The sequence below is a fragment of the Streptomyces sp. NPDC048290 genome (genome assembly GCF_040652095.1).
In the GTDB taxonomy this organism is placed as follows: Bacteria; Actinomycetota; Actinomycetes; order Streptomycetales; family Streptomycetaceae; genus Streptomyces.
Genome location: NZ_JBEZLM010000021.1, coordinates 57,672 through 168,606, shown reverse-complemented (window position 1 = coordinate 168,606; position 110,935 = coordinate 57,672). Strand labels below are relative to the sequence as shown.

Here is a 110,935-nt window from a genome sequence, read left to right as displayed (position 1 = left end):
ACCACTGACACGTCCGTGAAGGTCGAGGGGGACCGAGCGGGCGAATCGAACCGACAGACACGCGGGCGACCCGCGTGTGGGGGGATGACTCATGACGTCTAGGCCGACGGGTGCCCGGCAGGACTCCGACCCGTCCCAGACCACACAGCTCAGGGTGCCGTCGCACCGCACCGGCAACACCGGTGCCTTCCGCCGGATCAAGAAGACCCTGCCCAGATACGACTACGAGCACTACAGCCGGCTCGCGGGCCCCCTCACCCAGCCCGATCCGAACAAACCGTACAAGGTCCAGTACCGGTCCTTGATCTCCCAGGAGCCGCACCGCATACGGGTGGCCCTGATGCTGGCAGCGGCCCCCCTGCTGTCGCTGGTCCTGCTCGCCTGGCTGCTCCAGCCCGAGCACTGGACCGAACGTGACTACCCGGCCTACGACTTCCTGCCCGCGCTGGACATCGTGATGCTGGTCTCGATCGGTCTGATCGAGTTCTTCCGCTGTATGAACGTGCTGTCCAACGCGCACGCCACCCTCGTCGCCCGGGACCCGGTCCCGGTGGTGCCCGAGACCGGCACCCGGGTCGCCTTCCTCACCTCCTTCGTGCCCGGCAAGGAGCCGCTGGAGATGGTGACGAAGACCCTGGAGGCGGCCGTCAAGCTGCGCCACCGGGGTCTGATGCACGTCTGGCTGCTGGACGAGGGCGACGACCCGGATGTGAAGGAGGTGTGCGCCCGGCTCGGCGTCCACCACTTCTCCCGCAAGGGCGTCGCGAAGTGGAACCAGGCCAAGGGCCCGCACCGCGCCAAGACCAAGCACGGCAACTACAACGCGTGGCTGGAGGCGCACGGCGACGCCTACGACTTCTTCGCCTCCGTCGACACCGACCACGTGCCGCTGCCCAACTATCTGGAGCGGATGCTCGGCTTCTTCCGCGACCCGGACGTCGGCTTCGTCATCGGCCCGCAGGTCTACGGCAACTACGACTCCTTCGTCACCAAGGCCGCCGAGTCCCAGCAGTTCCTGTTCCACGCCCTGATCCAGCGGGCCGGGAACAAGTACGGGTCGCCGATGTTCGTCGGCACCTCCAACGCCGTACGGATCAAGGCGCTCAAGCAGATCGGCGGGCTGTACGACTCGATCACCGAGGACATGGCGACCGGGTTCGAGATCCACCGGGCGAAGAACCCGGCCACCGGCCGCAAGTGGCGCTCGGTCTACACCCCCGACGTGCTCGCGGTCGGCGAGGGCCCCAGCGCCTGGACCGACTTCTTCACCCAGCAGATGCGCTGGTCGCGCGGGACGTACGAGACGATCCTCAAGCAGTACTGGAAGGGCTGGTACTCGCTGCCGCCGAGCAAGCTCTTCAACTACACCATGATGATCATCTTCTATCCGATGTCCGCCCTGAACTGGATTCTGGCCGCGCTCAGCTGCGCCCTGTTCCTGGGTCTGGGCGCCTCGGGTGTGAACATCGACCCCGTGGTGTGGCTGATGCTCTACGGCAACGCCTCCGCGCTCCAGATCGGGCTGTACGTCTGGAACCGCCGCCACAACGTCTCCCCGCACGAGCCGGAGGGCTCCGGCGGGGTCGCGGGCATGGTGATGTCCGCGCTGTCCGCGCCGCTGTACGCCAAGGCGCTGATCGACTCGGCGCTGCGGCGCAAGAGCAAGTTCGTGGTGACGCCCAAGGGCGACTCGGCGAGCCCCGACCGCTGGTTCGGGACGTTCCGCTACCACTGGTACTTCATCCTGATCTTCGGTGGCTCGATCGGCGCCGGGTTCGCCTTCGGCCACGCCCACCCCGCGATGATCATCTGGGCGGTCTTCGCCATGCTGATCACCGCGACCCCGATCTTCGTGTGGCGCTGGTCGCTGCGCGAGGCGAAGAAGCGGCCCCCGGCGACGGGCGAGCCGCAGGACCCGGGGGCCGTCGGCGCCGCGGGTCAGCATCAGCAGTACCCGCCGCCGTTGCTACTGCCCACGGGGGCCCCTGGGGCCGGGCAGCAGCAGGGGGAGCACGGGGAGCACGGGGCTTCCGGTTCCGCCGGGGCCTCCGGGTTCCCGGCGCCGCACGCGCCGCAGCAGCGGCCCCAGTGGGCCGCCTCCGGTCAGCAGCCGGGCGGCGGACAGGGCCCGGCCGCGGGCAACGACCAGACCATGCAAATCGCCCTGGGTGGACTTGGGGGACGTAAGGAATGAACGACCGTGGAGGCCGCCGTCGCGCCCGTCGACTCGCGATAGGCACGGTGGTGGTACTCGCGCTGGCCGGGATGAACGGGCCGTGGCTCTACCGCTTCGGCTCGGAGAAATACCACCAGTACCAGATCAACCGACCCGAGTACAAAGCCGAGAACGGCAAGTGGGAGGTCGTCGAATTCCCCGACGAATACAAGCAGAACACCATCCACGCGGCCCTGCTGCGGACCGGGAAGGTGCTGCTGGTCGCCGGGTCGGGCAATGACCAGGACAACTTCGACGCGAAGAAGTTCGACACCCGGATCTGGGACCCGGTCAAGGGCACGATCAAGAAGGTGCCGACGCCCACCGACCTCTTCTGCACCGGGCACACCCAACTCGCCAACGGCAATCTGCTGATCGCCGGCGGCACCAAGCGGTACGAGAAGCTCAAGGGCGATGTCACCAAGGCCGGTGGCCTGATGGTCGTCCACAACGAGAACCCGGACAAGCCGATCACCCTGCCCGCGGGCACCAAGTTCACCGGCAAGGAGAACGGCAAGACCTTCGTCTCCAAGGACCCGGTGCTGGTGCCCCGCGCGAAGAAGGTCTTCGACCCGGTCACCGGTGAATTCCTGCGCAACGACCCCGGGCTCGGCCGTATCTATGTCGAGGCGCAGAAATCCGGCAGCAAGTACGAGACCGGCACCCAGGACAATTACCGGGTGCAGGGGCTGAGCGGGGCCGACACCCGCAACACCTATGGCATCGCGGAGAAACTCGCCCTGGACAAGAAGGACTTCCAGGGTATCCGGGACGCCTATGAGTTCGATCCGATCGCCGAGAAGTACATCAAGGTCGATCCGATGAACGAGGCCCGCTGGTATCCGACGCTCACCACACTGAGCGACGGAAAGGTGCTCAGTGTCTCCGGGCTCGACGACATCGGGCAGCTCGTCCCGGGCAAGAACGAGGTGTACGACCCCGAGGACCAGACCTGGACGTACACCGAGGAGGAGCGGCAGTTCCCGACCTATCCCGCGCTGTTCCTGATGCAGAACGGGAAGATCTTCTACTCGGGGGCCAACGCCGGGTACGGGCCGGACGACGTGGGGCGCGACCCCGGTGTCTGGGACCTGGACAGCAACAAGTTCACCAAGGTGCCCGGCATGAGCGACGCGAACATGCTGGAGACCGCCAACAGTGTGCTGCTGCCTCCGGCCCAGGACGAGAAGTACATGGTCATCGGCGGTGGTGGGGTCGGTGAGTCACAGCTGTCCAGCGAGAAGACCCGGATCGCCGATCTGAAGGCGGACAAGCCCAAGTTCGTGGACGGGCCGTCGCTGGAGAAGGGGACGCGCTATCCGATGGCGTCCGTGCTGCCGAACGACACCGTGCTCATCTCGGGTGGTTCCGAGGACTATCGGGGGCGCGGCGACTCCAACATTCTCCAGGCCCATCTGTACGACGCCGAGTCCAACTCGATGGAGCGGGTCGCCGATCCGCTGGTGGGGCGGAACTACCACTCCGGGTCGATTCTGCTGCCGGACGGGCGGGTGATGTTCTTCGGGTCCGACTCCCTCTACGCGGACAAGGCGAACACGAAGCCGGGGGAGTTCGAGCAGCGGATCGAGATCTATACGCCGCCGTATCTCTTCCAAGGGGCGGCCCAGCCGTCGTTGTCCGGGGGACCGGACACGATCGAGCGGGGGGAGTCGGGGACGTTCACCTCGCGGGATGCGGCTTCGCTGAAGAACGCGCGGTTGATTCGACCGAGTGCGTCCACGCATGTGACGGATGTGGATCAACGGTCCATCGCGTTGGACATGGAGGTGTCCGGGGACGAGGTGACGGTCACTGTGCCGGAGTCTCGGAATTTGGTGCAGGCTGGGTGGTACATGTTGTTCGTTACGGATGACCAAGGGACGCCCAGTAAGGCTCAGTGGGTTCGGGTTCCGTAGCGGTATGCAATGACGCTCCCGCAGCATTGTTCTTATGCTGCGGGAGCGTTGTGGTACTTCGCGCAGTTCCTCCCCCAGAGGGGGTACCCCCAGCGCCCCTATCGGGGCGCTGTTGCCTCTGCGAGTTTTTTGGCGTACTCAGGCCACCACTCGCCCGCCTTGGGGCCGCCCTTGCATTCGCCGTCTGATTCTCCTGGGCGTTTTACCCAGACGTAGGCGTCTACCAAAGGGTCGGCCGTCTTTGTGGTGGGGGTTTCTCCCAGGGCGCGGCCCGGGGGGTTGCACCAGCGTTCGTTCGGGTCGCCCTCGGTGTACGGGCCGTTGCCGTTGCGGCTGGTGTCGATGACGAACGGCTTGTCGCCCGTCTTGGCGGAGAGTTCCTTGCCGTAGGCGATGGAGTCGTCGGTGGAGTAGAAGTTCGAGACATTCACCGAGAAGCCGTCGGCCTGGGCGATTCCGGCCCGGTTCAGGGGGTCGAAGATCTGGTCGGGGTGGCCCCAGCCCGCGTTGCCCGCGTCCAGGTAGACCTTGGTGGCGGGGAGGGCGCCGAGCTTGTCGATGGCGTAGTTGAGGAGGTCGTAGCGCTCCTCGTGGAACTTGCCGGGGGTGCAGCCGTCGACCAGGTGCAGGACCGCGTCCGGTTCGAGGATGACCATCGCCTCGCGGGACTCGATGCCCGCCGCCACGCCGTCGATGAAGGAGCGGTAGGCGTTGCCGTCGGCCGCGCCGCCGCCCGAGTACTGGCCGCAGTCGCGGTGCGGGATGTTGTAGAGGACCAACAGGGCCGTGCGGTCGGCCTCGGCCGCCGCCTCGGTGAAGCCCCGGGCCTGGTCCTCCGGGTTCTCCGGGCTGATCCACTCCCCCGTCGGGTAGGCGGCGATCTTGCGGATCTCGTCCGCCTCGCCCTGCTTGCCGTCCTTCTCGTAGGCGGCTACCTGGTCCGCCGCGTTGCTGTCCGGGTTGACCCAGAACGGGTCCGCGCCCTTGGGCTGCTGGGTGATCCCGGCGCCCGGCTCGTCTGCGTCGTCCCCCGACGAACAGCCCGCGATCAGCAGTGCCGCGCCCAGTGCCGCCACGGGCGCGCGCAACCGGCCCGCCCCCCTCCTGCCGTACATCCAACTCCCCCTTGGGTGCACTCGTCCAAGAGGCTCAATCCTGACATACGTCCCGGCTCGCCCACGAGGCCGCCCTCGGGGCTGTCCCGGAGCTGTTACAGCGGGCCAGGGGCGGGTCGGCGGAGTCCGACGGGCCCGGTTCCAAGTCGGTCAGGTGGCTGGTTCCGTGCCGGTCAGGTACGCGGAGACGACGACGTTCGCGGTGTAGCTGCGGGTGGTGCGGTCGAAGGTGCCGCCGCAGGTGATCAGGCGGAGTTCGGCGCGGCCCGACTCGCGGGGGCCGTACGCCTGCTGGGCGTCGAAGCCGTCGCGGGTGAGGACCTGGACGTCGTCGACGGTGAACTCGGCGATCCGGCCGTCGGCGCGGGCCACCCGGAGGTGTTCGCCCGGTCTGAGGGTGCTGACCTTGTAGAAGACGGCGGGGCGGGTCTCGGTGTCGACATGGCCGACGAGCAGGGCGGTGCCCGCGGCGCCGGGTGCGGCACCGGCCGCGTACCAGCCGACGGTGCCGGGCTGGTCGTAGGGCGGGGGGTCGATGGCACCGGCGGGGTCGAGGCCGCGGGCGACGACGGGGGCGTGGACTCCTATGCCGGGGATGTCCAGGCGGCGGGGGTCGGCGCCGGTGAGCGGGTGGGCCGGTGGGGGGAGGTCGGCGGTGGCGGGGCGGCCCACGGCAGCCACATCGCCGGTGGTGGGGACGGATATGCCCTGGTGTATGCCGGTGACCTGACGGCCCCACAGCCACAGTCCGAGCAGCAGCAGGACCCAGGCCACGCCGGTCAGCAGCCGGCCGGTGCCGGCGGTTGGTTCACGGTCGGACATGGTCGGGGCCGCCTCAGGGGGTACGGCGGCTCTTGCGGGCGCCGCGCAGTATGACGGCGACCGCGGCGGCTCCCGCCAGCAGCAGTCCGGTGAGGGCGTGGGCGGTGCCGGGGCCTTCCTTCGCGGCCTGCTCGTCACTGGCGAGGCGGGCGGAGGTGCCGCCGCCGCCCGCGTGGACCGGGGCGGTGGGGGAGGCGGCGGCCGAGGGTGCGGAGGGCCGGTCGGCGGGGTCGGTTTCGGCGACGCGGATGTTGCCGTTCGCGGTGCGGTCGCCGCAGGTGATCCGGACGGCGTACGCGCCCACCTTCAGCGCGGTGCGGATCCGGGTCTCGCCGGTGAGGGTGCCGTCCGAGCCGGTGAGCCTGGCCTCGGAGACGAAGGCGGCGGACACGGCGGTGGCGGACGTGACCTGGCAGCCGGTGACCCGTAGGGCGATGTCGCCGCCGGGCACCGGGGACGAGGGGCTGACCGAGACGGTGCCGCCGGAGCCGTCCGCCGCGGACGCGGGTGGGGCCAGGGTCAGGACGGTCAGGAATCCGGCACAGAGGCCGGTGCGGAGAGTGACGCGCAGAGAACCCATCGTGAACCTCCAGACATCTGGAGACTCCCCCGCATGGCCGGACCACGCATCCTGAAGCGGGGTCCGGCTGCTCCGTACGGGTTGTCCGCGCGGTGCGGGAGGTTTCGGGCGCCGCCGCGCGGGCCGGTCAGATCAGGTCGACCAGGTCCGCGATGGAGTCCACCACCTGCGAGGGGCGGTAGGGGAAGTCCTCGATCCGGGCGTGCGCGGTCAGCCCGGTCAGCACGAGGAAAGTACGCATCCCGGCCTCGATCCCGGCGAGGACGTCGGTGTCCATCCGGTCGCCGATCATCGCGCTGGTCTCGGAGTGGGCGCCGATGGCGTTGAGGCCGGTGCGCATCATCAGGGGGTTGGGCTTGCCCGCGAAGTAGGGCTGCTTGCCGGTGGCCTTGGTGATCAGCGCGGCCACCGCGCCGGTCGCGGGGAGGGGGCCCTCGGCGGGCGCGTGATCGAGGAATGACGGCCCCCAGGTCACTCCCCCTACGGGCCCGGACGCTTAGAGGGTAGCCACGCGATCCTGGCAAGTATGGGCAAGCTCCTCGCCTCCCCCGTGACGGCGAGGGCAAGCTCTGGCATGGGAAACATCACCGGCGCCAAGGAGGGCATCATGGCTCTGCGTTTACTCGGCAAGGACCCCAACAGCCCTGACGGCCATTCGCCCACCATCTACCTGGACGACGAGACGGACAGGTACCTCGTTCAGGGGTTCAATGTCGTTGACGAGGAACGGCTGCGACAGTTGAACCTGCCCCCGCACGAGGGAGTGGTCGAGATTCCGCGCTACATGGCGCAGTTCTTCCTGCCGGACGACAGGGAGCCTGCTCCCGAGGACACCGAGAACGGGAAGTGAGGAAAGTTGTCCAGCTCTCCCACGTTCAAGGAGCTGTTCCGGGACTGCCGGCGGACCGCAGTCCACCTGGAAGCCCGGGACGCCTACAGCAAGACGGACTCCGCATTCGTCGACTGGAAGGCAGGAAAGTCCATCGATCCCGCAGAACGCTGGGGCGCCTGGCACGCGATCGTCTCGGAGGCGGTCTCGCGAGGAGCCGAGGTGCGGCGAGCCCGGATCGTCTCGACACCCGTGAGTGAGTACATCCGTTTCGAGCACGAGGTGACCGAGGGGCTCAACATCGCGGCGGGCGAGCAGGTGCGGTGGCTCCCTCGGCGAAGCGCTTCGGATCTGCTCCTTCCGGGGAACGACTTCTGGCTGTTCGACTCCCGGCTGCTGTACCTGAACCACTTCGACGGAGAAGGCGAGCCGACGGAGCCCGAGATCACCGAGATTTCAGAGGCCGACGCCAAGATCTACGAGACGGCCTTCGACGCGGTCTGGAACAGGGCGATACCACACACCCAGTTCGAAGCGCGCTGAGCTGGCGCGTAGTACCGTCACGCCAATGGAATCGGCATCTTCGAGTGCGCAGGAAGCACGCAAGGCGCTCGGGAAACGGCTCGCGGAGATCCGGGTCACGGCCGGACTCACCAAGCGAGCCCTTTCCGAGTCCTTGGGCTGGCACGAATCAAAGGCATCGCGCTTCGAGCACGGCAAACGTGCCCCCACGGAGCGCGACCTTCGTGATTGGTGCCGCGCTTGCGGCGCGGACAGCGAAGCCGATGATCTAGTCACGACCGCCCGCGGTATCGAGGGCATGTACGTCGAGTGGCAAAAGATGGAGGGCAAAGGACTGGAGTGGGCTCAGAAGTCCGCCCTCCCTCTTTGGGATCGCACTCAGCACTTCCGCTTCTATTCGCCGTGGCTCATTCCGGGGCCGATTCAAACGGCCTCCTACATCAAGGCGTTGCTGACCTCCATCCGTGACCATCGTGTTCTGATCGACGATGTCGACGCGGCTGTCGAGGTCCGCCTTGAGAAGCAGAAGATCGTCTACACTCCGCGCACCTTCGTGATCACCCTGGAAGAGAGCGCCCTCTACAACCGTATCGGCGGTACCGAGGTAATGGCGGGTCAGCTCGGTTACTTGCTGAGCGCGATGGCCTTGCCCACAGTGAGCATCGGAATCATCCCCCGGGACATCGACCGCCCGCTCATGCCGGTCGAGGGCTTCTTCATGTTCGACGACCACACCGTCAAAGTCGAACTCGTCTCGGCTCACCTTACGGTCGTCCAGAAGCACGAACTTGCCATGTATGCCAGGACGTTCGGTGAACTGCACGGACTTGCCGTCCACGGTGGCGCAGCGCGTGAAATCATCACGACTGCCATCGAATCTCTGGGGTGAATGTCTGGCAAGTACGGGCACACTCCTGGAGCCCTCACTCCCTGCCCTCCTAGTTTTATGGCACGGCTACGGCGTGCTCCGGAGGGGCCAGTGATGACGATGGCAAGTGTGGGCAAGGAAACGGGATTGGCAGACCAGTCCGCGGACCCCGACGACCCGGTGTGCGTCGCTGAGATCGTCTCGCTGACCGACACGGTTCTCGGATTCCGTCTCGGCACGACGACCCGCCAGCAGATGAATCTCTACTTGCCGCGACTTGCCAACGAGCTGAATGTCCTCCTCGACGCAGACCTCGGCGCCCAGGAGGACCGCGAAGTACGGGAAATTGTCCGGAGGGCACGGAGTCTGGTCGAACTACCGAACCGGCCGACCTCCGAGACACCGACGTTCAAACTGTTCATCCATCTCCGCGACATCGCCAATCTGTCTCGTCGGCTGCTGTGGATCTACACCGTCCGGAACGACCTGGATGTGCCGTGATCGGCGAAGACCAGATCGTGCGGGAACTGTCGCGCTACCTGGCCAAGTATCCGGCGGACCAAGCCGCCTTGATGCCGCTCTACGACACCGCCATTGATCACTCTCGACGCCGAGCCTGCGCCCATGAACAGCGCTGTCCTCTCGTCACGGCGGGGGCCGTCGTGGACGAGCAGGCGCGCGTCCTCTGCTTGCGAAACGGTGGCAGATACGCGCTCGCCGAAACCGAGCTGGAGGACGAGGACGACACCCTTGGCGGCGCCGCCCTGCGCCCGCTGGCCGAACAGATCGGCGTCCGGAACATGCGGACGCACCCGGACCTACAGAGTGCCTTCCTTGTCGACGTGACCGGGCCGGGGCAGCACGGCTACGGGCCCCGCCTTCGCGTCGGCTTCCGCTTTACACCCTTCACCGCCGCGAGGAGCTAGACATGCGCTTTCGCAAGATCCACGGAGCTGGGAACGACTTTGTTCTCATCACCGACCCGGAGTCGCGGGACACCTCGGTCTGGGCCGAACTGGCGGAACGCCTCTGCACCAGGCAGACCGGCGTCGGTGCGGATGGCCTCGTGTTCAGCCACCCTTCCGACGAGGACCCCGAGGTGCTCGAAGTCACCTACTTCAACTCGAACGGCCTGCTGGCCACCATGTGCGGGAACGCCCTGCGCTGTGCAGCCTGGGCGGCGCACGACGACAGCCGCGGGGCGAAGAAGGAGATGAAGCTCCGCATGGCAGGCGTCATGCATGAGGCGATCGTTGACGCGGACTCCGTTTGGGTCACGGCGGAGGTGAATGCGATCGAACTACGGCGCTTACAGATCGTCGTCAACGGACAGCCCACGTGGTTCGACAGCGTGCACACCGGAACCGAACATGTCGTGGCCATCGTGAGCGACGTCGCCGCCGTCGAGGCGGAGGCCGTCGGCCGCATCGTCCGGCACCACCATCGCGTGGCCCCTCTCGGCACCAATGTGAACTTCGTCCAGCACCTCGGCGATCAAGCCCTCAAAGTCCGCACCTACGAGCGCGGTGTCGAGGCGGAGACGCTCTCCTGCGGCAGCGGCGCAGTGGCAGCCGTGGTCGTCGCCACTGTGCGCGGCCTCGTCGCCAAGCGGGCCGTCACAGTCCACAACGAGTCCGGGGACCCGCTCGTCGTCCGACCGCACACGCACCGTCCCCACCGGGCCGCATGGCTTGGCGGTCCGGTCACCCACACATTCTCGGGAGTGATCGCATGACCCTCTTCCTCAGCCCCAGTTCCCAGCTCGCGGTGCAGAAGGCTGCCGAGGACCTGCGTGACTGGGGAAGGAGCCGGCCGGGCCTGGGCGTCGCTCTCATCTACGGGCCCCTGTCGGCCGAGGACCGGCTCTACCAGTCGCAGTGCCCGGTCGAGCAGCTCTCCGTGACCGCCCTGGGCGAGGCGCTCGACGACATCGGCGCACACGGGAAAGTACTGGACCCCACAGAGCCCCACTTCATCCTGGACCTGAACACGTACGACGTGGTCCTCTCGAATATCCATGGTCCTTACGGCGAGGACGGCCGGTTGCAGGGCCTGCTCGACTATCTCCGCAAGCCCTACTGCGGGAGCGGCGTCGCGGCGTCGGCGGTGTGTGCCGACAAGATCCTCTGCAAGCGGGTGGCGGTGACTCTCGGCGTGCGAACCCCTGCGTGGCGCGGCTGGTCCGGCGGTCCGGCGAACTGGAACGGCCGTCCCGTCATGGTCAAGCCTTCGTTCGGCGGGTCCAGCCTCGGCATGAGCCTCGTACGCGAGCCTGCCGAGTTGCCTCGCGCGCTGGCCGAAGCCGCCAACGATGACGGCAACGAGGTCCTCATCGAGGACTACGTGATCGGCACCCCCGTGACCGTGGGCCTGCTGGAGTTGCCCGGTGACACGGTCATGGTGTTCCCGCCGCTGACCACCGAGGCGAACGAGGCCGAGTTCTATGACGCGGACACGAAGCTCGACGTGGACTCCAAGGGCACTGTCACCGTCCGGGCCGCAGAGCTGGAACCCGTTGCTCTGAACCGGATCAGCAGGGATGCCCGAACGCTGTGGGAGGGACTCGGGCTCCGCGGCTCGGCCCGCATCGACTTCATCGTCACCGAGGAAGGCGACGCGTACGTGCTGGAGGTGAACACCACGCCGGGCATGTCCCGGGACAGCAACTTCGCGGTCGGAGCGGCGATGGTCGGGTTCACGCACACGGATGTCGTGCTGGCGATGCTGCACGAGGCCCTGACCCGGCCGCCGTACGATGTGCCCCTGCCCGCTCCCGTGTTCTCCGTGCCCACAGCGACGCGGGAGGCTGCCGCCTAGCAGGTAGGAGCCTGCCACTGTGCCGCGCGTCCACGATGTCCCCCTGTGCCGCCAGCTCATCGACCCCGCCGAATGGGATCTACACGGCGGATGGGCACTGGGAGACCGGATCGAGTGGTCCAATCGGGCGTGCGGTCTGGCATCGCTCCGGGCGATCCTTCTCGCCTACGGGCGCGAGGCTCCCACTGTGACCGAACTCCTCAAGCTCGCCGTCAAGCACGAGGTGCTGACCCCGCATGGAGCCCTTCACGCGGGCGTCGCGCGCCTGTCGTCCGACCTCGGCGTACCGTCCACCGCTGAGCCGGTGTCGGCAGAAGACTTGCCCGGCCACTTGGACAAAGCTCCCCTCATCGCCTCCGTGACCGAGAAGTTTCCCGAGGACGGTCGTCAGGGCGGGCACCTGGTCATCCTTCGCGGCTACGAAGAGGGCCCCGACCCGACGATCCTCTTCCGAGATCCTTCAAGTTGGGGCCAGACCCACGATCGCGTTCCCCTGAGCCGCCTGGCCCACTCCTACACCGGTCGCGCAATCACCTTCACTTCCCTGCACAACGGAGGCCCTCTATGACTGAGGTGGTGGCCACCACCGACACGGCGGTGAGAGCCGAGGGCGGGCGGACCATCGCCGTACTCGGCGAGATGCTCGAACTGGGGAGTGAGGCCGTGGAGGCTCACCGTCAGGTCGGCCGGATGGCTGGGGAGCTGGGTGTCGATATCGTCATCGGTGTCGGTGGGGACATGGTGAAGCAACTCGTCCTCAGCGCGGGTGCCACCGGTGTCGAACATCTTGCGCTGGTCGCCGACAACGAGACCGCCGCCGCCTTCCTCGAAAAGATCCTCCAGCCAGGCGACAAGGTACTCGTCAAGGCGTCACGGGGCGGAATGCTCTGGCAGGTCGCGCAGCGGCTCACCGGGAACCCGGTCACTGGCTTCTGAGGCGCACCGAGAGTATCCGGGGAAAGCCTCCGCCTCTTGTTCCTGAACCGCGGTCAACCCCGGGGCAGGCTGTCCGAACGCAACAGCCGGCACGGCGTCCGCACTCGGGGCCCTGCCCGTGGCCGAGTCGCTCAGGGTTTCGCCCATCAGGCTGTCCGTGGTCCTGGTGACGATGGCGGAAATCCCGCTCACAACCGGCATCGTGATCTCCGTCGTGATGGTCACCCCTGCCAGGTCTCGGTTGGCACCGTGACCCGGGCTCTGGGTGTGCGGCGTCCCGTAGGCTGGCGTCGCAGATCAGACGGCATGGAGAACACAGGGCCGAAGGGTTGGAGATCATGACCGAGCGCAGGCCGATCGACGCGTGGCTGACCGACATGGACGGCGTCCTCGTCCAAGAGGGCGTGCCGATCCCCGGGGCCGACGCGTTCCTCAAGAAGCTCCGGGACTCGGGCAAGCCGTTCCTCGTGCTGACGAACAACTCGATCTACACCCCGCGAGACCTCAAGCGGCGCCTGGATCTCATGGGCTTGGACGTGCCTGTGGAGAACATCTGGACCTCGGCCCTCGCCACCGCCGAGTTCGTCGACTCGCAGCGGCCCAACGGGACCGCGTACGTCATCGGAGAGGCGGGGCTCACCACCGCCCTGCATGAGGTCGGCTACACCATGTCCGACGTCGACCCCGACTACATCATCTTGGGCGAGACGAGGGTGTACTCGTTCGAGGCCATGACCAAGGCCGTCCGGCTGATCAACGCGGGAGCCAAGTTCATCTGCACCAACCCCGACGAGACCGGGCCGTCGGCGGAGGGTCCGCTCCCCGCGACCGGTTCGGTCGCCGCCTTGATCGCGAAAGCGACCGGCAAGGAGCCGTACTTCATCGGCAAGCCGAACCCGCTGATGATGCGGGCCGGGCTGAACAAGATCGGCGCTCACTCGGAGGCAGCCGCGATGATCGGCGACCGGATGGACACCGACGTACTCGCCGGGCTGGAGTCCGGCTTGGAGACGTTCCTCGTCATGACCGGCCTGAGCGACCGCGAGAGCATCAACCAGTACCCCTACAGGCCGACCCACGTCGTCGATTCGATCGCCGACCTCGTCGACCGGATCTGATATCGCCCGTAGCAACACAGAGGGCCCTCCCGCTGGCGTGGGAGGGCCCTCCGCGATGGCGAACCTTACGTTCATCTCTCGTCACCATTGGCGACAAAACGCAGGTCAGCGCCATATGTGTATGGGTTGTGCGGGGCTCGCCAAGCACCACATGGTCCTGATCGGTACGTCGTACCGACGCCCCCAGCGTAATCAGGAAGTGCTGATCTTCACCCCGTCGATCACCCAGTACCAGTTGTTGGCGCCGGTGTAGCGGAAGCGGAAGCTGACCGTGGAGGACCCGGTGGGGACCGGGACGGTCAGGGACTGGGGCTGGGAGATGACGTCGGCGGTGTAGGAGTGGACGGCGGTGGGGGTGGCGCCGTTGAAGGAGGCCAGGATCTGGGCGGTCTGGGCGCCTTCCTGGCGGTAGAAGGTGGTGAAGTCGAGGCGGACGGCGGTGGCGGCGGTGATGTCGTGGGCGGGGGTGACCAAGGTGGAGTCGTACGGGCCCGAGAAGGTCTTGTCGGACCATTCGTCGGAGTCGGCGACCGCGAAGACGCCCCGGGCGCGGACGTTCAGCTCGCGGGACTGGTCGCGCTGGCTGCGGGACCAGAACTCGTCGGTGGCGAAGGACCAGCCGCGCCACTCGGTGACCCCGCCGGTGCCCATCGCACTGTTGATCACCGACCAGCCGGGGGGCGGGGTGTGGGTGAAGCCGAGGACGGAGGCGGGGATGCCGGTCTCGTCGACCCGGGGGGAGAGGGCGCCCGCCAGGGTGTCGAAGGGGTCGGTGGAGCGTTCCTGGAGCGGTTTGCCGTCCAGGCCCCAGGCCGGGTCGACGGGGATGCCGAGCTGGTGGAGGGCGGTGGGGACGACGTCCACCAGGCGGGTGTCGATCGGGCGGGCGCCCGCCGCTATGCCGGGGCCGGTGGCGAGGACGAAGGTGCGGCGCTCCTCGATCGCCGAGCCGCCGTGGCCGCCCGCGTCCAGATGGCCGTGGTCGGTGGCGACGATCACGGTCCAGCGTTCCGTGGCGTAGGTGGGGCGGGCCTGGATCGCGGCTCTGAGGCGGCCGAGGTAGGCGTCCTGGACGGCGATCTGGTTCAGGTACGCCTGGCTGGCGGCGCCGGAGTTGTGGCCGACGATGTCGGACTGGCCGAAGTAGACGAACAGGACGTCCGGGTTCTGGTCGCGCAGGATCGACTCGGTGTCGGCGGCGATGGTGGCGTCGTGCGCCGGGTAGCCGTCGGCGTCGCCGTCCAGGACCAGCTTGGCGTCGGCGCCCGGGGTGACCGTGCCCTGGGTGTCCAGGGGCTTCCAGTCGACGGCGGCGTAGGTGGACAGGGCGGGGCGGAGCTGGGCGAGGCGGGCCAGGAGGCCGGGGTAGCGGGTGTAGTTCTTGCCGGTGAAGGTGTTGTCCTTGACGCCGTGCTTGTCGGGCCAGACGCCGGTGGCGATGGTGGACCAGCCGGGGCCGGAGGATGTGGCGGCCATCGGGCCCGCGTACAGGAGCGAGGTGCCGTAGGTGCCCTCGCGCATCATCGCCTTCAGGTGCGGGGCGTCGGCGGCGTCGATGCGGTCGTGGCGCAGGCCGTCCATGCCGATGATCAGCACCTTGTCCTTGCTGGTGCCGTTCGGGAGGGTCGGGGCGGCGGCGTGCGCGGCGGGGATGGTGGCGGCGGGGAGGGTGAGGGCGGCTGCGGTGGTCGCGGTGGCGGAGAGGACGGTACGGCGGGTCGGGTGGGACGTCACGTGATCCTCCTGGCGGGGGTTGGCGGGGGTTGCTGGAGCGGGTCAGCTGCCGGTCGCCGACCTCCAGGCGTCGACGTACTTCGTCAGGTTCCGGTCGATGTCGTTCCAGTCGGGCTCGAAGATCTCGACCCCGTCCATCAGCGTGGTCAGGGCGATGGCGGTCTCGTCGGTGGCCTTGATGTCCTGGCGGGCGCTGAAGCCGCCGCCTATCTCGCTCACCTGCTGCTGGGCCTTGGCGCTGAGCAGATAGTCGAGGAGCTTCTTGCCGTTGTCGGAGTGCGGGGCGTCGGTGACCAGGCCCGCCGCGTAGGGCAGCGCGAAGGTGGTGGGCGTGCCGCCCTCGCGGGCCGGGAACCAGATGCCGATGTTGGGCATGGTCCGGGACTGGGCGTAGCTCATCTGGACGTCGCCGTTGGCGATGTGCAGTTCGCCCTTGTCGACCTTGGGGCCGAGCTTGCCGGTGGAGGCGGACGGGCCGACGTTGTTGGCCTGGAGCCTGCCGAGGTACTCCATGGCGGGCTGCTCACCGCCGAAGTCGTGCAGGGCCTTGATGACGACGGCGGTGCCGTCCCCGGCGACTCCGGGGGTGGAGTACTGGAGCTTGCCCCGGTAGTCGCTGTCGAGGAGCTGTTCCCAGGTGGTGGGGGGCTGGGGCAGCTCCTTCTTGTTGTAGATGAAGCCGAAGTAGTTGTTGACGACGGAGGTCCAGGTGCCGTTGGCGGCCTTGTCGGCGCCGCCGACCTGGTCGGCTCCGGCGGGGGTGTACTTCTGGAGCAGTCCCTTGCCGTCGGCCTGCTGGATGAAGGGGGGCAGGGTCACCAGGACGTCGGCCTGGACGTTGTTCTTCTCCCGGACGGCACGCTGCACCACCTCGCCGGAGCCGCCCTCGACATAGGCGACCTTGATGCCGGTGTCCTTCTCGAAGTCCTTGAAGACCTGGTCGTACCAGCCGTCGCCGGTCTCGCCCTTGAGGCCGTCGGCGCTGTAGACGGTGACGACATCGGCGTCGGAGGCGGCCGAGCCGCCGCCGCAGGCGGTGAGGGTGGCGGCGAGGGTGAGCGCGCCGAGGACGGCGGCGAGCGGCTTGCGGTGCGAAGTGGGCATGGCGAGGGGAACTCCTTGCGCGAAACGTGCTGAACGGGGGTGTGGGCCAGCGGTAGGCGGACGCGGGAGGCGGGCTGAACAGGGGTGTGGGCTAGCGGTACGCGGCGCGGGTGCGCACGCGCGAAACGTGTGGGCTAGCGGTACGCCGCGCGGGTGCGGACGCGGGAGACGGCGAGCAGGACCAGCAGGGTCGCCGTCATCAGGACCACGGCGACGGCGGAGCCGGTGAACAGCGCGCCGCGGTCGGTGGCCGCGTAGATCAGGACCGGAAGCGGGGTCCAGTCGGGCGGGTAGAGCATCATCGTGGCGCTCAGCTCGCCCATGGACAGGGCGAAGCAGAGCCCGGCGGCGGCGGTCAGGGAGGGCAGCAGCAGGGGGAGCCTGACCCGCCACAGCACATACGCGGGCCGGGCGCCGAGCGACGCGGCGGCCTGGGCGTAGGCCGGGTCGAGGCGGCTGAGGGCGGCGGACACGGACTGGTGGGCGAAGGCGGTGACCAGGACGGCGTGAGCGGTGACGACGATCCAGCGGGTGCCGTTGAGGAGGAACGGCGGCTGGGAGAACGCCACCAGGATCGCCAGGCCGACGACCACCGACGGCACGGCGACCGGCAGCACGAACAGGGCGTCCACGATCCGCCGGAGGCGGGGTGGGAGGGCGTGCGCGGCGAGCGCGGCCCAGGTGCCCGCGGCCAGCGCCAGCAGGCTCGCGGTGAGCGCGGTGAGCAGGCTGGTGGTGAGCGCCTGGAGCGCCTCGCCCCGGGTCGCGGCGCGGTAGTGGGCGAAGGTGAGGTCCGAGGGCAGGGCGCTGGACCAGTGGGTCGCGAAGGACGCGCCGAGCACCACCAGCAGGGGCAGCGCGAACAGCGGCACGAACAGCAGGAAGAAGAGGGTCCACACGGCCCAGCGGGCCCGTCTGCTAGGCACCAGCACGGCGGCTCACCACCCGGTAGAGGCCGTAGAGACCCACGGAGATCAGGACGTTGACGACGGCGACGACACAGGCGCCCGGGTAGTCGGACTCCAGGATCGCCTTGCCATAGACGAGGGTCGGCAGGGTCGTGACGCCCTTGGCTCCGGTGAACAGGACGATGCCGAACTCATTGAGGCAGAGCACCAGGACGAGGCTGCCGCCCGCCGCGAGCGCCGGGAGCGCCTCGGGCAGGATCACCTGGCGGACGATCCTCGGGGCGCGGGCGCCCAGCGAGCCGGCCACCTCGATCTGGGCCGTGTCCAGTTGGGAGAACGCGGCGAGCAGCGGCCGTACGACGAACGGGGTGAAGTAGGTGATCTCCGCGAGGAGGACGCCCCAGGGGGTGGTGAGGAACTGGAACGGGCCCTCGGCGGTACCGGTGACGTCCGTCCACAGGCCGTTGGCCATGCCGACGGAGCCGTAGATGAACAGCAGGGCGAGGGTGATCAGGAAGGACGGGAAGGCGAGGAAGACATCGATGAACTTGGCGACCGCGCGGGCGCCGGGGAACGGGACGAACGCGATGATCAGGGCGAGGACGAAGCCGAGGACGAGACAGCCGGCGGTGGCGGCGACGGCGATCCAGACGGTGTTCCACAGGGCGTCGCGGAAGACGGCGGAGGTGAGGACGTCGGTGTAGGGCGTCAGGGAGGTGCCGCCGGTGTCGGGCTGGAAGGACTGCCGGACGACCAGGGCGAGGGGGTAGAGGAAGACGAGGGTGAGGAGGGCGACGGGGGGTGTTGCCCAGAGGGCGGCGGTGGGGAGGCGGGGGGTCCGGGCGGGGGCGGCCCGCAGCGCCGGTTCAGTGGGTGTAGGCGCGCGCCCCGGTGCCGGTTCCGTGGTCGTCGGCGCCTGCTCCGGTGCCCGGTCGGTGGTCGTCGGCGCCTGCACCGGTGCCCGTTCAGTGGTCATCGGCGCCCGCCCCGACGCCGGTTCACTGGTCATCGGCGCCCGCTCCCGCCGGGAGCAGCACCGCGTCGTCCGGTGCGAAGTGCAGGGCGACCTGGTCGCCGAGGGCGGGCGGGTCCCGCAGTTCCCGTACGTCCGCCATCACCCGGTGCCCGTCGACCTCGACGTACAGCCGGTGGGTGGAGCCGCGCCACTGGATCTCCCGTACCGTCCCGGCGACCCGGTTGGGTCCCTCGCCGAGGCCGACGAGGTGGGGGCGGACGCACAGGGTGGCGCGCGCGCCGGACGCGGCCGGGCCGGTGGTGACCTTCAGTTCCGTACCACCGAAGGTCACCCCGCCCTCGGTGACCGTCACCGGCAGCAGATTGGCGGTGCCGACGAAGCCCGCCGTGAAGGTGTCGGCGGGGGCCCGGTACAGCTCGCGCGGGGTGCCGCAGGAGCGCAGCCGGGCCTTGTCCATGACCGCGATCCGGTCGGCGAGGGTGAGTGCTTCGACCTGGTCGTGGGTGACGTAGAGGATCGTCACGTCGGGCAGTTCGCGGTGCAGCCGGGCCAGTTCGGCGAGCATCCCGGAGCGCAGTTGCGCGTCCAGCGCGGACAGCGGCTCGTCCAGCAGGAGGACGTCCGGGCGGATGGCCAGGGCGCGGGCGATGGCGACCCGCTGCTGCTGTCCGCCGGACAGCTCACGCGGGTGGCGCCGGGCGTAGGCGGCCATGCCGGTCAGTTCCAGCGCCTCGGCGACCCGGGTGCGGATCTCCGTCCTGGGGGTGCGCCGGGCCTTCAGTCCGAACGCCACGTTGTCGGCGACCCGCAGATGCGGGAAGAGCGCGTACTGCTGGACGACCATCCCGATGCCCCGCCGGTACGGCGGCAGGTCCGTGACGTCCCGGTCGCCGAGGAACACCCGCCCGGAGACCGGCCGGACGAATCCGGCGACCGCCCGCAGCGCGGTGGTCTTGCCGGAGCCGGACGGTCCGAGCAGGGCCATCACCTCGCCGGGGGCGACGGTGAGGTCCAGGGAGTCCAGGACGACCTGCCCGTCGTAGGCGACCGTGACCTGGTCGAAGCGGATGCCCATCAGCCGGTGCCCTCCCGTGCCGGGCCGCAGAGCAGGTCCGGGAGCGCGGCGACCGAGGGCAGGACATGTCCGGCTCCGGCGGCGCGCAGCGCGTCCTCGCCGTGCGCGCCGGTCAGCACCCCGGCGACGAGTCCGGCGCCGGCCCGGACCCCGCTGGTCATGTCGTACGCGGTGTCGCCGACGACCGCGGTCTGCTGGACGGCGTCGGCGGCCCGGGTGCGCAGGAACGCCTCCAGGACCATGTCCGGGTACGGGCGTCCGCGTCCGCCCGCGTCGGCGGGGCACAGGGTGAGCGGCACCAGGTCCTGCCAGCCGAGCGCGGCCAGGATGGCGTCCTGGGTGACCCGGGCGAACCCGGTGGTCAGGACGACGGCGCAGCCCCGGGAGCAGAGTTCCTCGATGGCTTCACGGGCGCCGGGGACGGGGGCGATCAGACCGCCGTCGACGAGTTCGCCGTACGCCGTCTCGAAGGCGGTGTTGGCGCGCTGGGCGCGGGGTTCGGTGCCGAAGAGATGGCGGAAGACGGAGATCTTGGACTCGCCCATGGTGGCGCGGACGTAGGCGAGCTGGTCGGTGTGCTCGGAGCTGCCGGGGGTGACGCCGAGTGCGGTGGCGGCGTGCGCGAAGGCGCGCTCTACCAGGCCGTCGTCGGCGACGGTGGTGCCGGCCATGTCGAGGACGACTAGGCGGATGTCGGCGGGGGGCGTGGGGGTTTCGGGGGACTCGGAGATCTCGGGGGTCTCGGAGATCTCGGGGGACTTGGAGATCTCGGGGGACTTGGGGGTTGTCATGTGAGGGTCACCAGCCCAGTTCGTCGGCGGTCGTCTCGGCCATCGCGGGGGCGCAGGTCATGCCGCGTCCGCCGGGTCCGGTCACCAGCCAGACCCCGTCGCGCACCCGCTGGCGGTGCACCACCGCGCCCGGGTCGGTGCACTGCGCGTACACCCCGGCCCAGCGGCGGCGGATTCTCGGCAGCGGGCGGCCGAGGACGGTCTCGGCGACGGCGGCGAGGTGGTCGTAGGGGTCCTCGACCGTGTCGAAGGCGAACGGGTGCGCGTACTCATGCGTGTCGCCGATGGTGAGCGAGCCGTCGGCGCGCTGGACCATCAGCAGTTGCATACGGTGTTCCGCGGCCGTCGGCGGCTGCGGCTGACCGGCGTTCAGCTCGTCCAGGGCGGGCGAGGCGTAGGCCGGGTAGTAGCGGAAGCTGTCGGCGTCGGCGACCGAGGTGGTCAGCGGGGTGTCCAGCGGGTCGGTCTGCATCATCTGGAGCCGGACGCGGCGGACCGGCAGCTCGGGTCCGGCGAGTTCACGGACGAGTCCGCCGAGCCAGGCGCCGGTGCACAGTACGACCGTGTCGCCGTGGTGGACGTCCCCGTGGTCGTCGCGGACCGCGCGGTCGCCGATCACCTCACGGACCTCGCGGCCCGGCAGGAAGGTGTAACGGGGGGACCTGCGCAGCTCGGCGCGGAGGGCGAGCTGGGCGGTGCGGGGTTCGACGGCCGCGTCGCGCTCGCAGTACAGGGCGGCGTCGAAGGTGCCGCCCAGGGCGGGGTTGAGGGCGCGGGCCTCGTCCGGGGTGAGCAGCTTGTAGCCGCGGGCGGCGGCGTCCGGGCGGGCCACGGCCGCCTCGGCGACAGCGCGTTCGCGGGCCCCGGTGACCAGGGTCAGGGAGCCGTTGGGGCGGAAGCCCAGGGCCGGGGTCCGGGCCCCGATCTCCGCCCACAGCTCCCGGGCGCGCAGCGCGGTCTCCAGCTCCGGTCCGGAGGCACGGCCGCCCACCCAGACCAGTCCGAAGTTGCGCAGCGAGGCGCCGCGCGCCTCCGCCTCACGTTCGATCTGTACGACCTCGTGGCCGCGTTCCACTGCGTGCCAGGCGTGCAGAGTGCCCAGCACTCCGGCGCCTACGACTATCACTCTCACGGCGGCAACGCTCCTCGCGCTCGGGTAACCGGGAAGGTCCGGCTGACAACGAGAGAGTGAACGAGCCATCAAGTTTGGGCTAGACCCGTTATTGTTTCGTGACTATTGGGGGGTGGCTGGAATGTGTGCCTACCGGTGGGCCGGGTCAGCCCTTCAGATGGGCCGTGAAGGAGAAGCGGTCGCCTCGGTACAGGGAGCGCACCCGCTCCAGCGGGCGGCCGTCGGTGTCCCGGGAGACCCGGTGGATCAGCAGCATCGGCAGGCCCGGGGGCGTCCCGACGAGCAGCGCCTCACGCGGGGTGGCGAGGACGGTCTCCAGCCGTTCGTCGGCGTCGCCGAAGCCGATGCCCTGGGCGTGGAGGTAGGCGTAGAAGGACGAGTCCGGCTCGAAATCGATGTCCAGGCGCGGCACTCGGGCGACGGCGATGTACGTGCTCTCCAGGCCGACCCGGTCGTCGTCGGCCAGCAGCACCCGCTCCAGATGCCAGACCGGTTCGCCCCGGGTGAGGCCGGTCTCGGCGGCGAGCGCCTGCGGGCAGGGGAAGCGGTCGAGGGTGACCAGATGACGGCCGGGGGTACGGCCCTGGCGGCGGACGCCCTCGGTGTAGCTGGCCAGCGACAGCGGCTGCGCCAGCTTGGGTCCGGCGACCACCGTGCCCCGGCCCTGGCGGCGCAGCTTGCCCTCCAGGAGCAGTTCGCGCAGCGCCTGCCGGACGGTCTCGCGGGCCACGTCGTAGCGTTCGGAGAGATCGCGCTCGGTGGGGAGCGCGTCGCCCTCGCCGAGTTCCTCCACGAGCCGGTCGAGCCGCGCCTTGACCGCGTAGTACTTCGGGATGCGGCCGTGCTCCGGGATGCCGTGGCGGACGGGCGCGCCGGGGGCCTGGTCGTTCGGGTAGTCCACCTGGGGATCGTGCCATGCGGGGCGCGCGGTGCTGGGGCGGGCCTGCCTCTTCCCGTCGTCCCCCGCGGACGCTCTAGCGGCGCCTGCGGGCCAGCAGCAGGGCGGTGCCGGTGGCCACCAGGGCGACGGCGAGGGCGAGGACCTGGCTCGGGGAGCCTAGGCCGGTGCGGGCGAGTTCGTCGGCGAGGGTGGTCGGGGTGCTCTTCGGCTCGGGGGTCGCGGGGGTGGGTCCGGTGGTTGGCTCGGTGGAGGGCGCGGGTCCGGCGCCGTCCTGGGGGCGTCCCGCCGGCTCCGCCGGCTCTTTCGGCTCTGTCGCGCTCAGCACGCGGAAGCGGTAGGCGTTCGACTCCCCCACCCAGTCGCTGTCGTCGCCGTGCCGCTGGACGACGGCCGCGGTCGCCGTGATGGCGTTGGGCACGGCGTCGGCCGCGACCGACAGCCGTACCTTCACCCGGGTCGTACGGCCCGCCCCGATCGTGAACCCCGGGAAGGCGCCCGCCTCGAAGGGGGCGACGATCTCCGCCTCGTCGGTCGTCTCGAACCGCACGGGGTGCGGGTGCCGCCCCTCGTAGAACTCCAGCCGGGGCTGGGCCGCCGTCAGTCTGCGGTCCTGGTCGACGAGGACCACCACCGGGTGGATGCCGGAGCAGGTCTGGCCGGTGGTGTTGGTGACGTCGACGTACCAGGTGCCGAAGCCGCCCCCGGCGGTGTAGGCGTCCGGGCCGCCGTGGATACGGGTGGTGAGGGGGAAGCCGTGCGCGCCGGAGTCGCCGCAGACGGGGGCCGGGGCGGCGTGGGCGGAGGGGGAAGAGAGGGGGGACAGCAGGGCGGCGGTGAGGAGACTGAGGGCGGCAGGGGTGACCGGTCGCATGAGCACATGACATGACGGCCGGGGGACGGGGGCGGCGGCTGCCACGCCGCGGGGGCGGCGGACTCCGCCCGATCGGCCGATACTCGGGGCCCCGCACGCGGCCCTTCAGGCGTGGCTCTCGCTGCGCGGCGCTCTCTACGTGGCTCTCCGTACGCGGCTCCCTATGGACGGCTCTCCGTACGCGGCCCTCTATGGACGGTCCTCCGTACGCGGCTCTCTATGCGTGGCCCTCAATACGCCGCCCTCTATGGACGGCTCTCCGTACGCGGTCCTCCATGGACGGCCCTCCGTACGCGGCCCCCTGCACCACGTCCCTCCCTGCCCGGCCCCCTACACGTGGCGGCCGAACAGGGGTCCCAGGAGGAGTTCCGCGGCGCCCTGCGCGATGGTGTGGTCGTCGGCGGCGGCCAGGCGTACCGGGACCGTCGGGTCCGTGCGGCTCTCGCGGTGGGCTCGGGCGTCCAGGACGGTGGAGACGCCGTCGATGAAGGTGCCGGCCGCGGCGGTGATCGTCCGGCCGCCCAGCAGGATCAGGTCGATGTCCAGCAGGGCCACCAGGTTGGCCGCGCCCGCGCCGAGCACCCGGGCCGCCTCCGCCAGGTCGCCGCGGGCCACCGCCGCCAGGCAGAGCGCCTCGATACAGCCTCGGTCGCCGCAGGTGCAGGGCGGTCCGTCGAGCTGGACGACCTGATGGCCGAACTCCCCGGCGCCGGTGCGCGCGCCCCGGTGCACGGTCCCGCCGATGACCAGGCCCGCGCCGAGCCCCGTACCGAGGTGGAGGTAGGCGAAGGAGCGGGCGGTGCCGTGGGCGGCGAGGCGCAGGGCCGCCGCGTTGGTGTCCTTGTCGACCACGACGGGGACGCCGAGCCGGTCGGTGAGGGCGGCGCGCAGCGGGTAGCGGTCCCATTCGGGGAAGCCGGTGACGCGGTGCAGCACGCCCCGGGTGTGGTCCAGCGGTCCGGGGAGGGCGACCCCGGCGCCGATCAGCGCCCGTCCCCCGGGGGTCAGTTCCCGTACCGCCTCGCCTACCGCCCTGACCACCGCGTCGGCGCCCGCGCCCAGGTCCACCGGGCGGGAGGTCTCCCCGGCCAGGGTCCCGGTGAGGTCGACGAGGACCGCCCGCAGCGCGTCCCGGTCGAGGTGGACCCCGACGGCGTGTCCCGCGTCGGGGACCAGCCGCAGCACCGTCCGCGGTTTGCCGCCGGTGGAGCGGCGGTGACCGGCCTCGACCGCGAGACCGTCCGCGCGCAGCCGGGCGGTGATCTTACTGACGGCCTGCGGGGTGAGGCCGGTCCGTTCGGCGAGCTTGATCCGGGTCATGCCGTCGTCGCCGGACGCCCGGAGCAGGTCGAGGACGAGGGCGGTGTTGTGGCTGCGCAGGGCGGGGAGGTTGACCCCGCCGCCGAGGGTCCGTCCGTCGCCCGTCACGCCCGCGCCCCTGCCGGTCATCATCGTCCCGCTGTCGTCCACGGGGCCCATTCTCTCCCGAGCTTGCACTTTGGCAACAGCGTTGCCAAAGTGGGCGCCATGACTGGTACGCCTGATACGCCCGGAACCCCGTTGCGCGTCGGCCTCGTCGGCTACGGACTCGCGGGCTCCGTCTTCCACGCCCCGCTGATCGCGGCGACCGGGGGGCTGGCCCTGGACACGGTGGTCACCTCCAGCCCGGAGCGGCAGGAGCAGGCCCGCGCCGCGTTCCCGGACGTCCGGACCCTCCCGACCGTGGACGAGCTGTTCGGCCGCGCCGACGAGCTGGATCTGATCGTGCTGGCCTCCCCCAACCGCACCCATGTGCCGCTGGCCACGGCCGCGCTGAAGGCGGGCCTCCCGGTGGTCGTGGACAAGCCGATCGCCGGTACGGCGGCCGAGGCGCGCGAGCTGGCCGCGCTGGCGGACGCACAGGGCCTGCTGCTGTCCGTCTTCCAGAACCGGCGCTGGGACAACGACTTCCTCACCCTGCGCAAGCTGCTCGCCGACGGTGAGCTGGGCGAGGTCTGGCGGTTCGAGTCCCGCTTCGAGCGCTGGCGGCCCCAGCTGAAGGGCGGCTGGCGGGAGTCCGGCGACCCGGCGGAGATCGGCGGCCTGCTCTACGACCTCGGCAGTCATGTCGTCGACCAGGCCCTGGTCCTGTTCGGCCCGGTCGCCTCGGTGTACGCGGAGACGGACGTCCGGCGCCCCGGCGCCCGCACCGACGACGACACCTTCCTGGCCCTCACCCACACCGGCGGCGTCCGCTCCCATCTGTATGTCTCGGCGGCGACGGCCCAGCTCGGCCCGCGCTTCAGGGTGCTGGGCTCGTCGGCCGGCTATGTGAAGTACGGCCTCGATCCGCAGGAGGCGGCGCTGCGGGAGGGGCTGCGGCCCGGCGGCGCGGACGAGCCCTGGGGCGTGGAGCCGCACGAGCTGTGGGGCCGGGTCGGCTCCGGGGAGTCCCCGCTGACCGGCGGCGGCCGTCCCGAACCCACTCTCCCGGGCGACTATCCCGCCTACTACGCCGCCGTCGCCGCCGCCCTGCGCGACGGTGCCCCCAACCCGGTGACCGCGCTGGAGGCCGCCGCCGCCCTCGACGTCCTGGAGGCGGCCCGGCGTTCGGCCCGAGACGGATCGACGGTGACCCTGTGAACGCCACCCCGCGCGAGACGCCCGAGCTGACGCCCCCGCTCTCCGAACTGGAGGCGCAGGAACGGCGCCTGGTCTTCCGTACCTTCACCGCGGACGACGCCTGGGCGCTGGGCTCGCTGCTGGTGGAGATGGCCCGGGAGCGGCAGGCTCCGGTCGCCGTCGACATCCACCGCGCCGGTCAGCAGCTCTTCCACGCCGCGCTGCCGGGCGCGACCGCCGACAACGACGCCTGGATCGCCCGCAAGCGGCGGGTGGTGGAGCGGTACGGGTCGGCGTCGTACCTGGTGGGCGCGCGGTGCCGGGCCAAGGGCACGACGTTCGAGGAGTCGTCCCGGCTGGACCCGGACCGGTACGCGGCGCATGGCGGCTCCTTCCCGATCACCGTGGCGGACGTCGGGGTGATCGGGGCGGTGACGGTCTCCGGGCTGCCGCAGCTGGACGACCACCGTTTCGTGGTGGCGGCCCTGGAGCGCTTCCTGGGCGAGGGCGACCCGTCGGCGGAATGACCCGGACCCCGCCCCCGGTTGGCACCGGTCAGAACGCGGGAGACATCCCGGTGACCGCACTGCCCCACCGGAGGGACCGGAACCGATGAGCGAGACCCCCTTGAAGCAACGCCTCGGACGGTACGGCGTCTGGAGCGGGAGTTTCCGCGCCGAGGACGCCGGCGGACAGGCCGGGCTCGACGAGTCGGCCGCCGAACTGGAGGAACTCGGCTTCGGCACGCTCTGGGTGGGCGGCAACACCTCGGTCGCCGTGGCGGCGCCGCTGATCCGGGCGACCAGCAGGCTCACCGTCGGCACCAGTGTGCAGAACATCTGGCTGGAGGGCCCCACCGAGACCGCCGCCGCCTTCGCCGCGCTGGACGCCACCCACCCCGGCCGCCTGCTGCTGGGCCTCGGGGTGGGCCACGCACAGATGGAGAAGCGCTACCACCGCCCGTACTCGGCGCTGGTCGACTATCTGGACGCCCTGGACACGGACGGCTTCCCGGCCGGGCGCCGCCTGCTGGCCGCGCTGGGCCCGCGCACCCTGCGGCTGGCCGGGCAGCGGGCGGCGGGCGCGATCCCGTACCTGGTCACCCCGGAACACACCGCGTACGCCCGGGACATCCTCGGCCCCGGGCCGCTGCTGGCGCCCGAGGTGGGGGTGGTCCTGAGCGCGGACCCGGCCGAGGCCCGCGCGCTGGCCAGGGCCCGGCTGGACATGTACCTCTCGCTGCCCAACTACACCGGCAACTTCCTCCGCCATGGCTTCACCGAGGACGATCTGACGGACGGCGGCAGCGACCGGCTGGTCGACGCCCTGTTCGCATGGGGCGACGAGAGCCGGGTCCGCGCCCGCCTGGACGCCTTCCACCAGGCGGGCGCGGACCATCTGGCGCTCCAGGTGATCGACGCCGACGAACAGGGCACGGGGCTGCCGCGGCGGGCGTGGCGCGACCTGGCGGCGCTGCTGGGGTAGGGGCGGCGGCGGAAGCGCGCCGGGCGGGGCGGCGGCGGAAGCGCGCCGGCCCGCCAGGGCGTGTCCTACGCGTCCCGCAGTTCCTGCCGCTGCCGCCCCAGCCCGGCGATCTCCAGCTCCACCACATCCCCCGCCCGCAGATACGGCTTGGGGTCGGGATGCCCGAGGGCGACCCCCGCGGGCGTCCCGGTGTTGATGACATCACCGGGGTACAGCGTCATGAAGTGGCTGAGATAGCGGACGACCTCGGCGACCGGGAAGATCTGGTCGGCCGTCGTGCCGTTCTGCTTCAGCGCCCCGTTGACCCACAGCCGCAGCGCGAGATCCTGCGGGTCGGGCACCTCGTCGGCGGTCACCAGCCAGGGCCCCAGCGGGTTGAACGTCTCGCAGTTCTTCCCCTTGTCCCAGGTGCCGCCGCGCTCGATCTGGAACTCCCGCTCGGACACGTCGTGCGCCACCGCGTACCCGGCGACATGTGCGAGCGCCTCCTCGGCGGACTCCAGATAGCGGGCGGTACGTCCGATGACCACGGCCAGTTCGACCTCCCAGTCGGTCTTCACCGACCGGCGCGGCACCAGGACCGTGTCGTACGGGCCGACCACCGTGTCCGGCGCCTTGAAGAACAGCACGGGTTCGCCGGGCGGCTCGGCGCCGGTCTCCCGGGCGTGGTCGTGGTAGTTCAGCCCGATACAGGCGATCTTGCCGATCCGGGCCAGCGGCGGTCCGACGCGCAGCCCGTCCGCGTCCAGCACCGGCAGGTCACCGGCGGTGGCGGCGGCCCGGACCCGGCCGAGCGCGGCCTCGTCGGCGAGCAGCGCCCCGTCGATGTCCGGCACCACGGCCGACAGATCCCGCAGCACCCCGCCGGCGTCGAGCAGCGCGGGCCGCTCCGCTCCGGCCGGTCCGACTCGCAGCAGCTTCATGGTTCCCGTCTCCTTCGATCGCGAGCACTCCGCCGATGTGTGCGGTCATCGGAGGACTGGTCGATCCTCCAAGGTCACCTCCGGCTCCGCAATACCCGGTTCACCCCCTGGACCGTACGGCCGGGCCGCCCCCTCACCGGTACAGCACCGCCCGTTCGACGACCGCCCAGGTGGTGCTGGTGACGACGTACAGAGCGGCGGCCAGTGGGACGACGGCGACGGTGACCAGGGTGAAGAAGGACATGAACGGCACCACCTTGTTCATCGTGGCGAGCCCCGGCAGCGGCTGGTCCCCGGGGCCGGTCAGGGCGAGCGGCTGCTGCGCGGCCATCGTCCGCCGGGTGCGCGTGTACCCGACCGTGGCGACCGCGGCCACCAGGACGAACAGTCCGGCGTACACCAGCCCCGCCGCGCCGAACGGGCCGTCCGCCGCCAGCGCGTCGAGCCAGCGGTCGCCGAGCGGGGCGGCGCCGAGCTGGTGCCCGAGCAGTTCATTGGGCTCGCCGCCGATGGTGCGGCTGGAGAAGAGGTGGTAGAGCAGGAAGAAGGCGGGCAGTTGGAACAGCACGGGCAGGCATCCCGCCAGCGGGGACACCTTTTCCTTGGTGTGCAGGTCCAGGACGGCCCGCTGGAGCCGCTCGGGGTTGCGGTGGTGCTTCTTGCGCAACTCGGCGATCTGCGGCTGGAGTCGCTGCCGTGCCCGCTGACCGCGCGCGGCGGCCCGGGACAGCGGCAGCACCAGCAGCCGTACGGCCATGGTGAACAGCACGATCGCGGCGGCTGCGGCGGACGCCGCGAACAGGGGGGTCAGCAGGTCGGCGAGGTGCTCGACCAGGGTGGCGAAGACGGACATGGGTGAGCCCTCCGGGGGTCTCGTCGTGCCGGAAGTGCCGTGCGGACACGGCGGACGGACGGCATGACGACCCGCGCGGGGTCACCGCAGAAGGAGGGGCTGCCCTACGCGACGGTCGCCGGGAGGGCGTGCCCCGGTGCTCTGGGGCGGGTTCTGCCCCGGGCGTCGGGATCGCGCTGGGGCAGGAAGGCCGTACGGCGTCTGCGGTCCCGGATCGCCGTACGCACCCGGGTGGGTGGGACGGCGGGCGCGCTGCGGGCGGCGACGAGGGCGGCGAGCATGAGCGCGGCCCCGGCGGCGGCGGTCGCGGCGAGCGCGACGGTGAGGTAGAGCCCGCTGGTCCCGGGCGCGGCCCCGAAGGGGACAAGGAAGGCGAGGGCGGTGAGGGCGGCGAGGAGCGGGTGAAGGTGAAGGTGACGGTGACGGCGCTGGAGCCGCGCGGCGGTGCACCCGCCCGTGAGGCGACGTGTGGTGAGCCCGATACCGATCACTGTCCCTGCCCCTCCCTTCCGCCGCTCCCTGGCCGACCCTGCCGACCTGGCCGAACTCTACTGACCCCTCCGCCCCTTACTACTTCCCGGCCGGTCAGCGCCCCGGCCCGGTCTCAATGGGCTCCAGCAACCGCCTGGGCTTGAGCAGGACGCGGCTGACCGCGTCCGCCGGATCGGGGTCGAGACCCGGCCCCGGCACCATCTCAACGTCGGGCACGGGCACGATGGTTCCGCAGACCGGGCATTCGCCGTACGAACCGATCTCGGCACCGCACCCGGAGTGCAGGAAGCGGCGCAGGGCGGGCTGGTCGTAGTGGTCGACGCCCCAGCGGCCGAGGGAGCGGACGACCGGCCACAGCGCGAGACCGCGCTCGGTGAGGACGTACTCGTCCCGGGGCGGCGACTGCTGGTAGCGGCGTTTCTCCAGGATGCCCTCGGCGGTCAGGGCCTGGAGCCGGGCGGCGAGCACGGCGCGCGGGATGCCGAGGTGGACGAGGAAGTCGTTGTAGCGCCGGACGCCGTAGAGGGCGTCGCGGATCACCAGCAGGGTCCAGCGTTCGCCGACGGCCTCCAGAGCGCGGGCGATCGTGCACTGCTGGGTGGCGTAGTCCTTGCCGAGTGCCATGCGCTCCACTGTAATCACTTTCCCCGCCGTTGGTTCAATGACCGAACCAAGAGATGCTACGGTGCCGCCATGCACAGGTTCAGTGAACGAACCCAGGAAGCGGCGGCTCCGGAGCCCACGGCCGCCACCGCCCCGGAACGGGCGCCCACCCCGAACCCCCGCGCCACCCTCGCGCTGACCAGCGCCGCCACCGCCGTGGCGCTGATGACGTACACCGCGCCGATGGTGACCCTCGCCGACACGGCCGCCGCGCTGCACACCGCGCCCGCCGCCCAGGCGTGGCTGCTGAACGGCACCCCGCTGGGGCTCGCGGCCCTGCTCCTGGTGTCCGGCACCCTCGCCGACGACTACGGCCGACGCCGGATCTTCCTGCTGGGCACCCTCGCACTCGGCCTCACCACGGCCCTGGGCGCGCTCACCACCACGACCGTGCAGTTCACCCTGGCCAGGGTGGCGCAGGGCGCGGCGAGCGCGGCGCTGCTGGCGAGCGCGCTGGGCCTGATCGTGCACGCTTTCCCCGACATACGCGGCCGGGTGCGGGCGACGGGCGTATGGGGCGCCTTCGTGAGCGGCGGCATCGCGCTGGGCCCCCTGCTGAGCGGCGCCCTGCCCACCTGGCGCTGGGTGTACGTGGTGCTGGGCGCGGCGGCGCTGGTGGTGACGGTGCTGGGGGCCCGTACGCTCACCGAGTCCCGTTCGCCACGGGGCGCGCGCCCCGATCTGCTGGGGGCGGTCACCTTCGGACTGGCGCTGGTGGCGCTGGTCGCGGCGCTGACCCTGGGCCGGGACGGCTGGCTGCGGGCGCCCGTGGGGTGGCTGCTGCTGGCGGCGGTGGTGCTGGTCGGGGTCTTCGGGTGGGTGGAGCGCCGGGTGCGGGCGCCGATGATCGACCTCGCGCTGCTGCGCCGCCCGCGGTTCCTGGCGTCCTCGGCGGGCGGACTGTTCACCGGCCTCGCGGTGATCGGGCTGTTCAGCTTTCTGCCGACGGTGCTGCAACGCTCCCTGGGACTCTCCCCGCTGGCGACGGCGTGGCTGTTCCTGCTGTGGTCGGGCCTGTCGTTCGCGGTCGCCCTCCAGGCCCGGCACCTCACGGGCCGGGTCTCCCCCCGCCACCAGCTCACTCTGGGTTTCACCCTGCACCTGGTGGGCGTGTTGACCATGCTGGGCGCGCTGGACGCGGGTTCCTGGCAGCGGCTGCTGCCCGGCCTGGTCCTCGGCGGCATCGGCAGCGGGCTGCTCAACGCGGCGCTGCCACTGCTCGCGGTGGAGTCGGTCCCGGCGACCCGGGTGGCGATGGGCTCGGGCGCACAGCAGACGTTCCGCTACGTCGGCTCCTGCGCGGGCGTGGCCCTGACCATCGCCCTCGCGACGACACCGGGCGGCGGGATGGACACGGCCCTGCTGGTGTCGGCGGGACTGGCGGGGATCGGGGCGGTGGGAGTGACGCTGGCACGATGAGGACGACGAGGACGGGATCGCGGGCTCACCGTGGCCGCATGGAGACGAGCTTCCCCCACACGATCAGCCGGTACGCGGAGCTGTACTCGGGGGTGCAGGTGGTGAGCGTGAGGTAGTACCCCGGTTCGCGGTACCCGGCACCGGGACGCACCGCGCTGCGCGGCACGGGCCCGACGACCCCCACATCGCCGGGCGAGGTCCGGTCGAGCGTCTGATCGACACGGTAGACGTAGACGGCGGTGCCGGTCTCGACGACGACTTCGTCCCCGGCCCGCAACCGGTCGACGTACCGGAAGGGCTCGCCATGGGTGTTGCGATGCCCGGCGACCGCGAAGTTCCCGGCCTGACCGGGTTCCTGCGTCCCGGGATAGTGCCCGGCGTACCCCTTGTTGAGAACGCCGGCCTTGCCGACCCCACGCGCGACGGGGACACGGAGATCGAGCCGGGGGATGGTGAGGATGGCGTAGGGCCGGGGCGAGTCGGCGGACACGGAAGGCCGGGAGGCAGACGGCGAACGCGGAGCCGAAGAAGAAGACGAAGACGAAGGGGTATGGAGCCCCGAAGGAAACTGACTCGGTTCCCCCCATTCCTCCTCAAGCCGCTCGACACTCCGCTCGGCGTCGCGCTGGGCCCGCAGATTGGTCCACCACAGCTGATGGACGACGAGCAGAAGCAGCACGACCCCGAGGGTGACAAGCCCCTCGGCAAGCCCCCACAGCCCACGCCGCCACCAGCGCCGAAAGCGCGATGACCGGCTACGACGGAACCACTCCGGACCGTACGCACGCATGGACCGACCTCCCCGAGGCTGGACGGAGCCGCCCGCACGATAGGCGGGTACGCCGCAGCCCACCAGAGCCATGCGGCTGCGCCGCCGACCGGAATGCCCGGGAGGCCGGAGATCCCGGACCTTGGCCACCCCGTGTCACCCCTCGGCAGTACGGTGTCACCCATGCGCCCCGACACGCCTGCCGAGAACGTCGACCACCCCGCCGAGGCGGCCCGCCTGGAGCGAACCGCCGGTCTGTACCCGGAGGACGCCGAGGCCCTGCTGCTGCGGGCCGCCGCACACCGCGAGCTGTCCGGAGACCGCCCCGCGGCGACCGCGCTCTACGACCGTCTGCTCTCCACCGACCTCCCGTTGGACGCCCCGCACCTGGTCCGCGCCCTGAAGGCGTCGAACCTGTGGGAGTACGGCCATGAGGCGGAGGCCAGAGCGATCATCGAGGGCCTACGGGCGGCGGCGCCGAGGGACGCGGCGGCGTGGGTGATCGTCGCGGAGTCGCTGGAGTCGCACGACGAACTGGAGGCGGCGCAGGACGCCTTCACCCAGGGCGCGCGGCTGCTGGTGGGCGACGCGGAGAAGCCCCCGGCGGCCTCGCACCCGCTCCTCTTCGGCCGGCACCGGGTACGCCGCATGCTGGGGCTGCCGCACGACGACTGGGACATCCAGGCGGACACCCTGCACTCGATGCCGATCTCCCTGGACGAGCTGCACGACCCGAAGCGGATCTGGTCCCTCGGCTCGGACAACCCGGCGGAACTGGCCGCCGAGATCACCCGCCTCCGCGCCGAACTGGGCGCCTACCGCGAGGCCCTGTCCCGCCCGTACCCGGTGGCGATCCTGCACTGGCCGGCCACGGAACTCACGGAACTCCTCACGGCGTACCCGACCCTGACCACGGAATACCCCTCCCACGCCGAACACCTCGCGACCATAGAGTCCTCCCTCCGCGAACTCGCCGCCTCCGGCACACCCAACCTGGGCATCGTCACGGGCACGGTCCCGTCGTACGAAGCCTTCGCCGCCTCGGAATCCACGTCCCCGTCCGACCCGTCCCTCCTCCCCCAGTACGCGACGACCTTGGCGGCACGGGGGAGAGCGGAGGGGTGGCCACCGGAGGTGGGGGTGGGGTGTTGGTGCGGGTCGGGGAGGAGTTATGGGGAGTGTCACGGCACCACGGCTCACTGACGACGGACCCGCACCGCCCATCGGGTCGTAACCCGCCGATCCAGGTGAGGGACGTTCCCACCACTCGGCGCCGCACCCGAGCGACTGACACCAAGAACCTGTACGCCTTCAGGACCGCCCGCGTGGGCGCGATTCGGCACCCGATAGTTCTGCAGACAGGAAGCGCAGTTGCTCCCCTTCGAAGAAGACCTCAAGGCAGCCGCCAGAATCGCTCGGCAGGGCTTGGACGAAAATGACCCTGAGCTGTCCGCGGTACGTGATCGCGTCCTCGCGATTGATCCGACAGGAAAGCGGTTTGCGTCTGTTCTCCGTGACACCATCGACCAGTTGCTCCATGGTGAGGTCACCGGGCGCTACGACTGGAAGACCCTCTTCAAGACCGAGAAAACACACGCGGGAACTCTCGTTGAGATCAACCTCCAACGGGAGTTCACGTTCGATGACGGTCGCACCATGGACTACCAGATCGCTGGCATCGAAGTGGACTGCAAGTACTCCCAGCAGTTCGGCGGCTGGATGATCCCACCCGAGGCCATGGGCCACCTCTGCCTGGTCGTGTGGGCGGATGACTACCGGAGTCTGTGGAGCGCCGGGCTGGTACGCATTCGCCCCGAGATCCTGAACCAGGGCAACAACCGCGACCTCAAGCTCACCATCAAGGCAGAGCACCGGAGTAAGATTTCCTGGCTCTGGAAGGACGAACCTCTGCCGAGAAATGTACTGCTGCACATGGACCCGGCTGACCGCACAGCCGTCTTCGCCTCAGATTCCGGACAGCAGCGGGTCAACGAGTTGTTCCGACGGGTACAGCAGCAGCGTATCGGACGCAATGCCGTACGTACGGTTGCCCAGCAGAAGGACTACATGAAGCGAGTACGGGGCAACGGCGGGTCCCGGTCAGCACTCAGGTCCGAGGGAATCGTCATCATCGGCGATTACGAGAAGCACCGCAGAGTGGCTCAGGAGCTGAACGTTCCGGTGCCGGAGAAGGGTGAATTCGTGAGCGTGCGTGTCGTACGAGCCACGGCACGCCATGCTGGAGCGCCTCAAGTAGTGCTTGACCATCAGCTGTGGGCGGTGGCAGAGGACACCGACCCCCGGGAAACGGGGCCGGAACTGCCTAGCACCCGGGCAGCTTCCTAGCTCTCCAGCCTCGGACCCTTCACTATCTTGGATACCCTCACATGCCCCTGACAACCGAGCACCGGCAATTGATCGACAGCCACCTTGCGGATGCTGAGGCGATCAGCGCGGTGATTTTCGGGTTCTGCTGGAGCGACTCCGTACTCGCCAGCGCCGCAAACATAAACCTGAACACGGCAGAGACTCTTGACCAGGCGGCCCATCGCCATGGCCAGGGCTGGAACCCGGCCTGGCTGACGAACGCAGGATTCACTGCTTACGATGCCCATGGAACGGAGATTGCTCCCACTGCCGCCATCGCCGGCCCGATGAACTGGGCACCGGCCGTGCGGACCTTCCGCCTCGATGACAAGGTGGCGGACACGGCAACAGGGCACGGCCTGCGGCGACGGGTTGCGGCAGAAATCGCGGTGCTCGCCCTCTGGCAGCAGGCCGTGGCGAGCCGAGACATTGAGCTGGAGCGGCCCGCTGTGCTCAATCCCAATACCCGGGGAGCACGGTTCCGTGACTTCCTCATCTACTTCCTCCAGCGCAGACTTCCCGATGGCTGGCAGGTCCGGCATGAAGTACCCCTCACACATATCCGGGGACTCCACATGCGCCGGGATGTGGGGCGCAGGAAGAGCGACATCCTGATCATTGATGAAGGCGACCGGCTTATCGCCGCGCTCTCCTCCAAGTGGTCCTGGCGCTCGGATCGGGGCACGGAGGCAGCCCAGATGGTGCCGCTGACCCGCTACCGCCCTGATGTTCCGTACGCGCTGGCCACCGCCGAGTTCCCCCGCGCGGGACAAGTAGCGCAGGAAAGCGTGGAGGACCGCACCTACCATCTGTGCCCGGGATGGGTAGGGGCATGGACGCTGGTCAATGAACTCCCGGCGGGAGCCTCACCCGCAGACCGGTGGCCGGATCTGGAGTCTCTCCGCCAGGAGGGAAGCACCCGCGCAGAGGCCATGACCCTGAATGGCCTCGATAGGCTGGTCGAAGACCTTCGCAACAGTGGCGACATCCTATGAGCGAGAACGCGGAAACCCCGGCCGCAGCACATGCAGACTGGCGGCCCCCGCCCGGTTCCTGGGCATCCTCGGCAGCACGCCGACGAAATATGCAGGCCATCAGAAATCGGGACACCAAGCCCGAGTGGCTGATCCGGCGGCTTGTACACGCCCAGGGCCTTCGCTACCGGGTCGCAGCCAAGCCGCTGCCCGGCCTTCGCCGTACGGCCGACCTGGTCTTCCGTCCGGCGAAGGTAGCGGTCTTCATCGATGGCTGCTACTGGCACGGCTGCCCGGAGCACTACGTCCCGCCCAGAACGAATTCGGGCTACTGGTCTGACAAAGTCGCCAGGAACATGGCCCGCGACCGGGACACCGACCAGCGCCTCACCGAGGCAGGCTGGATAGTACTGCGTTTCTGGGAACATGAGCCGTCTGAAGCCTGCGCGGCCCGGATTGCCGCTGAAGTGGAGAGTCGCCGCAGCAGTCTTCACAGCAAGCAGCGCGATAGCTAATTACAGCTTCTTCTCATCACGTTCCCGCGCGGCCCTGAGCACGGCAATGATTGATTCACCTACGGCCTTGGCCACTGGCGGCGGAAACGCATTGCCAACCTGCCGGTACTGAGCTGTCTTACCACCCGAGAACTCCCAGTCCTCTGGGAAGCCCTGGATGATGGCAGCTTGCCGCACGGTGAGCATGGGACCCTCAGGACGGAACAGGTCACGCCCCTCAGTCCCCTTCTCAACACACGTATCGATGTCGTTGGCGACACCCATTCCCGAAACCCCGAGCTGCCGCCACGCGTATTTTGCCCGACTGGGTCCCAGATCAGCACCACCGTGCTTCTTTGAACCACCGACGAGCGTAGGCGCGATTCCTCCGCCCTTGCCCTTCAGTTCTGCGTCCCGGTCATTGGCTTTCTTCAACCACCGCTCAAATGCCTCATTGGCCTGCTCTGCATGAATTCCGCCCAGGTAACGATCAAATCGCTCACGCATGGAGGGCTCCAGCGCCTCAGCGACGCTGACCGGTTCCTCGTGGGTCGGCTCGGGCCACACGAAGCTATTTTCCAAGCCTTTCAGCACATCCGTCCGGAATGCCACAAGAATCGCGCGTGGACGCAATTGCGGCACGCCGAAATCACTCGCCTCAAGGACTTCCCAACCGACAACCTTATACCGAGGGGCCTTTTCGTCGAATTCGCAGCCATCCTCGCCCACATGCAGGCCGTCCTCCAGCCGGCTCGTAATCCATTGACGATATTCGGAGAATTTTGGGTCTTTGATCCCCCTGACGTTCTCGATCATCACCGCCTTTGGCTTGAGCTCAGCGACCAGCCTGAGCATGTCCGGGAACAGATCTCGCTCGTCTGCCCTGCCCAGCTGTTTCCCTGCATGAGAGAACGGCGGACACGGAACACCGCCAGCCAGCAGATCAAGGCCGCCACGGCGCCGCAGCAACTCGGCACCTTTCGTCACATGCTCGTCCGGTTTGAACTCCTTGACGTCCCTCGGCTCGATCTCATCGCAGTACCGGCCCTCGGTGGCCCAGATCTTGTGCTTCTCGATGTTCGTCTGGAGCGTGGCAGCCGCGAACTTGTCGATCTCCACGAGTGCAAGATGACTGAAGCCTGCCTGGTGCAGCCCGATCGCCTGCCCCCCGGCCCCGGCACAGATCTCAATCGATGTGAACTCGGGCTCCAGGGCCTCACCGACGCCCTCGGTACCCTTCGTGCGGGTCATGCCCCCTCCTTGCAGCAGAACAGTGGCAGACTCGACTTGCAATCCACCATCACTGAGGGTGACAGACCCCACTGACAACGACCTCCTTAGTGTGCAGCACGAGCCTCAGTTCGCTGCACACCGCCTCCGACACACCGAACACTCATACGATATTGCGCATGCGGATTCCTGCCTGGACTGAAGACGAACTGGTGCTGGCTGGCGCCCTGGTTGCGGGGAACGGCTGGCGCGAGTTCCGCGAGGGCGACCCAGAGGTGCAAGAGCTGTCCGAACTGCTTCGCTCACTGCCCCTCCACAGCCCCGAGGTGCGGTCGCAGCCTGAGTTCCGGTCACTGGGCAGCGTCAGCCGCAAGACCACCGACTTCATGACCAACCACAGCCTGTACTCCGGCAAGGCCACTCGGTGCGGCAAGCCCACACTGATCATGATCGAAGCCTTCACCACACGCGAGGCAGAGATGTTCCAGGCTGCCCGGGCCATTGAGGAAGGCATCGCCTCCGGCGAGTTCCACTCCCTTACTCCGCAGCCGGACGAAGTCGATGAAACCGGTACCGGTGCCATTGAAGGGCGTCTTCTGACCCGCCGGGCACTCGCCCGGGAGCGAGATCCAAAGCTGCGTGCGAAGAAGATCAAGGCCGTCCGGGCCAGCGGGCGCCCGCTGGCGTGCGAGGTCTGCGAATTTGACTTCGCCCGCACCTACGGCGCCGACCTAGGCGAGGGCTACATCGAAGTGCACCATGTCACTCCCCTGCATATTTCCGGCGTAAGGAAGACACTCCTGGAAGATCTCGCCTGCCTGTGTGCCAACTGCCATCGCATGTGCCACAGAAGCCTTCCAGGAGAGTCCTGGCGCACGCCAGCCTCGCTGCGGGAGCGTTTGAACGGATTTGCATAGCCAGCCCTTGACTGACCCGAGCAAGACATCTCCCGTCCCCTGGCCGATTCCGGCGGTCGAACGTCCGTTCCCTGTGTACCTTGCCCGAATGGCTGATACGTCTGACACGGATGGCGCTCGGCTGGGGAAGGAAGCGGCTCGGCGGCTCGCGGCGGTTCCCGGGTGTGAGGTCGCGGCGGGGCTGAGCGCGGCCGAGTTCGCGCGGATCGAGCGCACCTACGGCTTCGTGTTCGCCGACGACCACCGGGCCTTTCTGGCCGAGGGGCTGCCGGTCGCCTCGCCGCCCAAGCGGGGTGGGGCCTGGGAGCAGCCCTGGCCGGACTGGCGGCACGGCGATCCGGAGGATCTGCGCTACCGGCTGGAGTGGCCGGTGCGGGAGGTGCTGCGGGAGGTGGAGCTGGGCGGCTGGCATCCGCGGGCCTTCGGGGCGCGGCCCCGTGGTGCGCGGGCGGCCGTCGACATGGCCCGGCGGAAGCTGGCCCAGGCGCCGGTGATGGTCCCGCTGTACGGGCACCGTTTCCTGCCGGCCGGGGCGGGGTCGTACGGGCATCCGGTGCTGTCCATGTGGGGGACCGCCGTGCGGTGCCACAGCGATCATCTGGTGGATTACGTCGAGCGGGAGTTCGCCGGGCTGGACGACGGGGGGCCCTGGGACCAGGAGCCGACCGTGGCGGTCTGGTCGGACTTCGTGAGCTGGCGGCCGTAGCGGAGGTCCCTCAGTCGGGCCTCCGGCCGCCGGTGATCGCGGTGAGTGCCGTGGCGAGGGTGTCCGGGGACAGCGGACTGCCGGTGAAACGGGCGCCCACGTGGCCGTCCGGGCGGACCAGGAGCGCGTCGGCGGGACCCAGGTCCAGGGCTTCGGCGTGGGGCCGGGTCAGCGGCTCGACGTGCAGGGGCCATGGGATGCCGGGGAACTCGCCTGGCGGGCCTGCGGTGAAGAGGGTGAAGTGTTCGCCGAGGGCGTCCAGGGTGGAGCGGGTGGGGGTCAGCCAGAGGTGCGGGAGCCGGTGGCCGGGGTGGGGGGTGGGGGTGTAGTCGGTGGGCGTCGGCCCCGGGGGTCCAGCGGCATTGGGGGGCGCCGTTCTGTGGGCTCCAGCGGCATCGGTGGCCGTCGGCCCGAGGGCTCCAGCGGCATCAGTGGGCGCCGCCCCGCGGGCTCCAGCGGCATCGGTGGCCGTCGGCCCGTGGGCTCCAGTGGCATCAGTGGGCGCCGCCCCGCGGTCTCCGGCCGCATCCGTGGCCGCCTGCCCATGGTCCCCCCGCGCCTCCGTCGCCCCCGTCGCCCCCGTCGCCGCCGTCGCCCCCGTCGCCCCCGTCGCCCCGGGCGACTCCCCGGCCTCCGACCCGTACACCGCCTCCGAGTCGTACACCGCCCCCAGTACCAGGCCCAGTTGGGCGAAGTACTGGTCCGTCCAGGGGAGTTCCGTACCGCCTGGGGGCGGGAGCGTGGCGTCCGCCGACAGTTGGGCGCTGCGGTGGGACTGGACCTGTGCCATGAGGCGGGTGTTGGCCACCGACTGTTCCAGGACCCGGTCCGCCACCGGATGGCGTTCGGGGGCGTAGGTGTCGAGCAGGGCCGGGGCCGCCCAGCCCTGGAGGACGCCCGCCAGTTTCCAGCACAGGTTGTGGACGTCGCCGATCCCGGTGTTCATGCCGAGGCCGCCGACGATCGGGACGGCGTGCGCCGCGTCCCCCGCCAGCAGGGTCCGGCCCTCGCGGAGGCGGTCGGCGACGAAGGCGTTCATCGTCCAGTGCTGGACGCGCAGGACGTCGACCTCCAGAGGGTCCGACGCGCCGAGCGCGCCCCGTACCAGCGCCGCCCAGTCCGTGTGCGCCACGCCCTCCGGGGTCGGGCCGAACCAGCCCCAGCCGCCCTCCGGGTACAGCGGCAGGAACGAGCCGTGCGCGGTGACGTACATCCCGGCCGGCTGCCGGTCGCTCCAGTCGGCGAGGTCCGCGTCGAAGACGACGGTGGTGGTCCGGCCCAGCGCACCCGGCCCGTACGTGCCGATGCCGAGCAGCCGCCGGACGGTGGACGCGGCGCCGTCGGCGGCCAGGAGGTAGCGGGCGCGGACGCGGGCCGCCGTACCGTGCTCCCGGTCGGCGAGGTCCGCCAGGACGCCGTCCGTGTCCTCCCGTACCGCCACCAGTTCGGTGCCGAACCGCACCTCGCCGCCCGCCGCGCCCAGCAGCAGTGGCTCCAGCCGGTCCTGCGAGGTGACCACGCCGATCACCGGGCTCTGCGGGATCGGCTCCCGCACCCCGACCATGGCCGCCGTGGCGAAGTCCGGGCCGCGCAGGGTGTCCCGGAACCTGATCCGCCCGAACTTCGCGGGGAACGCCACCGCCGTGACCCGCTCGGCCAGCCCCAACTGCCGCAGGATCTCCATCGAGCGCACATTGACCAGCCGTGAGCGCGGGAACGGCGACAGCTCCCGGTGCCGCTCGACCAGCAGGGTCCGTACGCCCCACCGCTCCAGCAGCACCCGCGCGGCCAGCCCCACCGGTCCCCCGCCGACGATCAGAACGTCCAGATCCCCGTTCACGTCCGCGTCCGCGTCCGCGTCCGTCGGCTCATCGCGATTCGTCTGCATGGTCCTGATATACCGCCGGGGCCGCCGTGGGGGTGCGCGACGGTCCGGCCGGGTCCCGGGTTAGCCTCGAAGCGACGACCGATCGATCCCCCGCCCACGTCCAGTCCATGTCCAGGAGGCAACGATGGCCAAGCTCCCCCGCGTCAGCGGCATCACCGGCGTCCCCAGCGCGCTGGTCGCCGCGGGCGGACTCGTCGGCGGGTACGGCGTGGCCCGCTGGACCAAGAAACGGGAGCTGGGCGGCGCCGTGCTGGCCGTCGCCGGGGCCGCCGCCGCCACCCAGTGGCGGGCACGGGCCGGCGGGAAGGCGGCGGGCGCGCTGACCGCGGGGTACGTCGCCGCGTTCGGGGCGTCCCACCCGCTGGCCAAGAAGGTCGGCGCCTGGCCCGCCGTGTTCGGGGTCGCCGGAGCCGTCGCCCTGGCCTCCTGGGCGGTCGCCGACCGCCGGGCGTGACCTCCCCTCCCGGCACCCCGACCGGCGTCAGGACCTGAACGCCCGCCGGTACCCCTGCGGGCTCGTCCCCACCACCTTCCGGAACCGCTCCCGGAACGCCGTCGCCGACCCGAACCCCGTCTGCCCGGCGATCCGCTCGACCGAGTACGACGTGGTCTCCAGCAGATGCTGCGCCCGCCGCACCCGCGCCCGGTGCAGCCACTGCACCGGCGTCGTCCCGGTCTGCTCCCGGAAACGGCGGTTCAGGGTGCGGGTGCTCGTCCCGGCGTGCGCGGCGATCTCCTCCAGGGTGAGATCACGGTCCAGTTGGTCCTCCATCCAGCGGAGCAGCGGCTCCATGGTCGCCCCGGCCGGTGCCGGAGGCAGGTCGTGGACGATGAACTGCGCCTGCCCGCCCTCCCGTTCCAGCGGCATCACCGACATCCGGGCGGCATGCGCGGCCACCGCCGAACCGTAGTCCTTGCGGATCATGTGCAGACACATGTCGAGCGCCGCCGCCGCGCCCGCGGAGGTCAGGAACTGGCCGTTGTCGACGTACAGCACATTCGGGTCGACGGTCACCGCCGGATGGCGGGCCGCGAGATCGGGCGCCGCGAACCAGTGGGTCGTCGCGCGCAGTCCGTCCAGCAGCCCGGTCGCGGCGAACAGGAACGCGCCCACGCACACCGAGGCGATCCGGGTGCCGTTCGCCGCCGCCGCGCGCAACGCCTCGGCCACACCGGGCGGCAGCACCTCGGGCGGGTCCTCGACCCCGGGCAGCACGATCGTGTCGGCCTCCGCGAGCAGTTCCAGCCCGTACGGCGCCCGCAGGGTGAACGGCCCCGCCGACACCTCCTCCCGCACCGAGCAGACCCGCACCCGGTACGCCTCCCGCCCGTCCGGCAGCCGCGCCCAGCCGAACGCGTCGATGGGCGCCGAGAGATCGAAGGGGATGACCCCGTCCAGTGCCAGTACCGCCACGGTGTGCATGGCCAGAGGGTAGGCGTACGACGGCTTCTCGCCAAGCGGCTTCCTGCGGCAGGGCGGCCCAGCAAGCAGTCGGTCAGCCGGCGAACCGCCCGTCGAGCGGCGTGCCCCCGACCTGCCCGGCAGCCGCTGGCGAGAATCCGTCGGTACCTGGCACTCACGCCACTTCTCCGCCGCCCCCGACCTCCCTACGCTCGACGCCCGTGACCAAGTTCCTGCTCTCCGTCCATGTCATCGCCGCGATCGTCGCCATCGGCCCCGTCACGGTCGCGGCCAGCATGTTCCCGCCCGCCGCCCGCAAGGCGCTGGAGACCCCCGACGACCCGAAGGCGGTCGGGACGGTGGCGCTGCTGCACCGGATCTGCCAGGTGTACGCGGCCGTCGGGGTCGTCGTGCCGGTGTTCGGGCTGGCCACCGGGAGCGCGATGGGGGTGCTCGGGGACGCCTGGCTGATCGTCTCGATCGCGCTGACCGTGCTGGCCGCGGCGGTGCTGATGGCGCTGGTGCTGCCCCGCCAGAGCGCGCTGGCGCAGGGGCACGGGACACGGGAGACGACGGTACGGCTGGCCATGTTCACCGGGGTCTTCAATCTGCTGTGGGCGACCGTGACGGTGCTGATGATCGTGCGACCGGGGTCCACGACGGGGGCGTAGCCCCGGGATACGGGCGGGGTCCACGACGGGGGTAGTCCCGGGGAACGGGCCGGGTCCACGACGGAGCGTGGACCCGGGGAGGGGCCGACGGGAGGACCTCCCGGGCTCGTGCGAGAACTCTTGTGGAGATCTCATCTCCACTTTACCTTCGACTCGCACGCCCCGCGCAGCCCGCCCGCACCGCCGATGCCCCTGGGAGTCACCCATGCCTGTCGCCCCTCCGCCCCGGTCGCCCCATCCGCCCCGGCCAGGACACCGCACCAGACGACTGACCGCCGTGGTGGCCGCCGCCGCGGCCTGTCTCAGCCTCCTCATGGGCACGGCGGAGGCCACCACCGCCCCCGCCACCCCGGCCACACCGACCGGCACCGACGCCATCACCCGGCACCTAGACCTCCCCTACGCCTCCGCCCCCAGCCAGGTCCTGGACCTCTACCTCCCCACCGGCGCCCGCAAAAAGCTGCCGCTCGTGCTCTACGTCCACGGCGGCGGCTGGGCCGGTGGCGACAAGGCCGAGTTGCAGCGCGTCCCCGGATGGGACTCCCTGCTCGCCCAGGGCTTCGCAGTCGCGTCCGTCAACTACACCCTGGCGCCGGGCGCCCGGTTCCCCCGGCAGATCCACGAGGTGAAGGCCGCCGTCCGGTATCTGCGCGCCCACGCCGCCACCTACGGGCTGAACGGGAAGGTCGGGCTGTGGGGCGGCTCGGCCGGGGGCCAGATCGCCGCGCTGGTCGGCACCAGCTGCCGGGTGCCCGCGCTCGAAGGGTCCCTCGGGACGACCGGGCCGTCCAGCTGTGTCGACGCCGTGGTCGATCTCTCCGGGCCGAACGACTTCGCCTCGCTGACCGGCAACCCGTCGGTGGACCCGCTCGCCGCGAACTATCTCGGCTGCCCGGCGGGGCTCGCCTCCTGCTCCCCCGAGGTGCTGAAGCAGGCCGACCCGATCACCCATCTGTCGTCGTCGTCCACCCGCCGCCCCCCGCCGTTCCTCCTCGGGCACGGCGACGCCGACACCGTCATCCCCGTCACCGAGAGCTGGAAGCTGTTCGCCGCGCTGAAGCGGTCCTGCGGCACCGCGTCCCTGTTCACCTTGCGGGGCCAGGACCACTTCTTCCCGTTCACCGGTGCCCTGAGCGAGCCGTACCCCGAGCAGACCCGGCAGAGCACCCGCGGCTGCGGCCGGACCAGGACCGCCGCCGGGCCGGTGCTCAGCCTCCCCACGATCGGCGCGTTCTTCCGGGCCGGCCTGCGCTGATCCCACCCGCGGCGGCCCCACCGCTCACCGGTCACACCGGTCACCGGTGGGGCCGTACCTTCACCGCCCACAGGACGTCACTCAGGACGTCACTCACGCCGTCCCTCACGACTTCATCGTGCCCGACGCCACTGACAACGGCGTCGCGATGTCCTCCAACGACCGCCGTTCCGCGTCCACCGCCAGGAACGCCGCCACCAGCCCCGCCGCGCACATCAGCGCCGCGCCGATCCGGAAGGCGAGCGCGGTGTCGCCGACCACGCCCGACGCGGTGAGGTCGGCGAAGAGCAGCGGCCCGCTGATCCCCCCGGCGGCCGTGCCGAGGGCGTAGAAGAAGGCGATGGCCATCGCCCGGGTCTCCATCGGGAAGATCTCCGAGACGGTGAGATACGCGCTGGACGCGCCCGCCGAGGCGAAGAACAGCACCACGCACCAGCAGGCGGTCATGGTGGCCGCGGTGAGCGAGCCCCGGTCGAACAGCCAGGCCGTGCCGAACAGCAGGATGCCGGAGAGCAGATAGGTCGAGGAGATCATGATCCGGCGCCCGACCGTGTCGAACAGTCTGCCGAGCAGCAGCGGACCGAGGAAGTTGCCCGCGGCGATGACCGCGAAGTAGTACCCGGTGTGCCCGGTCGGCACGTCGAAGAAGGTGATCAGGATGGTGCCGAAGCCGAAGGTGATCGCGTTGTAGAGGAACGCCTGACCGATGAAGAGCGAGAGACCGAGGACCGCGCGGCGCGGATAGCCGCGGAAGACGGTCCGGGCGACCAGCCCGAAGCCGATGCTCTTGCGCTGGTGGATGGTGATCTCCCCGGCGGGCGGCGGCAGCGGCCCGCCCTTCTCCCGCTCGATCTCCCGCTCCACGGAGGAGACCAGCGCCTCGGCCCGGTCGCCCTGGCCATGGATGAACTGCCAGCGCGGACTCTCCGGCACATGTCTGCGCACCAGCAGGATCACCAGCCCGAGCACCACCCCGAGGGCGAAGCTCAGCCGCCAGCCCAGGTTCTCCGGGAAGATCGCGGTGTCCAGCATCACGATCGACAGCAGGGCGCCGCCGATCGCGCCGAGCCAGTAGCTGCCGTTGATGATCAGATCGACCCGGCCCCGGTACAGGGACGGGATCAGCTCGTCGATGGCGGAGTTGACGGCCGCGTACTCGCCGCCGATGCCGAAGCCGGTGAGGAAGCGGAAGAGGAAGAACCACCAGGACTCGAAGGACAGCGCGGTCATCGCGGTCGCGGTCAGATAGACCGCCAGAGTGATGATGAACAGCTTCTTGCGGCCGTGCCGGTCGGTGAGCCAGCCGAAGAACAGCGCCCCCGTACAGGCACCGGCCACATACAGGGCGGCGGCGACCCCGGTGACCTGGGCGGCGGTGATGTCCAGCCCGCTGCCCGCCTCGGCGAGCCGGCCGGCCACATTGCCGACGATCGTCACCTCCAGACCGTCCAGGATCCAGACGGTCCCCAGGCCGACGACGATCATCCAGTGCCAGCGCGACCAGGGCAGCCGGTCCAGCCGGGCGGGCACGGCGGTGGTGACGATCCCGGTCTCCCGGGGCACGGCCCCCGGCGACGGTGACGACGATGACGATGACGATGACGATGACGATGAGGACGACGAGGACGACGACGGCGGCTCCGCTGCCATGCCGCTGGCTCCCTCCGCGCGGAACGCCCCCAGGGGGCCGGGCTACGCCCCCAGCATGCGCGAGACCGTGTAGATCAGCAGCCCGGCCAGCGAGCCGACGACCGTGCCGTTGATCCGGATGAACTGGAGGTCACGGCCGATGTGCGCCTCGATCTTGCGGGTGGTGTGCTCGGCGTCCCAGCCCGCCACGGTGTCGGTGATCAGGGAGGTGATCTCCTTGCGATACGTGGTCACCACGTGCACGGCGGCGTCCTCCACCCAGCTGTCGACCTTCTCCTGGAGGTTCGGCTCGGTGGCCATCCGGGCGCCCAGCGACAGCAGCGAGGAGCGCACCCGCAGCCGTAGCTCACTGCGCTCGTCCCCGGCCGCGGAGACGATCATGGTGCGTACGGCCGTCCAGGCGGACGCGATCAGATCCTGGACCTCGCCGCGGCCCAGCACCTCGCCCTTGAGCCGCTCCACCTTGGTCCGGGTCTCGGTGTCGGACTGGAGGTCGGAGGCGAAGTCGGTGAGGAAGCGGTCCAGGGCGTCCCGGGCCGGGTGCGAGGGCATGTCCCGCATCTCGGCGCAGAACCGCAGCAGCTCCTTGTAGACCCGCTCGCCGACCTTGCGGTCCACGAACCGGGGGGTCCAGCCGGGCGCCCCGCCCTGCACCGCGCCCATCACGGAGTCGCCGTGCAGCACCAGCCAGTCGTGGGCCCGGGTCACCACCAGGTCCACGATCCGGGTGTGGCCGCGGTCGGCGACGATCTTCTCCAGCAGTTTGCCGATGCCGGGCGCGATCTCCTGGGCGTTGGCGCGCCGGGTGATCGCCTCCCCCACCACCGCCTGGACGTCGGAGTCGCGCAGCACGGTCAGCGCGCCGCGCAGCGCGGTCGCCAGCTCGGCGGTGACCCGGTCGGCGTTGGCGGGCTCGGCGAGCCAGGCGCCGAGTCTGCTGCCGATGCCGACCGAACGCAGCCGCTGCCGTACGACGGTCTCGGAGAGGAAGTTCTCCCCGACGAAGTCGCCGAGGGCGACCCCGAGCTGGTCCTTCTTCCGGGGGATGATCGCGGTGTGCGGGATCGGGATGCCGAGCGGATGGCGGAAGAGCGCGGTCACCGCGAACCAGTCGGCCAGCGCGCCGACCATGCCCGCCTCCGCGGCGGCGGCCACATAGCCCGCCCAGGGGCCCGCGCCCGCGCTCGACGCCCACTTCGCCAGGACGTAGATCACGGCCACGAGGAGCAGCAGTCCGGTCGCGGTGAGTTTCATCCGCCGGACGCCGCGCTGCTTCTCCTCGTCGGCGGCGGAGAAGGTCGTCATCGTCCGCGCCCCGGCACGGTTGCCGGAGATGCCGGAGATGCCGGACGGGGAATTCTCCTGTTCGGTGGGTTTGGCAGCATTGGAGGCTTTGGCGGCTCCGGAGGCTTCAACCGCTTCAGAGGCTTTGGCGGCTCCGGAGGCTTCAACCGCTTCAGGGGCTTTGGCGGCTCCAGAGGCGTCAACCGCTCCGGAGGCGTCAGCCGCCGCCGAGGCTTCCGCCGCCCCGCCAGGGCCCGCCTCGCCCGCCGCTGTCTCCGGCTTGCCGTCGATGTCCGTACGATCCATCCGCTCCACCCGTTCCCGATCACCCACAACGCCATTGTCCCTTGCTCGTCCCTTCCTCCCCTCCTCCCTTCCTCCCTTCCTGACCGACTCCTGGAACGGAACCAGAGTTCCCGGCGTCTGTCCGGGCGGGCGCCCGTGACCGCCACGACCCTCCCGACCACCGCCCGACCCGACCGCTCGGAGAGACATGACCAGGCGCCACGACCACGCCCTGCTGGCCGCGCTGCTCGCGCTGGTCGTCGCCGTGTCCGCCGGGATATATCTCGGCGTCTCCGCCGACCCGGGCGGCACCACGAGCCCCGCCGCCGACCGGGCGGCAGGGCAGTCCGCCGCGCCCGCCTCCACCGGCACCTGGGTGGGCTCCTGGTCCGCCTCCCCGGCGGGCGCCGAGCCCGGCACCGGGACGGACGGTCTCGCCGGGCTGTCGCTGCGCAACGTGGTGCACACCTCCGCGGGCGGCACCCGCGCGCGGATCACCCTCTCCAACCTCTACGGCCGACGGCCGCTGACCGTCACCCACGCCACGATCGCGCTGGCCGCGGGCGACGGCACGGCCGCGGCGGTGCCCGGCAGTATGCGGCGGGTGACCTTCGCCGGGGAGACCCGGACCGTCGTCCCCGCCGGACGGCAGACCGTCAGCGACCCGGTGGCGCTGAACGTGCCGCACGACAGTGACGTCCTGGTCACCACGTACTCCCCCACCGGCGCCGGACCGGTCACCTACCACCCGCGCGCCCGCCAGATCTCGTACGCGGGCCAGGGCGACCTGGCGGCCGATCCCAGCGGCGCCGGGTACACCCGACAGGTGGAGGCATGGCGGCATCTCACCGCCCTCGACGTGCTCAGCAACGAGTCCGACGGCACGGTGGTGGTCCTCGGGGACTCGCTGACGGACGGGGCGAGGTCCACGGTCGGCGCGAACCGGCGCTGGCCCGACGTCCTGTCCGACCGCCTCCGCGAGACCCTCGCCGCAGGCACGGCGGACGTACCGCGCTACAGCGTGGTCAACCAGGGCATCAGCGGGAACCGGCTGCTCGCCGACGGACCGGGCCGCCCGGCGGACAGCCCGAGCGGCCTCGACCGCTTCGACCGTGATGTGCTCGGCGGGACCAATGTCCGGGTCGTGGTGATCGACCTCGGCATCAACGACATCCTGCGGCATCCGGACACCGCCGACCCCGATCGCATCCTCGAGGGACTGCGCACCCTGGTCGAACGGGCGCACGCCCGGGGCGTGAAGGTCGTGGGCGCGACCCTGATGCCGTTCTACGGCCACCCGGGGTACACGGACGCCCGGGAGGACGTCCGGCAGCGGATCAACGGCGAGATCCGGGCGGGCGAACTGTTCGACGCGGTCGCCGACTTCGACCGGGCGGTACGGGACCCGTACGACCCGCGGCGCTTCGCGAAGGAGTACGACTCCGGGGACCATCTGCACCCCGGCGACCGGGGCTACGCCCGGATGGCCGCCGCCTTCCCGCTGACGGAGCTGAAGGGGTCGGTCCCGGCCCGGCTGTGACGCCCCGAGCCGGGGCCGCGGTGTTGCCGCTGCCGGAGTTGAAGGATTCGGTCCCGGCCCGGCTGTGACGCCCCGGCCGACCACGCCACCGGTCCGCTACAAGCCGTCGCCCCGGCCGACCACGCCACCGGTCCGCTACAAGCCGTCGCCCCGGCCGACCACGCCACCGGTCAGATACAGGCCATCGTCCCCCCGGCCGACCACGCCCCGGTCCGCTACAGGCCCTCGTCCCCCCGTCGCAGCTCCCGCCGCGCCTCCCGCCGCTCTGCCTTCAGCCGCTGTCGCTCCGCCCGGGTCATCTTGCGCTCGACCTGGACACCGCCCCAGAAGGCGAAGCCGGTGACGACCACCCGGGGCGCGCCCCGGTCCCCCGGGACGCCGTCCTCACGGTGGTCGAAGCCCCCCATCACGCCGATCCCGCGCACCACCACCTCCACACCGGGCGGCACGATCACATTCACCCCGCCCATGATGGCCACGCAGTTGATGACGACCTCGGGCGCCGAGAAGTCCGCCTCCCGCAGATCGATCTCGCCGCCGCCCCAGAACGCCACGCAGTTGAACTGCTTCGGCACCGTCCAGCGCCCCTTGCGCTGGAATCCCGCCATCACGGCCACGCCCCAGCTCGACGAACCGGGCGCCCCGGTGACCCGGTCCGGCCAATCCGGCCCGCCCTCCGGCCCCTTGACCAGGGACACCGAGGGTGCGCTCACCCCGGCGCCGGGCAGATCGCGGGTGATGGGCGCCAGTTCGCCGTACGTACGGGCCTGGTAGGTCTGGTCGAGCCGCTCCTCGAACTCCGTCATGTCCAGCCGCCCCTCCGCGAGGGCGTCCCGCAGGATCTCGGCGACCCGCTCACGATCGGCGTCGGAGGCACGCAGCTCCGGGGCATCGTCGGTCATACCGGCAGCCTACGAGTTCCGCCCGGCGGGCACTACGCGGCTCCCCCCTTCCGCCCCTTCCGGCCTGCCTACCGCGCCTGGGCCCGGCCCGCGTACATCCGGGCGATGACCGCCTCGATGTCCGGCTCCCGGACCGAGAGATCGACCAGCGGATACTCCGCCGCGACCCGGGCCACCAGCGGCGCGGCCGACTGCGCCGACGGGAAGGCGAGCCACTGGCGCGGGCCCTCGACCCGGACGACCCGGGCGGGCGGGACGTCGATCGGGGGCAGCTCGCGCTCCAGGTCGACCACGAGGGTGCGTTCGCTCTCGCCCGCCTCGTGCAGCCCGGCGAGCGGACCGTCGTACATCAGCCGGCCGTGGTCGATGACCATCACGCGGGAGCAGAGCTGTTCGATGTCCTGGAGGTCGTGCGTGGTGAGCAGGACCGTGGTGCCCCGCTCGGAGTTCAGGTCCCGCAGGAACTCCCGGACCTTCGCCTTGGAGACGACGTCCAGGCCGATGGTGGGCTCGTCCAGGTAGAGGACCTCGGGGTCGTGCAGCAGGGCCGCCGCGATGTCGCCGCGCATCCGCTGCCCGAGGGAGAGCTGACGGACCGGGACGTCCAGCAGGTCGCCGAGTTCCAGGAGTTCGACACAGCGGTCGAGGTTCTCGCGGTAACGGGCGTCCGGGATGCGGTACATGCGGTGCATCAGCCGGTAGGAGTCGATCAGCGGGAGGTCCCACCACAGGGTCGTCCGCTGGCCGAACACCACACCGATCCGGCGGGCCAGGTCACCGCGCCGGCGGGACGGGTCGATGCCCGCCACCCGCAGCCGGCCCGCGCTCGGGGTGAGGATGCCGGTCAGCATCTTGATCGTGGTGGACTTCCCGGCGCCGTTCGGCCCGATGTAGCCGACCATCTCGCCGCGCGCCACGGTGAAGGAGAGCGCGTCGACCGCGCGCACCTCGCGGCGCTCGCGGCGCAGGAAGCCGGTCTTCTTGCGGACCTCGAAGACCTTCTCGACCCGGTCGAGCGTGATGAAGCCGTCCCCGGAGTCCGCCCTGTGTGTGTCCGTCATCGACCGCTCCTCGCTCAGTTCCCCGTGCTCCGGTACGTACGCAGGCCCGCCCGCCAGGCCAGTCCCGCCAGCGCGCAGCTCACCGCGGCGATCAGCGGGGAGCTGAACGCCACCCACTGCGGCAGGTCCAGCGGATAGGGCCGCCCCAGGACATGGCTCGCGGGCAGCCAGTTGACGAAGGCCAGCGGCAGTACGAACGTCACCCCGCGCACCAGCTCCTTGCCGAAGACGGTCGGCGGATACTGGAGCAGCGTCGTACCGCCGTAGGTGAACGCGTTCTGCACCTCGGAGGCGTCCTGGGCGACGAACTGGAAGGCCGCCCCGCCCACGAACACCGCGCAGAAGATCAGCCCCCCGCTGAGGATCATCACCGGCATCAGCAGCAGCCGCCCGGCCGTCCAGTCGAGGTCCAGATGGACCAGCGCGTAGCCGAGGACCAGCGCGCCCTGGACGACCCGGCCGAGGCGGCGCAGTCCGAAGCGGTCGGCGGCGACCTGGGCGAGGACCGGTGCCGGGCGCACCAGCAGGGTGTCCAGGGTGCCGTCGCGGACCCGGCGGCCGAGCCGGTCCATGGAACCGATCGCGAGGTCGGCGAGGCCGAAGGAGACGCTGGACAGCCCGTAGAGGAAGGCGATCTCGGGCAGGCTGTAGCCGCCGAGCGCGTCGACGCGGGAGAACATCAGCAGGATCGCCAGGAAGTCCAGGCCGGTCGCGACGAAGTTCCCGGCCGTGGTCATCAGGAAGGAGAACCGGTAGGCCATCGTGGAGCGCACCCACATGGCGGTGATCAGCCGGTACGCGCGCAGTCCCTCGCGCAGCCGCCCGCCGGGCGGGCGTTCCTCGCCGGGCCACCGGTCCCCCGGGCGGTCCGCCCGGGAATCCCGGACGTCCGGGGTTCCTGGGATATCCGGGATATCCGGGATATCCGGGATATCCGAGGTGTCAGCCACCCTGGACCACCACCCTCCGGGTCGCCGCCGACTGGAGCAGTCGCCCGGCCGCGAGCAGCACCACAGCCCAGGCCGCCTGGAAGGCGAACGTGGACCAGGGTCCGGCCCGGCCGAGCAGGATGTCCGCCGGGGCCTGGAGCAGCGACGACCAGGGCAGGGCGCGGACGATCTCGCCGAGCACTCCGGGGAAGACGTTGAGCGGCAGCAGCATCCCGGAGCAGAAGAACCCGAGCAGCCAGGCGAGCTGGGTCATCCCGGCGCCGTCGAGCAGCCAGAACGTGCTGAGCGCCACCAGGTAGCGGATGCCGAAGCCGACCAGCATGGCGAGGAACACGGCGACCAGGAACGCGGCCCAGGTCCCGGCGTCGGACGGCAGCGCCGCGTCGAACACGAGGGCGCCGAAGACGAAGGGCAGGATCCCGCGGGCGACCAGCTGGAAAACGGCCCGGCCGAGATCGGCGGCGAGCCACCACAGCTGGAGGTCGGCGGGCCGGTAGAGGTCGATGGCGACATCGCCGGTGCGGATGCGTTCCATCAGCTCGTCCTCGAAGCCGCCGCCCCCGATGGCCAGCGTGGACAGCAGCGCCTGGCCGAGCCAGACGTACGTCACGGCCTGCGCCTGGTCGTAGCCGCCGAGCTGGGGGCGCTGGTCCCACAGGGCGAGATAGGTGTAGACGAGGATCACCCCGAAGACGGTGTTGGTGAACACGCCCGCGGCGGTGGCGACCCGGTACGTGGCGTACCGTCGCACTCCGCTCACGGCGACGGCCAGGTACAACCGTCCCGAGCCCACTGACACCACCCTCCCGTCCGCGCCCGAGGCGCCGAAACACCGAAGCCGGGGAGCGTACCGAGTGGGCCGTGACGTACGCCACCGCATTTTCGGCACGGTCGCGTGCCGGTGACCGGGAACGGAACGGTCGGTGCGAGAGTCTTCAACTGGGGGCGTGAAGCGTTACTGAGGGCGTACGGGGAATCACGTACGACGCGAAACAGGAGTCCGAGTACGAGATGAGCGACCAGCCGCAGCCGCAGCAGCCGACCGAGGGCTCGGCACCGCAGTCACCGCCGGAGGGAGCAGCGCACGACGGGGGCGGGAAGAAGCGTCCGCGCCGGACGGGCTGGCGGCGGCTGATCCCGACCTGGCGGATCGTGCTGTCGACGGTGGTGATCGGTCTGCTGCTGCTCGGCGGGCTGTTCTTCCTGGGGTACTCCCTGGTGAAGATCCCGTCGGCGAACGCGATGGCGACCAAGCAGAGCAATGTGTACCTCTACGCGGACGGCTCGCAGCTGGCCCGTGACGGGGAGGTCAACCGGGAGAACGTACCGCTGTCGGCGATCTCCAAGGACGCCCGCAACGCGGTGCTGGCGGCCGAGGACCGCGAGTTCTACACCCAGTCCGCCATCGACCCGAAGGCGATGGTCCGGGCGGCCTGGAAGACCATGACGGGCGAGGGCAAGCAGTCCGGGTCGACGATCACCCAGCAGTACGTCAAGAACTACTACCTGGCGCAGGAGCAGACCGTCACGCGCAAGGTGAAGGAGTTCTTCATCGCGATCAAGCTGGACCGGGAGAAGAGCAAGGACCAGATCCTGGAGGGCTATCTCAACACCAGCTTCTTCGGCCGCAACGCCTACGGTATGCAGGCCGCGGCCCAGGCGTACTACGGCGTCGACGCCAAGGACCTGGACGCGGCGCAGGGCGCGTATCTGGCGTCGCTGCTGAACGCGCCGAGCGAGTACGACGTGGTGGCCCACCCGGAGAACCGGGGCGCCGCCGAGGCCCGCTGGAACTATGTGCTGGACGGCATGGTCGGCAAGGGCTGGCTGACGGAGTCGGCGCGCGCGGAGCTGAAGTTCCCGGTGCCGAAGGAGACGACGCTGTCGACGGGGATGTCCGGGCAGCGCGGCTATCTGGTGGAGGCGGTCAAGCAGTATCTGACCGAGCGGGACATCCTCACCCCGGAGCAGTTGGAGAGCGGCGGCTACCGGATCACCACCACGCTCCAGAAGCCCAAGCAGAACGCGTTCGTGAAGGCGGTCGACGACCAGCTGATGTCGGAGCTGGACAAGGAGAACCGCGAGGTGGACACCTTCGTCCGCGCGGGCGGCGCCTCCATCGACCCGGAGAACGGCGAGGTCGTCGCGATGTACGGCGGCATCGACTATGTGAAGCAGTACACCAACGGCGCCACCCGCCGGGACTACCAGGTGGGCTCGACCTTCAAGCCGTTCGTGTTCACCTCGGCCGTCGACCACGCCTCCAACACCCAGAGCGGGCAGAGCATCACCCCCAACACGGTGTACGACGGTTCCAGCCAGCGCCCGGTGGAGGGCTGGAGCGGCGGCTCGTACGCCCCGGAGAACCAGGACGACGTGGACTACGGCGACCTTTCCGTGCGGGAGGCCACCGACAAGTCGGTGAACGCGGTGTACGCGCAGATGGCGGTGGACGTCGGCCCGGACAAGGTGGTGCAGACGGCGGTGGACCTGGGGCTGCCGCGCGGCACCCCGTCGCTGGACTCGGTGCCCGCGGTGGCGCTCGGGGTGGCCACGGCGAGCCCGCTCGACATGGCGCAGGGGTACGCCACCCTCGCCAACCACGGTGAGTACGGGGCGTACGTCCTGGTCAAGAAGATCACCAAGGAGGGCGCGGAGGAGGTCCCGCTGCCGAAGCGGAAGACCAGCCAGGTGATCAGCCGGGAGGCCGCCGACACCACCACCTCGGTGCTCCAGAGCGTGGTCGACAACGGCAGCGGTGTCGCCGCGCAGGCGGCGGGCCGTCCGGCGGCGGGCAAGACGGGCACGGCGGAGCAGGACAAGGCGGCCTGGTTCGCCGGTTTCACCCCGGAGCTGGTCACGGTGGTCGCGGTGATGGGCCAGAACCCGGACAGCGCCAAGCAGGAGCCGCTGTACGGGGCGATGGGCCTGGCCCGGGTGAGCGGCAGCGGGCCGCCCGCCGAGATCTGGGCGCAGTACACCAAGGCGGCGCTCAAGGGCACCGAGGTGACCGACTTCGACCTCCAGGTGCAGGACGGCGCCGAGGAGTGGGTGTATCCGTCGACGCCGCCCAGCAGTGGTGAGCCCGACCCGGAGAACCCGAGCGATGTCGCCGAGCCGCCGAGCGAGGACCCGGGCTCCGGCTCGGGCGGCTCGCAGACCCCGGGCGGTCCGAGCACCGGCACGGCGGACGGCGGGACGTCCACGGGCGGTACGGACGGCGGGGGCACGACCACCGGCGAGACCGGCACCGGCGGTACGGCCGACGGGGGGACGACCGGCGACACCGGTGCGGGCGGCACCACGGGCGAGTCACCGGCCGGCGGCGCCACCGGGAGCGGCGGCACCGCGGACGGCGGGACCGAGGGCGGAGCGGCGACGGGGACCGGCGGGGCGCAGGGCACCGGCGGGTAGCCCCGGCGGGCAGCGACACATGAGCGGCCTCCGGTCACTGATCCACGACGGACAGTGGCCGGAGGCCGCCTTCAGGTGTACGGCCGTCAGTGGCCGGAGGTCGCCTTCAGACCCACGACGGCGACCAGCAGCAGGGAGATGAAGAAGATCCGGGCGGCGGTGACCGGCTCACCCAGGATGGCCATACCGAGGATCGCCGCACCGGCCGCGCCGATGCCGACCCAGACGCCGTAGGCGGTGCCGATCGGCAGGGTCTTGGCGGCCTGTGCCAGCAGGATCATGCTGGCGACGATCCCGGCGCCGGTGAACACACTGGGCCACAGCCGGGTGAAGCCTTCGGTGTACTTCATCCCGATCGACCAGCCGACTTCGAGCAGACCGGCGACGAGCAGCAGAATCCAGGCCATGAGAGGCACCTCCGAGACGTGATGTCCATGAACGGGGGTGCGTCGTCTTTGCGTTTCGACCCGGTACGGCGCGTCTCGTCGGGTTGCCTTCCAAACATAGCAAAGAACAGGAAAAAGGGCTGGTGACGATGGTCACCAGCCCTTCAGAACCCCTACTTCCCAGGCGCGCCCGGGGACACCGGGGATCTGGGGAGCTACAGGTACAGCCCCGTCGAGTCCTCCGAGCCCTCGAAGCGGTCCGCGGCGACGGCGTGCAGATCCCGCTCGCGCATCAGCACATACGCCACACCGCGCACCTCGACCTCGGCGCGGTCCTCGGGGTCGTAGAGCACCCGGTCGCCCGGCTCCACGGTCCGGACGTTCTGCCCCACCGCGACCACCTCGGCCCACGCCAGCCGGCGGCCGACGGCCGCGGTGGCGGGGATCAGGATGCCGCCGCCGGACCGCCGCTCGCCCTCGCCGGTGTCCTGGCGGACCAGGACCCGGTCGTGGAGCATACGGATGGGCAGCTTGTCCGGGTGGGTGCTGGAGTCGTTCGTCTGGGCGCTCACGGCTCGAACCTACCTGCCTTCAGCACATCCGTCCGTGTCCGGGTCAGCGCCTGCGGCGCCGGGCGGTGACGGCGAGGAGTCCCACCACACCGACGGCGGCCAGGGCGAGCGGCACGATCCGCTCCAGCCGGGGGGCGCCCTCGTCGGTCACAAACCGCTGGCGCACCTCCGTGACGGCCTTGTTGACCTGCACATACGCCTTGCCGAGGGTGTGGTCGACCTGGGCCGCGGCCTTGGCCTTGGCGTCGCCCACGAGCGTCTTGGGGTGGACCCGCACCCCGATCTCGTCGAGGGTCTCGGCCAGCACATCGCGGCGGGCCCTGATGTCCGCCTCGATCTGCGCCGGGGTTCTGGTGTCCGACGTGTCCGCCACCGTACGGCCTCCGAAGTTCCGCTGATGCACTGTTCCGGACAGTCTGTCAGCTTCCCGGCGCGCCGCACTGTCAGCACCCCCGGTTACGCTCGATCCCATGAGTGAGCGACTCCAGCCCGGGGACGTGGCCCCCGCCTTCACCCTGCCCGACGCCGATGGCAACGATGTGTCCCTGGCGGACCACAAGGGCCGCAAGGTCATCGTGTACTTCTACCCGGCCGCCCTCACGCCGGGCTGCACCAAGCAGGCGTGCGACTTCACCGACAACCTCGACGTCCTGGCCGCCGCCGGGTACGACGTGATCGGCATCTCCCCGGACGCCCCCGAAAAACTCGCCAAGTTCCGCGAGAAGGAGCACCTGAGGGTGACCCTGGCCGGCGACCCGGACAAGAGCGTGATCGAGGCGTACGGGGCGTACGGCGAGAAGAAGAACTACGGCAAGACGTACATGGGCGTGATCCGGTCCACGGTGGTCGTGGACGAGGAGGGCCGGGTCGAACGGGCGCTGTACAACGTCCGGGCGACGGGCCACGTGGCGAAGATCATCAAGGATCTGGGCGTCTGACGCCGCTGCCCGGCCAGTAGCATGGCCGGGCAGCAGCAGGCGGCCGTGGTGGAATTGGCAGTCACGCTGGGTTTAGGTCCCAGTGGGGTAACTCCCGTGAGGGTTCGAGTCCCTCCGGCCGCACCATTTCTCGCGCACCAGCTCTTGGTTACGCGCCGACGAGTTCCCGTACGACCGGCACCAGCGCGCGGAACGCCTGGCCCCGGTGGCTGATGGCGTTCTTCTCCTCGGGGCTCAGCTCCGCGCAGGTGCGGTCGTAGCCGTCGGGCTGGAGGACCGGGTCGTAGCCGAAGCCGCCACTGCCCGCCGGGATGTGCCGCAGGGTGCCGCGCAGCCTGCCCTCCACGACCCGCTCGGTGCCGTCCGGCAGGGCGAGGGCGGCGGCGCAGGCGAAGTGCGCGGCGCGGTGCTCGTCGCCGATGTCGGAGAGCTGGGCGAGCAGCAGATCGAGGTTGGCCCGGTCGTCGCCGTGCCGTCCGGACCAGCGGGCGGAGAAGATGCCGGGGGCGCCGTTCAGCACGTCGACGCACAGGCCCGAGTCGTCGGCGACCGCGGGCAGACCGGTGGCCCTCGCCAGGGCGTGCGCCTTCAGCAGCGCGTTCTCGGCGAAGGTGACACCGGTCTCCTTCACATCCGGGATCTCGGGGTAGGCGTCCGCGCCGACCAGCTCATGGGAGAGCCCTGCGTCGGCGAGGATGGCCTTGAGTTCGACGAGCTTCCCGGCGTTGCGGGTGGCGAGGATCAGACGGGTCATGCCGCTGATTATCCCGGGCCGCCCGCGACGCCGGACGCGCCGGTCCCGCTACGGCGTGCAGACCTTGGTCAGCTCACCGGCCGCGTCGGTGACCGGGCTGATGTCCGGGGTGGCGTCACCGCCGTCCACCGAGGCGCGGACGTTGTCGACGGCCGTCTGGAGGTCGTCGACCGCCTTGCCGACATCCGTGTTGTCGGTCTTGTCGCCGATCTCGTTCAGGTTGTCCTCGATGGACTGGAGGGACTCGCTGAGCTGCGTCGGGTCGTTGGCCGCCGTGTCGACGGCCTGCTGGAGGTCGGTGACGCTGTCGGCGATCGCGTCGGCGGTCTGGACGCAGTCCAGCGCCTTGTCGACGGCTTCGCAGCCGGTGGTCAGCCCGGCGGTGAGCGCGACGGCCGCCAGCGTGGCGGCGACGGCTGCGGTGCGGCGACGGCGGCTCGCGGCCATGGAACGGTCCCCTCCCTCGGAACGGGCCGGGGCACGGCCCGCTGCCGCCCCCTGTGCCCGGTGCTTCCCGGCCCCGGGCGATGAGCCGGGACCGTACTGCCAGGGGACCGGCGACGGGCGGTGCGCCCTGCTCTCCGGTGCCCTGCACTGCTTGGCCGGGCGCACAGGGATCAGCCATGCGCCCGTACCCCTAGTGACGCCTTTGCGGGCGGCCACGGTTGCCCGCGCCGACCGGCGCTTTTGGCGCGCCCTTTACTTTTCGAGGACGGTATCAAGCGCGGCGCGCTGCGCGGCGGCCAGTTCCCCGCATCCGGCCACGGCCAGGTCCAGCAGCGCGTTCAGCTCCTCGCGGGCGAAGGGCTCGGCCTCGGCGGTGCCCTGCACCTCCACGAAGCGTCCGTCACCGGTACAGACCACGTTCATGTCGGTCTCGGCGCGCACATCTTCCTCGTAGCGCAGGTCGAGCAGCGGGACACCGGCGACGATGCCGACCGAGACCGCGGAGACCATGCCGGTCAGCGGCTGGCGTCCGGCCCGGATCAGCTTCTTCTCGCGGGCCCAGGTGACGGCGTCGGCGAGCGCCACATACGCGCCGGTGATGGCGGCGGTGCGGGTGCCGCCGTCGGCCTGGAGCACATCGCAGTCCAGGACGACGGTGTTCTCGCCGAGCGCCTTGTAGTCGATCACCGCGCGCAGGGAGCGGCCGATGAGCCGGGAGATCTCGTGCGTACGGCCGCCGATGCGGCCCTTGACGGACTCGCGGTCGCCGCGGGTGTTGGTGGCCCGGGGCAGCATCGCGTACTCGGCCGTGACCCAGCCCTCGCCGCTGCCCTTGCGCCAGCGCGGGACGCCCTCGGTGACGGAGGCGGTGCAGAAGACCTTGGTGTCCCCGAAGGAGACGAGGACGGAGCCCTCGGCGTGCTTGCTCCAGCCGCGTTCGATGGTGACCGGGCGGAGCTGGCTGGGGGTGCGGCCGTCGATTCGTGACATGCGCTGAGCCTAGTCCCCCAGGGGGAGGGCCCTTATCGGCAGGTATGACGCCGGGGGACGAGGCGGCGGGGAGGCTCCTGGGCGGCGGGGTTCGTCGCGGGGCGGACTCCCGCGCGGGGCGGACTCCCGCGCGGGGCGGACTCCCGCGCGGGGCGGACTTCCGCGCGGGGCGGACTTCTGGGCGGGGCGGGCTTCTGGGCGGGCGGGTCCCGCGCGGGGCGGGTTCCCAGGCGGCGGGGTTCCGCGCGGTCGGGCTTCCCTCGCGGGACGGGCTCCGCGCGGGACGGGCTCCACACGGGACGGGCTCCGCGCGGGACGGGCTCCACACGGGACGGGCTCCGCGCGGGACGGGCTCCACACGGGACGGGCTCCACACGGGCGGCGTCCTCTCCCGGGCCGGGCTTCCGCGCGGACCCGCCCCCGGCGCCGTACACCGTGGCGCGGACCCGGCGTCGTACACGGCGAGGCCCCTCCGGGTTGTACCGGAGGGGCCTCGTCCACCTCACCTCGTGCGGCCCCGGGGCGCCTCACCGCGGGGCGGCCGGGTCACATCAGGTCTTCGATGTCCGCCGCGATCGGGTCGGCGTCGGTGCCGATGACGACCTGGATGGCGGTGCCCATCTTCACCACGCCGTGGGCGCCCGCGCCCTTGAGAGCGGTGTCGTCGACCAGGGACGCGTCGGCGACCTCGACCCGGAGCCGCGTGATGCAGCCCTCGATCTCCTCGATGTTGTCGATGCCACCGAGCCCGGCGACGATCTTCTCAGCCTTGCTGGCCATGTTCCCTCTCCCTGATCCGAACCGCTTTGTCGCAGTAACCCACAGTTGGCCCAACTTCGCGAGCGGTCATGCCGTCCGTACCGAATGATGGCGTCACGACAGCGGAACCCTCTGTCAACTGGTCTACACCACCGTGCCGACCGCCGCCAAACCCGGCCCCACCGGGAGGAGTCCGGGACGGTCCGGGAGGAGCCCGATGAGTGCCGAGAGTGCCGTCAGTCCGGGACGGGCCCGCTGGAACAGTCTGTTCCAGGGCTTGCAGAAGATGGGCCGGAGTCTCCAACTGCCCATCGCCGTCCTTCCCGCCGCGGGCATCCTCAACCGGCTGGGACAACCCGATGTGTTCGGCGACGAGGGGCTCGGCTGGACCGATGTCTCCAAGGTCATGGTGGGCGCGGGCGGCGCGCTGCTGGACTCGGCGCTCGGACTGCCGCTGCTGTTCTGTGTCGGCGTGGCCATCGGCATGGCCCGCAAGGCGGACGGCTCGACCGCGCTCGCGGCGGTCGCCGGGTTCCTCGTCTATTACTCGGTGCTGCGCCAGTTCCCGATCGCCTGTCCCGCCGGGGCGCAGACGGTGGTCGCGGGCTGCCTGGCGCAGGACGGCACGGTCGGGCCGTTCACCTACCAGAATCCCGGGGTGTTCGGCGGGATTGTGATGGGCCTGCTCTCGGCGTACTTCTGGGCCCGCTACCACCGTACGAAGCTGGTCGACTGGCTGGGCTTCTTCAACGGGCGGCGGCTGGTCCCGATCATCATGGCGTTCGTGGCCATCGCGTTCGCCGCGCTGTGCCTGTGGATCTGGCCGCCGATCGGCAGCGGTCTGGAGTCCTTCTCGAACTGGCTGGACGGCCTCGGCTCCTGGGGCGCGGGCATCTTCGGCCTGGCCAACCGGGCGCTGCTGGTGATCGGGCTGCACCAGTTCCTGAACGTGCCCATCTGGTTCCAGTTCGGCTCGTACACCAAGCCGGACGGCACGGTGGTGCACGGCGACATCAATATGTTCCTGGCGGGCGACCCGGACGCGGGGCAGTTCACCACCGGGTTCTTCCCGATCATGATGTTCGCGCTGCCCGCCGCGGCCCTGGCCATGGCGCACACCGCCCGGCCGAACCGCCGCAAGGAGGTCGGCGGGATGATGCTCTCGGTGGCGCTGACCTCGTTCGTGACCGGCATCACCGAGCCCATCGAGTACTCGTTCCTGTTCATCGCGCCCGTGCTGTACGCGGTGCACGCGGTGCTGACCGGGGTCTCGATGGCGGTGACCTGGGCATTCGGCGTCAAGGACGGCTTCAGCTTCTCCGCCGGACTGATCGACTACCTGATCAACTGGAACCTGGCCACCAGACCCTGGCTGATCATTCCGATCGGTCTGTGCTTCGCCGCCGTCTACTACGTGATCTTCCGGTTCGCGATCACCCGGTTCGATCTGAAGACCCCGGGCCGTGAACCGGAGGACGAGGTGGAAGACGTGACCAAGGTGTAACCGGGCTCACAGCCCGCTCAACTAGCCTCCGCTCCAGGGCCCTTGGACCCCAGGTCCGAGGGCCTTTCGGCATTCCCTGGATCAGCCGTGGATCGATCCGGAAGGGCCCGCCAGGACGTTATGAAAGGTGGGTTCCTTATGCGCTGCTCATCTGCTAGAACAGGTCTACACCACTGAGTGGTGTAGACCTATCGCCGCCGCCGGCCCCCTTCTCTGTCCCCGGGCGGCGCTGTGCCCACTGGAGGATGTTGTGACCACGGCGAGTCCCGCTTCGGCGGCCGAGAAGAAGAAGGGCTCCGGCGCGATGGCTGTACTCCAGCGCATCGGCCGCAGCCTGATGCTGCCGGTGGCAGTGCTGCCCGCCGCCGCGCTCCTGGTGCGCCTGGGCAACACCGACATGCTCGGCCGCCCGGAGTTCCCCACGTTCTTCACCAAGATCGCCGGCTTTATGGCGGCGGGCGGCAACGCCATCCTCGACAACATGGCGCTGCTGTTCGCGGTGGGTATCGCGATCGGCTTCGCGAAGAAGTCGGACGGCTCCACCGCGCTCGCGGCGGTCGTCGGCTACCTGGTCTTCAAGAACGTCCTCGCCACGTTCACCGACGACAGCCTGCCGCAGATAGCCAAGGCCGTCGACGGCAAGGTCGTCATGGTCGACGCGCCGGTGGACGCCAAGGTCCTCGGCGGTGTCGTCATGGGCATCGTGGTCGCACTGCTCTACCAGCGCTTCTACCGCACCAAGCTGCCCGACTGGGCCGGCTTCTTCGGCGGTCGCCGCCTGGTGCCGATCCTGGCCGCCTTCGCCGGTCTGTTCATCGGCATCGTCTTCGGCTACATCTGGCCGGTCCTCGGCGCGGGTCTGCACAACTTCGGTGAGTGGCTGGTCGGCTCGGGCGCGGTCGGCGCGGGCATCTTCGGTGTCGCCAACCGGGCGCTGATCCCGATCGGCATGCACCACCTGCTGAACTCCTTCCCCTGGTTCCAGGCGGGCGAGTACGAGGGCAAGAGCGGCGACATCGCCCGCTTCCTGGCCGGTGACCCCTCCGCCGGACAGTTCATGACCGGCTTCTTCCCGATCATGATGTTCGCGCTGCCCGCCGCCTGTCTGGCGATCGTGCACTGTGCCCGCCCCGAGCGCCGCAAGGTCGTCGGCGGCATGATGTTCTCCCTCGCCCTGACCTCCTTCGTGACCGGTGTCACCGAGCCGATCGAGTTCACCTTCATGTTCATCGCCCCGGTCCTGTACGCGCTGCACGCCGTACTCACCGGTGTCTCCATGGCCCTGACCTGGGCCCTCGGCATGAAGGACGGCTTCGGCTTCTCGGCCGGCGCGGTCGACTTCTTCCTGAACCTCGGCATCGCGACCAACCCCTGGGGCCTGGCCCTGGTCGGCCTGGTGTTCGCGGCGGTCTACTACGCCGTGTTCCGCTTCGCGATCATCAAGTTCAATCTGCCGACGCCGGGCCGCGAGTCCGACGAGGAACTCGCCGAACTCCAGAAGGCGGAAGCCAAGTAGGCGCCCCGTCCTCCCCCACGGGCGCGCACGAAGGCCCCCGGAGCACCGCTCCGGGGGCCTTCCCCTTGTCCGTTGTCGTCCGGTGTTCTTGTCCGGTGCGCGGTCGCCCGCCGTGACCGGCCGACCGGTCAGATCTCGTACGTCACCCGTGGCGCCGCCAGCTCCGCCGGGCCGTCGTACACCGCGCGGGCGTCGGCCAGGTTGTGCTGGGGGTCGGTCCAGGGCGGGATGTGGGTGAGGACCAGGCGCCGGGCGCCGGCCCGCCGCGCGGTCTCGCCCGCCTCACGCCCGTTCAGATGCAGGTCCGGGATGGACTCCTTGCCGTGCGTGAACGCGGCCTCGCACAGGAACAGGTCGGTGTCCCGGGCGAGTTCGTCCAGCGCCGGGGTGATCCCGGTGTCGCCCGAGTACGTCAGCGACCGTCCGCCGTGCTCGACCCGGATGCCGTACGCCTCCACGGGATGGGCCACCCGGTCGGTGTGCACCGTGAGCGGGCCGATCTCGAAGGTGCCGGGCTTGACCGTGTGGAAGTCGAAGACCTCGCTCATGGACGAGGCGGTCGGGGTGTCGGCGTAGGCCGTGGTCAGCCGGTGCTCCGTGCCCTCCGGTCCGTAGACCGGGATCGGATCGCACCGGCCGCCGTCGTGCCGGTAGTACCGCGCCACGAAATAGGCGCACATGTCGATGCAGTGGTCGGCGTGCAGATGGCTCAGGAAGATCGCGTCGAGGTCGTAGAGACCGCAGTGGCGCTGCAACTCGCCCAGGGCACCGTTGCCCATGTCGAGGAGCAGCCGGTAGCCGTCGGCCTCGACGAGGTAGCTCGAACAGGCCGATTCCGCGGACGGGAACGACCCCGAGCAGCCGACGACGGTGAGCTTCATGAAACAGAAACCTCCGCTGGCGGATATGGAGAGACGGGGGTCGTGCGGTTTGTCGAGCGTAAGGCGCAAAACGTCCGGTCGCTCCTCCGCCAAGGTCTGTTGTGGGCGAACTCACCTGTGGTGTCACCGGTTCGGCTGGACGTACGGGGCACGGGGGCCGGGCGCGTCGGACGGAGGCGGGGGCCGGGGCGGTGGCGGGGTCGTGGACGCGCGGCGGCGCGGGGCGGCGTGGGGCGGCGCGGGGCGGCGCGGGGCGGCGTGGCGCGCGTCGTCGCGCGGACCGGCCCCGGCGGGCGGGGCGGGGCCGGTACCGTCGTCCGTATGGACGCGTCATGGTGGCTCGCGCTGGTGGCGGTGGTCCTGCTCGCGCTGGTCGCCGCGCTCGTGGACGGCTGGGGACGCGGGAGCAGGCCGGGCGGCCGGACCCGTCCCCCGGGTCGTCCGGAGCGGGCGGCGGGGCGGCCCGGTCCGCGGGCCGGGGAGATCTGGTGGGCGCTGGTGCCCTTCGAGGACGGGCCGGGCGGCAAGGACCGGCCCTGTCTGGTACTGGCGGTACGGGGGCGGCGGGCGCTGGTCGCCAAGATCACCACGAAGTACCGGGACGAACGGGCCGGGGTGATCGCGCTGCCGCCGGGCTCGGTCGGTGATGCCCGGGGCCGCCCGAGCTTCCTGGAGACGGACGAGCTGCGCCGGGTGCCGGTGCGGGACTTCCGGCGGCGGGCCGGTGCGGTGGACCCGGCGCTGTGGGACCGGGTCCGGCATCTGGCGGGGTGAGCGGGTTCCCTCCGGGGGCTTCCCAGGAGGGGCGTCCTGGAGGGGCGTCCTGGAGGGGCGTCCTGGATGGGCCTCCAAGAGGGGCTTCCAGGGGAGGGCTCCCAGGGGGCTGCTCTGGGAGCCGGTGCGGGAACGATCACGGAACGATCCCTCCGGGAACGATCGCGCCGGGAACGATCACGAGCGATGCACGCTCATGATCGATCGAGCATCACCCATCGAACATCGTTGATCGAACATCATTGATCGACCGAGCACGCTACGCCCAGAGCTGGCCCTGGAGCGTCTCGATCGCCTCTTCCGTGGTCGCCGCCGTGTAGACGCCGGTCGACAGGTACTTCCAGCCGCCGTCGGCCACCACGAAGACGATGTCCGCGCTCTCCCCCGCCTTGACCGCCTTCTGGCCGACCCCGATCGCGGCGTGCAGCGCGGCGCCGGTGGAGACGCCCGCGAAGATGCCCTCCTGCTGGAGCAGCTCACGGGTGCGGGTGACCGCGTCGGCGGAACCGACCGAGAAACGGGTGGTGAGCACGGCGGCGTCGTACAGCTCCGGCACGAAGCCCTCGTCGAGGTTGCGCAGCCCGTAGACCAGGTCGTCGTAGCGCGGCTCGGCGGCGACGATCCTGACGCCCGGCTTGTGCTCGCGCAGGAAGCGGCCGACGCCCATGAGCGTGCCGGTGGTGCCGAGCCCGGCCACGAAGTGGGTGATCGAGGGCAGGTCGGCGAGGATCTCGGGGCCGGTGGTGGCGTAGTGGGCGCCCGCGTTGTCCGGGTTGCCGTACTGGTAGAGCATCACCCAGTCCGGGTGCTCGGCGGACAGCTCCTTGGCGACCCGTACGGCGGTGTTGGAGCCGCCCGCGGCCGGGGACGGGATGATCTCGGCGCCCCACATGTGGAGCAGGTCCCGGCGCTCCTGCGAGGTGTTCTCGGGCATCACGCACACCATGCGGTAGCCCTTGAGCCGGGCGGCCATGGCGAGCGAGATACCGGTGTTGCCGGAGGTCGGCTCCAGGATCGTGCAGCCCGGGGTGAGGCGGCCGTCCTTCTCGGCCTGCTCGATCATGTGCAGGGCGGGGCGGTCCTTGATCGAGCCGGTCGGGTTGCGGTCCTCCAGCTTGGCCCAGATCCGCACCTCGGGGGACGGCGAGAGCCGCGGCAGGCGCACCAGGGGGGTGTTGCCCACCGCGGCCAGCGGGGAGTCGTAGCGCATCGGGGATCAGTGGCCGCTCAGGCCATGCCGCCGGCCACGGCCGGCAGGATCGTCACGTTGTCGCCGTCGGCGAGCTGGGTGCCGATGCCGTCCAGGAAGCGGACGTCCTCGTCGTTCAGGTAGACGTTGACGAAGCGGCGCAGCTGGCCGCCGTCCACGATGCGGGCCTGGATGCCCGTGTGCCGGGTCTCCAGGTCGGCGAACAGGTCGGCGAGGGTGGCGCCGCTGCCTGCCACGGCCTTCTGGCCGTCCGTGTACTGACGCAGGATGGTGGGGATGCGGACCTCGATGGCCATGGTGGCGGGCTCCTGTCGGAAAGGGTCGGGTCGGTGGGCGCACGGCAGCGCTGGTGCGGCGGGGTGGAGCGGGGCGCGCGCCGCGGCTCACGGCCGTACGGCGGCAGGGAACGTCAACAGATGGCGCTGTTCAGCCTGCACAGATCGACGTGCAGCCGCGCCACGAGCAGCACGGTGCTCGGCGTCTTCTCGCTCACGTCGTTCAGAACCATGCGGTCATCGTATCGATTCCCGGTCCGGTCACTGGAATGTGATCTCGCATACTGGATGAATTCTGACCGAATACCGGGATCAGTAGGCCGCGACGACCGTGACCTCCTCCTCCGTGACCTCCCCGTCCACGATCCGGAACGAGCGGAACTGGAACTCCCCCGCGCCGTCGGCGTCCGCCGTGGACACCAGGACGTAGTGGGCACCGGGCTCGTTCGCGTAGGAGATGTCGGTACGGGAGGGGTACGCCTCGGTCGCGGTGTGGGAGTGGTAGATGATCACCGGCTCCTCGTCGCGGTCGTCCATGTCGCGGTAGAGCTTGAGCAGGTCCCCGGAGTCGAACTCGTAGAACGTGGGTGAGCGGGCGGCGTTCAGCATCGGGATGAACCGCTCCGGGCGGCCCTCCCCCACCGGGCCCGCCACCACACCGCACGCCTCGTCGGGATGGTCCTCGCGCGCGTGGGCGACGATCTGGTCGTACAGCGCCTGGGTGATGGTCAGCATGGTCGCCAGGATAAGCATGGGGGCGGTCCCGTACCGATGGTTGGTACGGGACCGCTCACATGCTGGGATTTCGCCGGTTTTCCCGCCCGCCGGGGTGCGCCGGTGCGCACCTGGGCGTGGAGCGGGCCGGGTCCGGAGCCGGTCCGAAGTGCGGAGCCGGAGCCGGGGCCGGGTCAGCTGGCCTTGGCCACCTCCGGGCTCTGGTCCCCCGTCACCCGCGGGTCGCGGGTCCTGAGGATCAGCCAGCCGATCCACAGGGCCGCGGTCCAGCCCGCCATCACATACAGACACACCCGCGCGTCCGCGTCGTAGGCGATCAGACAGGTCACGAAGAGCAGGAACACGATGGCGATGTACGAGCACACCGAGCCGCCGGGCGCCGGGAAGGACGAGGCCGGGAGGCGGCCCGCGACCACGCCCCGGCGGTACAGCACATGGCTGATCAGGATCATCAGCCAGGTCCAGATGCCGGCGGCGGTGGCGACGGAGGTGACATAGCCGAACGCCTTCTCCGGGACGATGTAGTTGAGGACCACCCCGATGCCCATGCACAGCACCGAGACGGTGATGCCGAACGCCGGGGTCTTGGTGCCGGACAGCCTGCTGAAGACCCGCGGGGCCTCGCCGTTGTCGGCCAGGGTGCGCAGCATTCGGCCGGTGGAGTACATACCGGAGTTGCAGGACGACAGGGCGGCGGTGAGCACCACGAAGTTCACGATGCCCGCCCCGGCCGGGATGCCGATCTGCGCGAACGCCTCCACGAAGGGACTCACCCCGGGCGCGAACTCGGTCCACTTCACCACGCAGAGGATCACGGTGAGCGCGCCGACGTAGAAGAGGGCGATCCGCCAGGGCAGGGTGTTGATCGCCTTGGGGAGGGTCTTCTCCGGGTCCTCGGACTCACCGGCCGTGACACCGACCAGCTCGACCGCGAGGTAGGCGAACATCACGCCCTGGAGCGTCATCAGGGACGAGCCGACGCCGGTCGGGAAGAAGCCGTCGAAGGCCCAGAGGTTGGAGACCTGGGCGGTGTCGCCCGCCGCGCTGAAGCCGAAGGTGAGCACGCCGAGACCGATCACGATCATGCCGATCAGTGCGGTCACCTTGACCATGGAGAACCAGAACTCGATCTCGCCGAACAGCTTCACCGAGATCAGGTTGGCCCCGAAGAGAATGATCAGGAAGACCAGTGCGGTCACCCACTGGGGAACGACCGGCCACCAGTAGTTGACGTAGATGGCGGCTGCGGTCAGCTCCGCCATGCCGGTGACCACCCACATCAGCCAGTACGTCCAGCCGGTGAAGTAGCCGAAGAACGGGCCCAGGAACTCGCGGGAGTACTCCGCGAAGGAGCCGGAGACCGGGCGGTAGAGCAGCAGTTCGCCCAGGGCCCGCATGATGAAGAAGATGATCACGCCCGCGAGGGCGTACATGAGGATGAGGCTCGGTCCCGCCTTGGCGATGTTCGCCCCGGCGCCCAGGAAGAGGCCGACGCCGATGGCGCCGCCGATCGCGATCATCTGGACCTGCCGGCTGCCGAGTCCGCGCTCGTAGCCCTCTTCGGGGGCGTTGTCGCCGCCGCTCGTCTGCTGGTCGACCTGCGCTGAGGTCATGTGTGGTGCGCCCCTTCTCTCCATGTCCGACCCGAGCCGGCGCACGGCTTCGGATCGGGTTTCGATCCCCCCGGATGGAATGGAGTCGCCGGGCCGGCGGTCGGCCGGCACTGTGGCGTACCCGGCAGGACAGGGGTGGCGTCCGCCGGGCGAGGTGAAGATGTATCACGCCGGGATCGCGGATCGGCTCCGCAACATGTGGTGCAGAGCACAGGGAGAAGCGGACAAACGTGGGACGCCTCGCCATAGGGGATGACCTGGTTGACGCGATCGTTATCCCGATTTGAGCGTCCGCTGAGCGAACACGAGAGGTGACTCCGGGGGCCTTCCGGGTACGTCGGGATGATCGGCCGCGCGAGTGAATGAGCGGGGGTGATCGAACGCGCGCGAGAGAGTCAGCGCGGGTGATCGAACGCGCGAGAGAGTCAGCATGGGTGAGCGAACGCGGCCGAACGAACGCGGAGGGACGGACGTGAGCGAATGAAGGGGAAGGTGATCGATCGATCAGATGAACAGGTCGATCAGAAGGTGCGCGGCGCCCCGCGCCCGGTGCCGCCCGCCCCGGTCCCCCCTACGGCATCAGCGCCTGTACCAGCGTCTCCTGGAGCCCGCCCAGCCACAGGTACGCCATCACCATCGGCTTGCGCTCGTCGTCGTCCGGGAGGCGGAAGAGGAGGGCGCTCTCGTCCTCGTCGGTGATGTCCAGGCGGGCCGCGATGGCGAGGCGCAGATCGTTGAGCGCGCCGAGCCAGGGCCGGGCCTCCTCGGGCGTCAGCTTGAGCACCGCGCCCGAACCGGTGGCGTCCGCGGCGAGTTCGTCCAGCGAGCGGACCACCGCGAGGGCGTTCTCGCGCTTGCCGGTACGCAGGTCGTTCTCCGTGTAGCGGCGGAACTCGGCGGAGTACTCCCGCTGTTCCTCGGCCTGCTCGGCGGAGGCGGGGGCGCGCCCGGGGTCGGTGTACGCGTCCGGGAAGAGGCGCCTGAGGACCGGGTCGGAGGGCGGCTCGCTCGGACCCTCGGCGAACAGCTCCGCCAGCGGGTCGGCGGGCCCGTCCTCGGCGGGTCCGGGGCCGATCAGCTCCAGGAGCTGCACGGTCAGCGACCGGATGATCGAGATCTCGACCTCGTCGAGGGCGACGGCCGCGCCGCCGCCGGGGAGGTGTTCGAAGGTTCCTGGCATGGGGGCGGTCGCTACTTCCGGTCCTGCTGGAGGGTGGCCCACAAGCCGTAGCCGTGCATCGCCTGCACGTCGCGTTCCATCTCCTCGCGGCTTCCGCTGGAGACGACCGCACGGCCCTTGTGGTGGACATCGAGCATGAGCTTGTTGGCCTTGTCCTTGGAATAGCCGAAGTACGTCTGGAAGACGTACGTCACATAGCTCATGAGGTTGACCGGGTCGTTGTGCACGATCGTGACCCAGGGGACGTCCGGCTCGGGGACGGCAGAGACCTCCTCCGCCGACTCGGTGCGTTCGATCTCGATGGGAGCGGCTGACGTCACATCCCCCATGCTGCCACGTGCCCCACAAATCGTCACACTGACGAAATGGGGTGTAGCATCAGGGGTCATGAACACAGCAGACCTTGGGCTGCCGGTGGACGTCCCCTCGACGGCGCTCTTCACGGACCAGTACGAGCTGACGATGCTCCAGGCGGCCCTCAAGGCGGGCACCGCGCACCGGCGCAGTGTCTTCGAGGTCTTCACCCGCCGGCTGCCCCACGGCCGCCGCTACGGCGTCGTCGCGGGCACCGGCCGGGTGCTCGACGCGGTCGAGAACTTCCGTTTCGACCCGGCCGTGCTCGGCTTCCTGCGGGAGCGGTCGATCGTCGACGAGGCCACCCTCGAGTGGCTCGCGGACTACCGCTTCACCGGGGACGTCTGGGGCTACCCCGAGGGCGAGGTGTACTTCCCGGGCTCGCCGATCATGCGGGTCGAGGGGACCTTCGCCGAGTGCGTGCTCCTGGAGACCGTGATCCTCTCGATCCTCAACCACGACTCCGCCATCGCCGCCGCGGCCTCCCGGATGTCCTCGGCCGCCGGTGACCGTCCGCTGATCGAGATGGGCGCCCGGCGCACCCATGAGCTGGCCGCCGTCGCCGCCGCCCGCGCGGCCTACGTCGGCGGTTTCTCCTCCACCTCCGACCTCGCCGCCGGTTTCCGCTACGGCATCCCCACCGTCGGCACCAGCGCCCACGCCTTCACCCTGCTGCACGACGACGAGCGCGGCGCCTTCCGCGCCCAGGTGGACTCCATGGGGCACGGCACGACCCTGCTGGTGGACACGTACGACGTCGCCGAGGCGGTCCGTACGGCGGTGGAGGTCGCCGGGACCGGTCTGGGCGCCGTACGGATCGACTCGGGGGATCTGCTGCTGGTCGCCCACCGGGTACGGCAGCAGCTGGACGAGCTGGGCGCCACGGGGACCCGGATCATCGTCACCTCGGATCTGGACGAGTACGCCATCGCGTCCCTGGCGGCGGCTCCGGTGGACGCGTACGGGGTGGGCACGCAGTTGGTCACCGGGTCCGGGCATCCGACCTGTTCGATGGTGTACAAGCTGGTCGCGCGCGCCGGGTCGGCCGATCCGGGCGCCCCGCTGGTGCCGGTCGCCAAGAGGTCGACCGGCGGGAAGACGTCCATCGGGGGGCGCAAGTGGGCGGCGCGGCGGACGGACGCGGTGGGGGTCGCCGAGGCGGAGGTGATCGGTACGGGTGCGGTGCCGCGTGCGCTCGCCGATGATCAGTTGTTGGTCGAGCTGATCAAGGGTGGTCAGGTGATCGCTCGTGAGCCGTTGGACGTGGTGCGTGAGCGGCATGTGGTGGCTCGGGGGAGGCTGCCGTTGTCTGCGACGCAGTTGTCGCGGGGGGAGCCGGTGATTCCGACCGAGTATGCGGTGGGGGGTTGAGGTGGTTCGCGGGGTGGCTGGTGCGTTGTGGTTGATCGCGCAGTTCCTCCTCCCCCCCCCCCGAGGGGGTACCCCCAGCGCCCCTTCAGGGCGTTGGTGACCCCCTTCCCCGATTCGTTGACGATTCTTTAGGCTCGTAGGTTCAGGTTTCCGCGAAGCGCCCCCGGCCCGGTCCCCTTCTCCCCTAAGGATCTCGATCATGCGTCGTGCGTTGCTCGTCATCGATGTGCAGAACGACTTCTGCGAAGGGGGCAGTCTCGCGGTGGCGGGCGGGGCCGACGTGGCCGCCGCCATCACCGAGCTGATCGCCCAGGCCCCGGCCGGGTACCGGCATGTCGTCGCGACCCGTGACCACCACATCGCGCCGGGTGGTCATTTCGCGGACAACCCGGACTATGTGCACTCCTGGCCCGCGCACTGCGTGGCGGGCACCGAGGGGGCCGGGTTCCATCCGAACTTCGCCCCGGCGGTCGCCTCCGGCGCGGTGGACGCGGTCTTCGACAAGGGGGCGTACTCGGCGGCGTACAGCGGGTTCGAGGGGGTCGACGAGAACGGCGCCTCGCTGGCCGACTGGCTGCGCGCCCGGGACGTCGACGAGGTGGACGTGGTCGGCATCGCCACCGACCACTGTGTGCGGGCCACCGCCCTGGACGCGGTCCGGGCGGGCTTCCGCACCCAGGTGCTGCTGGACCTGACCGCCGGAGTGGCCCCGGGGACCACCGAGCGGGCCCTGGAGGAGCTGCGGGACGCCGGGGTGGAGCTGGCGGGCAAGCCCGTGGTCAGCGGGCAGAACCCGGCCTAGCGAGCCGCAGGGCGCCTCCAGGGGGCGCTTACGCGGGCGCCGCCGGTCTGCGTAGCAGCGCCCTGATCGGATGCCACAGCTCGGTCACGCCGAGTAGTTCGTCGGGTGCCGTCCGCCATATGAGGCCGTCCGGGTGGTGCAGTACGGCGGTGACCTCGTCCGGGGTGGGCGGGGCCGCGTTGCCGCGCAGATAGACCGCGCGCAGTCCGAGATTGCGCAGCCTGGTCAGGGCGCGCGCCCGGTTCTGGGCGTGGACGAGCACCCGTACGCCTGCCGGGCGGTCGGGAGCGGGGCTGGGCAGATTCAGCGCCACCACCACCGTGCCGTTCGGCAGCTTGCAGAAACCTCCTGCGGCCATGTCAGTCACACCCCCGTGCGAGCCGGTGTCAATAAGAGAACCACAGCACGCACCTAAACACGATCGGCGGCAGCCCGCCAAGGGGCTCCCGCCGATACGCGTCTGACCTGGGGATTTGTCGCTTACCTCACCGCACGGCCCACTTCGAGGGAGATCGTGGAGCCATTTTTGGCCTCCTTGACGATCTTGATCTTGGTGTTGGTGTCAGTGATCTTGACGCCCGCCGTGGGGTTCGACTGGTCGTAGTAGGTGTTCGTGTGATCGTTGAAGACCGACACGCCCTTCGACGACGGGATGCGGGTCGGCACGCCGGCCTTGTGCAGGGTGATGCCGTCGGTGCGGGAGAGGCTGAAGGGCGAGTCGTACGCCTGGACGCGGTTGCGCATCAGGGTGCCGTCGGACCACTTCAGCTGGGTGGAGTGGGCGTCGACCGGCAGCAGCAGACCGGTGCCCGGGTGGACGCTGGTGTTGTTGTCCGCCTGCGAGGTGTCCCACTTCCAGATCAACAGACCGTTCTGGTACGGGTAGTGCTCGACCCAGTCCGGCCGGGTGGTGGAGAAGCCGAAGTTGTACGGGCCGACCTTGAGGGTCTTGTCGTACGACACGTACTGGCGGTTCTCCGCGATGTAGTACTGCGCGTACTCCTTGGTGAAGGAGGCGCCGATGCGGGAGAAGCCGGTGGCGGTCCAGGCGGCGTCGGCGGTCTCGGCGTTGTCGGTGAACAGCGCGGTGCCGTCGGCGACGACCGAGATCCGGTCGGCGGCGAAGCCCTTGAGCGCGACCCCGCCGTCGGTGGCGTAGCGGAAGCGCAGGTCGATCTTCTTGCCCGCGTAGGCGTCCAGCGCGTACGACAGCTTCTTGTACGCGTCGATCGTGCCGGTCAGGGCGGGCTTGCCGCTGCCGTCGCGCGGGATCGGCTGGCCGTCGACCGTGCCGTCCACGGCGGTCCAGTTGGCGCCGCCGTCGGTGGACACCTCGGTGTAGAGGTAGTCGTAGTCGGCCTCGATCTGGTACCAGCCGTCGAAGGTCAGGGCCGCCGAGGTCTTCCCGGTCAGATCGACCGAGCGGGTCAGGGTGTTGCGCAGATCGTCACCGCTGCCGCTCCACCACTGGGTGGCGCCCTCGGCGGGGGCCACCACCTCGGTGGTCACCTCCTTGTCGGGCAGCTCGACGACCAGGGCCTGCGGGTTCCTGGTGTTGTACTCGGCGAGGCCCAGGGTGTGCCGCGACTTCGTGGCGGCCTTGGCCGTGTCGTAGTCCAGCCAGCCCAGCTGGAGCTTGTCCCAGGCGGTCATGTCGCCGGGCAGGTCGCCGATGGCGTCCTTGCCGGTGCCGAGCCAGGAGCCGGAGGACATCAGGGTCCAGAACCCGGTGGAGTTCTCGCCGCCCTGGGTGTCGTAGTGGTCCGGCAGACCGAGGTCGTGGCCGTACTCGTGGGCGAAGACACCGAGGCCGCCGTTCTCCGGCTGGATGGTGTAGTCGCCGACCCAGACGCCGGACGTGCCGATCTGCGTGCCGCCGAGCTTGTTGCCCTCGGGGCCGGTGGCGCCGGCGTCGGTGCCGAAGGCGTACCAGCGGTGCGCCCAGATGGCGTCCTCGCCCTGGGCGCCGCCGCCCGCGGACTCGTCCTCACCGGCGTGCACGATCTGGAAGTGGTCGATGTACCCGTCGGGCTCGTTGAAGTCGCCGTCGCCGTCGTGGTCGTAGCGGTCCCACTGGTCGTACTCGGCGAGCTTCGCGGTGATCTCGGCGTCCGTCTTGCCGGCCGCCTTCTGTCCGGCCGCCCAGGCGTTGACGCCGTCCTGGACCGCGTACCAGGCGCAGTTGTCCGGGACGCAGTTGTTGGAGCCGTAGCGGGCCTCGTTGTAGGGGACCTTGACCCAGTCGGCGACCTCGCCCTCGATCGAGTAGCGGCCCGAGGACTGCTTCTCGTAGTAGGTCTTCATCGAGGCGGTGCCCTCACCGAAGTAAAGGTCCTGGTAGTGCGCCTGGTTGTAGTCCGCCTGCCACTCGGTGCTGTTGTCCTTGGCACGGTCGGGCCGGGCGATCTGGTTGTGCAGGGGTCCGGGGGTGCCGCCGTAGCGGCTGTCTATCTGGTCGCCGAATTCGACCAGGATGGTGAAGATCTTGTCCGTCTTCTCCCGGCCGAGCTCGACGTACTTGCTGCCGCCCCTCTTGGACTCCAGCTCGACGACCTGGGAGCCGTTGCGCCGCTGGACCTCGGCCTGGCCGGAGATGACCTGGTTGAGGGCTTCCTCGCGCTGCGCGGTCTGGGTGTCGGTGAGCGGTCCCTTGAGGTTGTGGGGCTCCTCGTGCGCCTGGGCCGACGCCGGGTCCTGGCGGTCGACGGCGGGCGCGCCGGACGCGCCGGCGGGGTCGGCCTGTGCCACGGAGAGACCGGAGAGGGTGGCGGTGGCCGCGGCGAACGCGACGGCGGTCGCCGCGGCTCTGAACGTCCAAGGTCTACTGGTCACTTGAGTTCCTCCTCCGCGTCCGGGCGCGCGGAGGTGGGGTCCGGGATTGGTGGGGAACCCGCGCGCTCCTGATCGACGCGTGTAGTCAAGTGACGTCATTCGACTAGAGGTTGCGAAGAAAAGACAGACCTTGACTTGGACAGGTCAACTGCACTATGCGGTGTGTTCACCCCGCTGAGCGAACATCGCAGCCCCTCCCATCCCCGTGCAAACCGGCCCGCACCTGCGCGTACATGCGGAACCACGCCGTCAACGGGCGCGCGGGAATGTCCACTTACTGGACAGGATGAATCGGTGCGCCCCCTGTGCACCGGCACGGTGGGTCAGGTCACGCTTACCGTTCGTTCCCCTAGGGCATCCACGCCGTTAGAGTCGAGTGGCGGAACGCCCGGAAGTCGGCGGAAAGCCAGGCCGACAACCTAGTCTCACCCCCACTTCCGAGGACACGATTGCCATGCCTCGTCCGACTGCCGCACAGCTCGCCTACGGCTCGTGCACCGTGATCCTTACGACCCTCGCCATGCTGCTGCTGTCACAGACGGCATCCCCGGTGGGGATCGCGGTCGTCACCGTGACGGCGCTGACGCTTGGACTGGTCGTCGCTCTCACGGCCCCGATGAAGAAGACCCCCAAGCGGATTCCCGCCACCACTGTCGCGCACCCCGTGCCGCAGCAGCCGGTGGCGGTCCCGGTGTCCGCTGGGCCGCGTACCCACGTGCAGGGACCCTAGGTTCCTGGACCGGTACCGGTCCGTACGCACCGGTTGTACACCACGGTTGTTCGCATCGGTTGTTCACGACGGTTGCTCGCAGCTGTCGTGCGCAACGGTTGTTCGCAACGGTTGTTCGCAACAGTTGTTCGCAACAGTTGTTCGCAACAGTTGTTCGCAGAGAACGTGAGCGGCGGGCCCCTGGTTCCACGGGCCCGCCGTTCTGTGTGTCCATCGGGGGGGATCAGGCCGTGCTGACCACCACCGTCTTGGCCGGTTTGTCGTGCAGCCCCTGCTTGTAGGGCTTGTCGAAGAAGCTCCAGCCGCCGCAGATCGCCGTCCACACACAGGCGCAGCAGAACGCGAACGGGATCCACAGGATCGCCGCGCGGATCAGCGAACTCTGCACCGACGGGGTGTTGCCGTTGTCCAGGTTGGCGACCCGCAGCTTCAGCCACTTCTTGCCGAGCGTCTGACCGGTCCGGGAGATCAGGAACGTGTCGTACGCGATGTAGAGCACCGCCGCGACCGCGGACTGCGCGAGGGACCGGCCGACCTGCACCTCGTCCCCGTTGACGTTGTACTCGTCCACGTTGAATCCCCAGGTGATCAGCAAGACGACGATGCCGACCAGGACCATGTCGATGATCCGGGCGAGCGTGCGCCGACCGCTGTCCGCGAGCGGCGGCATCCCGGCCAGCGGGTCGCCCGGATAGCCGCCGGGAGGTGCGCCGTAGGGGCTGCCGCCGTACGGGGGTGGCTGGCCCTCGCCGCCGGGAGGTGGCGGGCTGTCGCCGTAGCGGGGCGGTTGGTCTCCGCCACCCGGGGGTGGCTCGTTTCCGCCGGGGGGCGGGGGCTGGTCGCCCTGGCCGCCCCAGGCGGGGGGCTGCTGCCGGGGGGCGTCGTACGGTGAGCCCGCGCCTTCCCCGGGCGGGGGCTGCTTCCTGAACGGGTCGTCGTCCGGCGGTTCACCGGAACCGGGGGGCGGTTGGGTGCTCATGGCCCGAGTGGACCGCGAACCTCCGGGCTCCGCATCCGGCGAGGGGCCGTCCGGAGTAGGCCGTCGTCCCTGGCCGGATCAGGTGCGCGCGGTCGGCCCGGGGTGGCGGTGGGGGGCCGCCTTGTGCCGTGGGCGCTCGGTCCGGCGCGACGGTGCGGGGTTCGTCGTGGCGTAGGCGCTCGGTCCGGCGTGAACGTCCGGGGTTCGTTGTGCCGTGGGCGCTCGGTCCGGCGCGAACGTGCGGGGTTCCTCGTGCCGTACGCGCTCAGCCCGCCACGAACGTACCGGCCGCCTTGTCGTGCCAGCACTGCCGCCATGGCTTGTCGAACAGGCACCACAGGACGCCGATCAGCCCGAAGCAGAGCAGCCCCGGCACGCTGTAGACCAGCCAGCGGCGCAGCGCGGCGCCGAAGGTCGGGGGCTCGTGCGCCTCGATGTCCCGCACCTCGAGGCCCAGCAGGCGCTTGCCGAGCGTACGGCCCCACTTGGCGGTGGGCAGCGCCTCGTAGAGGACGCCGAAGAGCAGCAGCACACCGACGAGGATCCCGAGGTAGACCGAGGTCGTGCCGTCCAGCAGCCAGACCGTGACGGTCTGTCCGGAGAGCCTGGCCGCCTCGATCTTGCCGTCGATGTGGTCCAGCGCCTTGGCGCCGAGCGGTACGGCGGCCACCGCGGTGACCGCGGCCACGGCCAGCGTGTCGACCAGCCGCGCGGCGAGCCGCTTGCCGAGCGCGGCGGGGCGGGCGGCGGACTGGCGGCGGGCCATGGCCTGGAAGGGGTCGTCGACCGGGGGGCGCCAGGGGGTCACGGGCTCGTCACCGGAGCCGGGGGTTCCGCCGCGTGCCGCCGCGCCGTCCGCGCCGGACGCCCCGGCGAGTCGGTGCACCTGCTGTGCCCAGGAGGACTGTCCGCCGCCCGAGCCGGTGGTGAGGGGGGTGCCGGGGTGTTGTGCGGGGACGGAGGGGATGGGGGACGGGGTGGCTTGTGGGGGGACGGTGGGGGTTGTCGGGGGTGTGGGGATTGCAGGGGCTACGGGGGCTGCCTGGGCCGGGGGGCGGGGCTGGAGATGGGGTTGGGATTGCGGCTGGGGCTGGGCGGTGTTCGCGCGGTCCGCTGCTGCTCTTCCGGCGCCGAAACCGGGGCCCTGGCGGTGGGTCTGGGGGGCGGAGGGGGCAGTCGGGCCCGGAGGGGCGGTGGGGCCCTGGGGGGACTGCGGGCGGAAGGTCATGGTGCCTTCGTCGGGGGTCTGGGTCGCCGTCGGGCGGCGGAAGACGAAGGTGCTGCCGGAACCGGGGACCTCGGTCGCGCCGCCGTCGGCGTCGTCCGCGGGCGGGATGCTCGCGGTGCCGTGGGTCCGCGCGGAGCGGCCGTCGGGCTGGGGCGGAGTGGCGGACGGTTCGGCGGCGCGGGGGAGGCGGGGATCGGCGGCGGAGGGGGTGTTGGGCTGGGGGGCGCCTGCCCTGGGGGCGTTCGGCTGGGGGGCGCCTGTATAGGGGGCGCCCGCTGGGGAGGCGCCTACATGCGGGGCGTTGCCCTGTGGGGCGGCCGGGTCCGGGGAGCCCCAGGAGACTCGGCGGTCCTGGTCGGCGCCGAAGCCGGACTGGCGGGCGCGGTCGGCGCCCCACGCGGTGGCCGGTTCGGGGCGGCTGCCGTACTGCTCGCCGGGGGCGGGGGCCGGGTCGGGGTCCTCGTCGAAGAAGTGCGGGCCGGTCTCCTCGACCGGCGGGACCGGGGTCGCGGGCCGGACGCCGGGCGGGGGACTGAGCGGTTCGCCGTCGGCGGGGGCGGGGCGGCTGGTGCCGGGCACCCACGCGGCGCCGTTCCAGTAACGGACGTATCCGGGGATGGAGGGGTCCGGGTAGTACCCCTCACGGGGCCTGTCGTCGCCTGGTGCCGGGGTTGGGGCGCTCATGTCCGTCGTCCCGTATCTGCTCGGGGGTGAGTAAGGGGGGCTCCACATCTATCAGACCGGGGCAAGCCGCACGGCCCGTCCGGGCGGACGTACTCGTTCCGGGCACGCGTGTGCTAGGTGGTCGGCGGGATGCCGGGGGCGGTGCGCGGGGACCCGGTCTGGGAGACCGGCCCATGAGCCCGCCTTGTGGGGCTGTTCCATGAGCCCGCCTTGTGGGGCCGTTCCAGGTGCCCGCCTTGTGGGGCCGTTCCAGGAGCCCGTTCCACAAGGGGATTCCAGGAAGCCGTTCCAGGAAGCCGTTCCAGGAGGTCGGAAAAAAATCTCGGCGAAGTCGCGTAATGGTCCGGCCTCCGCCCTCTCTCTGCTTCCGCGGGGCCACACAGGTGGCCCGTCCGGACAAGAGAGGAACGCGTGTCATGCATACCGTCGTAGAACGCGAGCTGGAACTGAAGCTCATCCTGTCGCCCGAGCGGAGCGTCCCGGTGCCCGCCCTGCTGAGCTACCGCACCGACGATCCGTACGCCGTGCACATCTCGTTCCACATCAACTCCGAGCACCCGGTCAACTGGACGTTCGCGCGCGAGCTGCTCGTGGAGGGGGTGTTCCGGCCGTGCGGGCACGGGGACGTGCGGGTGTGGCCGACGAAGGTGGAGGGGCGCAGTGTGGTGCTGATCGCGCTGAGTTCGCCGGACGGCGACGCGCTGCTGGAGGCACCGGCGGCGCAGGTGTCGGCCTGGCTGGAGCGGACGCTGAGGGTGGTTCCGCCGGGCTCTGAGGCCGAGCAGCTCGGCATCGACGACGGCCTCGCCGAGCTGCTGGCCCCCACCCCGGCCGACGATCTGTGGCTGCGCGACCCGTGGCCCTCGGACGAGTCCAAGGACGGGGAGTGAGCGGCGGGCGGCCATCGCGGTGACGTCAGAACAGCTTGCCCGGATTGAGGATGCCCAGCGGGTCGAAGACCTGCTTGACGGCCCGCTGCATCTCCAGCCCCACCGGGCCGATCTCGCGCGCCAGCCACTCCTTCTTCAGGACGCCCACGCCGTGCTCGCCGGTGATCGTGCCGCCCAGCTCCAGGCCGAGGGCCATGATCTCGTCGAAGGACTCCCGGGCGCGCCGGGACTCGTCGGGGTCCTGGGCGTCGAAGCAGACCGTGGGATGGGTGTTGCCGTCGCCCGCGTGGGCGCAGACCCCGATGGTCAGCCGGTACTTGTCGGCGATCCGTTCGACCCCTTCGAGCATGTCGCCGAGGCGGGAGCGGGGCACACAGACGTCGTCGATCATCGTGGTGCCCTTGACCGCCTCCAGGGCGGTCAGGGACAGGCGGCGCGCCTGGAGGAGGAGTTCGGACTCGGCGGCGTCCTCGGCCGGGACGACCTCGGTGGCTCCGGCGGCCTCGCACAGGGCGCCGACCGCGGCGAGGTCGGGACCGGGGTCGGGCGTGTCGAACGCGGCGAGCAGCAGGGCCTCGGTGGTCTCCGGCAGCCCCATACGGGCCAGCTCGTTGACCGCGCGGACCGTCGTACCGTCCATCAGCTCCAGCAGGGACGGCACATGTCCGCCCTCCATGATCCGGCACACCGCGTCGCAGGCCGCCGCCGCGGAGGAGAACTCGGCGGCCAGCACCAGCTGCTGGGGCGGCTTGGGGCGCAGGGCGAGGACGGCCCGGACGACCACGCCGAGGGAGCCCTCGGAGCCGACGAACAGCCGGGTCAGGTCGTATCCGGCGACGCCCTTGGCGGTGCGGCGGCCGGTGGACATCAGACGGCCGTCGGCGAGGACGACGTCGAGTCCGAGGACGTACTCGGCGGTCACGCCGTACTTGACGCAGCACAGGCCGCCGGAGGCGGTGCCGATGTTGCCGCCGATGGTGCAGGTCTCCCAGCTGGAGGGGTCCGGCGGGTAGTAGAGGCCGTGTTCGCCGACCGCGCGGGAGAGGGCGGCGTTGACGACGCCCGGTTCCACGACGGCGATCCGGTCGACCGGGTTGACCTCCAGGATGCGGTCCATCTTGATCAGGGACAGCACGACGCAGCCCTCGGTGGCGTTGGCGCCGCCGGACAGTCCGGTGCGGGCGCCCTGCGGGACGACCGGGACGCGCAGCTCGGTGGCGGTGCGCATGACGTGCTGGACCTGCTCGACCGTGCGGGGCAGCACCACCACCGCCGGGGCGCCGGCGGGACAGAAGCTCGCCATGTCGTTGGCGTAGGAGGCGGTGATGTCGGGGTCGGTCAGGACGGCCTCGGCCGGCAGACCCGCCAGCAGCCGGTCGGTGAGGTTGCCCTGGACCGCGTCGGGTGCGGCTTCGATACGGCTCATGATCACAGCCTGACACCCGGGGGCCATCGGTGTGAACCCCCGCAGGCGCCCGCATCGGCCGCCGGCATCGGCCGCGGGGGCTGGCGCACAGTGAGCGGCATGGAGTTCCAGCAGAGGGTGGACACGGGAGGGCCCCGGCGGCGGAGCGGCTTGCGGACCGTGCTCAGGGCGGTGCTGATCGTCTCCCTCGCCGGGTGTGTGGCGGTCGGCGGGATGTGGGCGTGGCGGTGGTGGCGGCCGGCGGAGGGGCCACCATCACCGCCCGGTCCGGGGGCGCTGGCCCGGACGGCAGTCACAGGAGGCGCCCCCGCCGCGCTGTCCGACCTGACAGTGCTGATCACCGAGCAGGAGACCCGGGTACAGGAGCGGCCCCGGGACGCGCAGGCGTGGGCGCTGCTCGGCGCGGCGTACGTGGAACAAGGGAGGCGGCTCGCGGACACCGCGTCCTATCCGGCGGCGGAACGCGCCCTGCGCACCTCGCTGGAGACCCGCCCGCGCGGGAACGTCCCCGCGCTCCAGGGACTCGCGGCGCTGGCCAACGCGCGGCGCGACTTCCCCGCGGCCCGCACCTGGGCGGAGCAGGCGCAGCGCCAGGACGCCCGGCGCTGGACGACGTATCCGATGCTCATCGACGCGTACACCGGGCTCGGTGATCACAAGGCGGTCAAGAAGGCGCTGGACCGGCTGCTGGAGCTGCGTGGGACACCGGCCGTACGGGCGCGGGCCGCGGCGGTCTACCGGGACCTGGGCTGGCGGGAGGACGCGGCGGCGGTGCTGTCGGACGCCGCCGCTGCCGCCGAGCAGCCCGCGGAACGGGCGGCCTGGCTGGAGCGGGCCGGGCAGCTGGCCTGGGAGCGCGGCGACCGGGAGGCGGCGCTGCGGCACTTCACCGAGGCCCTGCGCACCGATCCCGACCAGCGGGCCGCGCAGGCGGGCCAGGCGCGGGCGCTGGCGGCGCTGGGACGGACGTCGGAGGCGCTGAGCGCCTACCGCGCGGCGCTCGCCGCGCAGCCGTCCCCGGAGTGGGCGCTCGAACTGGGCGAGCTGTACGAGTCACTGGGGCTGGGGCCGGCCGCGAAGGCGCAGTACGACCTGGTGCGCGCCCAGGTGCGGGACGCGGCGGCGGCCGGGGTGGACGGGGAGCTGCTGCTCGGCCGCTACGAGGCCGACCACGGGGACCCGTACGAGGCGGTGACGCGGCTGCGCGGGGAGTGGGCGCGCCAGCCCTCGACGGCGGCGGCGGACGCGCTGGCCTGGGCGCTGCACCGCACCGGAGAGGACGAGGAGGCGCACAAGCTGACGGTGCGGGCGACGGAGGCGCGGGAGGGGGGCGGGGTGCGCAGCGCGCTGTACGCCTATCACCGCGGGATGATCGAACGGGCGCTGGAGCGGACGGGTGCGGCGCGACGGCATCTGGAGGAGGCGCTGCGGATCAATCCGTATTTCTCTCCGCTGTACGCGCCGGCGGCGCGGGCCGCGCTGCGGGGGCTGGGGGAGCCGTCCTTGGGGGAGCTGCCGGAGGGGGTGGAGTGAGGGGTGGGGTGTGAGGGTGAGGCGTGAGGTCTGAGGAGGTTGGAGTGACGGGAGGGGTGGAGTGACCCGGGGGTAGTGGTCGGGGGTGGCGTGGCGGAGGGGGACTGGCGAGGGCGGGGCATGGAGGGACCGGGGTGGGCGCGGGTGCTGCGGGCTTCACGGGGGCGGCGTGCTTCACGGGTGCTACGGGCTTCACGGGGGCGGCGGGCTTCACGGGTGCTACGGGCTTCACGGGGGCGGCGGGCTTCACGGGTTCGGCGGGCGGGATGACGGTGGTCAGCCGGTCGGGCAGGATGTGCGGTGTCCCGGGCGTGTGCTGGGCAATGTGTCCAGCGCCGGGGCCGCCCGGGGCGCGGTGTGCGCAGTCGGGCGGTGGAGGCGGAGGGTCCCATGGCGATCGACCGGTTGGACGGACGGATCATCGTGCTGCTGGCGCGTGAGCCGCGGATCGGGGTGCTGGAGATGTCCCGGCGGCTCGGTGTGGCGCGGGGGACCGTACAGGCCCGGCTCGACCGGCTTCAGTCGAATGGAGTCATCCGGGGATTCGGGCCGCAGGTCGATCCCGCGGCGCTCGGCTACCCGGTGACGGCGTTCGCCACGCTCCAGATCCGGCAGGGGCAAGGGCCCGATGTCCGGGCCCACTTGGCGACCGTTCCGGAGGTGCTCGAACTGCACACCACGACCGGTACCGGGGACATGATGTGCCGCCTGGTGGCCCGCTCCAACGCCGATCTCCAGCGGGTGATCGACCGGGTCGTCGGTTTTGATGGCATCGTCCGGGCCTCCACGGCGATCGTCATGGAGAACCCCGTTCCGCTGCGGTTCATCCCGCTGGTGGAACAGGCGGCGCTCCAGGAGTGACGCCCGCCCCAGGGGCCCGGCGCGGAGGAGGCAGTCGGGCCGGCCGACCGGGGTGAGCGCGGGTGAACTTCTGGGAGTACCTGAGCAATCAGCACGAGCAGTTGCTCGTCGACGCCTATCAACACGCCAGCGCGGTGTTCCAGTGCATGGTGGTGGCGACCCTGATCGGGGTGGTCGTCGGGGTGGTCACCTACCGCACCGAGTGGGCCGCCGGGCTCGCCACGACCACGACCTCGACCCTGCTGACCATTCCGTCGCTGGCCATGATCGGTCTGCTGATCCCGGTCGTGGGGCTGGGCGTGCCGCCGACGGTGATCGCGCTGACGCTGTACGGGCTGCTGCCGATCGTGCGGAACGCGATCGTCGGGCTGCGCGGGGTCGATCCCACCCTGGTCGACGCGGCCAAGGGCATCGGGATGTCGCGGTTCGCCCGGCTGGCGCGGATCGAGCTGCCGCTGGCCTGGCCGCCGATCCTGACCGGTATCCGGGTCTCCACACAGATGCTGATGGGGATCGCGGCGATCGCCGCCTATGCCTCCGGTCCCGGGCTCGGCAATGAGATCTTCCGCGGGATCGCCTCGCTGGGCAGCAAGAACGCGCTCAACCAGGTGCTCGCGGGCACGCTCGGGATCATCGTCCTCGCCCTGCTGTTCGACGCCGCGTATGTGCTGATCGGGCGGCTGACCATTCCTAGGGGGATTCGTGCCTGACGCCGCCACCGGGGCCACGATCGAACTGGAGAACCTGAGCAAGCGGTACGCGGGCAATCCGCAGCCCGCCGTCGAGAACGTCAGCATGGAGATCAAGGCGGGCGAGATCGTCATCTTCGTCGGGCCGTCGGGGTGCGGTAAGTCCACCACGCTCAAGATGATCAATAGGTTGATCGAGCCGACCGGTGGCCGTATCCGGATCAATGGTGAGGACGTGACCGACATTGATCCGGTCAAGCTGCGCCGCAAGGTCGGCTATGCCATCCAGTCGTCCGGGCTGTTCCCGCACATGACGGTCGCGCAGAACATCGCGCTGGTGCCGAGGATGATCGGTTGGTCGAAAGGGCGGATCAAGAACCGGATCGAGGAGATGCTCGATCTCGTGGGGCTCGATCCGGGCGAGTTCCACGGCCGGTATCCCCGGCAGCTGTCCGGCGGGCAGCAGCAGCGGGTGGGCGTGGCGCGGGCGCTGGCGGCGGATCCGCCGGTACTGCTGATGGACGAACCGTTCGGCGCGGTCGATCCGATCACCCGTGATCACTTGCAGGACGAGCTGATCCGGCTCCAGCACGAACTGCACAAGACGATCGTGTTCGTGACGCACGACTTCGACGAGGCGATCAAGCTCGGTGACCGGATCGCGGTGCTGCGTGAACGTTCGCACATCGCCCAGTTCGACACGCCCGAGGCGATCCTGACGAACCCGGCGGACGACTTCGTGTCCGGTTTCGTCGGGGCGGGCGCGGCGCTGAAGCGGCTGAACCTGACCCGGGTCCGCGATGTGGAGATCACCGACTATCCGACGGTGACCGTGGACGACCCGCTCCAGGACATCTTCAATCTGCTGCGCTCCAGCGGGACGAACGAGATCCTGCTGCTCGACAAGCGCGGGCGGCCCTACAAGTGGCTGCGGCGCGGCGATCTGATGCGGGCCAAGAGCTCGCTCGCGCGGGCGGGCACGCTGGTGCACGACACGGTCACCCGGGACGCGACCCTGCGCGACGCGCTGGAGGCGGTCCTCACCGACAACGCCGGGCGTGTCGCGGTGACCGGGCGGCGCGGCGAGTACACGGGCGTGGTCGACATGGAGACGCTCATGAACTCCGTGCACGAACTGCTGGAGGCCGACCGTCTGGAGGCCATGGAGCACGCGCACGAACTCGCCGAGGCCCGCGCGCAGCAGACGCACGCCGAGCAGGAGGGCGGCACCGGGGCGGAGGCGACGGCGTGAGCACCTCGTCCGACCAGAGCCGCCCGCCGGGCGAGCACGACGTGAAGGGCCATCCGTTCCGGGACGAGGGTGAGGTGGCGACGGACAAGGAGCCCCCTCCCCCGCGTCCACCGGCGGCGCGCCGGATCACCTGGCAGAAGCTGACCTTCCTGCCGACGTTCCTGATCGCGCTGCTGCTGGGCACCTGGATCTGGTTCGACCAGGCCCAGCTGGACACGATCTCGGAGAACGCGCTGTCGAACGGGGCGGTGTCCAAGGCGCTGTGGCAGCACGTGCAGCTGACCGTGATCTCCACGTTCTTCGTACTGATCATCGCGATCCCGGGCGGCATCCTGCTGACCCGCAAGGCGTTCCGCAAGGCTCAGCCGGTGGCGATGACGGTGGCCAACGTGGGGCAGGCGACCCCGGCGATCGGGCTGCTGGCGCTGCTGGTGATCTGGCTGGGCATCGGCACCAGGGCGGCCCTGATCGGCATCATCATCTACGCGCTGCTGCCGGTGCTGTCGAACACGATCGCCGGGCTGCGGGCGAACGATCCGTCGCTGCTGGAGGCGGCCCGCGGCATCGGCATGTCGTCGACGGGGGTGCTGTCGCGGGTGGAGCTGCCGCTCGCGGTGCCGCTGATCCTGGCCGGGGTCCGTACGGCCCTGGTGCTCAATGTGGGCACGGCCACGCTGGCGGCGTTCGGCGGGGGCGGCGGCCTGGGCGTGCTGATCACCACGGGCATCACCAATCAGCGGATGCCGGTACTGCTGCTCGGTTCGATCCTGACCGTGTCGCTCGCGCTGCTGGTGGACTGGCTGGCGTCCCTGGCGGAGCTGCTGCTGCGGCCCCGGGGGCTGGAGGTGGGGACATGAGGAGGGCCGTGGGGCGGCGCAGGCTCTGTCTGGCGGTGGCCGGGGCGGTGCTGATGGCGGCGCCGGGCTGCGGACTGACCAGTGGCTCGCCCATGGTCGACGATGTTCATCCGGGATCGATCGGTCAGGGCGAACCACTCAAGGGCGCACAGCTGACCGTCACGTCGAAAGAGTTCACCGAGCAGCTCATCCTGGGCGCCATCATGGGCCTCGCCTGGAAGGCGTCCGGCGCGGAGGTGCTCGACCGTACCGGCATCCAGGGCTCGATCGGCGCGCGCGAGGCCGTCAAGACCGGCGAGGCCGACGGGATGTACGAGTACACGGGGACGGCCTGGATCACGTATCTCGGCAACTCGGAGCCGATCCCCAACGCCGAGAAGCAGTGGGCGGCGGTCCGCGCGGCGGACGCCAAGAACGGACTGACCTGGCTGCCCCCGGCGTCCCTGGACAACACCTACGCGCTCGCGATGAACCAGGCCAATTTCCAGAAGTACGGCACCCGGACGCTCTCCGAGGTCGCCGAGCTGTCCCGGCGGGACCCGGGCGCGGTGACGCTCTGCGTGGAGGGCGAGTTCGCCAACCGCGCGGACGGGCTCCCGGGCCTGGAGAAGGCGTACGGCATGCATGTGCCCGGCGGGAACATCACACAGATGGACACCGGGATCATCTACACCCAGACCGCGAAGGGGGCCTGCACGTACGGCGAGGTGTTCACCACCGACGGCCGGATCAGGTCCATGAACCTGGTGGTCATGGAGGACGACCGGAAGTTCTTCCCGATCTACAACGCGGCGCCCGAAATCAACACCAAGGCGCTGGAGAAGTGGCCGGCCATCGCGGACGTCCTCGACCCGATCACCAGGAAGCTGACGAACGAGGTGGCGCAGACCCTCAACGCACGGGTGGATGTGAACGGCGACGACCCACACGAGGTGGCCCTGGACTGGCTCAAGGCGGAGGGGTTCATCACGGAGGGGTGAGGGACGGGGGGAGGCACAGAGGGGCGCGGCATGGAGGGAGAGCCGGCCGCCAGCACACAAAGAAGACGTTGCAAAGAAATACTTGCACCGATCTCTTTGCATAGCTATCTTTGGACGCATGGAAGAGCCCGAGGACCTGCCCGAGTCGCCCGCCGCACCGCCACCGTCGAACCCGCCCGAGGTCCGCGTCCTGGACGCGCGTTCGCTGCGCGGGCTCGCCCATCCGCTGCGGATGCAGTTGCTGGACATGCTGCGCATCAGCGGCCCGGCCACGGCGTCCCAGCTGGCCGACCGGCTCAACGAGTCGAGCGGGGCGACCAGCTACCACCTGCGGCAGCTCGCCTCGTACGGATTCGTGGAGGACGACCCGGAGCGGGGCAAGGGCCGGGAGCGGTGGTGGAAGGCGGCCGTGAAGGGCCTGCACTTCGACGACGCGCTGCTGGCCGACACGAGCCCGGCCGTGCGCGGTGCGGCCGAGCTGTATCTGCATGAGATCGCGACGACCCATGCGCGCGAGGTGACCACCTGGCTCGGCAACCGGGAGCACTGGTCACGCGAGTGGGCCACCAGTACGGACCTCAGCAGCATGACGCTCCGGCTCACACCGGAACTCGCCCATGAGCTGATCGAGAAGATGCACGGCCTGGTGGACGGCTACCGCGATCGGGCCGGGGTCGAGGACGACCCCGACGTCCAGACCGTCCGCGTCCATACGCACGCCTTCCCGCTCATCCCGGACTGAGGCGAACGGAAACCGCCGGTTGATCACCGGCTGAGCAGACGAACACCACCAGATGATCGAAGCGCCATCCGACCAAGGTTGATCGAGGCACCACCCGACCAAGAGAGGCCCGTCCCATGACCCGCCCCGAGACCCACTCCGTGCTGCACCACACCCGCGCCGACGACCTCCGGGCCGAAGCCGACGCCCACCGGCTCGCCCGGCAGACGCGGGAGCCGCGTGATCTACGGACCCGGGTCGGCTGGACACTGGTGGAGGTGGGCCTGCGGCTGGTGAACCCGCCGCACCGCCCGGCACTGGCGAACTGAACCGCGCGGGACCGGCCCTTGGCAGCAGGATCGAGCGCCACTCGCGACCGGCACCCAGCACCCCGGAGCAACCGCCACGCGGCACCGGCACCCACCGATCACCACCCGGCCCCCGGCAGCCGGATCAAGCGCCGCGCGGCACCCGGCACCCGGCACCCGCCGATCACCAGCCGGCACCCACCGATCACCACCCCGCGCCCGACCCCCCGCAGCCGAATCAGGCCCCGCGCGGAAGCCGCCCCCGGTCAGGCCCCGCGCGGGACCCGCCCCCGGTCAGCAGCTAGGTACCGCCCCCGGGTCCGACTCCAGGGCCACCAGTGAGTCCACCGCCCCGTCCAGCGTCGTCACGGGGATCAGCCGCAGGCCCGCCGGAAGCTCCGCCTGCGCGTCCCCGCACTCCGCCTTCGGCACCAGGAAGACCGTGGCGCCGTCGCGCCGCGCGGCCTGCGTCTTCAGGGCCACTCCCCCGACCGCGCCGACCTCGCCGTCCGCGCTGATCGTGCCCGTCCCGGCGATCGTCCGGCCGCCGGTGAGGTCGCCGCCCTCGCCGTCGCCGTCGAGCTTGTCGATGATGCCGAGCGAGAAGAGCAGGCCCGCGCTGGGGCCGCCGACGTCGGCGAGCCTCAGGGTGACCTTCACCTCGCTTCCGCTCAGGCCGAGATGGGAGAGCGCCGCCTTGGTGGCGATGTCCTGGGACTCCCGCATCTGCTCGGCGTTGTACTCCTCGATCTCCCGGACGCTGCCCCCGCTCGGATAGACCGCGTCCCGCGGCATGACCGCGCGGTCCGTGCGGAACCAGTTGTCGATCACCTCGCCGAGCCCCACCTCCTCGTCGGGCAGGGTCGCCTCGATCGTTGTCATACGGAGCTGTCCCGAGGTGGCGCGGGTCGGCGCGCCGGAGATGGTGATCACGGGTTCGCCCCGGTTGTCGCCCAGCACGTTCGCGGTCAGACCGGGCTGCGCCACCGAGAACGGCAGCGGAGCGAACGCGGCCGTGGCGATCAGGCCCACCACGGGCACGGCACAGACGACGAGGGCCCAGGGGCGTGTGAGGCGAGAGAGCACGGAGTCAATCTAACGGCGCGCACATGATCCGTCCGCCGCCGGGGCACCGCGCGGGACCGCGTACGGCGCTCAGCGCAGCGCCTCCGCCACCTCCCGCGCCGCGTCCACCACCCGCAGCCCGACCCGCTCCGGCACCGCGTCCGAGAGCATGACGACCCCCACGCTGCCCTCGACCCCGCTCACCCCGAGCAGCGGCGCGGCGGCGCTGCTCGCCCCGGCCTCCAGTTCCCCGTGGGCGAGGGTGTACCCGGGGTCCGCCGGCGGTTGCTGCCGGGCGGCGAGGATCGCCTTCCCGGCGGCGCCCCGGTCCAGCGGATGGCGGAACCCGGCGCGGTAGGCCACGTGGTAGTCGGTCCAGGTCGGTTCCACCACGGCGACGGCGAGCGCGTCCGAGCCGTCCACCAGCGTCAGATGCGCGGTCGCGCCGATGTCCTCGGCGAGCGAGCGCAGGGCGGGCAGCGCGGCTTCCCGTACCAGGGGATGCACCTGGCGGCCCAGGCCCAGCACACCGAGCCCGACCCTGGCCCGGCCGCCCAGATCGCGCCGGACGAGGGCGTGCTGCTCCAGGGTCGCCAGCAAGCGGTAGACGACGGTCCGGTTGACGCCCAGCTTGTTGGAGAGTTCGGTGACGGTCAGCCCGTGGTCCGTGTCGGCCAGCAGCTTGAGGACCCGCAGGCCCCGGTCGAGCGTCTGAGAGGTCTCCGCGGTCACGACGCCCACTCCTTAGTGGTGAGGGTCGGCGGCCTCCTGGGCGGCGGGGCGCCGCCGAGTCCCGTCGGCGACGCGCATCAGAGGCTGCCGATCGGCTGACGGCCCGACGGCGTCCGGGCCCAGGTCGCTTCACGGCTGCGCTCCGCGGCGACGCTGCCACGGGGCGTGTGCGTAGCGGGACAGTAGCGAGCCGGTTCGCTCAGCGGAAGGCTCCGTCCAGAATCCGGTCAATGGCCGGTATGGACTTGGTCACATTGACCGGATACGAGCAGGACTGTCCAAGGGCGATCGTTCGCACCGGGCAACGCCGATCGTTTGCGTCCCCGGGCGGTGAGGTGATGAGCGATCGATCCTCGGATGATCGTTCGGACATACGATCACCGGTCGATCGCCCCCCTGAGAGGCGGCTCCGAGAAGCGGCCCCGAGAAGCGGCTCCGCCAGGCGCAGCGCACGGCCCGGTCCGATCTGGACGCGTACGGGTCCGGCCCTGTCCGGCCGACTCACCGCGTCCGACTCACCGCGTCCGGCTCACCGCGTCCGACTCACCGCGTCCGGCTCACCGCGTCCGACTCACCGCGTCCGGCTCACCGCATCCGACTCACCGCGTCCGGCTCACCGCATCCGGGTCGCCCACTCCTGCACCTTCGCGATCCGCTGCCGCAACTGCCCGGCGGTGGCCTCCGCGGCGGGCGGCCCCCCGCACACCCGGCGCAGCTCGGTGTGGAGGACACCGTGCGGCTTACCGCTCTGGTGGACGTACGCGCCGACCATGGTGTTGAGCTGGCGGCGCAGTTCCATCAGCTCCTTGTGGCTGACGACCGGGCGGCGCTCGGCGGGGAGTTCGAGGAGATCGGCCTCGTCGTCCGGCTTCTTGCGGCTGTGCGCGATCTGCCGGGCCTGCCGCTTCTGGAGCAGCAACTGCACCTGATCGGGCTCCAGCAGCCCGGGGATGCCGAGGTAGTCCTGCTCCTCCGCGCTGCCGGGATGGGCCTGCATCCCGAACTCGGCGCCGTTGTACATCACCCGGTCGAAGACGGCGTCCGACTCTAGCGCCTCGAAGGGCAGCATGTCCTGGTCGCCGGTGTCCTCGTCCTGCTGCCGCTCCGCCTCCGCGAGGAGCTTGTCCTCCTCGGCGTACGGGTCCTCCTCGGTGTCCTTCTTCGGCTTGTCGAGGACGTGGTCGCGTTCGCGTTCCATCTCGTTCGCGAACCCGAGCAGATCGGGCACGGTCGGCAGGAACACCGACGCCGTCTCGCCGCGCCTGCGCGACCGGACGAAACGCCCGACCGCCTGGGCGAAGAACAAGGGGGTCGAGATCGTCGTCGCGTACACACCGACCGCGAGCCGGGGCACGTCGACGCCCTCGGACACCATCCGCACCGCGACCATCCAGCGGTCGCTGCCCTGGCTGAACTCGTCGATCCGGTCGGAGGCGCCGGAGTCGTCGGACAGCACGACCGTCGCACTGTGCCCGGTGATGTCCCGGATGAGCTTGGCGTAGGACCGCGCGGAGTCCTGGTCGGTGGCGATGACCAGCGCCCCGGCGTCCGGGATCGCCTTGCGCACCTCGGTCAGCCGCCGGTCGGCGGCGCGCAGCACGGCCGGCATCCACTCGCCGCGCGCGTCCAGCGCCGTACGCCACGCCTGGCTGACCGCGTCCTTGGTCATCGGCTCGCCGAGCCGGGCCTCGATCTCGTCGCCCGCCTTGGTGCGCCAGCGCATGTTGCCGCTGTAGGAGAGGAAGATGACGGGCCGCACGACCCCGTCCGCGAGCGCCGAGCCGTAGCCGTAGGTGTAGTCGGCGGAGGAGCGGCGGATGCCGTCCGCGCCCTCCTCGTACGCCACGAACGGGATGGGATTGGTGTCGGAGCGGAACGGTGTACCGGTCAGCGCCAGCCGGCGGGTCGCGGGCTCGAACGCCTCCAGACACGCCTCGCCCCAGGACTTGGAGTCACCGGCGTGATGGATCTCGTCCAGGATGACCAGCGTCTTGCGCTGCTCGACCCGGTTGCGGTGCAGCATGGGGCGCACGCCGACGCCCGCGTAGGTCACCGCGACCCCTTGATAGTCCTTGCTGAGCGGTCCCGCGCTGTACTCCGGGTCCAGCCTGATCCCTATCCGGGCCGCGGCCTCCGCCCACTGCTTCTTCAGATGCTCGGTGGGCGCGACCACGGTCACCTGCTGCACGACATGGTGGTGCAGCAGCCAGGACGCCAGGGTCAGCGCGAAGGTGGTCTTCCCGGCGCCGGGCGTGGCGACCGCGAGGAAGTCCCGCGGCTGCTCCTGGAGATATCTCTCCATCGCCCCCTGCTGCCAGGCCCGCAGCTTGCTCGCGGTACCCCAGGGCGCCCGGCCGGGAAACGCCGGGGACAGATGATGCGAGTGAGACGTGGAAGCAGACATAGGCGTGGGCTCGAAGAGCCCTCCATGGACGGGGGTGGCGGGCGACGGGCGGGCGGTAGTCACGGTCTCCGGGATGTGGTCGGGCGGCGGCTGTCGTGCGCCGTAGCGGTACGGCGCCGTACGGGGCTACGTATGACAACCGGGCCACCCTACCGGCGCCCCGCCCCGGTCAACGCGCGGACGATGCCGGGTCACCCCCGGGTGGGACCCAGCTCACATCCGCGCCCCGGCGACTCCCCCGCCCCTCACGCCTCTTCGGGCACCCGCAGCCTGCGCGTCACCACCGCCCCGACCAGCGCGACCACCGCCATCGGCAGGAACACCACCGCGAACGCGACCGGGGAACCGCCCGAGGCCTCGGTGGCGGCATGGCCGACCGTGCCGCCGCCGAGGGCCGCGAAGGCGGCGCCGCCGAGGGCCAGCAGCATCACATTGGACAGCGCGTCGGAGATCTGGAGCGCCGCCGAGTTGCTGCCCGCCTCGCTGGGCGCGGAGAGCTGGAGCAGCAGCACACTGGTCGAGGCGATCACCAGCCCCATCCCGAAGCAGCCGAACGCCCACGCCACGGCCAGCGTCCAGGCCGGCACCGACTCGATCAGCACACTCGGCGCCGCCGCGATCGCCGCCGCGACCAGCACCATCCCGACGGTCATCAGCCGCTCCCGGTACGGCTCCAGCCGCGGCCGGGACTGCACCCACGACCCCACCGCCCAGGTCACCCCGCCCGCCGCCAGCGAGAACCCGGCCAGCGTCGGGCTCAGCCCCCGCTGGGTGACCAGCATCAGCGGCACGAACGACTCCGCCGCGATGAACGACCCCGCCGCCACGCCCCGCAGCAGCACCACCGACGGCAGCCCGCGCGCCGCCCGGTACGTGCCCCGCGGCAGCAGCCCCAGCACGGCCGGGACCAGCAGCGCCGCGCCCGCCACCGCGGGCAGCAGCGACAGCCAGCGCAGATCCTGCGCCGCGTACTGCAACAGCCCCGCGCCCAGCGAGATCCCGAACGCCAGCCGGATGCGCCGCCGGTCGAACGACGGCCCGCCCTTGCCGCCCCCGCCCCCGTCGCCGTCCGCGCCGTCCACCGGGCCCGCCAGCCGCCGGATCTGCGGCAGCGCGAGCGCCAGCGGCAGCACGACCAGGGCGGGGATGCCGAGGAACACCCAGCGCCAGCCGAGGTGCTCGGTGACCGCGCCCGCCGCCAGCGGCCCCACGATCGACGGCACCACCCAGCTCGCCGCGAACGCCGCCATGATCGCGGGCCGCAGCCGCTCCGGGTACGCCCGGCCGACCACCACGTACAGCGCCACGATCACCAGGCCGCCGCCCAGGCCCTGCACCGCGCGCCCCAGGATGAACGGCACCATCGACGCGGCCGTCCCCGACAGCAGCAGCCCGACCGCGAACGAGGCGATGCCCGCCGTCACCGGTCCCAGCGGCCCCCGCCGGTCCGACCACTGCCCCGCCAGCACCATCCCGAACAGGCTCGTCGTGAAGTACCCCGAGAAGGCGAAGGCGTACAACGACAGCCCGTCCAGCTCCCGCGCCGCCACCGGCATCGCCGTCCCTACCGCCGTCGCCTCGAAGGCGATCAGCAGCACCACCGAGGTGATCCCGATACTGAGCGCCCGGTACGGCCGGCTCAGCACGCTCTCCTTCGGCCCGCCCGCAGGCCCTCCGGTGGTCATGGTGCTGTCGGCGACCTCGGTGTCGCGGGGTATCGGGCTCGTCATGACCAGCAGAGTAAGGGCCGCAGTCAAGTTTTACCCCTGTCGGGAGGCCGTCGTGAGCTGGGACCTTGGTCCTACGACGGTCCTACGACCGGCGCCCACGCCCCCACCGCCCGGTCCCCCGGTCTCCCCCTGACCCCCTTCTCACCGGTCTTCCCCTCGTCCCTCCCGTCGGCCTTCCCGTCGGCCTTCTCCTCGTCCGTCCTTCTCGTCACCTTTCCCTCGCCGTCCCCACAGCCTTCCCCGCGGATCTCCCGCCCCCCTTTCATGAACCCTTGTGAACGCCGTATGGCAGTCCTATTGCGGCCCCCGCGCATCCCTTGAGCCCCCCGCACACCGCGCCCTACCGTCGTTCTCACCACGACCGTGTGCCCGAGAGGCTCAGGGGCTGGACTGCAAATCCAGTTACGCGGGTTCGATTCCCGCCACGGTCTCCACGTCGTCCTCCGGGGCGGGCGAGGCGGGCGGGACGGAGAGCGGCGTCTCTCAGCCCGCTCACAGAGTGGGGTGGTTGTCTCGGGGCTCCGAGAGCCCCCACCTCACTCGCCCCGGAGGCCGAGCCTTGTCCCGGAACCTGTCCCGGAATCACCCCCTCCCCCACCGTCGTACCCTTCTCGCCGGAACCGCGCTCGCCGCGCTGGCCGGCGCCTTCGGCACCGCACCGGCCGACGCGGCCCCCGTGTCCCCCGCTGCCGCCAGGCCGTCCCCCGACGGCTGGCCCACCGAGATCCCCCTCCCCGACGGCTTCCTGCCCGAGGGCATCACCATCGGCACCGGTCCCTACGCCTACTTCGGTTCCCGCGCCGACGGGGCCGTGTACCGCGCCGATCTGCGCACCGGCCGGGGCACCACGGTCTACGCGGGCCAGACCGGCACCGGCACCAACGGGCTGAAGCTCGACCGCGACGGACTGCTCTACCTCTCGTCCGGGGCCACCGGAGGCGCCGCCCGGATCGTGGACTCCCGCACCGGCAAGCTCGTCGCCCACCATCAGCTCACCGACCCGGCCGGACACTTCATCAATGATGTGACCCTGCTCGGCGACCGGGCCTGGTTCACCGACTCCTACGGTGCCGTCCTCTACGGCGTCCCGCGCGGGCGCGGCACCGGCACGGTCCATGAGCTGCCGCTCGGCGGCGACTGGGTGCAGCCCGCCACCGGGATCGGCGCCAACGGCCTGGTCGGCACCCCCGACGGCAGGGCCCTGATCGTCGTCAACGGCGGTCGGCTCTACCGCGTTCCCCTGGACACCGGTACGGCCGTCGAGATCGCCCTGAGCGGTACCTCCTCCCTCACCTACGGCGACGGTCTGCTGCGGAGCGGCCGGACCCTCTTCGTCGTCCAGAACCGGCTCAACCAGGTCAGCGTCCTCACGCTCGACGCCTCGGCCCGTACGGCGGTGCTCCGCCGTACGATCACGGACCCGCGCTACGACGTGCCCACCACCGCCGCGCGGTACGGCGACCGGCTCTATGTGGTCAACGCCCGCTTCAGCACTCCGCCGACGCCGGAGACCACCTATAGCGCGATCGCCGTGTCCCTCTGAGGACGCCGCCGCTGAGGCGGCTGACTCCGAGGCGGCTGTCTCCAGGCCGTCCGCCGGGGTGCCGGGCGGTCATCTGGCCCCGGTGGACTCGTCCTGGAGCAGTCGCGTCCAGTACTGCCAGTCCACCGGGGGCGGGGGCGGGGCCGCCGGGTCCGTCGGTCTGTCGAGGGATCTGAGGGCCCGGCTCATGGCCGCCGCCAGGCGGTCGCAGGCGTCCGTCACCGGCTCGCGGGACGGCTCACGGCCGAGGGCGCGCTCACGGTGCAGCAGCCAGAGGGTGACGGCGAGGGTGGAGACGTCCGTGCTGAGCGGGCGCGGGGGCGTGGTCTCCCGCTCGCTCCAGAGCAGCACCTCGCCGGTGGCGCCGTCGACCAGCAGGGCATGGCCGTCGTCCGTCAGCCGGCCCAGACGGATCAAGGCGTCGGCCCGTCGCGGGAGTCCGCCGCCGGGGAGCGCCCCGGCGATCTCCCCGTCGTCCGCGTAGTGCTCGGTGAGGGTCGGCAGCGGGATGTCCGTGTCCAGGGCGAGCAGGGCGCCGTCCTCGGGCAGACCCGTCTCGCGCAGGAAGCGGCGGGTCGGCTCATGGGTGAGCGCGGCCGGGAAGTCGACGTCCTCGAAACGGGCGAGGTGGCCGGGGCCGAACTCGGTGGTCAGCAGCCGGGGCGGGAGGTCGAAGGTCAGCCCCGAGCGGGTGCCGGGACCGGCGGCCGGGGCCAGCGGGCGGATCAGCGCCGTCATCGTCCGGTGGTCCGTGTCGTCCGCGCCTTTCTCGAACAGGGCCGGCAGGTGGCTGGACGCCCGCTGCGCGGCGAACCGGCGGCGCAGCTCCGCCAGTTCCTCCGTCGCCGCCGCGAAGGCGGTCAGGGCGCGCAGGGCGGGAGACGGGGGACGCGGGGCCGGGGCGGCGGGGCGGTCGTAGGTGAAGTAGGCCGTGGTGACCGGGCCCGGGGCTCCGCCCAGGCGCAGGGGCTCGACGGTGTGCGGGCCGCTCACGCACGGCGGCGCGGGGTCGGTCGACCGGTGAGAGGTGGTCGCCTGTGTGAAGTAGAGGTCCAGGTCGTGATCGGTCAGGGTGATCGCCGCTGTCACGGCGCCGGTCGTGCTCATAGCTCCCCCGTGCATGGTGGTCAGGGCCGGTCCGCCTGCCCGATCCCGCGGCCGTCCCCACTGCCCGAAACACTACGGGCTGCCACTGACAATGGGCTCCGACCTGCGCAAACGCGTTGGATGCCAGGGTTTCGCCGATCCGGCCGGGGCACCCGCTGCCGGCTACTCAGACAGACGCCGGGAAGGACTCGTGGGTTGTCTCAGACCCCGTGATTCCCTCTGATACCGGACGGAACGACACCGATGGCCGCATCAGCGTCCCGGACCCCTCCCCCGTCACGGCGTGGCCTCGTCACGGCATGGCACCCCTCACGGGGTCGCCCCCTCACGACGTGGTGACCACCGCGGCCTGGGGCCGGATCGGGAGCCGGTTCACCGGGCGGCCGGTCGCCGCGCGGACCGCGGAGGCGATGGCCGCCGGGGAGGCGACGACCGGCACCGCGCTGACCGCCTTCGCGCCGAACGGCGCCACCACGTCCCGCTCCTCGACCAGTTTCACGATCCTGATGTCCGGGGCGTCCAGCGCCGTCGGCAGGGCGTAGCCGGTCAGGTCGGGGTGGCGGATCGTGCCGCGCGGGGTGCGCAGGTTCTCGGTGAGGGCGATGCCCACGCCCTGGGTGACACCGGCCTCGATCCGCGCGGCGAGCTGCGCCGGGTTGAGGATCCGTCCGACGTCCTGGGCGACCGCCAGCTCCACCACCCGTACCGAGCCCAGTTCGATGTCCACGTCGACCACCGCGCGGATGGCGCAGAAGGCGAGGCCCACGAAGGCGTCGCCCTGGCCGTGCTCGTCGAGCGGCTCGGTCGGGTGCGGGCGGCACTGCGCGGTGGCCCACAGCTCCTTGCCGTCCAGGGCCTCGGTGACGGTGGTGGACAGCACACCGTCGTACGAGGTGATCTTGCCGTCGGCGATCTGGAGCAGCTCGGTCGACATGCCGAACTTGTGCGCCAGCGGCTGGAGGATCTGGGTGCGGACCATCTTGGCGGCGCGTTCCACCGCGCCCCCGGAGACCCACGTGTGACGGCCACGGCAGCCCGCTCCGGCGGGCGGCTGGTCGGTGTCGACGGGGGCCACATGGACCTCTTCGACGCCCAGGGTCTCCTGGACGATCTGCCGGGCCAGGGTGGTGAAGCCCTGGCCGGACTCGACGGCCGCGCACAGGACCGTGGCGACCCCGTCGTGGACCTTCACGGTCGCCGTGGAGACCTCGTCGGCGCCCTCGGCGCCCAGCATGTGCACCATGCCCAGGCCGTAGCCGACGCCCCGGCGCACCGCGGCCGGTTCGCCCGCGCCCTCGGGGCCGCCGGGCAGCAGCCACTCGTCCTCGGGCGTGTCCTTGGGCAGGGCGGGCAGCGGGAAGTCCCGTACCGTCTGGAGGAGTTCGGCGACCGGCGCGGGGCAGGTCACGGTCTGGCCGATGGGCAGGACGTCGCCGGTGGCGAGGACGTTGCGCAGACGCAGTTCGGCGGGTTCGACGCCGAGTTTCTTGGCGAGCTTGTCCATCTGCGCCTCGTAGGCGGCGCACACCTGCATGGCGCCCTCGCCCCGGACATGGCCGGAGGGCGGGTTGTTGGTGCGTACCGCCCAGCCCTCGATGAAGGCGTTGGGCACCACATAGGGGCCGCACGCGAAGGACACGGCCGCGGCCAGCACCTGGGCCGAGGTGTCGGCGTAGGCGCCCGCGTCGAGCAGGATCTGTGCCTCGACCTTGACCAGCCTGCCGTCGGCGTCCGCGTGGTGGCGGTAGCGCAGCAGGGTGGGGTGGCGGTGCACATGGCCGAGGAAGGACTCCTCGCGCGTGGCCGTGAGTTTGACCGGGCAGCCGGTCTTGAGGGCGAGCAGTCCCAGCGGGAGCTGGAAGCCCTGGTCCTCGCGGTCGGCGGTGGCGCCGGGCACACCGGTGACGACGATCTTGACCCGCTCGGGTTCGAGGCCGTAGCAGGCGGCGGCCGTGTCGCGGTCGTTGTGCGGGTCGGTGGAGGCGACGTACAGCTCCACGCCGCCGTCCGGCCGGGGCACGGCGAGGCCCGCCTCGGCGCCGATGGGCGCGGGGTCCTGGCGGCCGATGCGGTACAGGCCCTCGACGACGATCTCGCCGTCGGCGTCCGGGTCGCCGTGGCGCAGCGGGATGTGGCGGATGAGGTTGCCGTCCGGGTGCAGCGGCTCGGCCTCGAACGCCTGCTCGGGGTCGGTGACCGGGTCGAGCACCTCGTACTCGACGATGACGGCGGCGGCGGCCATCCGCGCGGTGTCGGGGTGGTCGGCGGCGACGGCGGCGATGGGCTCGCCGTGGTGGCGGACCACCTCGGAGGCGAAGACGGGGCGGTCGGCGGTGCCCCGGCCGTGCAGGGCGACGCCGGGCACGTCCTCGTGGGTCACCACGGCCCGGACGCCGGGCATGTCGCGGGCGTGGGAGACGTCGATGGACGTGATGCGGGCGTGCGGGTGCGGGGAGCGCAGGACGGCGGCCCAGAGCAGGCCCTCGGCCCACAGGTCGGCGGCGTAGGGGAAGGTGCCCTCGGTCTTGGCGCGGGCGTCGGCGGCGGGCAGCGACACGCCGAGGCCGTGCGGGATCGGCTCGGCGGCGGGGACGGCCTGCGCGGTGGTCGCGGTGGCGGCTTCGTTGCTCACGCCTGGCCTCCTTCCTGTCCCGGTCCGGTTCCGTTCTTGAAGCCCTGGCCGTGGGGGCGGCCGTGGCCCTGTCCCTGGCCTCTGGGCGGTTCGAAGGCCGACGGGTTGACCCCGCCGGACCCGGGGCCCGCCTGGTGAGGGATACGCGGCTCGGAGCCGTCGTGTTCGACGGAGTCGGCGCCGGTGCCCGCGGACCGCTCGGCGACGACCTCCTGCACGGCGTCGACCACCGCGCGGTAGCCGGAACAGCGGCACAGGTTGCCGCAGAGCGCCTGACGGGTCTCCAGCGGCGTGGGCGCCGGGTTGCCCTCCAGCAGGTCGTGCACGGTCATCGCCATGCCGGGTACGCAGAAGCCGCACTGCACGGCGCCGCAGCGGGCCAGCGCGCGCTGGACGTCCGAGGGCTGTCCGTCGGTGGCCAGGCCCTCGACGGTGCGCACCTCGCTGCCCGCGGCGGTGACGGCGGGCACCAGGCAGGAGGCGACGAGGCGGCCGTCCACCTGGACGTTGCAGGCGCCGCACTCGCCCTGGGAGCAGCCGTCCTTGGCGCCCGCGAGGCCGAGCCGCTCGCGCAGCACATAGAGCAGCGACTCGCCGATCCAGGCGCCGGTGACGGGCCGGTCGGCGCCGTTGACGCGGAGCACGTAGGAGGCGAGGGGGTGGTCGTCGTGCGGGGGCGCGGGCGGCTCGGCGGGGGCACCGGTGGTGTCCGTACTGTCCGAATCGCCCTCGGAGTCGGCCGGGTTGGCGGCGGCGGGAACCTCCTCGCCGTCCGGGGCGGGCCCGGCAGCGGGTCCGGCGGCCTCCTCCGGCGCCTCGGAGGGTCCGGTCGGCCCGGAGTCCGTGTCGGTCTCCGCCGGGGGCTCCACGGGCCGCTGAACGATCCGGAGCGGCGCCGTCGCCGGTTCGACCTCATGAAGCTGTTCGACCTGTTCGGCCTGGTCGGCCTGTTCGGCCTGTTCGACCGTCTCCGGTGCCCCGGTGGTCCCCTTGAGTTCCGGGGTCGCCGGGTGGGCGGCCTCGGCCAGGGGCGCCTCGCGGCGCGTCTCCGTGGGCCGCGGACGCGACACGCTGGACGTCACCGGCGCGTCCGGGGCGGTCGGCCCGGCGTACAGGTGCCCGGAAGGCTCGGGCCGCGCGTCGGTCTCCGGTGCCCACGCCTGACCGGCGCCCTCGGTCGCCCAGGGCGCGGCGGCGCCGCCGGGGAGGGTCGGCGGCGGGGTGCCGCCCCACTGCTCGACCAGCGCGGACGTGGTGAACTCGCCTGATTCGTCCGGGAGATCGCCGCCCGCCACAGGAATCGACCACTGGCCGGTCACGTCGTGCCCCGGTGCCGGGGTCTCAGCGGCGACGGCCTCCTCGAAGTTCCACTGCCCGGTGGCACCCGGGTGGTACGTGAACCGGTCGCCCGGGGAGCCGCCGCCGTGCTCGGGCGCCTGCCGCCCGTACGGCCCCTGGTGCCCGGTGTCCCCGGAGTGCTGCCACTGGGCGCCGTCGGCGGGGGCGGCCGGGAGGTTGGTCCAGGTGCCGGTGGCGGACGGGTCGGTGGCCGCGGGCGGCGCCGGGGAGACGGTGATGGGCGGCGGCACATAGCCATGGCCGGGCGCGGCCAGCGGACTGTCGGCAGCCGCCATGAGCGCGTCGATACCGCCCTCGGGCAGCTTGACGAAGGCGGTGGCGCCGTCGTCGTACTCGCCCTGGGGCAGTGGGTCCCAGCGGCCCCCGCCCTGGGGGGCGCCCTCTCCGTGCTGGTCGTCCGTCACGACAGCGCCCTCCCCAGTGCTCGTCGGGCCAGCGCGGCGACGGAGCGCCGCAGATGCAGTACGGCGGGCGGGAGCTGCGCCACGGAGCCGTCCTCGGCCGGGACCGGGTCGGGGATGCAGGCGGCGGCCACGTACTCGCCGAACGCGCTGAGCGCCTCCGGGACGAGCGCGCGGTCGTTGTCCCAGTCGATGAGCCGGGCGACCCACTGCTCGGCGTCCAGCGGGCGCAGCGGCATCGGCGCTATGGCACCGACGGCGCACCGCACACCGCGCCGGGCGGGGTCGAGGACGAGGGCCACGGAGGCGACGGCCCGGCCGGGGCCGGTCCGCGCGGTGGCCTTCAGGAAGACCTGCGGCGCGTGCAGCAGGGGCACGCGCACGAAGCCGATCAGCTCTCCCGCGCGGAGCATCTCCACGCCGGCCAGCAGATGGGAGACCGGGATCTCGCGCCGGGCGCTCTCGGGTCCGGCGATGACGAGGGTGGCCTCCAGGGCGGCCAGCACCGGCAGCGCGTCACCAGTGGGCGACGCGGAGGCGATGTTGCCGCCGAGGGTCCCGGCGTTGCGGATGTGCGGGGGGCCCGCCGCGCGGGCGGCGGCGGCGAGCGCGGGGATCAGGGCGGCGAAGTCGGGGCGGCCCATCCGCGCGTGGGTGAGTCCGGCGCCCAGCAGCGCGTGGCCGTCCTGGTACTGCCAGCCGCGGATCTCGCTGATCCGGCCGAGGCCGACCAGCGCGGCCGGGCGGAGCTGACCGGAGTTGACCGAGGTCATGAGGTCGGTGCCGCCCGCGACGGGTACGGCGGCGGGCAGCGCGGTGAGGGCCGCCACGGCCTCGTCGAGCGTCGTGGGCAGGGTGACGGACTGCGCCGCCTGCGGTGCGTGCGTGGTCAAACCGGCTGCCCCTTCCCGCTGCCCCCACTGTTCCCACCTGTGCGCCGTACGGTACGTGCTGACCGGGCGGACGTGGCAACTCTGGCACATCTTCGCAGGGCACGAACGCGGGGGTCCGCTAGGAGGCATTCGCCCACCTCATCGCGGAGATGGTCGGTTTTCACGCCGCATCACCCACGCGCGGCAATTGGCACTCTTCGATGACCCTTGGGAGCTTTTTCCATTATCTGTTCGGGGCGCAGAGCCGCGCGGGGGCCCGCCGGAAGGGGCGCCGGAGCCACACCGGGACCGGCGGGGGGGTGGCAGGGGTGCCGGAGGTGGCGGAGGCGTGCCGGGCGCCGGGGAAGCCGCCCACATGCGCGGCCCAAAACCCCGGCCAACCCGGCGATCCCGGCCACGGTCACGGTCACCCCGGGCCATCCCAGCCGCCCCGGTCATCCCGGCAGCCCCGACCGTCCGGGCCCGCCCCGGCAGGACGCACCGCCCGGCAGGACTCACCGCCCGGCCGGAATCACCACCCCGCCACACTCACCGCCGCACTCACCGCCGCGGCGGCTCCCCGTCGATCGGCCGCCCCAGCACACCCGGCCGCATCTGCCACGGCTTGGGCCCGCCCGGCGGCCGATAAGCGACGCCCAGCGCATCGAGCCGCCCGTAGTGCGCGGTCATCCGGCGCTCGAAGTCGGCGAAGTCCCGCTCCGCCGGGGCGGGCAGGGCGCTCCAGGCCACCTCGGCGAAGGCGGCGAGCCGCGGGAAGACCTGGTAGTCGACGCGGCCGGAGTTCTCCATCACCTCGGACCAGACGTTCGCCTGGGTCCCGAGGACATGACGGGCCTCCTGCGGCGTCAACTCCGCGGGAACCGGCTCGAACCGGTAGACGTTCTCCAAAGTGCGCACGAATCCGATCGGCACCGGCTCGTCGGGACCGCCGTCCTGACGGTGGTCCAGATACACCTGCTGCTCGGGGCACATGACGACGTCGTGACCGGCCCGAGCGGCGGCGATCCCGCCCTCGTAGCCCCGCCAGGACGAGACCGTGGCGCCCTCGGCGAGGCCGCCCTCCAGGATCTCGTCCCAGCCGACGAGCCGGCGGCCCCGCTCGGCGAGCCAGCCGTCGAAGTGCCGGATGAACCAGGACTGCAACTCGTCCTCGTCCTTCAGCCCGAGTTCCTGGATACGGGCCTGGGCGAGGGGCGATTCACGCCACTGGTCCTTCGGGCATTCGTCACCGCCGACGTGGATGAACTCACCGGGGAAGAGTTCCAGGAGTTCCTCGAACACCCCTTCGTAGAAGCGAAGGACGTTGCCAGTGGGGGCGAGTACGTTGTGAGAGACGCCCCAGGTGTCCCAGACGGAGAGGGAGGCGGTGTCGATGACATCGGTGTTGCCGAGTTCCGGATACGCGGAGATGGCGGCCTGCGAGTGCCCCGGGATGTCGATTTCCGGGACGACGGTGATATGCCGGGCGGCGGCGTAGGCGACGATCTCGCGGATGTCGTCCTGGGTGTAGAAGCCGCCGTGCGGCTTGTCCTCCCACAGCGGTGAGGCGCGGTGCCCCCATTTGGTGCGGGAGCGCCAGGAGGCCACCTCGGTCAGCTTCGGATGGCGCTTGATCTCCACGCGCCAGCCCTGGTCGTCCGTCAGATGGAAGTGGAAGACATTGAGTTTGTGCGCGGCCAGCAGGTCGAGATAGCGCAGCACGCCTTCCTTGGGCATGAAGTGCCGGGCCACGTCGAGCATCATGCCGCGCCAGCGAAACCGCGGGGCGTCCTCGATACGGGCCGTGGCGAGCCGCCATTCCCGGCCCGGCAGCGGGGCGCGCCGGAAGGCGTCCGGGCCGAGCAGTTGCCGCAGTGTCTGGGCGCCCCGGAACAGCCCGGCGGGGTCGCCGCCGGTCAGTTCCACGCCGTCGGCGGTGATGTCCAGGCGGTAGCCCTCGGCACCGAGTTCCCCGGCGACCACCGGGTCCAGGGAGAGCCGTACGGCGTGGGCCGCGCGGTCCGAGTCCGGTGCCGCGGGGGCGAAGGGCAGTCCGGTGGCGGCGCCCAGTTCGGTGCGCAGCCAGCGTTCCGTTCCCTCCGTTCCCGCGCCCGCGACCAGGGCCGTCTCCGGTCCCAGCGCGAAGAATCCGGTGCCGTCCGCCGTCACCCGCAGCGGCGCCGGAATCAGTTCCGTCGGCGAAGTCGTACGCACGGAAGTCCCCTCCGTAGAACTCGTCGCAGAAGTCGTCGCAGAAGTCGTCGTAGAAGTCACAGAAATCACCTCGGACGTCGCACCGGACGTCAGTTCACGGTCAGGAGTCGCATCGGAAGTCACGTCAGAAGTCATCTCCGAGAAGATCGGTCGTCGGCTGTCAGATCGTCGGCTGTCACATCGTGGGTTGTCGCAACATGGGCTGTCGCAACGTCAGCTGTCCTATGGCTGGGTGCCACCTCACCGGGACCGCCTCACCGGTAGGCCGCCCCCACAGGAACGCGCAAAGCACCCGGCGAACACCCGGCAGGGACCCGGCAGGGACCCGGCACCGGAGCCCCGCCCCCACTCCACCCCACCGCCCCGCCCCGCCCCGCCTCAGTCCTTCACCGCTCCGCCCAGTCCGGAGACCAGTCGCCGCTGGACCAGGACGAAGAAGACCAGTACCGGAATGGTCATCACGGTGGAGGCCGCCATCACGCCTCCCCAGTCGGGATCGTCGGGTTTGTAGAAGACCAGCAGGGCCATCGGAAGGGTGGACTGGGAGGTGTCGCTGATGATGAAGGAGCGGGCGAACAGGAAGTCGTTCCAGGTCGAGATGAAGGAGAACACACTGGTGGCCACCAGGCCCGGGAAGACCAGCGGGAAAAGGATCTGCCACATGAATCGGGAGCGGCTCGCCCCGTCCAGATACGCGGCCTCCTCCAGCGCCTCCGGCACCGCTTTCACAAATCCCCTGAGCATCCAGACCGCGAAGGGCAGGGAGAAGGCGATGTGCGGCAGGATCAGCGCGCCCAGGGTGTTCAGCTGGCCGAAGTCCCGCATAAGGAAGAACAACGGGATGGTGAGCGCCTCGATGGGCACCATCTGGGCCACCAGGAACATGATCATCACCGTGGTCCGGAAGCGGAACTTGAACCGGGTGACGGCGGTCGCCGCGAGAAAGGCGATGAGCGCGGAGGCGATCACCACACAGCTCGCGACGAGCAGGCTGTTGAGGAAATACCGGCCGAATTCCTGCTGCCCGAACACTCTCCGGAAGGAATCCAGCGACGGGGCGAGGGTCCAGGGCCGGGGCTCGGTGGACTCGATCTCACCGGCCGGTTTGAAGGCGCTCAGCACCATCCAGTACAGCGGGAAGGCGACCAGGACGGCGATCAGCAGCGCCGACGCCTCGGCGGCCAGCCGCCAGGGTCGGCGCGGTCGCCGTATCAGAGTCCGTACGACACTCACAGTTCCTCCCCCTGGCGGCGCAGCAGCCGCAGATAGACCAGGGTCACGGCGAGCAGGATCAGCAGCATCACGACGCCGATCGCCGAGCCGAGGCTGTACTGCGAGGACGCGAACGCCTGCTGGTAGGCGTAGACGTTCAGCACCAGGTTCTGGCCCGCGATACCGCCGCCGTTGGTCATGACGTAGATCTGGGTGAAGACCTTGAAGTCCCAGATCACCGACTGGATGGTGACGATCACCAGGATCGGGCGGAGCATCGGCGCCGTCACCGAGCGCCAGATCCGCCACTGCGAGGCGCCGTCCAGGGAGGCCGCCTCCAGCACCTCGGTGGGGATGGCGCGGATACCCGCGTAGACGGTGACCATCACGAACGGGAAGGAGCACCAGACGACTTCGAGGAGCACCAGGAAGAACGCGCTGTAGCGGCCGTAGGTCCAGGAGTAGTCACCGAGGCCGAGGATGCGGTTGACCGGTCCGAAGTCCGGGTCGAACAGCAGCAGCCAGACGGTGGAGCCGGTGACCGCCGGGGTGGCCCAGGCGCCCAGCGCGGCCATCATCAGCGCCAGCCGGGGCAGTGCGCGCACCCGGGTGAGCAGCACGGCCAGCGCGCAGCCGACGGCGAGGGTGGAGACCACACAGGCGGCGGCGAAGACGAGGGTGGAGACCAGCACCGTCCAGAACTGGTCGTCCCCGAAGAGTTCGGCGTAGTTGCCGAAGCCCTTGAAGGTGGTCGGGGCGCCACCGCTGACCTGTGCCTGGGTGTACTCCAGGAAGGAGATCAGACCGAGCTGGTAGATCGGGTAGACGAGCAGTCCGCCGAGCACCACGAGGGCGGGGGCGAGATAGAGCCAGGGGGTCCAGCCGGACCGGCGGGCGCCCGGCCGCCCCGAGGGGCGCGGGGCCGAGCCGGTACGGCCGCCGCCGCGCGGGCGCGGGAGTTTCCCGGCGTCCCGCGCCCCGTCGGACCGGTCGCGCCGGTCGCCCCCTGTCTTACTGGGTGCGCTCACCGGGCGTCACCCCGCCGACGCGAACGACGCGTCCATCTTGTCGGCGGCGTCCGCCGCGGCGCCCTTGACGTCGTTCTTGCCGCTGACGATCTCCTGGAACATGGTCGGCAGGACCTGGGAGGCGTCGATCTCGGCCCAGGCCGGGGAGGCGGGCACGAACTTGGTGTCGGCGGCGAGGGTCTGGACGAAGGGCGCGATGAAGGAGTCCTTCGCGGCGGCCTCGTCGCGGACGTCGGCGTAGGTCGGCAGGAAGCCCATGGCGTCGAACAGCTGGCCCTGGGTCTGCTTGGAGGCGAGCTGCTCCATCAGGTCGACGGCGAGGGTGCGCTTGGAGGTGCTCTTCAGGACACCGATGTTGTTGCCGCCCGCGAACGCCGGGGCGATCGAGCCCGCCGTCACGCCGGGCAGCGGCACCACCGCGTACTTGCCCTTGACCGCGCCCGCCTCCACCGCCTGGTGGCTGAAGTCGCCGCCGATGGCCATGCCGGCCTTGCCGGAGGCGAAGGCGGTGACGGTGTCGTTGCCGGTGAAGCCGGCGCACTTGGCGGCGGGACAGTTGTCGTCGCCGAACAGCGAGGTGTACGCCGTGATGCCCTTCTGGGCGGCGGCGCTGTCGATGGCGGAGGCGAAGGAGGTGCCCTTGCCGGTGGCGAGTTCACCGCCGTTGGCCCAGATGAACGGCATCGCGCCATAGGTGTAGGCACCGCCCACCGCGAGCCCGTACAGCTCGGGCTTCTCGGCGCGGATCTTCTTGGCGGTGCTGATCAGCTCGGCCTGGGTCTTCGGCACCTGGAGGCCGAGTTCCTCGAAGACGTCCGTGCGGTAGTAGAGGGCGCGTACGCCGACGAAGAAGGGGGCGCCGTAGACCTTGCCGTCGACGGTGACGGACTGGCGGGCGGTCGGGTCGGCGTCCTTGGCCTCGGCCCAGGCGTCGAACTCCGTGGTGACGTCGAGGAGTCCGCCGTCCTTCACATAGCCCGCGGTGTCGGTGTTGCCGTACTCGATGACGTCGGGGGCGCTCTTCGGGTCGTTGAAGGCGGCCTTGATGCGCTGGGCGCGGGTCTCGACGGGGATGTACTCGATGGAGACCTCGGCGCCCTCATGGGTCTTCTCGAAGTCCTCGATCACGGACTTCACGACCTGTTCCTTGGGCTGGTTGTTGACCTCCTGGAAGAGCCAGACCCGCAGGGTGCCGGTCTTCTCGTCCTCGCTGGAGGCGGAGTTGTCGGAGGTCGAAGGGGCGCAGGCGGCGCCCGCCAGCAGAGCGGGGACGACCAGCAGGGCGGCCATACGGACAGACAGCTTCATGGAGTTGCTCCTCCGAGATGCGTTGCAGCGTTGCAACATGCGCAATGCCTGTTTCGCTGTGCACAACACCCCGGAGGTTATGGAGTGGATGAACGGACTTACAAGAGGTCTCAACCACTCTGTGACCGGGCGACGCATTCCGTGCAACGCGCGACCCCCGCCCGGACAGCACAAAAGCCCCCGAAGCGTGCCGAAACACACCTCAGGGGCCTCTGTCGTATCCGTACGGTGGCGCGGGCCGCCCCGGCGGGGGCGCGGCGCCGGACCGGCTACTTCTTGCCGCCGCCCTTGCCGCCCTTACCGCCCTTGCCGTCGTCCCCGCCGGAGCCCATCGACTCGTAGATCTCCTTGCACATGGGACAGACGGGGTACTTCTTCGGGTCGCGGCCCGGCACCCAGACCTTGCCGCACAGCGCCACGACGGGGGTGCCGTCGAGGGCGCTCGCCATGATCTTGTCCTTCTGGACGTAGTGGGCGAAGCGCTCGTGGTCACCGTCACCGTGGGAGGTCTGCGGCGTCGGCTCTACGAGGGTCCCCGTACCAGTCCCGCGCTCGGGCTCAAGAGTGCTCATAGAAACCAAGAGTACTGAAGCTCACAGTGTTCGGTCCGGCGACCGCTCCCCGGAGCCACGGGGACGGCCGGAGGGGCGGCGGGGACGGGCGGCGCCTCAGTTCAGCGACGGATCGTCCGGGTACGTGGCCACCATCGCCAGCTCATTGCGCTGGCGCCGCAGCACCTCGCGCCACAGCCGCTCCGGCTCCGGCGAGGACACGTCACCGGGCTCGGACTCGACGACGTACCACGCGCCCTCGACCAGTTCGTCCTCCAGCTGGCCGGGGCCCCAGCCCGCGTACCCGGCGAAGATCCTGAGCGAGCCGAGGGCCGAGGCCAGCAGTTCCGGCGGGGCCTCCAGATCGACCAGGCCGATCGCGCCGTGCACCCGGCGCCAGCCGAGCGGCGCCCGTTCGGACGATCCGCCGCCCGGGATGACGGCGACACCGAGCGCCGAGTCCAGCGAGACGGGACCGCCCTGGAACACCACACCGGGCTCGCCCGCGAGGTCGGCCCAGTTCGCCAGGATGTCCCCGACGCCCACCGGGGTGGGGCGGTTGAGGACGACACCGAGCGAGCCCTCCTCGTCGTGGTCGAGGAGCAGCACGACCGCGCGGTCGAAGTTCGGGTCCGCCAGGGCGGGCGTGGCCACGAGCAGTCGCCCTGTGAGCGAGGACACCTCGGTCATGCCTGACATGATCCCGCATCTTCCTGTCACGTGGGGAGCCGACGGGGGCAGGGGGGAGAGGGCAGGCCAGGGGCGGAAGGAAGCGTCCCCGGCGCACACCCCGACACGCCGACCGGCGCCGGACCCGACCCGGCCGCCGCCCGCCCACCGGTGACCCCATGTGCCCGGCCGGGCGCGGTTCGTGTTGTGACACACCTATGACAGGGCTGAGCCGCCCCACGGCATACAGGAGGGGGGTCGACGGCGATTAGTCTGTCTCCGGCCCCACCCGCACTCCATGGAACGCGAGATTCATGACCGTCAACGACGATGTCCTGCTGGTCCACGGCGGCACCCCGCTACAGGGCGAGATCCGTGTCCGCGGTGCGAAGAACCTCGTACCGAAGGCCATGGTCGCCGCGCTGCTCGGCGGCGAACCGAGCCGCCTGCGCAATGTCCCGGACATCCGTGATGTCCGAGTCGTCCGGGGCCTGTTGCAGCTGCACGGGGTGACGGTCCGGCCCGGTGAGGAGCCCGGCGAACTGGTCCTGGACCCGACGCATGTCGAGAGCGCGAACGTCGCCGACATCGACGCGCACGCAGGTTCGTCGCGCATCCCGATCCTGTTCTGCGGACCGCTGCTGCACCGGCTCGGCCACGCCTTCATCCCCGGCCTCGGCGGCTGCGACATCGGCGGCCGTCCCATCGACTTCCACTTCGATGTGCTGCGGCAGTTCGGCGCCACGATCGAGAAGCGCGCGGACGGCCAGTACCTGGAGGCACCGAAGGGGCTGCGCGGTACGAAGATCCGGCTGCCGTACCCGTCCGTCGGTACGACCGAACAGGTGCTGCTCACCGCCGTGCTGGCGGAGGGCGTGACCGAACTCTCCAACGCGGCCGTGGAGCCGGAGATCGAGGACCTGATCTGCGTCCTCCAGAAGATGGGCGCCATCATCGGCGTCGACACCGACCGCACGATCCGTATCACCGGTGTCGACAAGCTCGGCGGCTACACCCACCGCGCCCTGCCGGACCGTCTCGAGGCGGCGTCCTGGGCGTCGGCGGCGCTGGCCACCGAGGGCGACATCTATGTCCGCGGCGCCCAGCAGCGGTCGATGATGACGTTCCTGAACACCTACCGCAAGGTGGGCGGCGCCTTCGAGATCGACGACGAGGGCATCCGCTTCTGGCACCCCGGCGACCGGCTGGAGTCCATCGCGCTGGAGACCGATGTGCACCCCGGTTTCCAGACCGACTGGCAGCAGCCCCTGGTGGTGGCCCTGACCCAGGCGACGGGCCTGTCCATCATCCACGAGACGGTCTACGAGTCCCGGCTCGGCTTCACCTCCGCGCTCAACCAGATGGGCGCGCACATCCAGCTGTACCGCGAGTGCCTCGGCGGCTCCGACTGCCGCTTCGGCCAGCGCAACTTCCTGCACTCGGCCGTCGTCTCCGGACCCACCCGGCTCCAGGGCGCCGACCTGGTCATCCCCGACCTGCGCGGCGGCTTCTCGTATCTGATCGCCGCGCTGGCCGCCCAGGGCACGTCCCGGGTGCACGGCATCGACCTCATCAACCGCGGCTACGAGAACTTCATGCAGAAGCTGGTCGAGCTGGGCGCGAAGGTGGAACTCCCGGGCAAGCCGCTCGGC

At 70.9% G+C, this 110,935-nt stretch carries 106 protein-coding genes, 2 tRNA genes, 1 pseudogene and 1 riboswitch (1 of these 110 running past the window's edge); of the genes and pseudogenes, 47 read left to right on the top strand and 62 right to left on the bottom strand.

Annotated features, from left to right (window positions below):
* The first annotated feature begins 91 nt into the window (after positions 1-91).
* Together AB0D49_RS30705 and AB0D49_RS30700 are read left to right on the top strand one after the other, a co-directional pair.
* Positions 92-2,194 (top strand): glycosyltransferase family 2 protein, encoded by a 2,103-nt coding sequence (locus AB0D49_RS30705; RefSeq protein WP_362763523.1) that lies wholly within the window; start codon positions 92-94, stop codon positions 2,192-2,194.
* A complete protein-coding gene (locus AB0D49_RS30700) occupies positions 2,191-4,131 on the top strand; it encodes a galactose oxidase-like domain-containing protein (protein WP_362763520.1) in 1,941 nt (646 codons plus the stop codon). Before AB0D49_RS30705 ends, AB0D49_RS30700 begins: the two co-directional genes overlap by 4 nt.
* Positions 4,132-4,229: 98 nt before the next feature.
* Here the strand turns inward: AB0D49_RS30700 and AB0D49_RS30695 are convergent, their stop codons facing one another.
* From AB0D49_RS30695 to AB0D49_RS30680, 4 genes and pseudogenes are all read right to left on the bottom strand, one after another.
* A complete protein-coding gene (locus tag AB0D49_RS30695; protein ID WP_362763517.1) occupies positions 4,230-5,246 on the bottom strand; it encodes a glycoside hydrolase family 6 protein in 1,017 nt (338 codons plus the stop codon).
* 150 nt (positions 5,247-5,396) lie between these two features.
* Positions 5,397-6,068: a class F sortase gene (locus tag AB0D49_RS30690; protein ID WP_362763515.1), complete on the bottom strand. Its 672-nt coding sequence runs from the start codon at positions 6,066-6,068 to the stop codon at positions 5,397-5,399.
* A gap of 13 nt (positions 6,069-6,081) precedes the next feature.
* Entirely contained in the window at positions 6,082-6,648 is a 567-nt protein-coding gene (locus AB0D49_RS30685) for a hypothetical protein (protein WP_362763512.1), read from the bottom strand.
* Positions 6,649-6,775: 127 nt separating this feature from the next.
* Positions 6,776-7,084 (bottom strand): annotated as a pseudogene (locus AB0D49_RS30680) (HAD hydrolase-like protein); the annotation flags it as partial.
* 171 nt (positions 7,085-7,255) lie between these two features.
* Between AB0D49_RS30680 and AB0D49_RS30675 the strand changes: the two are divergent.
* The 10 genes from AB0D49_RS30675 to AB0D49_RS30630 all read left to right on the top strand — a co-directional run bounded on the left by AB0D49_RS30675 (position 7,256) and on the right by AB0D49_RS30630 (position 13,738).
* A complete protein-coding gene (locus AB0D49_RS30675; protein WP_362763557.1) occupies positions 7,256-7,498 on the top strand; it encodes a hypothetical protein in 243 nt (80 codons plus the stop codon).
* A 6-nt stretch (positions 7,499-7,504) separates the two neighbouring features.
* Positions 7,505-8,020 (top strand): DUF6879 family protein, encoded by a 516-nt coding sequence (locus AB0D49_RS30670; RefSeq protein WP_362763509.1) that lies wholly within the window; start codon positions 7,505-7,507, stop codon positions 8,018-8,020.
* A gap of 25 nt (positions 8,021-8,045) precedes the next feature.
* A complete protein-coding gene (locus AB0D49_RS30665) occupies positions 8,046-8,888 on the top strand; it encodes a helix-turn-helix transcriptional regulator (RefSeq protein WP_362763506.1) in 843 nt (280 codons plus the stop codon).
* Positions 8,889-8,987: 99 nt separating this feature from the next.
* A complete protein-coding gene (locus AB0D49_RS30660) occupies positions 8,988-9,368 on the top strand; it encodes a hypothetical protein (RefSeq protein WP_362763554.1) in 381 nt (126 codons plus the stop codon).
* Positions 9,365-9,793 (top strand): NUDIX hydrolase, encoded by a 429-nt coding sequence (locus tag AB0D49_RS30655; protein WP_362763503.1) that lies wholly within the window; start codon positions 9,365-9,367, stop codon positions 9,791-9,793. Before AB0D49_RS30660 ends, AB0D49_RS30655 begins: the two co-directional genes overlap by 4 nt.
* Before the next feature lie 2 nt (positions 9,794-9,795).
* On the top strand, positions 9,796-10,602 hold the full coding sequence (gene dapF / locus AB0D49_RS30650) for a diaminopimelate epimerase (protein WP_362763501.1): 807 nt from the start codon (positions 9,796-9,798) through the stop codon (positions 10,600-10,602).
* Complete coding sequence (locus tag AB0D49_RS30645; protein ID WP_362763498.1) at positions 10,599-11,684, top strand: ATP-grasp domain-containing protein; 1,086 nt, start codon at positions 10,599-10,601, stop codon at positions 11,682-11,684. The genes dapF and AB0D49_RS30645 overlap by 4 nt, the downstream gene beginning before the upstream one ends.
* Before the next feature lie 19 nt (positions 11,685-11,703).
* On the top strand, positions 11,704-12,252 hold the full coding sequence (locus tag AB0D49_RS30640) for a C39 family peptidase (protein WP_362763495.1): 549 nt from the start codon (positions 11,704-11,706) through the stop codon (positions 12,250-12,252).
* Positions 12,249-12,620: a UDP-N-acetylmuramoylalanyl-D-glutamate--2,6-diaminopimelate ligase gene (locus AB0D49_RS30635; RefSeq protein WP_362763491.1), complete on the top strand. Its 372-nt coding sequence runs from the start codon at positions 12,249-12,251 to the stop codon at positions 12,618-12,620. Before AB0D49_RS30640 ends, AB0D49_RS30635 begins: the two co-directional genes overlap by 4 nt.
* 338 nt (positions 12,621-12,958) lie before the next feature.
* Positions 12,959-13,738 (top strand): HAD-IIA family hydrolase, encoded by a 780-nt coding sequence (locus tag AB0D49_RS30630; RefSeq protein ID WP_362763488.1) that lies wholly within the window; start codon positions 12,959-12,961, stop codon positions 13,736-13,738.
* A 192-nt stretch (positions 13,739-13,930) separates the two neighbouring features.
* Here AB0D49_RS30630 and AB0D49_RS30625 read toward each other — a convergent pair whose 3' ends face one another.
* The 10 genes from AB0D49_RS30625 to AB0D49_RS30580 form a co-directional block, all read right to left on the bottom strand.
* Positions 13,931-15,472 (bottom strand): alkaline phosphatase family protein, encoded by a 1,542-nt coding sequence (locus AB0D49_RS30625; RefSeq protein WP_362763485.1) that lies wholly within the window; start codon positions 15,470-15,472, stop codon positions 13,931-13,933.
* Between the two features lie 42 nt (positions 15,473-15,514).
* The gene (locus tag AB0D49_RS30620) at positions 15,515-16,576 is read right to left on the bottom strand and encodes a 2-aminoethylphosphonate ABC transporter substrate-binding protein (RefSeq protein WP_362763482.1); all 1,062 of its coding nucleotides are present in this window, start codon (positions 16,574-16,576) and stop codon (positions 15,515-15,517) included.
* Between the two features lie 134 nt (positions 16,577-16,710).
* The gene (locus AB0D49_RS30615; RefSeq protein ID WP_362763479.1) at positions 16,711-17,508 is read right to left on the bottom strand and encodes an ABC transporter permease subunit; all 798 of its coding nucleotides are present in this window, start codon (positions 17,506-17,508) and stop codon (positions 16,711-16,713) included.
* Positions 17,495-18,493, bottom strand: a complete 999-nt coding sequence (locus tag AB0D49_RS30610; protein ID WP_362763476.1) for a 2-aminoethylphosphonate ABC transporter permease subunit — start codon at positions 18,491-18,493, stop codon at positions 17,495-17,497. The genes AB0D49_RS30615 and AB0D49_RS30610 overlap by 14 nt, the downstream gene beginning before the upstream one ends.
* Positions 18,483-19,535 (bottom strand): ABC transporter ATP-binding protein, encoded by a 1,053-nt coding sequence (locus tag AB0D49_RS30605; protein ID WP_362763473.1) that lies wholly within the window; start codon positions 19,533-19,535, stop codon positions 18,483-18,485. The genes AB0D49_RS30610 and AB0D49_RS30605 overlap by 11 nt, the downstream gene beginning before the upstream one ends.
* Positions 19,535-20,326, bottom strand: coding sequence for a phosphonatase-like hydrolase (locus AB0D49_RS30600; protein ID WP_362763471.1), 792 nt, complete (start codon positions 20,324-20,326; stop codon positions 19,535-19,537). The genes AB0D49_RS30605 and AB0D49_RS30600 overlap by 1 nt, the downstream gene beginning before the upstream one ends.
* 7 nt (positions 20,327-20,333) lie before the next feature.
* Complete coding sequence (locus AB0D49_RS30595; protein ID WP_362763468.1) at positions 20,334-21,458, bottom strand: TIGR03364 family FAD-dependent oxidoreductase; 1,125 nt, start codon at positions 21,456-21,458, stop codon at positions 20,334-20,336.
* A gap of 145 nt (positions 21,459-21,603) precedes the next feature.
* On the bottom strand, positions 21,604-22,359 hold the full coding sequence (locus tag AB0D49_RS30590; RefSeq protein ID WP_362763465.1) for a GntR family transcriptional regulator: 756 nt from the start codon (positions 22,357-22,359) through the stop codon (positions 21,604-21,606).
* A gap of 73 nt (positions 22,360-22,432) precedes the next feature.
* Positions 22,433-23,230: a hypothetical protein gene (locus AB0D49_RS30585; RefSeq protein ID WP_362763462.1), complete on the bottom strand. Its 798-nt coding sequence runs from the start codon at positions 23,228-23,230 to the stop codon at positions 22,433-22,435.
* Positions 23,231-23,560: 330 nt separating this feature from the next.
* On the bottom strand, positions 23,561-24,682 hold the full coding sequence (locus AB0D49_RS30580; protein WP_362763552.1) for an ROK family transcriptional regulator: 1,122 nt from the start codon (positions 24,680-24,682) through the stop codon (positions 23,561-23,563).
* Between the two features lie 75 nt (positions 24,683-24,757).
* Between AB0D49_RS30580 and AB0D49_RS30575 the strand changes: the two genes are divergently transcribed.
* The 3 genes from AB0D49_RS30575 (at position 24,758) to AB0D49_RS30565 (ending at position 27,316) form a co-directional block, all read left to right on the top strand.
* Positions 24,758-25,852, top strand: a complete 1,095-nt coding sequence (locus AB0D49_RS30575; RefSeq protein ID WP_362763459.1) for a Gfo/Idh/MocA family oxidoreductase — start codon at positions 24,758-24,760, stop codon at positions 25,850-25,852.
* Positions 25,849-26,358, top strand: a complete 510-nt coding sequence (locus AB0D49_RS30570; protein ID WP_362763456.1) for a heme-degrading domain-containing protein — start codon at positions 25,849-25,851, stop codon at positions 26,356-26,358. The genes AB0D49_RS30575 and AB0D49_RS30570 overlap by 4 nt, the downstream gene beginning before the upstream one ends.
* Positions 26,359-26,443: 85 nt before the next feature.
* Complete coding sequence (locus AB0D49_RS30565; protein ID WP_362763453.1) at positions 26,444-27,316, top strand: TIGR03620 family F420-dependent LLM class oxidoreductase; 873 nt, start codon at positions 26,444-26,446, stop codon at positions 27,314-27,316.
* Positions 27,317-27,381: 65 nt separating this feature from the next.
* Here AB0D49_RS30565 and AB0D49_RS30560 read toward each other — a convergent pair whose 3' ends face one another.
* The 4 genes from AB0D49_RS30560 to AB0D49_RS30545 all read right to left on the bottom strand — a co-directional run bounded on the left by AB0D49_RS30560 (position 27,382) and on the right by AB0D49_RS30545 (position 30,208).
* Positions 27,382-28,239 (bottom strand): fumarylacetoacetate hydrolase family protein, encoded by an 858-nt coding sequence (locus AB0D49_RS30560; protein ID WP_362763450.1) that lies wholly within the window; start codon positions 28,237-28,239, stop codon positions 27,382-27,384.
* A 133-nt stretch (positions 28,240-28,372) separates the two neighbouring features.
* On the bottom strand, positions 28,373-29,092 hold the full coding sequence (locus AB0D49_RS30555) for a YidC/Oxa1 family membrane protein insertase (protein ID WP_362763448.1): 720 nt from the start codon (positions 29,090-29,092) through the stop codon (positions 28,373-28,375).
* 104 nt (positions 29,093-29,196) lie between these two features.
* On the bottom strand, positions 29,197-29,583 hold the full coding sequence (locus AB0D49_RS30550) for a DUF6412 domain-containing protein (RefSeq protein ID WP_362763445.1): 387 nt from the start codon (positions 29,581-29,583) through the stop codon (positions 29,197-29,199).
* A 94-nt stretch (positions 29,584-29,677) separates the two neighbouring features.
* On the bottom strand, positions 29,678-30,208 hold the full coding sequence (locus AB0D49_RS30545; RefSeq protein WP_362763443.1) for a helix-turn-helix domain-containing protein: 531 nt from the start codon (positions 30,206-30,208) through the stop codon (positions 29,678-29,680).
* A gap of 69 nt (positions 30,209-30,277) precedes the next feature.
* On the opposite strand from AB0D49_RS30545, the gene AB0D49_RS30540 reads away from it, so the two are divergent.
* A complete protein-coding gene (locus AB0D49_RS30540) occupies positions 30,278-31,666 on the top strand; it encodes an MFS transporter (RefSeq protein ID WP_362763440.1) in 1,389 nt (462 codons plus the stop codon).
* Between the two features lie 25 nt (positions 31,667-31,691).
* Here AB0D49_RS30540 and AB0D49_RS30535 read toward each other — a convergent pair whose 3' ends face one another.
* Positions 31,692-32,456 (bottom strand): class E sortase, encoded by a 765-nt coding sequence (locus AB0D49_RS30535; RefSeq protein WP_362763437.1) that lies wholly within the window; start codon positions 32,454-32,456, stop codon positions 31,692-31,694.
* Positions 32,457-32,618: 162 nt separating this feature from the next.
* Here AB0D49_RS30535 and AB0D49_RS30530 point away from each other — a divergent pair, with 162 nt between their 5' ends.
* The 4 genes from AB0D49_RS30530 (at position 32,619) to AB0D49_RS30515 (ending at position 36,291) form a co-directional block, all read left to right on the top strand.
* A complete protein-coding gene (locus tag AB0D49_RS30530) occupies positions 32,619-33,638 on the top strand; it encodes an SEC-C domain-containing protein (RefSeq protein WP_362763436.1) in 1,020 nt (339 codons plus the stop codon).
* Between the two features lie 168 nt (positions 33,639-33,806).
* Positions 33,807-34,781, top strand: coding sequence for a NaeI family type II restriction endonuclease (locus AB0D49_RS30525; RefSeq protein WP_362763434.1), 975 nt, complete (start codon positions 33,807-33,809; stop codon positions 34,779-34,781).
* Between the two features lie 41 nt (positions 34,782-34,822).
* Positions 34,823-35,797, top strand: coding sequence for a hypothetical protein (locus AB0D49_RS30520; RefSeq protein ID WP_362763432.1), 975 nt, complete (start codon positions 34,823-34,825; stop codon positions 35,795-35,797).
* Positions 35,794-36,291, top strand: coding sequence for a very short patch repair endonuclease (locus tag AB0D49_RS30515; RefSeq protein WP_362763429.1), 498 nt, complete (start codon positions 35,794-35,796; stop codon positions 36,289-36,291). Before AB0D49_RS30520 ends, AB0D49_RS30515 begins: the two co-directional genes overlap by 4 nt.
* Here the strand turns inward: AB0D49_RS30515 and dcm are convergent, their stop codons facing one another.
* A complete protein-coding gene (dcm, locus tag AB0D49_RS30510; RefSeq protein WP_362763427.1) occupies positions 36,292-37,521 on the bottom strand; it encodes a DNA (cytosine-5-)-methyltransferase in 1,230 nt (409 codons plus the stop codon).
* Between the two features lie 158 nt (positions 37,522-37,679).
* Here dcm and AB0D49_RS30505 point away from each other — a divergent pair, with 158 nt between their 5' ends.
* Together AB0D49_RS30505 and AB0D49_RS30500 are read left to right on the top strand one after the other, a co-directional pair.
* The gene (locus AB0D49_RS30505) at positions 37,680-38,417 is read left to right on the top strand and encodes an HNH endonuclease (RefSeq protein WP_362763424.1); all 738 of its coding nucleotides are present in this window, start codon (positions 37,680-37,682) and stop codon (positions 38,415-38,417) included.
* An 88-nt stretch (positions 38,418-38,505) separates the two neighbouring features.
* Entirely contained in the window at positions 38,506-39,123 is a 618-nt protein-coding gene (locus AB0D49_RS30500; protein ID WP_362763421.1) for a hypothetical protein, read from the top strand.
* A 10-nt stretch (positions 39,124-39,133) separates the two neighbouring features.
* Here AB0D49_RS30500 and AB0D49_RS30495 read toward each other — a convergent pair whose 3' ends face one another.
* Complete coding sequence (locus tag AB0D49_RS30495; protein WP_362763419.1) at positions 39,134-41,011, bottom strand: FAD-dependent monooxygenase; 1,878 nt, start codon at positions 41,009-41,011, stop codon at positions 39,134-39,136.
* 151 nt (positions 41,012-41,162) lie between these two features.
* On the opposite strand from AB0D49_RS30495, the gene AB0D49_RS30490 reads away from it, so the two are divergent.
* Positions 41,163-41,465, top strand: a complete 303-nt coding sequence (locus AB0D49_RS30490) for a hypothetical protein (protein ID WP_362763550.1) — start codon at positions 41,163-41,165, stop codon at positions 41,463-41,465.
* 27 nt (positions 41,466-41,492) lie between these two features.
* Here AB0D49_RS30490 and AB0D49_RS30485 read toward each other — a convergent pair whose 3' ends face one another.
* The gene (locus AB0D49_RS30485) at positions 41,493-42,434 is read right to left on the bottom strand and encodes a helix-turn-helix domain-containing protein (RefSeq protein WP_362763416.1); all 942 of its coding nucleotides are present in this window, start codon (positions 42,432-42,434) and stop codon (positions 41,493-41,495) included.
* Between the two features lie 200 nt (positions 42,435-42,634).
* On the opposite strand from AB0D49_RS30485, the gene AB0D49_RS30480 reads away from it, so the two are divergent.
* Both AB0D49_RS30480 and AB0D49_RS30475 read left to right on the top strand, forming a co-directional pair.
* Positions 42,635-43,084: a hypothetical protein gene (locus AB0D49_RS30480; RefSeq protein WP_362763413.1), complete on the top strand. Its 450-nt coding sequence runs from the start codon at positions 42,635-42,637 to the stop codon at positions 43,082-43,084.
* A 205-nt stretch (positions 43,085-43,289) separates the two neighbouring features.
* Positions 43,290-44,339, top strand: coding sequence for an alpha/beta hydrolase (locus AB0D49_RS30475; protein ID WP_362763410.1), 1,050 nt, complete (start codon positions 43,290-43,292; stop codon positions 44,337-44,339).
* Positions 44,340-44,444: 105 nt separating this feature from the next.
* Here the strand turns inward: AB0D49_RS30475 and AB0D49_RS30470 are convergent, their stop codons facing one another.
* Both AB0D49_RS30470 and AB0D49_RS30465 read right to left on the bottom strand, forming a co-directional pair.
* Positions 44,445-45,989 carry an MFS transporter gene (locus AB0D49_RS30470; protein WP_362763407.1) on the bottom strand — a complete coding sequence of 515 codons (1,545 nt, stop codon included), beginning with the start codon at positions 45,987-45,989 and terminating at the stop codon, positions 44,445-44,447.
* A gap of 42 nt (positions 45,990-46,031) precedes the next feature.
* Positions 46,032-47,294: a DUF445 domain-containing protein gene (locus tag AB0D49_RS30465; RefSeq protein WP_362763548.1), complete on the bottom strand. Its 1,263-nt coding sequence runs from the start codon at positions 47,292-47,294 to the stop codon at positions 46,032-46,034.
* A 472-nt stretch (positions 47,295-47,766) separates the two neighbouring features.
* Between AB0D49_RS30465 and AB0D49_RS30460 the strand changes: the two genes are divergently transcribed.
* Complete coding sequence (locus tag AB0D49_RS30460; protein ID WP_362763403.1) at positions 47,767-49,098, top strand: SGNH/GDSL hydrolase family protein; 1,332 nt, start codon at positions 47,767-47,769, stop codon at positions 49,096-49,098.
* Between the two features lie 215 nt (positions 49,099-49,313).
* Here AB0D49_RS30460 and AB0D49_RS30455 read toward each other — a convergent pair whose 3' ends face one another.
* The 4 genes from AB0D49_RS30455 to AB0D49_RS30440 all read right to left on the bottom strand — a co-directional run bounded on the left by AB0D49_RS30455 (position 49,314) and on the right by AB0D49_RS30440 (position 52,810).
* A complete protein-coding gene (locus AB0D49_RS30455; RefSeq protein WP_362763400.1) occupies positions 49,314-50,000 on the bottom strand; it encodes a DUF1707 domain-containing protein in 687 nt (228 codons plus the stop codon).
* A 68-nt stretch (positions 50,001-50,068) separates the two neighbouring features.
* Positions 50,069-51,061 carry an ATP-binding cassette domain-containing protein gene (locus AB0D49_RS30450; RefSeq protein WP_362763397.1) on the bottom strand — a complete coding sequence of 331 codons (993 nt, stop codon included), beginning with the start codon at positions 51,059-51,061 and terminating at the stop codon, positions 50,069-50,071.
* A gap of 14 nt (positions 51,062-51,075) precedes the next feature.
* Positions 51,076-51,879 carry an ABC transporter permease gene (locus AB0D49_RS30445; protein ID WP_362763546.1) on the bottom strand — a complete coding sequence of 268 codons (804 nt, stop codon included), beginning with the start codon at positions 51,877-51,879 and terminating at the stop codon, positions 51,076-51,078.
* A gap of 124 nt (positions 51,880-52,003) precedes the next feature.
* Positions 52,004-52,810: an ABC-2 family transporter protein gene (locus tag AB0D49_RS30440; RefSeq protein WP_362763393.1), complete on the bottom strand. Its 807-nt coding sequence runs from the start codon at positions 52,808-52,810 to the stop codon at positions 52,004-52,006.
* Between the two features lie 212 nt (positions 52,811-53,022).
* Between AB0D49_RS30440 and AB0D49_RS30435 the strand changes: the two genes are divergently transcribed.
* Positions 53,023-55,425 (top strand): transglycosylase domain-containing protein, encoded by a 2,403-nt coding sequence (locus tag AB0D49_RS30435; RefSeq protein WP_362763390.1) that lies wholly within the window; start codon positions 53,023-53,025, stop codon positions 55,423-55,425.
* Between the two features lie 86 nt (positions 55,426-55,511).
* Here the strand turns inward: AB0D49_RS30435 and AB0D49_RS30430 are convergent, their stop codons facing one another.
* The 3 genes from AB0D49_RS30430 to AB0D49_RS30420 all read right to left on the bottom strand — a co-directional run bounded on the left by AB0D49_RS30430 (position 55,512) and on the right by AB0D49_RS30420 (position 56,756).
* Positions 55,512-55,832, bottom strand: a complete 321-nt coding sequence (locus tag AB0D49_RS30430; protein WP_362763387.1) for a multidrug efflux SMR transporter — start codon at positions 55,830-55,832, stop codon at positions 55,512-55,514.
* Positions 55,833-55,868: 36 nt separating this feature from the next.
* Positions 55,869-55,938: riboswitch (guanidine-III (ykkC-III) riboswitch) on the bottom strand.
* An 88-nt stretch (positions 55,939-56,026) separates the two neighbouring features.
* The gene (locus tag AB0D49_RS30425) at positions 56,027-56,383 is read right to left on the bottom strand and encodes a co-chaperone GroES (protein ID WP_362763384.1); all 357 of its coding nucleotides are present in this window, start codon (positions 56,381-56,383) and stop codon (positions 56,027-56,029) included.
* 43 nt (positions 56,384-56,426) lie between these two features.
* Positions 56,427-56,756 (bottom strand): DUF3618 domain-containing protein, encoded by a 330-nt coding sequence (locus AB0D49_RS30420; protein WP_362763381.1) that lies wholly within the window; start codon positions 56,754-56,756, stop codon positions 56,427-56,429.
* A 97-nt stretch (positions 56,757-56,853) separates the two neighbouring features.
* Between AB0D49_RS30420 and bcp the strand changes: the two genes are divergently transcribed.
* On the top strand, positions 56,854-57,321 hold the full coding sequence (bcp, locus tag AB0D49_RS30415; protein ID WP_362763378.1) for a thioredoxin-dependent thiol peroxidase: 468 nt from the start codon (positions 56,854-56,856) through the stop codon (positions 57,319-57,321).
* Positions 57,322-57,360: 39 nt separating this feature from the next.
* Positions 57,361-57,447, top strand: a tRNA-Leu gene (locus AB0D49_RS30410).
* Between the two features lie 22 nt (positions 57,448-57,469).
* Here the strand turns inward: AB0D49_RS30410 and rdgB are convergent.
* The 4 genes from rdgB to AB0D49_RS30390 form a co-directional block, all read right to left on the bottom strand.
* Positions 57,470-58,075: an RdgB/HAM1 family non-canonical purine NTP pyrophosphatase gene (gene rdgB / locus AB0D49_RS30405; protein WP_362763375.1), complete on the bottom strand. Its 606-nt coding sequence runs from the start codon at positions 58,073-58,075 to the stop codon at positions 57,470-57,472.
* A 48-nt stretch (positions 58,076-58,123) separates the two neighbouring features.
* Positions 58,124-58,522 (bottom strand): hypothetical protein, encoded by a 399-nt coding sequence (locus tag AB0D49_RS30400; RefSeq protein WP_362763372.1) that lies wholly within the window; start codon positions 58,520-58,522, stop codon positions 58,124-58,126.
* A 252-nt stretch (positions 58,523-58,774) separates the two neighbouring features.
* On the bottom strand, positions 58,775-59,512 hold the full coding sequence (gene rph / locus AB0D49_RS30395; RefSeq protein WP_362763369.1) for a ribonuclease PH: 738 nt from the start codon (positions 59,510-59,512) through the stop codon (positions 58,775-58,777).
* Positions 59,513-60,058: 546 nt separating this feature from the next.
* Positions 60,059-60,292 (bottom strand): PTS glucose/sucrose transporter subunit IIB, encoded by a 234-nt coding sequence (locus tag AB0D49_RS30390; protein ID WP_362763366.1) that lies wholly within the window; start codon positions 60,290-60,292, stop codon positions 60,059-60,061.
* A 196-nt stretch (positions 60,293-60,488) separates the two neighbouring features.
* On the opposite strand from AB0D49_RS30390, the gene AB0D49_RS30385 reads away from it, so the two are divergent.
* On the top strand, positions 60,489-61,775 hold the full coding sequence (locus AB0D49_RS30385; RefSeq protein ID WP_362763363.1) for a PTS transporter subunit EIIC: 1,287 nt from the start codon (positions 60,489-60,491) through the stop codon (positions 61,773-61,775).
* Between the two features lie 250 nt (positions 61,776-62,025).
* Positions 62,026-63,291, top strand: coding sequence for a PTS transporter subunit EIIC (locus AB0D49_RS30380; RefSeq protein WP_362763360.1), 1,266 nt, complete (start codon positions 62,026-62,028; stop codon positions 63,289-63,291).
* A gap of 128 nt (positions 63,292-63,419) precedes the next feature.
* On the opposite strand, the gene AB0D49_RS30375 is transcribed toward AB0D49_RS30380, so the two are convergent.
* Positions 63,420-64,172, bottom strand: coding sequence for an MBL fold metallo-hydrolase (locus tag AB0D49_RS30375; RefSeq protein ID WP_362763357.1), 753 nt, complete (start codon positions 64,170-64,172; stop codon positions 63,420-63,422).
* Between the two features lie 321 nt (positions 64,173-64,493).
* Between AB0D49_RS30375 and AB0D49_RS30370 the strand changes: the two genes are divergently transcribed.
* The gene (locus AB0D49_RS30370) at positions 64,494-64,946 is read left to right on the top strand and encodes a type II toxin-antitoxin system PemK/MazF family toxin (protein ID WP_362763354.1); all 453 of its coding nucleotides are present in this window, start codon (positions 64,494-64,496) and stop codon (positions 64,944-64,946) included.
* A gap of 259 nt (positions 64,947-65,205) precedes the next feature.
* Here AB0D49_RS30370 and AB0D49_RS30365 read toward each other — a convergent pair whose 3' ends face one another.
* The 7 genes from AB0D49_RS30365 to clpS form a co-directional block, all read right to left on the bottom strand.
* Positions 65,206-66,156: a cysteine synthase gene (locus tag AB0D49_RS30365; protein ID WP_362763351.1), complete on the bottom strand. Its 951-nt coding sequence runs from the start codon at positions 66,154-66,156 to the stop codon at positions 65,206-65,208.
* A 17-nt stretch (positions 66,157-66,173) separates the two neighbouring features.
* Positions 66,174-66,452, bottom strand: a complete 279-nt coding sequence (locus AB0D49_RS30360; RefSeq protein WP_362763349.1) for a MoaD/ThiS family protein — start codon at positions 66,450-66,452, stop codon at positions 66,174-66,176.
* Positions 66,453-66,565: 113 nt separating this feature from the next.
* Entirely contained in the window at positions 66,566-66,664 is a 99-nt protein-coding gene (locus AB0D49_RS30355; protein WP_362763346.1) for a putative leader peptide, read from the bottom strand.
* A 79-nt stretch (positions 66,665-66,743) separates the two neighbouring features.
* A complete protein-coding gene (locus AB0D49_RS30350; RefSeq protein WP_362763343.1) occupies positions 66,744-67,166 on the bottom strand; it encodes a M67 family metallopeptidase in 423 nt (140 codons plus the stop codon).
* 173 nt (positions 67,167-67,339) lie between these two features.
* On the bottom strand, positions 67,340-68,779 hold the full coding sequence (locus tag AB0D49_RS30345) for an amino acid permease (RefSeq protein WP_362763340.1): 1,440 nt from the start codon (positions 68,777-68,779) through the stop codon (positions 67,340-67,342).
* A gap of 571 nt (positions 68,780-69,350) precedes the next feature.
* A complete protein-coding gene (locus tag AB0D49_RS30340) occupies positions 69,351-69,959 on the bottom strand; it encodes a DUF2017 domain-containing protein (RefSeq protein ID WP_362763337.1) in 609 nt (202 codons plus the stop codon).
* 11 nt (positions 69,960-69,970) lie between these two features.
* Positions 69,971-70,288, bottom strand: coding sequence for an ATP-dependent Clp protease adapter ClpS (clpS, locus tag AB0D49_RS30335; protein WP_362763334.1), 318 nt, complete (start codon positions 70,286-70,288; stop codon positions 69,971-69,973).
* A gap of 58 nt (positions 70,289-70,346) precedes the next feature.
* On the opposite strand from clpS, the gene AB0D49_RS30330 reads away from it, so the two are divergent.
* The gene (locus AB0D49_RS30330) at positions 70,347-71,684 is read left to right on the top strand and encodes a nicotinate phosphoribosyltransferase (protein WP_362763331.1); all 1,338 of its coding nucleotides are present in this window, start codon (positions 70,347-70,349) and stop codon (positions 71,682-71,684) included.
* Between the two features lie 199 nt (positions 71,685-71,883).
* Positions 71,884-72,486 (top strand): isochorismatase family protein, encoded by a 603-nt coding sequence (locus AB0D49_RS30325; RefSeq protein ID WP_362763328.1) that lies wholly within the window; start codon positions 71,884-71,886, stop codon positions 72,484-72,486.
* A 28-nt stretch (positions 72,487-72,514) separates the two neighbouring features.
* Here AB0D49_RS30325 and AB0D49_RS30320 read toward each other — a convergent pair whose 3' ends face one another.
* Positions 72,515-72,844 carry a hypothetical protein gene (locus AB0D49_RS30320; RefSeq protein WP_362763325.1) on the bottom strand — a complete coding sequence of 110 codons (330 nt, stop codon included), beginning with the start codon at positions 72,842-72,844 and terminating at the stop codon, positions 72,515-72,517.
* A gap of 122 nt (positions 72,845-72,966) precedes the next feature.
* Positions 72,967-75,318 carry an immune inhibitor A domain-containing protein gene (locus AB0D49_RS30315; RefSeq protein WP_362763322.1) on the bottom strand — a complete coding sequence of 784 codons (2,352 nt, stop codon included), beginning with the start codon at positions 75,316-75,318 and terminating at the stop codon, positions 72,967-72,969.
* Between the two features lie 454 nt (positions 75,319-75,772).
* Between AB0D49_RS30315 and AB0D49_RS30310 the strand changes: the two genes are divergently transcribed.
* A complete protein-coding gene (locus AB0D49_RS30310; protein WP_362763319.1) occupies positions 75,773-76,048 on the top strand; it encodes a hypothetical protein in 276 nt (91 codons plus the stop codon).
* A 223-nt stretch (positions 76,049-76,271) separates the two neighbouring features.
* On the opposite strand, the gene AB0D49_RS30305 is transcribed toward AB0D49_RS30310, so the two are convergent.
* Both AB0D49_RS30305 and AB0D49_RS30300 read right to left on the bottom strand, forming a co-directional pair.
* Entirely contained in the window at positions 76,272-77,027 is a 756-nt protein-coding gene (locus AB0D49_RS30305; protein ID WP_362763316.1) for an RDD family protein, read from the bottom strand.
* Between the two features lie 265 nt (positions 77,028-77,292).
* Positions 77,293-78,939, bottom strand: coding sequence for an RDD family protein (locus AB0D49_RS30300; RefSeq protein ID WP_362763313.1), 1,647 nt, complete (start codon positions 78,937-78,939; stop codon positions 77,293-77,295).
* Positions 78,940-79,355: 416 nt separating this feature from the next.
* Between AB0D49_RS30300 and AB0D49_RS30295 the strand changes: the two genes are divergently transcribed.
* A complete protein-coding gene (locus AB0D49_RS30295) occupies positions 79,356-79,829 on the top strand; it encodes an SsgA family sporulation/cell division regulator (RefSeq protein ID WP_362763310.1) in 474 nt (157 codons plus the stop codon).
* A gap of 25 nt (positions 79,830-79,854) precedes the next feature.
* Here AB0D49_RS30295 and AB0D49_RS30290 read toward each other — a convergent pair whose 3' ends face one another.
* Positions 79,855-81,261: an FAD-linked oxidase C-terminal domain-containing protein gene (locus AB0D49_RS30290; RefSeq protein ID WP_362763308.1), complete on the bottom strand. Its 1,407-nt coding sequence runs from the start codon at positions 81,259-81,261 to the stop codon at positions 79,855-79,857.
* Between the two features lie 93 nt (positions 81,262-81,354).
* Here AB0D49_RS30290 and AB0D49_RS30285 point away from each other — a divergent pair, with 93 nt between their 5' ends.
* From AB0D49_RS30285 to AB0D49_RS30250, 8 genes are all read left to right on the top strand, one after another.
* Positions 81,355-82,788, top strand: coding sequence for a tetratricopeptide repeat protein (locus AB0D49_RS30285; RefSeq protein ID WP_362763305.1), 1,434 nt, complete (start codon positions 81,355-81,357; stop codon positions 82,786-82,788).
* Positions 82,789-83,178: 390 nt separating this feature from the next.
* Positions 83,179-83,649 carry an Lrp/AsnC family transcriptional regulator gene (locus AB0D49_RS30280; RefSeq protein ID WP_362763302.1) on the top strand — a complete coding sequence of 157 codons (471 nt, stop codon included), beginning with the start codon at positions 83,179-83,181 and terminating at the stop codon, positions 83,647-83,649.
* Between the two features lie 62 nt (positions 83,650-83,711).
* The gene (locus tag AB0D49_RS30275; protein ID WP_362763299.1) at positions 83,712-84,359 is read left to right on the top strand and encodes an ABC transporter permease; all 648 of its coding nucleotides are present in this window, start codon (positions 83,712-83,714) and stop codon (positions 84,357-84,359) included.
* On the top strand, positions 84,352-85,590 hold the full coding sequence (locus tag AB0D49_RS30270; RefSeq protein WP_362763296.1) for a betaine/proline/choline family ABC transporter ATP-binding protein: 1,239 nt from the start codon (positions 84,352-84,354) through the stop codon (positions 85,588-85,590). Before AB0D49_RS30275 ends, AB0D49_RS30270 begins: the two co-directional genes overlap by 8 nt.
* Positions 85,591-85,664: 74 nt before the next feature.
* Complete coding sequence (locus AB0D49_RS30265; protein WP_362763543.1) at positions 85,665-86,447, top strand: ABC transporter permease; 783 nt, start codon at positions 85,665-85,667, stop codon at positions 86,445-86,447.
* Positions 86,444-87,427 carry a glycine betaine ABC transporter substrate-binding protein gene (locus tag AB0D49_RS30260; protein ID WP_362763293.1) on the top strand — a complete coding sequence of 328 codons (984 nt, stop codon included), beginning with the start codon at positions 86,444-86,446 and terminating at the stop codon, positions 87,425-87,427. Before AB0D49_RS30265 ends, AB0D49_RS30260 begins: the two co-directional genes overlap by 4 nt.
* A 118-nt stretch (positions 87,428-87,545) precedes the next feature.
* Positions 87,546-88,169: a helix-turn-helix domain-containing protein gene (locus AB0D49_RS30255; protein WP_362763290.1), complete on the top strand. Its 624-nt coding sequence runs from the start codon at positions 87,546-87,548 to the stop codon at positions 88,167-88,169.
* Positions 88,170-88,285: 116 nt separating this feature from the next.
* The gene (locus AB0D49_RS30250; protein ID WP_362763287.1) at positions 88,286-88,477 is read left to right on the top strand and encodes a hypothetical protein; all 192 of its coding nucleotides are present in this window, start codon (positions 88,286-88,288) and stop codon (positions 88,475-88,477) included.
* Between the two features lie 273 nt (positions 88,478-88,750).
* Here AB0D49_RS30250 and AB0D49_RS30245 read toward each other — a convergent pair whose 3' ends face one another.
* The 4 genes from AB0D49_RS30245 to AB0D49_RS30230 form a co-directional block, all read right to left on the bottom strand.
* Positions 88,751-89,542 carry a S16 family serine protease gene (locus AB0D49_RS30245; RefSeq protein WP_362763284.1) on the bottom strand — a complete coding sequence of 264 codons (792 nt, stop codon included), beginning with the start codon at positions 89,540-89,542 and terminating at the stop codon, positions 88,751-88,753.
* Between the two features lie 69 nt (positions 89,543-89,611).
* The gene (locus tag AB0D49_RS30240) at positions 89,612-90,253 is read right to left on the bottom strand and encodes a helix-turn-helix domain-containing protein (RefSeq protein WP_362763281.1); all 642 of its coding nucleotides are present in this window, start codon (positions 90,251-90,253) and stop codon (positions 89,612-89,614) included.
* 613 nt (positions 90,254-90,866) lie between these two features.
* Positions 90,867-92,657, bottom strand: coding sequence for a DEAD/DEAH box helicase (locus AB0D49_RS30235; RefSeq protein ID WP_362763278.1), 1,791 nt, complete (start codon positions 92,655-92,657; stop codon positions 90,867-90,869).
* Between the two features lie 245 nt (positions 92,658-92,902).
* Positions 92,903-94,387: an MFS transporter gene (locus AB0D49_RS30230; RefSeq protein ID WP_362763275.1), complete on the bottom strand. Its 1,485-nt coding sequence runs from the start codon at positions 94,385-94,387 to the stop codon at positions 92,903-92,905.
* Between the two features lie 359 nt (positions 94,388-94,746).
* Between AB0D49_RS30230 and AB0D49_RS30225 the strand changes: the two genes are divergently transcribed.
* Both AB0D49_RS30225 and AB0D49_RS30220 read left to right on the top strand, forming a co-directional pair.
* Positions 94,747-94,821 (top strand) — tRNA-Cys (locus tag AB0D49_RS30225).
* A gap of 125 nt (positions 94,822-94,946) precedes the next feature.
* Positions 94,947-95,930 carry a superoxide dismutase gene (locus tag AB0D49_RS30220; RefSeq protein WP_362763272.1) on the top strand — a complete coding sequence of 328 codons (984 nt, stop codon included), beginning with the start codon at positions 94,947-94,949 and terminating at the stop codon, positions 95,928-95,930.
* 69 nt (positions 95,931-95,999) lie between these two features.
* Here AB0D49_RS30220 and AB0D49_RS30215 read toward each other — a convergent pair whose 3' ends face one another.
* From AB0D49_RS30215 to AB0D49_RS30170, 10 genes are all read right to left on the bottom strand, one after another.
* Positions 96,000-97,037, bottom strand: coding sequence for an SUKH-4 family immunity protein (locus AB0D49_RS30215; protein ID WP_362763269.1), 1,038 nt, complete (start codon positions 97,035-97,037; stop codon positions 96,000-96,002).
* Between the two features lie 325 nt (positions 97,038-97,362).
* A complete protein-coding gene (locus tag AB0D49_RS30210; RefSeq protein WP_362763266.1) occupies positions 97,363-99,669 on the bottom strand; it encodes a molybdopterin cofactor-binding domain-containing protein in 2,307 nt (768 codons plus the stop codon).
* Positions 99,666-101,432, bottom strand: a complete 1,767-nt coding sequence (locus AB0D49_RS30205) for a 2Fe-2S iron-sulfur cluster-binding protein (protein ID WP_362763264.1) — start codon at positions 101,430-101,432, stop codon at positions 99,666-99,668. The genes AB0D49_RS30210 and AB0D49_RS30205 overlap by 4 nt, the downstream gene beginning before the upstream one ends.
* Positions 101,429-102,322 carry an FAD binding domain-containing protein gene (locus AB0D49_RS30200; RefSeq protein ID WP_362763262.1) on the bottom strand — a complete coding sequence of 298 codons (894 nt, stop codon included), beginning with the start codon at positions 102,320-102,322 and terminating at the stop codon, positions 101,429-101,431. The genes AB0D49_RS30205 and AB0D49_RS30200 overlap by 4 nt, the downstream gene beginning before the upstream one ends.
* A gap of 540 nt (positions 102,323-102,862) precedes the next feature.
* Positions 102,863-104,488 (bottom strand): beta-N-acetylhexosaminidase, encoded by a 1,626-nt coding sequence (locus AB0D49_RS30195; RefSeq protein WP_362763540.1) that lies wholly within the window; start codon positions 104,486-104,488, stop codon positions 102,863-102,865.
* Positions 104,489-104,893: 405 nt separating this feature from the next.
* Positions 104,894-105,748, bottom strand: a complete 855-nt coding sequence (locus AB0D49_RS30190) for a carbohydrate ABC transporter permease (RefSeq protein ID WP_362763259.1) — start codon at positions 105,746-105,748, stop codon at positions 104,894-104,896.
* Positions 105,745-106,755 carry a sugar ABC transporter permease gene (locus tag AB0D49_RS30185; protein WP_362763256.1) on the bottom strand — a complete coding sequence of 337 codons (1,011 nt, stop codon included), beginning with the start codon at positions 106,753-106,755 and terminating at the stop codon, positions 105,745-105,747. The genes AB0D49_RS30190 and AB0D49_RS30185 overlap by 4 nt, the downstream gene beginning before the upstream one ends.
* A gap of 6 nt (positions 106,756-106,761) precedes the next feature.
* Complete coding sequence (locus tag AB0D49_RS30180; RefSeq protein ID WP_362763253.1) at positions 106,762-108,063, bottom strand: extracellular solute-binding protein; 1,302 nt, start codon at positions 108,061-108,063, stop codon at positions 106,762-106,764.
* A gap of 269 nt (positions 108,064-108,332) precedes the next feature.
* On the bottom strand, positions 108,333-108,635 hold the full coding sequence (locus AB0D49_RS30175) for a DUF3039 domain-containing protein (protein WP_362763250.1): 303 nt from the start codon (positions 108,633-108,635) through the stop codon (positions 108,333-108,335).
* A gap of 96 nt (positions 108,636-108,731) precedes the next feature.
* Entirely contained in the window at positions 108,732-109,304 is a 573-nt protein-coding gene (locus AB0D49_RS30170; RefSeq protein WP_362763247.1) for a YqgE/AlgH family protein, read from the bottom strand.
* 293 nt (positions 109,305-109,597) lie between these two features.
* On the opposite strand from AB0D49_RS30170, the gene murA reads away from it, so the two are divergent.
* Positions 109,598-110,935, top strand: the 5' portion of a protein-coding gene (gene murA, locus AB0D49_RS30165) for a UDP-N-acetylglucosamine 1-carboxyvinyltransferase (protein ID WP_362763245.1). The gene runs 3 nt beyond the window's last position; only the first 1,338 of its 1,341 coding nucleotides appear in the window; the start codon lies at positions 109,598-109,600; its stop codon lies off the right edge, out of view.

What these genes read in the sequence shown, in the direction of transcription:
- AB0D49_RS30485 (WP_362763416.1), bottom strand. Translation starts at nt 42,434, where the DNA reads ATGCACACCGTGGCGGTACTGGCACTGGACGGGGTCATCCCCTTCGAT.
- AB0D49_RS30685 (WP_362763512.1), bottom strand. Translation starts at nt 6,648, where the DNA reads ATGGGTTCTCTGCGCGTCACTCTCCGCACCGGCCTCTGTGCCGGATTC.
- AB0D49_RS30500 (WP_362763421.1), top strand. Translation starts at nt 38,506, where the DNA reads ATGGCTGATACGTCTGACACGGATGGCGCTCGGCTGGGGAAGGAAGCG.
- AB0D49_RS30400 (WP_362763372.1), bottom strand. Translation starts at nt 58,522, where the DNA reads ATGGCCGCGAGCCGCCGTCGCCGCACCGCAGCCGTCGCCGCCACGCTG.
- AB0D49_RS30475 (WP_362763410.1), top strand. Translation starts at nt 43,290, where the DNA reads ATGCCTGTCGCCCCTCCGCCCCGGTCGCCCCATCCGCCCCGGCCAGGA.
- AB0D49_RS30455 (WP_362763400.1), bottom strand. Translation starts at nt 50,000, where the DNA reads ATGACCGACGATGCCCCGGAGCTGCGTGCCTCCGACGCCGATCGTGAG.
- AB0D49_RS30555 (WP_362763448.1), bottom strand. Translation starts at nt 29,092, where the DNA reads ATGTCCGTCTTCGCCACCCTGGTCGAGCACCTCGCCGACCTGCTGACC.
- clpS (WP_362763334.1), bottom strand. Translation starts at nt 70,288, where the DNA reads ATGGGGGATGTGACGTCAGCCGCTCCCATCGAGATCGAACGCACCGAG.
- bcp (WP_362763378.1), top strand. Translation starts at nt 56,854, where the DNA reads ATGAGTGAGCGACTCCAGCCCGGGGACGTGGCCCCCGCCTTCACCCTG.
- AB0D49_RS30545 (WP_362763443.1), bottom strand. Translation starts at nt 30,208, where the DNA reads ATGGCACTCGGCAAGGACTACGCCACCCAGCAGTGCACGATCGCCCGC.
- AB0D49_RS30565 (WP_362763453.1), top strand. Translation starts at nt 26,444, where the DNA reads ATGAGCGAGACCCCCTTGAAGCAACGCCTCGGACGGTACGGCGTCTGG.
- rdgB (WP_362763375.1), bottom strand. Translation starts at nt 58,075, where the DNA reads ATGACCCGTCTGATCCTCGCCACCCGCAACGCCGGGAAGCTCGTCGAA.
- AB0D49_RS30345 (WP_362763340.1), bottom strand. Translation starts at nt 68,779, where the DNA reads ATGACCTCAGCGCAGGTCGACCAGCAGACGAGCGGCGGCGACAACGCC.
- AB0D49_RS30575 (WP_362763459.1), top strand. Translation starts at nt 24,758, where the DNA reads ATGACTGGTACGCCTGATACGCCCGGAACCCCGTTGCGCGTCGGCCTC.
- AB0D49_RS30520 (WP_362763432.1), top strand. Translation starts at nt 34,823, where the DNA reads ATGCCCCTGACAACCGAGCACCGGCAATTGATCGACAGCCACCTTGCG.
- AB0D49_RS30675 (WP_362763557.1), top strand. Translation starts at nt 7,256, where the DNA reads ATGGCTCTGCGTTTACTCGGCAAGGACCCCAACAGCCCTGACGGCCAT.
- AB0D49_RS30505 (WP_362763424.1), top strand. Translation starts at nt 37,680, where the DNA reads ATGCGGATTCCTGCCTGGACTGAAGACGAACTGGTGCTGGCTGGCGCC.
- AB0D49_RS30660 (WP_362763554.1), top strand. Translation starts at nt 8,988, where the DNA reads ATGGCAAGTGTGGGCAAGGAAACGGGATTGGCAGACCAGTCCGCGGAC.
- AB0D49_RS30360 (WP_362763349.1), bottom strand. Translation starts at nt 66,452, where the DNA reads ATGGCCATCGAGGTCCGCATCCCCACCATCCTGCGTCAGTACACGGAC.
- AB0D49_RS30285 (WP_362763305.1), top strand. Translation starts at nt 81,355, where the DNA reads ATGGAGTTCCAGCAGAGGGTGGACACGGGAGGGCCCCGGCGGCGGAGC.
- AB0D49_RS30450 (WP_362763397.1), bottom strand. Translation starts at nt 51,061, where the DNA reads ATGACGGACACACACAGGGCGGACTCCGGGGACGGCTTCATCACGCTC.
- AB0D49_RS30385 (WP_362763363.1), top strand. Translation starts at nt 60,489, where the DNA reads ATGAGTGCCGAGAGTGCCGTCAGTCCGGGACGGGCCCGCTGGAACAGT.
- AB0D49_RS30370 (WP_362763354.1), top strand. Translation starts at nt 64,494, where the DNA reads ATGGACGCGTCATGGTGGCTCGCGCTGGTGGCGGTGGTCCTGCTCGCG.
- AB0D49_RS30645 (WP_362763498.1), top strand. Translation starts at nt 10,599, where the DNA reads ATGACCCTCTTCCTCAGCCCCAGTTCCCAGCTCGCGGTGCAGAAGGCT.
- AB0D49_RS30280 (WP_362763302.1), top strand. Translation starts at nt 83,179, where the DNA reads ATGGCGATCGACCGGTTGGACGGACGGATCATCGTGCTGCTGGCGCGT.
- AB0D49_RS30560 (WP_362763450.1), bottom strand. Translation starts at nt 28,239, where the DNA reads ATGAAGCTGCTGCGAGTCGGACCGGCCGGAGCGGAGCGGCCCGCGCTG.
- AB0D49_RS30330 (WP_362763331.1), top strand. Translation starts at nt 70,347, where the DNA reads ATGAACACAGCAGACCTTGGGCTGCCGGTGGACGTCCCCTCGACGGCG.
- AB0D49_RS30610 (WP_362763476.1), bottom strand. Translation starts at nt 18,493, where the DNA reads ATGACCAGTGAACCGGCGTCGGGGCGGGCGCCGATGACCACTGAACGG.
- AB0D49_RS30310 (WP_362763319.1), top strand. Translation starts at nt 75,773, where the DNA reads ATGCCTCGTCCGACTGCCGCACAGCTCGCCTACGGCTCGTGCACCGTG.
- dapF (WP_362763501.1), top strand. Translation starts at nt 9,796, where the DNA reads ATGCGCTTTCGCAAGATCCACGGAGCTGGGAACGACTTTGTTCTCATC.
- AB0D49_RS30630 (WP_362763488.1), top strand. Translation starts at nt 12,959, where the DNA reads ATGACCGAGCGCAGGCCGATCGACGCGTGGCTGACCGACATGGACGGC.
- AB0D49_RS30620 (WP_362763482.1), bottom strand. Translation starts at nt 16,576, where the DNA reads ATGCCCACTTCGCACCGCAAGCCGCTCGCCGCCGTCCTCGGCGCGCTC.
- AB0D49_RS30495 (WP_362763419.1), bottom strand. Translation starts at nt 41,011, where the DNA reads ATGCAGACGAATCGCGATGAGCCGACGGACGCGGACGCGGACGCGGAC.
- AB0D49_RS30460 (WP_362763403.1), top strand. Translation starts at nt 47,767, where the DNA reads ATGACCAGGCGCCACGACCACGCCCTGCTGGCCGCGCTGCTCGCGCTG.
- AB0D49_RS30535 (WP_362763437.1), bottom strand. Translation starts at nt 32,456, where the DNA reads ATGCGTGCGTACGGTCCGGAGTGGTTCCGTCGTAGCCGGTCATCGCGC.
- AB0D49_RS30375 (WP_362763357.1), bottom strand. Translation starts at nt 64,172, where the DNA reads ATGAAGCTCACCGTCGTCGGCTGCTCGGGGTCGTTCCCGTCCGCGGAA.
- AB0D49_RS30350 (WP_362763343.1), bottom strand. Translation starts at nt 67,166, where the DNA reads ATGCTGACCATCACCCAGGCGCTGTACGACCAGATCGTCGCCCACGCG.
- AB0D49_RS30690 (WP_362763515.1), bottom strand. Translation starts at nt 6,068, where the DNA reads ATGTCCGACCGTGAACCAACCGCCGGCACCGGCCGGCTGCTGACCGGC.
- AB0D49_RS30695 (WP_362763517.1), bottom strand. Translation starts at nt 5,246, where the DNA reads ATGTACGGCAGGAGGGGGGCGGGCCGGTTGCGCGCGCCCGTGGCGGCA.
- AB0D49_RS30320 (WP_362763325.1), bottom strand. Translation starts at nt 72,844, where the DNA reads ATGGCCGCAGGAGGTTTCTGCAAGCTGCCGAACGGCACGGTGGTGGTG.
- AB0D49_RS30515 (WP_362763429.1), top strand. Translation starts at nt 35,794, where the DNA reads ATGAGCGAGAACGCGGAAACCCCGGCCGCAGCACATGCAGACTGGCGG.
- AB0D49_RS30295 (WP_362763310.1), top strand. Translation starts at nt 79,356, where the DNA reads ATGCATACCGTCGTAGAACGCGAGCTGGAACTGAAGCTCATCCTGTCG.
- AB0D49_RS30300 (WP_362763313.1), bottom strand. Translation starts at nt 78,939, where the DNA reads ATGAGCGCCCCAACCCCGGCACCAGGCGACGACAGGCCCCGTGAGGGG.
- AB0D49_RS30540 (WP_362763440.1), top strand. Translation starts at nt 30,278, where the DNA reads ATGCACAGGTTCAGTGAACGAACCCAGGAAGCGGCGGCTCCGGAGCCC.
- AB0D49_RS30705 (WP_362763523.1), top strand. Translation starts at nt 92, where the DNA reads ATGACGTCTAGGCCGACGGGTGCCCGGCAGGACTCCGACCCGTCCCAG.
- AB0D49_RS30180 (WP_362763253.1), bottom strand. Translation starts at nt 108,063, where the DNA reads ATGAAGCTGTCTGTCCGTATGGCCGCCCTGCTGGTCGTCCCCGCTCTG.
- AB0D49_RS30305 (WP_362763316.1), bottom strand. Translation starts at nt 77,027, where the DNA reads ATGAGCACCCAACCGCCCCCCGGTTCCGGTGAACCGCCGGACGACGAC.
- AB0D49_RS30390 (WP_362763366.1), bottom strand. Translation starts at nt 60,292, where the DNA reads ATGGCCAGCAAGGCTGAGAAGATCGTCGCCGGGCTCGGTGGCATCGAC.
- AB0D49_RS30340 (WP_362763337.1), bottom strand. Translation starts at nt 69,959, where the DNA reads ATGCCAGGAACCTTCGAACACCTCCCCGGCGGCGGCGCGGCCGTCGCC.
- AB0D49_RS30215 (WP_362763269.1), bottom strand. Translation starts at nt 97,037, where the DNA reads ATGAGCACGACCGGCGCCGTGACAGCGGCGATCACCCTGACCGATCAC.
- AB0D49_RS30430 (WP_362763387.1), bottom strand. Translation starts at nt 55,832, where the DNA reads ATGGCCTGGATTCTGCTGCTCGTCGCCGGTCTGCTCGAAGTCGGCTGG.
- AB0D49_RS30635 (WP_362763491.1), top strand. Translation starts at nt 12,249, where the DNA reads ATGACTGAGGTGGTGGCCACCACCGACACGGCGGTGAGAGCCGAGGGC.
- AB0D49_RS30665 (WP_362763506.1), top strand. Translation starts at nt 8,046, where the DNA reads ATGGAATCGGCATCTTCGAGTGCGCAGGAAGCACGCAAGGCGCTCGGG.
- AB0D49_RS30230 (WP_362763275.1), bottom strand. Translation starts at nt 94,387, where the DNA reads ATGACGAGCCCGATACCCCGCGACACCGAGGTCGCCGACAGCACCATG.
- AB0D49_RS30435 (WP_362763390.1), top strand. Translation starts at nt 53,023, where the DNA reads ATGAGCGACCAGCCGCAGCCGCAGCAGCCGACCGAGGGCTCGGCACCG.
- AB0D49_RS30260 (WP_362763293.1), top strand. Translation starts at nt 86,444, where the DNA reads ATGAGGAGGGCCGTGGGGCGGCGCAGGCTCTGTCTGGCGGTGGCCGGG.
- AB0D49_RS30325 (WP_362763328.1), top strand. Translation starts at nt 71,884, where the DNA reads ATGCGTCGTGCGTTGCTCGTCATCGATGTGCAGAACGACTTCTGCGAA.
- AB0D49_RS30700 (WP_362763520.1), top strand. Translation starts at nt 2,191, where the DNA reads ATGAACGACCGTGGAGGCCGCCGTCGCGCCCGTCGACTCGCGATAGGC.
- AB0D49_RS30605 (WP_362763473.1), bottom strand. Translation starts at nt 19,535, where the DNA reads ATGGGCATCCGCTTCGACCAGGTCACGGTCGCCTACGACGGGCAGGTC.
- AB0D49_RS30175 (WP_362763250.1), bottom strand. Translation starts at nt 108,635, where the DNA reads ATGAGCACTCTTGAGCCCGAGCGCGGGACTGGTACGGGGACCCTCGTA.
- AB0D49_RS30250 (WP_362763287.1), top strand. Translation starts at nt 88,286, where the DNA reads ATGACCCGCCCCGAGACCCACTCCGTGCTGCACCACACCCGCGCCGAC.
- AB0D49_RS30585 (WP_362763462.1), bottom strand. Translation starts at nt 23,230, where the DNA reads ATGCGACCGGTCACCCCTGCCGCCCTCAGTCTCCTCACCGCCGCCCTG.
- AB0D49_RS30255 (WP_362763290.1), top strand. Translation starts at nt 87,546, where the DNA reads ATGGAAGAGCCCGAGGACCTGCCCGAGTCGCCCGCCGCACCGCCACCG.
- rph (WP_362763369.1), bottom strand. Translation starts at nt 59,512, where the DNA reads ATGTCACGAATCGACGGCCGCACCCCCAGCCAGCTCCGCCCGGTCACC.
- AB0D49_RS30580 (WP_362763552.1), bottom strand. Translation starts at nt 24,682, where the DNA reads ATGATGACCGGCAGGGGCGCGGGCGTGACGGGCGACGGACGGACCCTC.
- AB0D49_RS30600 (WP_362763471.1), bottom strand. Translation starts at nt 20,326, where the DNA reads ATGACAACCCCCAAGTCCCCCGAGATCTCCAAGTCCCCCGAGATCTCC.
- AB0D49_RS30530 (WP_362763436.1), top strand. Translation starts at nt 32,619, where the DNA reads ATGCGCCCCGACACGCCTGCCGAGAACGTCGACCACCCCGCCGAGGCG.
- AB0D49_RS30365 (WP_362763351.1), bottom strand. Translation starts at nt 66,156, where the DNA reads ATGCGCTACGACTCCCCGCTGGCCGCGGTGGGCAACACCCCCCTGGTG.
- AB0D49_RS30355 (WP_362763346.1), bottom strand. Translation starts at nt 66,664, where the DNA reads ATGGTTCTGAACGACGTGAGCGAGAAGACGCCGAGCACCGTGCTGCTC.
- AB0D49_RS30235 (WP_362763278.1), bottom strand. Translation starts at nt 92,657, where the DNA reads ATGTCTGCTTCCACGTCTCACTCGCATCATCTGTCCCCGGCGTTTCCC.
- AB0D49_RS30470 (WP_362763407.1), bottom strand. Translation starts at nt 45,989, where the DNA reads ATGGCAGCGGAGCCGCCGTCGTCGTCCTCGTCGTCCTCATCGTCATCG.
- AB0D49_RS30170 (WP_362763247.1), bottom strand. Translation starts at nt 109,304, where the DNA reads ATGACCGAGGTGTCCTCGCTCACAGGGCGACTGCTCGTGGCCACGCCC.
- AB0D49_RS30465 (WP_362763548.1), bottom strand. Translation starts at nt 47,294, where the DNA reads ATGACGACCTTCTCCGCCGCCGACGAGGAGAAGCAGCGCGGCGTCCGG.
- dcm (WP_362763427.1), bottom strand. Translation starts at nt 37,521, where the DNA reads ATGACCCGCACGAAGGGTACCGAGGGCGTCGGTGAGGCCCTGGAGCCC.